Raw genomic sequence first — 114,049 nt, forward strand, 5'->3', positions numbered from 1 at the left:
TACGCCTTCCAGCACCGCCACTACTGGGTGGACACCGTCCCGGCCGACGCGCCCGAGGAGGCGGCGGACCCCGCGGCTTCGCCGCTCCGCGACCGCCTCGCCGGGCTGTCCGGGGGCGAGCGGGCCCGGCTGGTCTCCGACATGGTGTCCGCCCACATCGGTGCCGTCCTCGGGCGCACCGATCCCGTTCCGCCGGACCGCCCGTTCACCGAGCTGGGTTTCGTCTCCCTGACCGCCGTCGAGCTGCGTAATCGTCTCCGCGCGGCCACCGGCCTGAAACTCCCCGCGACCGTGGTCTTCGACCACCCGACCCCCGCCGCGCTCGGTGCCTTCCTGCTCGCCGAGGCGCAGGGCGCCCGATCGGCGGATGACGCCCCGGCGCCCGTGGCGGCCGATGCCGGTGAGCCGATCGCCGTCGTCGCCATGGCCTGCCGCTTCCCGGCCGGCATCGCCTCCCCGGACGACCTGTGGCAGCTCCTCGACGGCGGCGGCGACGCGATCAGCGAGTTCCCGGCCGACCGCGGCTGGGACCTGGAGAGGCTGTACCACCCCGACCCCGACCACCCCGGCACGACCTACACCCGCCACGGCGGATTCCTCGCGGACGCCGCGTCGTTCGACGCCGGGTTCTTCGGGATCAGCCCGCGCGAGGCGCTGGCCATGGACCCGCAGCAGCGGCTGCTCCTCGAAACCGTCTGGGAAGCCTTCGAACGGGCCGGTATCGCGCCCGAGTCGCTGCGCGGCAGCAGGACCGGCGTGTTCGCCGGCACCAGCGGCCAGGACTATCCGCTGCTCGTGCGTGACGCCGCGGGCAGCACCGAGGGCTACACGCTGACCGGCAACGCGGCCAGCGTCATCTCCGGCCGGCTGGCCTACACCTTTGGCCTCGAAGGGCCCGCCGTCACGGTGGACACCGCGTGCTCCTCCTCGCTCGTCGCGCTGCACCTGGCGTGCCAGTCGCTGCGCAGCGGCGAGTCCTCGCTCGCGCTGGCCGGCGGGGTGACGGTGCTGTCCACGCCCGAGGCGTTCATCGCGTTCAGCCGCCAGCGGGGCCTGGCCCCCGACGGGCGGTGCAAGGCGTTCTCCGCCGCGGCCGACGGCACCGCGTGGAGCGAAGGCGTGGGCGTCGTCGTGCTGGAACGGCTCTCCGACGCCCGCCGCAACGGCCACCCCGTGCTGGCGCTGGTGCGCGGCACGGCCACCAATCAGGACGGTGCCAGCAACGGCCTCGCCGCGCCGAACGGTCCCTCCCAGCAGCGCGTCATCCGGCAGGCCCTGGCCAATGCCCGGCTGACCGCGGCCGACGTCGACGCGGTCGATGCCCACGGCACGGGCACGGCGCTGGGCGATCCGATCGAGGCGCAGGCGCTGCTGGCGACCTACGGCCGGGACCGCGACGCCACACGGCCGCTGTGGCTGGGCTCGGTCAAGTCGAACCTGGGGCACACCGCCGCCGCCGCGGGCATGGCCGGGGTGATCAAGATGGTGCTGGCGATGCGGCACGGGGTGCTGCCGCGCACGCTGCACGTGGACAAGCCGACGCCGCACGTCGACTGGGCGGGCGGCGGCGTCGAGCTGCTGACGAAGCCCACGGACTGGCCCGAGGCGGAACGGCCCAGGCGCGCGGGCGTGTCCGCGTTCGGCATCAGCGGCACCAACGCCCACGTCATCCTTGAACAGGCACCGCCCGCGGAGGAACATACGCGGGAACGGCCCCCGCCCCCGCCCTGGCCCGTGCCGTGGCTGCTCTCCGCGGGCTCGGAGGTGGCGCTGCGCGCCCAGGCACGTCGGCTGCGGGCCCACCTCGACGACCGGCCCGGTCTCGCCCCTTGGGACGTCGGGCACTCCCTGGCGCTGTCCCGCGGGGCCCTGCCGCACCGCGCGGCCGTCCTCGGGCGGGAGCGCGAGGAGCTTCTCACCGGGCTCGACGCGCTGGCCGCCGGCGGCGCCGCCGCCGGGCTGGTGCGGGACGTCGCGGCGGCCGGGCGCACCGGCCTGCTGTTCCCCGGGCAGGGCAGCCAGACGCCGGGCGCGGGGCGCGCGCTGCACGCCGCGTTCCCCGTGTTCGCGGACGCGCTGGACGAGATGTGCGGGCACCTCGACGGGCATCTTGAACGGCCGCTGCGCGACGTGCTGTTCGCCGAGGGCGGCTCGCCCGGCGCCGCGCTGCTCGACCAGACGGTCTACACGCAGGCCGGCCTGTTCGCGGTGGGCGTGGCGCTGTTCCGGCTCCTGGCCTCCTGGGGCGTCGAGGCCGACGCCGTCGCCGGGCACTCGCTGGGGGAGCTGACGGCGGCCTGCGTGGCCGGGGTCCTGTCGCCCGCGGACGCCGCCGCGCTCGTCGCGGCCCGCGGGCGGCTGATGCACGCGACACCGCCCGGCGCGATGCTGGCGGTGCGCGCCGCGGAGGCCGAGGTGCGCGCGCTGCTCGCCGGGTGCGAGGACGCGGTGGACGTCGCCGCGGTGAACGGGCCCGCCGCGACGGTGATCTCGGGGACGGAAGACGCGGTGGCCGCCATGGCCGATGACCTCGCCGCGCGCGGGCACCGGGCCAGGCGCCTGCGGGTCGGCCGCGCGTTCCACTCGCCGCTCATGGACGGCGTGCTGGACGACTTCGGGCGGATCGCGAAGGAGCTGACGTTCCGCCCGCCGCGGATCACCCTCGTCTCCAACGTGACCGGCGCGCCCGTCACCGACGAGGTGTGCTCCGCCGAGTACTGGGTGCGCCATGTGCGCAGGCCCGTGCGGTTCCTCGACGGCATCCGGGGCATGGCGGCCGCGGGCGTGACCACGTTCATCGAGGCGGGTCCTGGCGGCGGGCTCTCCTCGCTCGTGCAGGACGCCCTGGCGGGCGGGGGAGACCGGGCCGCGGTGCCGCTGCTGCGGCGCGGCCGGCCGGAGACCGACAGCGTCGTCGCGGCCCTGGCGCGGGCGCACGCCCGGGGCGTGCCCGTGGAGTGGCACGCGGTGTTCGCGCCCTGGGGCGGGCGGCGCGCCGAGCTGCCGACGTACGCGTTCCAGCGGGCACGCTACTGGCCCGGCGGCACCGTCAGGACCGCGCCGCCGCGTCAGGACGAAAGCCCCCCGCCCGCCGCCGAAAACGCCGACGCGCTGCGGCAGCGCCTCGCCGCCCTCCCGGGTACCGAGCGCACGGCGGCCCTGCGGGACGTGGTGGCCGCGCACGTCGCGGCCGTGCTGGGGCACCAGAACACCGAGGCGGTGGTCACCAGCCTCGGGCTGCCCGAGCTGGGCTTCGACTCGCTCGCGGCGGCCGAGCTGCGCGGCGCGCTGCACGCCGCGACCGGTCTGCCCCTCGCGGCCTCCGCCGTCTTCGAACACCCCACCCTGGATGCCCTCACCGCGCACCTGCTCGCCGGGCTCGACACCGCCGCCCCCGCCGCGCCACCGGTCGCGGGCGGGACCGGGGCCGGGCTCAGCGGGCTGGCGCTGCGGGCCGCGGGGCGCGGCAGGTTCGAAGAGTTCCAGCAACTGCTGACGGCCGCCGCCCAGTTCCGAGACGTCTTCACCGCCGAGTACGAGCCCGCGCCAGGCCCAGCGGCCGTCCGCCTCTCCCGCGGCCCGGCGGGCCCGGCGCTGTACTGCTTCCCTTCGTTCGCCGCCCGCTCGGGCGCTCACCAGTACGCCCGGCTGGCCGCCGCCCTGCGCGGCGAACGCGACCTGTGGGTGCTGCCCGCCCCCGGATTCGCGGGGGAGGAACGCCTGCCGGCCGACCTCGGCGCGCTGACGCGGGCACACGCGGACGAGGTCGAACGGCGCGCGGGCGGTGCACCGTTCGTACTCGCCGGCCACTCCGCCGGCGGCTGGATCGCCCACGCCGTCGCCGCCCGTCTTGAGAGCGGCGGCACCGCACCGCTCGCCGTGGTGCTGCTGGACAGCTACTGGCCCGGCAGCGCGACGCTGCCGCTGATCCAGGCCGAGATCGGGCGGCGGCTGCTGCGCGGCGGCAGCCGGGAGCGGCCCGCCGAGGAGCCGTGGGACGACACCTGCCTGACCGCGATGGGCGGCTACGCCCGGCTGTTCGCGGACTGGCGGCCCGAGCCCCTGGCCGCACCCGTGCTCCACATCCGGGCGGCGGACCCGCTGCCCGGTTTCCCCGACCAGGGCTGGCACGCCGCCTGGCCCCCCGCCCGGCGCAAGGACCCGGCGCCCGGTGACCACTTCACGCTGCTCGGCGAGCACTCCGCCACCACCGCGCGGGCCGTCCGCGACCTGCTCACCGGCCTCTCCCCGTCGGGGGAGCCGCGCCGGGACCCAACGGAAGGACACCGATGAGCATTGACCACGACCGCGAGCGGGAGGCCGCGGACCGGGCCCTCGTCGACGGGCACGCCCCCTACCACCGACGCGCGCTGGCGTTCTACGACCTGTTCGTCATGCACGGCAGCGCGCCCTGGTGCTGGCGGTGCCCGTCGCGCAACTTCCGGCAGCTGTACGACACCTGCATCGGCGCCCGGCACGCCGAGATCGGCGTCGGCACCGGATATCTGCTCGCCCGCTGCCGGTTCCCCGTGCCCGACCCGCACATCACGCTCGTCGACCTCAACCCTGCCACGCTCGACTACACGGCCGAGCGCCTGGCGGACTACCGGACCGAGCGGGTCCTGGCGAACGCGCTGGAGCCGCTGCCGCTGGCCGAGGGCACCTACGACTCGGCCGCCCTCAGCTTCCTCCTGCACTGCATCCCCGGCAGCCTGAAGGAGAAGGGCATCGCCCTCGCCCACGCCGCCCGGGTCGTGCGGCCCGGCGGCGTCGTGTTCGGCAGCACGGTCCTCGCCTCCGGGGTGCCGGTCTCCCGCGCCGGGCGCTTCCTCATGCGCGATCTCAACCGCAAGGGCATCTTCCACAACGACCGCGACTCGCTCGGCGACCTGCGCGACCAGCTGCACGCGCACTTCGAGCGGCACGAGCTGGTCGTCCGCGGATGCGTCGGCCTGTTCCGCGCCTGGACGCCCGCCTGAACGCCGCACGCCCGCACGGACCCGCACGCCCATCCCGTCCCCGTCCCGTCCACCACCCGAGGAAGGAATCCGCCCATGGGCAGCCACCGCTGGTATCCCATCGAGGAAGCCGACGACTCGTTCCTGACCACCGCCCCGCTGCGGCACGCGCGCTCCGTCGACGTTCCCTTCCCCGCCGAGGAGACCTGGGCGGCCCTCACCGGGGACGGCGTCTCCAGTTGGACGCGCGGCATGCGGAAACTCACCTGGACCTCCCCGCGCCCGTTCGGCGTCGGCACCACCAGGGAGATCCACATGAGCGGCAACTTCCTGCTCCGCGAGCGCTTCTACCGCTGGGACGAGGGGCACCGCAAGACGTTCACCGGGGTCGCCGGCACCCGCGCCATCTTCCGCAGGCTCGTCGAGGACTACGTGGTCGAGCCCACCGCCGACGGCTCCCGGTTCAGCTGGCGGTGGGCGGCGGAACTGCGCGGCCCGTGGCGCTGGTTCGGCTACCCGCTCGACCTGCTGATGTTCGCCCCGACCGGGCGTTCCCACATCGACGGGCTGCCCGGCTACCTGGCCGGTCCAGGGAGCCCGGGCCGCAAGCCGTCGGACGCCCGGCCGGAAGGACAGTGACATGTGCGGCATCACCGGCTGGATCTCGTTCGACCGCGACCTCACCCGCGAGGAGGCCGACCTCGCGGCCATGACCGCCACCATGGCCTGCCGCGGCCCCGACGCCGAAGGCAGCTGGCTCGCGCGGCACGCCGCGCTCGGCCACCGCAGGCTCGCCGTCATCGACCTGGCGGGCGGTGCCCAGCCCATGGCCGTCGACACCCCGGACGGACCCGTCGCCATGACCTACAGCGGCGAGGCGTACAACTTCACCGAGCTGCGCGACGAACTGCGCCGCAGAGGGCACGCGTTCCGCACCGCGAGCGACACCGAGGTCGTCCTGCGCGGCTACGTCGAGTGGGGCCCGGCCCTCGCCGACCGGCTGAACGGCATGTACGCCCTGGGCATCTGGGACGGCCGCACCGACCGGCTCGTGCTCATCCGCGACCGGCTCGGCATCAAACCGCTCTACTACCACCCGACGGAGGACGGCGTCCTGTTCGGGTCAGAAGCCAAGGCGATCCTGGCGCACCCCCTGGTCGAGCCCGTCATCGACACCGACGGCTTCCGCGAGCTGTTCGGCTTCGTCAAGACGCCGGGCGCCGCCGTGTGGTCGGGGATGCGCGAGGTGCGCCCCGGCACGGTGGTCACCGTCGACCGGGCGGGCCTGCGCGAACACGTCTACTGGAAACTGGCGGTGAGCGAGCACCGCGACGACACCGACACCACCGTCGCGCACATCGGGGAGCTGCTGGACGACATCGTCACCCGGCAGCTCGTCGCCGACGTCCCGCTGTGCGTGCTGCTCTCCGGTGGCCTCGACTCCAGCGCACTCACCGCCCTGGCCGCCAAGGCCATGCGCGAACGCGGCGAGCCCGCCCGCAGCTTCACCGTCGACTACGAGCAGCGCGGCGACTTCGCGCCGGACGAGCTGCGCGGCAGCCGCGACGCGCCGTTCGCGCGGGAGCTCGTCGCCCACGTCGGGACCCAGCACCACGACATCAGGCTCGACCACCGGGAGCTGGCCGACCCCTCGGTCCGCGCCGCCACCGTCACCGCCCGCGACCTGCCGTTCGGCTTCGGCGAGGCGGACAACTCGCTGTATCTGCTGTTCCGGGCGATCCGCGAGCACTCCACGGTCGCGCTGTCCGGCGAGTCGGCCGACGAAGTGTTCGGCGGCTACCCGTGGTTCCACCTGCCGGTGGTCCAGCAGGCGGCGATGTTCCCCTGGGTCACCGCCTCGGGGCTCGACCCGTCCGGCCACCCGACGAAGCTGATCCACCCCGACCTGCTGCTGTCCACCCTGGACATCCCCGGCTACTGGGCGCAGCGGTACGCGGAGGCGGTGGCCGAGGTCCCCGGGCCCGACGGGGAGGACCCGCACGAGCGCCGGATGCGCGAATTCTGCTACGTGCACCTGACGAGCCTGCTGGGCATGCTGCTCGACCGCAAGGACCGCATGAGCATGGCCGTCGGACTCGAAGTGCGGGTGCCGTTCTGCGACCACCGGCTCGTCGAGTACGTCTTCAACACCCCCTGGTCGATGAAGACGTTCGACGGCCGCGAGAAGAGCCTGCTGCGCGCGGCCGTGCGTGGGCTCCTGCCCGCCTCGGTCGCCGACCGGCGGAAGGCGCTGTACCCCACGACGCAGGACCCGCGGTACGTGACCGCGCTGCAACGGCAGGTCGCCGACCTGCTGTCGGCCGCCCATCCGGCGGCCGACTACTTCGACCGCGACGCGCTGCGCACGGCCGCCGCAGGGCCCCCCGAGGCGGTCCACCGCGACGCGCGCGAGGCGTTCGAGCGGGTGCTCGACATGGCGACCTGGCTGGACGTCCGCCGCCCCGTCATCAAGCTGTCCTGAGGAGAGCCGATCATGGTAGTCGACAACGACCTCTACAACGCGCCGGATTCCTGGTGGCGCGACGACCAGCCGTTCGCCACCCTCCAGGCGTTCACCCCGGCGCGGTTCGCCTACTTCCACAAGGTGCTGACCGAGACCCTGGAGCTCGACCTGGCGGACACCCCGGTACTGGACATCGGCTGCGGCGGCGGGCTGCTGGCCGAGGAGTTCAGCCGGGCTGGCTGCCGGGTCACCGGCATCGACCCGTCCCGCACCTCCCTCGCGGCGGCCGGGGAGCACGCCAAGGAGTCCGGCCTGGACATCGAGTACAAGCACGCCGTCGCCGAGCGGCTCCCGTTCCCCGACAACAGCTTCGACCTCGTCTACTGCTGCGACACCCTGGAACACGTCACCGACACCGACCAGGCCATCCGCGAGGTGGCCCGGGTGCTGCGGCCGGGCGGCTACTACCTGTACGACACGATCAACCGGACGTTCCGCTCCTGGATCGGGATGATCAAAATGGCCCAGGACTGGAAGTCCGTCAGCTGGGCCCCCCGCGACCTGCACGACTGGCGCAAGTTCATCAAGCCGGCGGAGCTGTGGGCGCTGTTCGCCGCGCACGGCCTGGACAACCGTGAGACCGTCGGATTCGCGCCCGACCGCGGCCCACGCGAGATCCTGCGCCTGGCGCGCAGCCGGGCCCGCGGGCGGATCACCTACGGCGAGCTCGGCCGGCAGCTGCGGATGGGCACGGCCAAGGACACGTCCGGCATCTACGCCGGCTACGCCCGCAACACCGAAGGGAAGACGCATGCCAAGCAGTGACGGCCGCGGGACCTGGGACATCCGGGTGCCGGTGCTCATCGCCGGCGGCGGGCCCTCGGGCCTGGCCGCGTCCCTGGCCCTGTCCCGCTACGGGGTGCGCCACCTGCTGGTGAACCGCCACCTCGGCACCGCCCACACGCCGCGGGCGCACCTGATCAACCAGCGCACCGGCGAGATCCTGCGCGACCTGGGCGTCGAGGACCGCGTCCTGGCCCGCGCGGTGCCCGGCGAGGCCATGGCCAACCACGTGTTCATGTCCACCTTCGCCGGGCCGGAGGTGGCCAGGATCGACGCCTACGGCAACGGTCCGGACCGGGTCGGGGCGTACCGGGCAGCCAGCCCAAGCCCGCTGTGCAACCTGCCCCAGCACCTGCTGGAACCGATCCTCGTGGCGGCCATCGAGGAGGCGTGTGTCGGAGAGCTGCGCTTCGGGCACGAGTTCGTCTCCCTGGAGCAGGACGAGCACGGCGTCACGGCGGTCATCACCGACCGGCTCTCCGGGCACGAGTACGTGGTGCGCGCCGACTACCTGATCGGCGCCGACGGGGCCCGCAGCCGCGTGCTCCGGCAGCTCGGGCTCGACCTGGAGGGGCACACCGGCGTCGCCCGGGCCGTCACCACCTGGTTCGAGGCCGACCTCTCCCGCTACGCCGCCCACCGGCCCGCCCTGCTGTACATGGGCGCGGTACCCGGCCACGATCCCGCGGACGGGCGGGTCTTCGTCAGCCTGCGGCCCTGGCACGAGTGGCTGCACCTCACCTTTCCCCCGCCCACGGGGAGGAGGTCGACGAGAACGACCACGAGGCCGTCCGCGCCGGCATCCGCGAAAGCATCGGCGACCCGTCCGTGGACATCACCATCAAGAACGTCTCGGCCTGGGAAGTCAACAGCGCGGTTGCGCCCCGCTACGCGCACGGACGCGTGTTCTGCGTCGGCGACGCCGTCCACCAGAACCCGCCGACCAACGGCCTGGGGCTCAACGCGGCCATCGCCGACTCGTTCAACCTCTGCTGGAAGCTCCGTCTCGTCCTCGACGGCCTCGCGGGACCCGGGCTGCTCGACACCTACGAGGCCGAACGGCAGCCCGTCGGGCGGCAGACCGTCGACCGTGCGTTCCGCAGCATGCTCGACCTCATGGGCATCCCGCAGGCGCTCGGCTTCGCCGACGGGCAGAGCGCCGAGGAGCAGTGGCACCTGCTGGAGACCCTGCACGACGAGACTCCGGAGGCGGAGAAGCGGCGCGCGGCCCTCGCCGCCGCCACCGCCGCGATCCACGGACAGGCCAACGCCCACGGCGTCGAACTCGGCTACCGCTACCGCACCGGCGCCACCGTTCCCGACCACACCCCCGAGCCCGTGCAGGACCGCGACCCCGAGCTGTACTACCGGGCGACCACGTGGCCGGGCGCACGGCTGCCGCACGCCTGGCTGGAGAACGGGCGGCGCCGCTGCTCGACGCTGGACGTGACCGGGCAGGGCCGGTTCGTGCTGCTCACCGGCCCCGGCGGCGAACGCTGGCACGAGGCGGCGCGCGAGGCCGCGCTGCTCACCGGCCTGCACGTCACGGTCCGCGGCATCGGCACCCGCGGCGGGCTGCGCGACCCGTACGGCACCTGGGCGGCCCTCCGGGAAGTCGAGGCGAGCGGCGCCGTCCTGGTCCGCCCCGACGGCCACGTCGCGTGGCGGGCCGCGGACAGCGGGCACGCCGGGGAACTGCCGCAGGTGATGGCCACCGTCCTGGCCACGCCCCCGCACCACCCCGGCGGCGAACCGCCGCCGACCGCACGCCCCGCGCCCTGAGCACGGCCGCGCGGCCGTGCCCGGCGCGGCCCGGCCGCGTCAGCGGGCGGCCGGGGGGCGCTGGAACTGCCAGATCAGCATGGCGGGCCTCCCCGTCTGGGCCGCCTCGGCGGCCTCGGGCGCCAGCGCAGCAAGCGACCACGGCCAAGCGTGCCAGGGCCCGGGCCCCGCGGGCTCCGGCGCCTCCTCCGCGGGCTCCGTCCGCACCACCGCGGGCAACAGCGGCTCCTCGCAACGCCGCACGTCAAGACCCGCGGCCAGGGCGGCGCGCAGGTAGTCGCCGGTCGCATGCCGGTAGCTGGCGATCCGGCCGCGCCGCCCGTCGGCGGTGCGCACCGAAGGGACCCGGCCGAGGGCCACCTGCTCCGGATGGATGTCGGAGATCACCAGCTGCCCACCGGGACGCAGCACCCTGGCGAACTCAGCGAACACCGGCCCCAGATCGGGCACGTGCTCCAGGGCGAGCCCGCACACGACCAGGTCCACGGCCGCGTCCTCCACCGGCATCCGGTCCAGATCGCCGTCCAGGAAGGTGCCCTCCGGCACCCGCAGCCGGGCCCGCCTGAGCATGTCGGGCGAGCTGTCCACGCCGAGAACCCGGTGGCCGCGGGCCGCCAGGGCCGCCGCGAACCGCCCGGTGCCGCAGGCCGCGTCCAGGGCGACACCGCTCGGCAGCGCGCCGACGATCTCCGTCACCAGGGGCTCGTCGTAGTCGAAGGCGGTATTGGGCACGTCGTCGTACGTCTCCGACCAGACCCGGTACCCCTCCACCGTCCCGACGCGCGCCACGTCCACGCCCGCGTCCACCAGCGACGCGTCGTCGAGCAGCGCCCTGATCTCCGCGAGGCGCTCCGCCACGAACGCGCGGTCGTGCTCCCCGGTGAACGAGCGCATCAGGGCCATGCCCTGGAGCCCCAGGGCATAGGCCAACGGGTCTTCGTGGATCACCTATCGAGGTTAACGAGGCACCTCCCACGGCCGCCACCGAATTGCGGGCCGGCCGTGAGGGGCCGCTCAGCCGCCGTCCGCGGCCGTGCGGGACAGGCTCCGGTCGGCCAGATACCGCAGGTACTCCTCGTAGTTCAGCGGGTTGCCGTCGAACCGTTCACGGCGCGGGGGAGTGCCCCGCACCGGCCGGTCCCGGCCCCCGCGGGACCACAGCGCGCCCTCGCCGTGCGTGAGCCCGGGCAGGGCCGCCGTCAGGTCCTGCACCAGCCGCGTCGGCACCTGGGCGCCGACCACCCACGACGCCCCGCGGCCGGTGGTCCCCGTCGTCTCCGCGCCGAGCGCGGCGAGGAAGCCCACGACACCGCCGAGCGTGTCCGGCGGAATCTCGATCTCCACCGACTGGCAGGGCTCGAACACCCGGGAACCGGCCGCCCGCAGGGCCCGCAGCAGGATCACCGGGGTCAGGCCGCGGAAGTCGGCCGCCACGCTGGCCGGCGCCAGGTAGCCGACGCGGAAGAGCGTCACCGTGCAGTCCGTCACCTCCCAGCCGTGCAGGCCCTGGTGCAGCGTGCGGAGCGCGGCCTCCTCGATCGCGCGGTGGAACGCGCGGGGCAGCGCGCCCCACTCCACCTGCCGCCGGAAGGCGACGCCCGAGCCGAACGGGGCCGGCTCGACCCGCAGCCCGACCGTGGCCCAGAACTCGTCGGTGCCCGGGCCGAGGTCCTGACTCGCCTCGCCCACCCCCACCGGCCGTTCCACGTACACCGGCCTGATCTTCTCGAAGACCGGGTCGATTCCGTGGCTGCGCCTGATCCGCTCCGCGATCACCTCCTGCTGCACCGCGCCGTAGAGCAGCACCGAGGTCGCGCCGTTGCCGGCCGGGCGCGTTCTGATCAGCGGGTCCTCGTCGGCGAGGTCGGCAAGGGCGGCGTGCAGCGCCGCCTCCTGCCCGGCCTGCCGGGGCCGGACCGCCGACTCAAGACCGGGCGGGGCGAAGTGGGCCCCGCCCTGGTCGTTCCCCTGCCCGTGCTCGCCGAGCCGGTCGCCGACCCGCACCCGGGACAGGCCCCTGAGCCTGCCGATACTGCCCGCGGCCAAGCGCCCGCCGCCCGCCTCCCGGCGGCCCGTCCCGGGCGCCGCGACGACGTCGAGCCGGGTCACCCGGCCGCTGAACTCGGTTGTCGCACCGCCCGGTTCGCGCCGCCGGAAGGTCAGCCGCTCGCGCTCGCGCACCTCGCCGGAGAACATGCGCACCAGGGCGACCTTTTCCCCGCCCCCGGCCCGTTCGACGGCGAAGACCGTCCCGCGGGCCGGCGCCTCCCGCCGGGCCGCGGGGCGCGGCAGGAACGCGGTGATGCCCGCCACCAGGTCGCCGACGCCCGTACCCGTCAGGGCCGAGCCGAACCAGACGGGATGCACAAGACCGGCCGCCGTCTGGGCGGCGAGCAGCCGGCGCACCTCCCCGGCCCGCGGCACGTCCCCCTCGACGAGCCCGGCCAGCACGGCGTCGTCGTGTTCTGCGAGCACCTCCGCGGCCTGCTCGCGGACGTCGCGCCGCTCCGGCGGGCGGGGCAGGGACCTGGCGGCGGCGGTGCCCGCGTGCCGTACCGCGCTCATCGGCACCAGGTGCGGGGCGAGTTTCTGCCGGATGTCGGCGAGCAGCCCCTCGGGCCGCGCACCCGCCCGGTCGATCTTGTTGACGAACAGGAGGGTCGGCAGCCGCAGGTTCCGCAGCGACCGCATCAGCACACGGGTCTGCGCCTGGACGCCCTCGACGGCCGACAGCACGAGCACCGCGCCGTCCAGCACGGCGAGCGCCCGTTCCACCTCCGCGATGAAGTCCGGGTGGCCGGGCGTGTCGACGAGGTTGACCTGGAGGTCGCCGACGCCGAACGCCGCGACCGCGGAACGGATGGTGATGCCGCGTTCGCGCTCCAGGTCCCCGGAGTCGGTCTGCGTGCTTCCGGTGTCGACGCTGCCGAGCGACGCGATGGCGCCGTGGTCGAACAGCAGCCGCTCGGTGAGGCTGGTCTTACCAGCGTCGACATGGGCGAGAATGCCAAGGTTCAAGGTTTTCGGGGGCACAGAGGTCCTCGGGAGTCAGGAAGGGGGAGTCCAGCAGCTCGACAACTCCGAGGTGACGCCGCATCTCGTTCCTCCCTGTTCTCCTGGCCCGCTCCCGGGGCCTTGACCGCGGCTGGGAAACCGCGAGGACGGACGATACCCGAGCCCGGCCCGCCGGGCACGGCAATAACGAGCCCGGCGTGCACGACGCGCGCGGGGCGCGCCGGCCGCACCGTGACACACACCGTTATCGCTCCGTTGCTGTACGTGATGGACGGATGTGGCGCGGACTTGCTTAAGTCGTCGTCATGCCTACGCAGATGAAGCCCCGCGTCCTCGCCGCCGCCGCAGCTCTCCTGCTCCTCGCCGCCCTGTCCCCGGCCACCACCGCGACCGCGGACACCGAGCCCGCCCCGCCCGCCCCGCTGCGCCGGGCCGCGGACCCCGTCCCCGGCCAGTACATCGTCACCGTCAGGGACGGCGCCGCCCCCGCGGCCGTGCTGCGGGACGCGGTCCCCGAGGTGGAGCCGCTGTTCACCTACACCGCGGCCCTCAACGGCTTCGCGGCCCGGCTGAGCGCGGAGCAACTGGCCGCCGTGCGGGCGCAGCCCGACGTCGAAGCCGTCGAGGAGGACGGCATGGCCTCCGGCGACGAGCCCGCCGCCGACCCCCTGGCCGCGGCGGCCAGTTGGGGGCTCGACCGCATCGACCAGCCCTACCTTCCGTTGAACCAGGAGTTCAACGTCGAGGGCACCGGCGCCGGCACCACCGTCTACGTGATCGACTCCGGTATCGACTTCGGGCACGCCGACTTCCAGGGCCGCGCCGTGCGCGGCTACGACTCGGTCGGCGACGGGCGCGACGGGGCCGACTGCGCCGGCCACGGCACGCACGTCGCGGGCACCGTCGGCGGCGCCACCTACGGGGTGGCGCGCGAGACGACGCTCGTCAGCGTCCGGGTCCTCGGCTGCGACAACAGGGGCGAGTGGTCACAGATCATCGCGGGCTTCGACTGGGTCGCCCAGCACGCCCAGCAGCCCGCCGTGGCGAACGCCTCCCTCGGCGGCGACCTGACCCAGAGCGTCAACGAGGCGGCCGACCGACTGGCCGACCGGGGCGTCCTGCCCGTGATCTCCGCGGGCAACGAGGGCGGGGACGCCTGCGACTACTCACCGGCGAGTGCCCGCGGGGCACTGACCGTCGGGGCGACGGACGCCGACGACCAGGAGACCGCGTTCAGCAACTTCGGCCCCTGCCTCGACCTGTATGCCCCCGGGCAGGCCATCATCTCCGCCAAGCTCGGCGGCGGCAGCACGGCGAAGAACGGCACTTCCATGTCCGCCCCCCACGTCAGCGGTGTCGCCGCGCTCCGCAAGGCGGCCGACCCGGACGCCACCCCCGAGCAGCTCACGGACTGGCTGATCGAGCAGTCGACGAAGGACGTCCTCGATGTCACCAAGACCTCCCCCGACCGCCTGCTGTCCACCGGTGGCCTGTGACCGGTCCCGCCCCCGGCCCACGCCCCCGGCCGCGGGCCGGACGACCGTCAACCGAGCTGCCGGTTGCGCCCGGCGAGCACCCCCGCGAGCAGCTGCGCCACCATCAGCGCCGCCATGAAGACCAGCGGCACCTGCCAGTCATCCGTCCGCTCATACAGCGCCCCCACCAGAATCGGTCCCGGAATCGACATCAAATAGCCCACGCCCTGCGCAAATGCCGACAGCCGCGTCACGGTCGCGCCGTCCCGGCCGCGCATCCCGATCATGGTCAACGCCAGCGGGAACGAGCAGTTGGCGACCCCGAGCAGCACGGCCCACAGCCATGGCACCGCCGAGGGGGCCGCCCACAGCCCCGCGTACCCGGCGAGACCGAAGACGGCGAGGACGACGGCGATACCGCTCTGGTGGCGCAGCCGCCCCGCGACGGCGGCCAGCGCGAAGGACAGCGGAACGCCGAGCACCGAGGTCACGGCGAACAGCAGCCCCGCGGACTCGGCGGAGAGCCCGGCATCGCGGAACATCGTCGGCAGCCAGCCGATGATGACGTAAGCGGCGGTCGCCTGAAGGCCGAAGTAGACGGCCAGCGCCCACGCCGTCGGACTGCGGCGCAACCGGACGTCGCGCCCCGCCGCGGCACCCGGCGCGCCCGGCACCCGCCCCGCGTCGGCCACGTCGCGGCGGCGCACGAGGCGCAGCCAGGGCGGCACGGCGACGGCGGCAAGCAGCGCCCACGTGCCCAGGCCGATCCGCCAGTCGCCGTCGGCGACGTTCGCCAGTGGCACGGTCGCGGCGGCGGCGCCGGACGCCCCGAGGTTCAGCGCCATCGAGTACAGGCCCGTCATGGCGCCGACGCGGTGCGGGAAACGCTGCTTGACCACGACCGGCAGCAGCACGTTGGCCACCGCGATACCGGCGAGCGCCAGCGCGCTCAGCGCGACGAACAGCGCGGTGGCGTGCGCAAAGGAACGCAGCACGAGCCCGGCCGTGATCGCCGCGAGCCCGGTGACGATGACGGCCTCCGCCCCGTACCTGCGGGCCAGGCGGGGCGCGGCGAAGCCGATCAGCGCGAAACACACCGCCGGCAAGGAGACCAGCAGCCCGGCCAGGGTGGCGCTCATCCCCAGGGAGGCACGGGCCTCTTCCAGCACCGGGCCGAGACTGGTGACCGCGGGACGGAGATTCAGCGCCGCCAGGATCAGCGCGGCGACGGCGAGCCGGCGCACCCAGGCGGCGGAAGGAGGCGCAGCCCGCCGCCGCGCGGCCCGGTCCGTGGCCACGGACTCCTCGTTCGACATCCGGGCATTCTAGATTCGGAAAACCGGCATCCCGCAGACCGAACGGGGCCGGGCGGCCCCGGGCCGGAACCGCACGCGAGCCGCACTCACCACGCCGGCGCCGCGGGCCGACCGCGGCGGGCCGCGGCGAGGTGTGCCAGCACATCGTCGAACGTGTCCGCGAGCCAGGTGGCCCCGGCCACGCGCAGCTGGCGCGCGCCGTGCACACCGTAGGTGACGGCGATCGACCGCATGCCGCAAGCCTTGGCCATCAGCAGGTCGTGCGTGGTGTCCCCGACCATCACCGCCTCTTCCGGCACGGCCCGCAAGGCGCTCAGGACCGCGAGGCCGGTCTGCGGATGGGGTTTGGGGTGGGTGACCTGGTCGGCCCCGATCACGACGTCGAACTCGGCCCGCAACCCGGCCGCCGTCAGCAGTGCGTCCGCGCCGGCGTGGAACTTGCTGGTCGCCACCGCCAGCCCCACCCCCTGCGCCCGCAGCGCGGCGAGGCCGGCGGCCACGCCGGGAAACAGCAACTGCCCGGCCCTGGGCAGCACCAGCTCCGCGAAATAGCGCTGATACCGTCGGATCGCCTCATCGATCTGCGCGTCCTCCGGCTCGTCCGGCAGCAGTTGCCCGAACGCCCGCTCCAGGGGAATGCCGATGGTCGCGCGCACCGCGGCCGGGTCGGGCCATACCAGGCCCATGGAGTCGAAAACCGCCGTGAACGTGGCCACGATGCCGCGCGGCGTGTCGATCAGCGTGCCGTCGAGGTCGAAGACGGCGACCGCGGTCACCGTTCCGCCTCGGCGCCGGCCGCGCCCGCAGGGACCCGCCGGGCCCCGTTCCCGGCGCCCGGCCGGGGCCGGCAAGCCGTCACGTCGCTCCGCTCCGCGCGGCCGTTCCGGTCGCCCGCCGGTCCGCGGTCCCGCGGCTCCGCAGGAGATCCCACACCGTTCCTCGGCGGCGGTGGCACCGACCGGCGGTGGGGGAGCGCGGCGGGGCCGCGGATAATCGACGGACGCGCGGAGGCGCGGAGCGAGGTGCGGCCAGGCTTCCGACGGCGGATACGGTCATGCGACGATTCCCCCCGGTGATCGGCAATGCCCCGGCGCCCGGCGATGACCGCGCGCTGCGCGCGCCGCCATTCGCGCTGGTGCCGCAAGATCGCAAAAAACGCTACCGGGCGGCCGGTGCCGGGGCAACAGGGCCTCGGCAGGATGGCGAATTCCGTCTTCCCGCCCCGCGAGGCAACGGCGGGGAACCGACCGGCGCCGCACGGAGCATTCCCCGGCGCCTCACCGCTCCGCGAGAGGCCGGCGGCTCCTGGACCGGTGCGGGGCGCGGCGCCCTGCGCCTCCGGGCCGGGCGGGCGGGGCCGTGGAGTCGCGCAGGACGATGCGGTTGAAATTCTCGATGTCCCTGGGGCCGATGGCCGGCTCGCCGCGCAGCAGGGCAAGCAACCGGCGCACCGCTTCGCGCCCCTGGCGCTCCCGGTCGACGGCGATGGTCGTCAGGGACGGGCGGAAGAAGCGGCTGAGCTCCAGATCGTCCCAGCCGAAGACGCTCACGTCCTGGGGCACGCGCACGCCGGCACTCTGCAAGCCGGTGATGACGCCGTACGCCACGTGGTCGGACGCGGCGAACACCGCGGTGGCCCCGGAGCCCGCGATGACCTCGGTCGCCGCATGCCACCCGGACTTCGCACTCCAGTCGCCCCCGACCACGGCCAGCGATTCGAGTCCCAACTCGGCGATGGTCGCCTCGTACACCGCCCGCCGGTCCCTGGCCGAGGGCCACTGCGGGTGTCCGGCGACGTGGACGAAGCGGCGGTGGCCCAACTCCGCCAGGTGACGCAGCATGTCGGCGGCCATCGAACCCTCCGCGAACAGGCCGAGCGACCGCATGTTGTCGTCATACGCGCCGTCCACGATGATCGGCACCGGGAAGTCCGCCAGCGCCAGCCCTCCGAAGCTGTCCCCCAGCGACGTGAACGACAGGATGCCGTCGGTGCTCTCCGGCTGGAGCAGCGCCTCCAGCCGGGCGGCGCGCGCAGTGGCGTCACCCTCCAGGCTCACCACGTCCAGCAGATACCCCGCCTCGTGCGCCGCGGCGGCCGCACCGCTGAGCACCCGCGTCGGCACCCGCCCGGTCAGACCGGGGAGGATCGCCGCGATCCGGTTCGACCGGCGGGTGCGCATCGTTCTGGCCGCCAGATTCGGCCGGTATCCCAGCTCCGCGACCGCCTGCGCCACCCTGCGGCTGGTCTCCGGACGCATGGTCGGGTCCTCGCGCAGGAAACGGGACACGGTCTGGTGCGACACCCCGGCCAGCCGGGCGACCTCATGGATGGTCGGCCTTTTCCCGGCGCGTGAGCCCGCGGGCAGTCTGTCCACCATGCGCGTCACCCTATCCGCGCACCCTCCGGCCGCGCGCGGCTCCGCCGGGAAGGCCGGGCGAGGACCCCGCCCCGGCGGGCGGATACGGCGCCGGGGCGGGATCGTCGGCGGTGCGGGGGAGCGTGATCAGGGACTGGAGCAGGTGATGTTGCCGGGCTCGGTCGCCGAGTTGCCGGTGACGGTGAAGCCGAACGTGACGGTGCCATGGGGCGCGATGCTGCCGCTCCAGGGGGCATTGCGCACCGTGACGGTTCCGCCGGTCCCGGTCCGCTCGCCGTTCCAGAGGCTGCTGATGGATTGGCCGGAGGCAAGGGTCATGCTGACGGTCCAGCCGTTGATCGCGCCAGTGCCGTTGTTGCGCACCGACACCTGGCCCTGGAAGCCGCCGGACCAGCTGTTGATGGTCTGGTAGGTGGCGGTACAGGCGTCCTCCGTGCCGCCGCCACCGGTGTCACCCCCCGTGTCGCCGCCGGTGCCGCCGTCGTCGGTCAGGCTCGGAGTCTGCCAGTCCCGCCATTCCGACAGGTTGCCGGACTTGCCGGCGGCGATCCTGAACGCGCCAGGAGCATCGCCCGTTCCCAGCAGGAACTTCTCGATGTGCTGCTGCAACGGGCCCCGCCATTCGTTCCTGGCGGCGCAGTGGTTGCCGTCCTGGACGTCGGACCAGTAGGTGATGTTGTCACCCGCGCCGAGCGCCTTGTAGACCTCCGCACCGCCCAGGGCCGCCACGCTCCCGGACCTGGCGCCCAGCCAGTCGATGTGCGGGTTCTCCATGATGAACAGCCCACGCGGCGCGACCATGGCCACGATTTGATGCGTGTCCACCGGAAGCATGGCCGGATTGCTGGTGAAGGACCCGAACGCGTCGCCCAGCCACGGCTGTTCCGAATAGGCGCTGCTCAGCGGCTGCGAGCCGTTCTCCCCGGGAATCCCGCGGAAAATGGGGGCACCCGCGGTACCCGACTCGATCGGCATGGTCAGATCGATGCGCTGATCGAACGCACCGGCCACGAAAGCGCCCTTTCCGAACCGCGAGCATCCCGTGACGCCCGTGGCATCGGCCTGGAGAACGCTGCCGTCCGACTGCTCGATGACGTCGATGATCCGGCTCACCCCCCAGGACCAGGCCATCAGCAGCCCCGTGCTGCTCGACGAGCCGTAAATGCTGTAGAACGCGCCCTGCTTGTTGTTCCGCGGCGTTCCCTCGTTCCCCACCAGGTAGGGGTCGAAATTGATGACCGCGGCACCGGAGGCTTTGATGGTGCTGGTGTCCGCGCCGAATCCACCGAGGACGACGACTGCCGGGAAGGGGCCGGGGCCACTCGGCAGGTCGACGCTCGCCGAGAAACTGGCATTCCTGCCCTGGTCCGTCACGTTCACGGTGATGCTGGTCGTCGAGACCGTTCCCGTGACACTGTCGGGGCTTTCCGGCTTCTGGCCGTAGACGGAGCCCTCGGCCAGTTCCCGGATCTCCGCCCGCCGGCACCGCCAGTCGGACGTGTCGGTGATGCGCGTACCGTCGATCCGCGTGAAGGGGTCGGGAAGCAAGGAGTCGGCAGTCGAGCCGCCCGGATCGGGCACCGGGCAGTCGGCGCCGTCGTCTTCATCGGCGGCTTCGACCTGCGGGGCGGCCCGAAGGCTGCCGGCGGTGCCGGTCTGAGCGGTGAGGGTGGTGGTTGCCAGGCTCGCGACGGCCACGAAGGCCGCGGCTGCCCACACCCGGGGTCGATATCGATGGAAGCGCATGGGGACCTCCAGAGAGGAAGGCGGGCATCGCGTCGTATACCTGCCGGTGCACGCCAGATAGTGGGGAGTGTGCCGGTCCGGCCCGGCGGAGGTGCCGTCGCGAACGCGGCGGCAGGGGAAGAGGTGTGCGCGCGCCCAGGTCAGGGCGCTGTGCGGGCCACCAGGCGCCGGAACCGACCCTTGGGAGCGCTCCCAGAGTAGGAATGGGCCCAGGGCATGACAACAGTGGTGCGCGAACCGCCTCAGGTTGGCCGTTCTGCTACTCCTGCCGACGCGTGTGACGCGGGCGACGACCGGGCGAAATGGTAGGAACCGGCCGCATCTTCCATCGTTTCCCGCTCTGGCCGGTGAAAACTTCCGGCCAATTTCCGGTATATGAGTCACTGTCTTCCGGAAGATTTGTCGGCCCGAGACGTCGAGGCGAGGGGCGTCGGGCCGTCACCCGGTCATCCGGTCGGCAGGGAGCGGGCCTGTGGCGCCGTGCCTTGTCCGGCAGGTTCACTCCGGCTCCTGCTGGAGACCGACACCGGGCAGCGCGGAAGAGGGTCCGCCGCGCGGCGTCGGCAAAAGTTGGCGAACGTCCCGGTCGCCGCCCGGAACGTGGCCTGCCCGGGCTGACGGCAGGCCGTCCGCGAAGTGACGCCGCTCGCAGAGCATGCCTCGACCCGGCCGCAGGCGATCTTGAGCCCGCGGCGGCCGTGGTGGCAGGTCCGGACTGCGGGGCCGGCGGTCGCCTGCCTGCCAGATCGTCGCGTCCGGCCGCGTTGGCATGACATGGTCGTCGGGTACGGAGCCCGACCGGCCGAAAGGACCCCATGCCCGCCTACGCCATAGCCCATCTCCAGGAGGCCGCCCCGCACCCGGAGATCGCCGAGTACGTCGAGCGCATCGCCGGCACCTTCGAGCCGTACGGCGGCCGTTTCCTGGTGCACGTCACACAGCACGAGGTGAAGGAGGGCAGCTGGCCCGGGCACGTCGTGATGATCGGCTTCCCCGGGATCGCCCAGGCGCGGGCCTGGTGGGACTCTCCCGCCTACCAGGAGATCGCCCCGCTGCGCTCGCGGCACATCAAGGGCGACATCATCCTGGTCGAGGGCGTCCCCGCGGACTATGACCCGACTGCCACCGCGAAGGCGATGCGGGACGCCCTGACGGCCGGGTAACCCCCGGGTCCGCACCGGGCCCGGCCGTGCCGCTGCCGGAGGCGCCGCTCGAGACCGGGCGGCCGTTGACGCCGAAGGCGGACCCCTACGGCCGCGTCGATCCGCTCCGCACCGACGAGTCGGGATACTTGGAAACCGGGAACTCGACCGCTGGACCGAGACCTTCACCGACCCCGCCGCATCAAGGCCGGCTCCGACTTTCACCGCTGCTTCCGCCTCGCCGGTACCCGAGCCCGAGCCGAAGTGCCCGTGTGATGACTCCGGGTTCCCCGCCCATGGTTCGGACTCACGTCAGGCAGGACGGGACCTACTCGAAGGGCACGCACTCATGCGCACTCTTTATGTCGTCACTCACCCGGAGGCGACGCACCACGTCGAGGGAGTCGTCGGCGGGTGGCATGATTCGCAGCTGACGCCCGCCGGCATCCGCGCGGCGGCTTCTGTTGCCCAGGCGCTGCGGGCCCAGGTCCCGGACGGCGCCGAGGTGGAGCTGTTCTCGTCCGATCTCCGGCGCACCCGGCGGACGGCCGAGGAGGTCGCCGAGCTGTTCGGCGTCAAACCCGTCCTGGATCGCAGGCTGCGGGAGAAGTCCTACGGAAGCGCGGGGGGAAGGCCGCAGGAGTGGCTGGACCGGCGCTTCGTCCCGCCGCCGGCCGTCGGGGAGCGGCTGGAGCATGACGAGGGCGTGGCGGGGGCCGAGACCAAGGCGGCGTGGGCGCAGCGCATCTACGCGGCTATGGACGACATCCTGCAAAGCCCGTGCGAACACCAGATCATCGTGACGCACGGCGGCTCCCTGACGTTCGTCGTGGCGTCCTGGATCAAGATGCCGATCGAGTCGGTCGGCTATGCCAGTTTCCCCGTGCCCTCCGGCAGCATCACCACGCTGCGCGAAGACGACTTCTTCCACAACCGCCAAGTCGTCAGTCTCGGCGACAGCCGCCATCTCGACTCCGCCAAGGATGGCTGACGTCGGCCGGGCCATCTGCGGCCGTCCCGCTCGTCAGTGCCGTGCCGACTGCCCCGCTCGCAGGATCTCCTCTGGCGCCGTGCGTCATCCCCAGTTGTGATCTCCGGTGAAACCGTCGATGGATTCGCGGAGAATGTCCGCGTGACCCGCGTGCCTGGCGACTTCTTCGAGCATGTGGATCAGTGCCCAGCGCAGAGAAACGGTGGCGCCGTCGAAGAACGCGAATGCGGTGCCGGTGGCGTCGATGTCCAGGCTCTCGATCGCTTGGTCCGCGGCGGCCCGGGCGCGGGCGTAGAAGTCCAGGATGTCCTTGGCCGGCTCGTCAGCGGAGACGTGCCAGTCGGACGCCTCGTCGCCTTCGACTTCGAAGGGAAGGGGGTCGCATTCGCGGCCGAAAGTCAGGCAGAACCAGCCGAGTTCCGCGCCGGCGAGATGCTTGAGCAGCCCGAGGAGGCTGGTGCCCGACGAGGCCACCGGGCGACGCAACTGATCGTCGTCGAGGCCCTCGAGCTTCCATAGCACCGCGTCGCGGTGCCGGTCCAGGGCGATATGCAGGCTTTCCTTCTCGCCGCCGGTGAACGGCACGTGTGTGACCATGCTCCGACTCTATGGGCTGAGGCCGCAGGCGGCCTCAGCCGGCAATCCGCGAGCCGCGAGGTGCCGGACAGGAACGAGGCAGCGGCCCGCGAGGGCGTGTCCGGTGCGGGCAGGCGGGTGGAGCGCGGTTCTGCCGACCTTCTCGGCCGACGCGGAGTTCAGCGGTCGGTGGTGGACCGGCGGAGTACCCGGCGCAGCTCGTCGGTGTGCTGCTCGACGCGTTCGGGGTGGCCGTGGTGCTGCGCCGGGGTGTTGTGGAACAGCACCACGCGCCACGCTCCGGACCGGTGCTCGGCAACCAGCGACTGGACGGCGTTCGCGGCCGGATTCAAGTCGGTCCCGCCCGGCGGGACCATGCCGACGATGGCGCGCAGCAGGGCCACGCCCTCGGCCGGCACGCGCACCTCGCGCACCTGCCACACGTACGACGCGGTGGGGTGGTCCGCGAAGATCGGGGTCAGGTGGTCCTCGACCTCCGCTCCCGGCACCTGGCTGCCGTCGAACCCGATCAGCGCGCCGTCGGGGGCGAACAGCGCCGCGTACGCCGGGGCGTCGCGCCGGTTCCACGCGCCGAGCAGGTCCTCGTACAGTGCCCGCACCGCCGCTTCGGCGGCGTCGCTCTGTGCAGTCGTCGCTGACATGCGCCTCATCATGCCACCGGGCCGGGCGCGCGGCCGTCCGGGCGGACCGCACGCCGCGCACGCGAACGCATGCGCCGAACGGCCAGTCTGCGGCGCCGTCGACGGGTCCGGATCTTCCGCGCTCCGGTGATCGGGCTCTTGCCGGTCGATCAGGGTTCGGCCCCGAAATTCCGGAAGTGCCGCGGAAGTTTCCGACGCGGCCGTCCCTCCGGTGCGGTCATCGGCCGCGACCGCCCGGACACGGCAACCGGCGAAGGCCCGCCCGCGCGGCGCGGCCGGACGGGAATCGGCGGGCACAGGCCCGAGCTTGCCGGTCGCCGGAGCGGGGGCCCGTTGCCTTCCGGGCCGCCCGCCTTCTCCAACCCGGCTCGCGCCGGACGGTGTTGCCGAGTTGCCGAGTTGCCGAGCGGCCCGGCAGGCGGGCGGTCGCCCGAGACCACCCTGTCCGATCTGTCCGACTCGACACTGCCCCATCCGGTCTGCCGGCCCCTGAGTCGTCCGGTGCGCGGCTCGTGGCCCCTTCGGTGTCGGCAGCACCACGGCATATCGATACATCGCTAATTCCGCGGAGAGCCCGTTGGCCCGCAGGGCGGCGGACCGCGCGGCGTTGATGATCCGAGGCCGGAAACGGCTCACCGCCTCGGGCGTCGCATTCGCCGTGCGCAGGAGTGATCGTTGTCGGGAATGGGTGATCCTTCCGGTGATGCGCCGATGGGCGTGATTTCCTGCCCCGGACTGCTCGGAGCAAGTCACCTCACCACCACGGGAAAGGCAGGAGCATGCCCAACGAGCCCGAGACCGATATCGACGCGGACGAATCGCTGCGAACTGACGAGGAGATGGAGAACGAGAGCGAGGAGGAGGTCGAATCGAATACCGAGACCTTCTATCAGCAATATGCGGCAGAGATCGAAGAGATGCGCAGGGCTCTCCAGCCGTTGCTCGACGACCTGGACGTGCGGTTCCAGGACACCATCGACCTGGACAACCTGGACGCCGAGCCGCAGACGCTGGACGAGTCCACGGAAACCATCAACGGAGGCATGACCGATGAGCTGAAGCGCATGGTGGACGAGGCCGTCCGGCAACGGATGGACGACCTCGGACTCCAGAAGCGCAAGGGGAGGCTCTGGTCCCGGGTAAAGGGGTGGCAGTTCGCGCTCGCGGTGTGGGGCGCGCTGGGAGGGACGCTCACGGTCACGATGGCCGTGATCAATTTTGTGCTCGACCGGAAGAAGGCGGGCCGGGGGGAGGGGCCGCGGGACACCGGCCCGGGAGAAGGCTCCCAGCTGACCGACGAGCAGAAAGCGAAGGTCGAGGCGCAGCTCGAACGCTGGTGGGCACTGGACGACGGTCAAGTGTGGGCCCGCGTGGCGGAGCAGGTGGACCGGCGGAATCCCTCGCTGCAGGGGCAGATTCTTCTGCTGAGTACCATCAAACTGTTTGCGGCGGACCTGCCCACACCCTTTGTCTGGGACAGCGCCGGGGACAAGGCAGCCGCCGTGAACAGCTGCGTGGCCGCATATAACTCCCCCGGGGCGGCGGCGAATTCAAAATCGCGCGCACTGTACGACTTCGCGGGAGCCTACCGCTACCAGGGGGAGCCGATTCCCCGGCAGGTGATGGCCGACGTCGTCGAACTCGCGCTCTACCAGATCATTGTCGCTCGCCCGAAGATGACCGGGCCACGCCTTCACTTCCCTGACCAGCCCCGGACCGTGGACGCACGCCTGTACGCCAGCAGATACCTCGGGCGGGCCCGGCGCGGCGAGCGGCTGCTCTACCGGCACAAGCCCCAACACCTCCGCGGTGTGCTCACCCGCCGCACCGGCCGGCTTCCGGTGTTCAGCCCGGAGCAGGTCGAGGACTGGCTCAGGAAACTTCCGGACGACAAGCAGCAGCAGGTACGCGCATCGATGGCAGCGGCGCTTCCGCAGTGGCGACGGAATTATCCGCTCCTGAGAGGGGAGGAGATCACGGAGGAGCGCATCACGGCGCTCTCCGACCTGTGGAAGGGAAACGAGAAGTACACCCTGGTCTACACGCGCAACGCAGGCCCGGCGGCATTGGCAGTTGTGGCCCAGGGATGTTCCGTGGACCCCGAAAGCGGCACTTACCGGTGCCTGGAACGATCAGCCGCCTCGTCTCGCCCCGGGACCCCGGCTGTCGGTGACGGAACGCTGGATATCGTCGAGCAGTGCCTGAACACCCTCGGGCAGATCGCGTTCACCTGCGGGCCCGAGGGGCAGGTGGTGGGCGCCGCTGCGCTCATCCTCAACACGATTCTGAGCGTCGGGTTCGGCCAAAGCCAGGTCAACCTCCCCAAGGTCATCGACGACATCATGAAGCAGGACCTGGCGGAGGATCACATCTACCAGGACATGACGCACTTGCTCACGTACACGTCGTGGATCGCCGAGCAGGCCGAAGCGGCCATCGAGAACGACTACGACTACAAACAAGGACAGGCGTACGAGGAGACGCTCGCCGACATCAAGACCAGCGTGAAGAACGCCCTCGAACCCAACTTCCCGCTCCTCCAGACAATCAGCGATCTACAGAACGGTGAGTACCCGAGCGACCCCGAGTTCCAGCTCATGGCACTGCCCGTGCTCCTCGTGGGCATCTCGATCCATCTGCTCTACCTCCAGATCAGCATCTTGCTGTCCAACGACGCGACCACCTTCAAGTCCCCCGCGACCGTCTACCTGGTGAACGCGGCGAAGGACTACCTGGCTCACCTCCAGGACAAGGTCGGCACCATTTCGGACCGCTACGCCCAGCGGATGGACGCCTCGCACACCGCGATCGGGGAAACGACCTTCACTCACTGCGCGGGTATCCAGTGCGGAGACGAGCACATCATCTTCTTCCAGGACTGGAACACGTCTCAGTACCCACAGCGCGAGAGCCTGCCCCTGCCGGAGTCCGGGGAAAGCAATCTTGTCTGGTACGCATACTGCGACAGTGAAAAGGGCGGAGGCTGGGACTGTCCCTCGGGTGACGCCCAGTCCGCGTACACGGACTACTGGCAAGGAGTGGACACCGACTTCCGCAATCATTACAACTACAGCAGTAAGCGACAGGACGACCTTTCCCAGGCGATCGCGAGTGTTCAGGCGATCATCGACAGATACGAGCCGCTGCTCGGCGGCTGATACCGCCGGACTGCCCGCCTTCACTCCGTCTCGGGAAGCGGACCGGATTACCGGAGATGTGGCGAGTTCAGCTCGATCGCCGGGCAGCGGTCCATGACCATGTCCAGGCCCGCGGCGCGCGTGCGTGTGCAGGCGTCCTCGTCGATCACGTCGAGCTGGAACCAGACCGCCTTGGCGCCGATGGCCACCGCCTCGTCGGCCACCGCGCCCGCCAGTGAACTGTTCACGAAGACGTCCACGACGTCGACGGGGAACGGGATGGCGGACAGCGAGGGGTAGCCCGGTTCGCCGTGCACCGTCTCGGCCTTGGGGTGGACGGGCACGATCCGCTTGCCGAACCGCTGGAGCACCGCCGCGACGCCGTGGGCCGCGCGGCCGGGGTTCGAGGAGAGTCCCACGATGGCCCACGTGTCGCCGAGCTCGGTGAGGATCTTGCGGACGGTCGCCGGGTCGCCGTACATCATCTGCCTCCTGGGATGCGAAGCCGTACCTGGTACAACCGGCTCCGCCGCACGAAATTCCTGGCGCGGGCGCGGGCGCGGGCGCGGGCGCGGCACAGCCACGGCTCCCCCCGGCGCGGAGCCGGGGGGAGCCGCCGGGCCGGGACGCAGCGGGCCCGGGTCTCGGCGTTACGCCTCGCCGTCGGTCAGCGAGACGTCGTCCAGGCAGAACGTGTACGGGTCGGCGCTCCCGCCGATCTGGAACGCGAGCTGGGCCGCCGGGTCGTCGGCGGTCGCGGTGAAGGTGTGCGTGATGGGCTCGGCCGTCTCGGTGAGCGCGTCCTGCGAGGTGAATTGCTGCTCGTAGGGCTCCGCCGCCTCCTGCACGTTGACGGTGATGGTGGTCGCGACCGAGGCGCTCGCGGTGTAGGAGAGCGTGTACTCCTGGCCCGCGACCAGCGCGATGTCGTCCTGTCCGATGATCGCGTCCCAGGGATTGGTGGTGCCGCCCGGCACGTCGGCGCACAGGACGCCGTCGACGACGGTGCCGGGGTTGTCCTCGGTCCACCACCAGGGGGCGCCGGTCGCGTCGGAGAAGTCGCCGTTGACGACGAGTTCCGCGGCCGCGGAGGGCGGCTCGGCCGCGAACGCGGGACCCGCCAGGGCACCGCCCAGGAGTGCGGCGGCGGCCACCGCGCCCAGGGCGCGGCGCCCTCCGCGGCGGGCGCGCGGCGTTCCCTCGGGCTCGTATGGCGCAGAAGTCATGGTGCCATCCTTTCCGGCTGTTCCGCCGGTGTGGGGTGCGGAACGACCGCATGGGGCTGCTGGGGCTCCCCGTGGGGTGGGAGCGCTCCCATGCTCGGCCGGGGCCCGGGCGCCGTCAATGCGTCCGGGGCGTCATCCGGCGAAACATGCACGGAACCCGCGCGTTACCCGGCGGTGTGGCAGTCGCTGTGCGGGCGCGGCGGGGATTCCGGCGTGTGCCCTCGGAGCCCGCGCCCGTTGCCCGTGCCGGAGGGTTGCGTAGGGTGACGGGATGCGCGACGGGTATGTGACGGTGGCGGGCGAGGGCGTGCACGAGACCGAGGTCAACAGGTCGCGGTTCCTGTGTGCGCTGGCCCCGGCGGCCACGGAGGAGGACGCGCAGGCGTTCATCGCCCGGGTCCGCGCCCTGCACCCCACGGCCTCGCACCACTGCTTCGCCTACGTCATCGGCGCCGATGCCGCGATCCAGAAGGCGGGCGACGACGGGGAGCCCGGGGGGACCGCGGGGCTTCCGATGCTCCAGATGCTGCTGCGCCGCGAGGTTCGATATGCCGTTGCGGTGGTCACTCGGTACTTCGGCGGCACGAAGCTGGGCGCCGGCGGCCTGATCAGGGCCTACGGCGGCGCCGTAGGGGCGGCGCTGGATGCGCTCGGCACCGTCACCAGGCGCCGGCTGCGGCTTGCGGTGGTCACCGTCGACCACGGGCGGGCGGGGCGGCTGGAGAACGACCTGCGGGCCACCGGCCGGGACGTCCGTGGGGTGACCTACGGCGCGGAGGTCGTCATCGAGGTGGGGCTGCCCGAGGCGGAGGCCGAAAGCTTCCGGGCCTGGCTGGCCGGGGTCACCGCCGGCGGGGCGCGGCTGGAGCTCGGCGGCGAGACGTACGGTCCCGGCTGAACCCGGAAGCCGCCAGGTGGGCGCGGGGGGCCGGAGGGCCGGGGGCGGCCGCGGGGCGGCGGGCGGGCCCGAAGGGTCCGGAATAGCGGTCGGCGGTGTCGCGTTCAGCGGGAAGTTGAACAGTAAACTAAGTGAGGTGGGCACGATGCAGTTCGGAATCTTCACCGTCGGCGACGTCACCCCCGACCCGACCACGGGCCGGACGCCGACCGAGCACGAGCGGATCATGGCCATGGTCACGATCGCGCTGAAGGCCGAGGAGGTCGGCCTGGACGTCTTCGCCACCGGCGAGCACCACAATCCGCCGTTCGTGCCCTCCTCGCCCACCACCATGCTCGGGTGGATCGCCGCGCGCACCGAGCGGCTGCTCCTGTCGACCGCCACCACGCTGATCACCACGAACGACCCGGTCAAGATCGCCGAGGACTTCGCCATGCTCCAGCACCTGGCCGGCGGCCGGGTGGACCTGATGATGGGCCGCGGCAACACCGGGCCGGTCTACCCGTGGTTCGGCCAGGACATCCGCCAGGGCATCCCGCTGGCGATCGAGAACTACGCGCTGCTGCACAAGCTGTGGCGCGAGGGCGTCGTGGACTGGGAGGGCCGCTTCCGCACCCCGCTCCAGGGCTTCACCTCGACGCCGCGGCCGCTGGACGGCGTCCCGCCGTTCGTCTGGCACGGCTCCATCCGCAGTCCCGAGATCGCCGAACAGGCTGCGTTCTACGGCGACGGATTTTTCGCAAATAATATCTTCTGGCCCAAGGAGCACTTCCAGCGGCTGATCAGCCTCTACCGCGAGCGCTACGCGCACTACGGGCACGGCAGCGCCGAGCAGGCGTACGTCGGTCTGGGCGGGCAGGTGTTCATGCGGAAGAACTCGCAGGACGCCGTGCGCGAGTTCCGCCCGTACTTCGACAACGCGCCGGTCTACGGCCACGGCCCCTCGCTCGAGGAGTTCACCGAGCAGACGCCGCTGACCGTCGGCAGCCCGCAGGAGGTCATCGAGAAGACCCTCACCTTCCGCGAGTCCTTCGGCGACTACCAGCGGCAGCTGTTCCTCATGGACCACGCCGGGCTGCCGCTGAAGACGGTGCTGGAGCAGCTCGACCTGCTGGGCGAGGAAGTGATCCCCGTGCTGCGCGAGGAGTTCGCCAAGGGGCGCCCCGCCGGCGTTCCCGGGGGGCCGACCCACGCGGCCCGCGTGGCCGCCGCGGAGCGGGCCGCGGGCGACGACGACCGGGCGGCGTCCGCCGCCTTCGGGACCCGGGCCTGACGGCCCGGCCCGGCAACTGAGCAACCATGCGAGCGAGGAGGAGCAGACGATGACGACCCACGGGCTCGTGGTGGTCACGGCCGGCCTCGGCCGGCCCTCCGCCACCCGGCTGCTGGCCGACCGGCTGACGGAGGCGACCGGCCGCCACCTGGCGGAGGCGGGCCGGGAGGTCGAGCCGACCGTGATCGAACTCCGGGAACTGGCCACCGACATCGCCGGACACCTGGTCACCGGATTCCCCGCGCCCGCGCTGCGCAGGGCACTCGACGCGGTCGGGAACGCGGACGGGCTCATCGCCGTCAGCCCGGTCTTCGCGGCCTCCTACAGCGGGCTGTTCAAGTCGTTCTTCGACCTCCTCGACCCCACCGTCCTCACCGGCAAGCCGGTGCTCATCGCCGCCACCGGCGGCACCCCCCGCCACTCCCTGGCCCTGGAGTACGCGCTGCGCCCGCTGTTCGTCTACCTGCACGCCACCGTCGTGCCCACCGGCGTGTTCGCCGCGGCGGACGACTGGGGCTCCGGCGCGAGCGCCGGCACGGACACCCTGCCCGCCCGCATCGACAGGGCCGCGGCGCAGCTGGCCGCGCTCCTGCCCGCCGCGGCGCGGCCGGCCGCGCCCGAGGAGCGGGTGGTCCCGTTCGAGCAGCAACTCGCCGCGCTGCGCCCGGACTGACGGGCGCCCGGTCCTGCGGTCCGCGGACGCCCGGCAGGGCCGCTGTCGTACCCCGGTGGCAGACTGAAACGCGTGATCATCGGGGCGGCCCGCGCGGCGGGCCCTGCGGAGCGAAGGGCGGGAGCGCGATGAGGTTCCTCCACACCTCGGACTGGCACCTCGGCCGCTCCCTCCACCGCGTCAGCATGCTCGCGGCGCAGGAGGCGTTCCTCGACCACCTGGTGGCCACCGCGCGCAAGCAGCGCGTGGACGCCGTGCTCGTCGCGGGAGACATCTACGACCGGGCCGTTCCGCCGCTGCCCGCCGTGGAGTTGTTCGACGACGCCCTGCACCGGCTCGCCGGCCTCGGGGTGCCCACCGTCATGATCTCCGGCAACCACGACTCGCCCCGCCGCCTCGGCGTCGGCGCCGGGCTCATCGACCGCGCGGGCATCCACCTGCGCACCTCCCCGGCCGACTGCGGTACCCCCGTCGTCCTGGCCGACGCGCACGGCGACGTGGCGGTCTACGGCCTGCCCTATCTCGAACCGGCCCTTGTCCGCGACGAGTTCGGTGTCGCAGCGGCCGGGCACGCGGCCGTCATCGGCGCCGCCATGGACCGGGTCCGCGCCGATCTGGCGGCCCGCCCCGCCGGGACCCGCTCCGTCGTCCTCGCCCATGCCTTCGTCACCGGCGGCGAGCCGTCCGACAGCGAACGGGACATCACCGTCGGCGGTGCGGCGGCCGTGCCCGCGGCCGTCTTCTCCGGCGTCGACTACGCGGCGCTCGGCCACCTGCACGGCTGCCAGCGCATCACCGACCGCGTGCGGTACTCCGGATCGCCGCTCGCCTACTCGTTCTCCGAGGCGGCACACCGCAAGACGACCTGGCTGGTCGACCTCGGCGCGCGCGGCGAGGTGCGCGCCGAGCGCGTCGACTGCCCCGTGCCGCGCCCCCTGGCGCGTCTCCGCGGCCCGCTGGACACGCTGCTCGCGGACCCGGCGCTGGCGCGGCACGAGACGTCGTTCGTCGAGGCGACCCTCACCGACCCGTCCCGCCCGGACGAGCCGCTGGCGCGGCTCGCCGAGCGGTTCCCACACGTCCTCAGCCTCCTGTTCGAGCCCGACCGGCCCGACGCGGCGCCCGCGACGTACGCGCAGCGGCTCACCGGCAGGACCGATCAGCAGATCGCCGAGGACTTCGTGACGCACGTCCGCGGCGGCCTCCGCCCCGACGAGCGGGAACGGGCGGCGCTTCGCGAAGCGTTGCAGGCCGCCCGTGCCACGGAGGTCTGACCGTTGCGTCTGCACCGGCTGAGCCTCACGGCCTTCGGGCCCTTCGGCGGCACCCAGCACATCGACTTCGACCAGCTCTCCGCCGCGGGTCTCTACCTGCTGCACGGCCCCACCGGCGCGGGCAAGACCTCCGTGCTCGACGCCGTCTGCTACGCCCTGTACGCCTCCGTGCCCGGCGCCCGCCAGGCCAGCCCGCAGTCGCTGCGCAGCGACCACGCCGCCCCGCACACCGCGACCGAGGTCGTCCTCGACCTCACCGTCGGCGGCCGGCGTCTGGAGATCACCCGCCGCCCCGAGCAGGAGCGGCCCAAGCGGCGCGGCACCGGCACCACCCGGGACCGGGCGCGCAGCCTGCTGCGCGAGCACGACGCGGTCACCGGCACCTGGCGGCCCGTCAGCCACTCCCACCAGGAGATCGGCGAGGAGCTGGGCGGGCTGCTCGGCATGAGCCGCGACCAGTTCTGCCAGGTGGTGCTGCTGCCCCAGGGCGACTTCGCGCGCTTCCTGCGCGCCGGCGCCGAGGACCGGGCCAAGCTGCTGGGGAGGCTGTTCGACACCCGCAGGTTCGCCACGGCGGAGGCCCGCCTCGCCGAGCTGCGCGCCGAGGCGGTGCAGCGCGTCCGCACCGGGGACGAACGGCTGCTGGCCACCGCGCACCGCATCCAGCAGGCCGCGGCCCCGCTGCCGGGCGAGCCGGCCGGTCCCGAGGACGCGGCGCCCGGTGACCCGCATCTCGCCGACGCCGTCCTCGCGTTCGCCGCCCGGGCCCGCTGCACCGCCCGCGAGCGCCGCGACATCGCCGCCGCCGCACTGCGCGCCGCCGAGGCCGCCCACGCCACCGCGCAGCGGGCCCACGCCGACACCGCCGAGCGGGCCAGGCTCCAGCGGTCCCACGCCGAGGCCACGACGCGCGCCGCCGCCCTCGCCGCGCGCCGCGCCGCGCACGAGGCCGACCGGCTGCTGCTGGAGCGGGCCCGCGCCGCCGACACCGTCGCCCCGGCGCTGCGTCTGCGCGACGCCGCGGAGGCCGAGCACCGCGCCGCCGCGCGCGCCGAGCGCGAGGCCCGCGCCTGGCTGCCGGCCGGGCTGGCCGACAGCCCCGCCGCCGTGCTCGCCGGGCGCGAGCGCGGGGCGCGGGAGCGGCTCGGCGCCCTCGCCGCGGCCCGGCACGCGGAGGAGCGCGCCCGCGCGATCGGCGCCGAGCTGACCTCGCTCGCGCAGGAGGGCGAGGAGGCGCAGCGCATGCTCGACGCGGCGGAACGGCGCCTGCTGCCGTGGCCCGAGGAGCAGGCGCGGCTGCGGCAGGCCGCCGAGGCGGCCAGGGACGTCGGCGCGCGCGCCGGGCGCACCGAGGCGCTGCTCGCGCCGGCGGAGCGGCGCCTCGCCGCCGCCGGGCGCCGCGACGAGCTGGGCGCCGCCCTCCGCGGTGCCGAGGGGGACCTGCTGACCGCCCGCGAGCGGGCCGCCGACGCCTACGCGCACTGGCTGGACCTCAAGGACGCCAGGCTGCGTGGCATCGCGGCCGAGCTGGCGGCGGGCCTGGCACCCGGCGAGCCCTGCGCGGTGTGCGGCTCGGCCGACCACCCGCGCCCGGCCCTGCCCGCCGCCGGGCACGTCGACCGCGCCGCGGAGGAGGCCGCGCTGGCCGCTCACCGCGCCGCGGAGCAGCACCGGGCCGCGGCCGAGCAGCGCCTCGCCGCCGTCCGCGAGGAGCAGGCCGCGGCCGGTGCCGCCGCGGGCGAGGAGCCCACCGGCGAGCTGGCCGTGGTCGTCGAGGAGCTGCGCGCCGAGCACGCCGCCGCGCTGCGCGCCGCCGGCGGCGAGCCCGCCGCGCGCGCCGCCCTGGCGGCCGCGGAGCGCGAGCACGAGGCGGTGCTCGCCACCCGCCAGGACGTGCAGCGCCGGGTGGCCGCGCTGGCGTCGCGGCGCGACGCGCTGCGCGCCGAGCACGCCGCCGCGACCCGCGAGACCGACCGCGCCCGCGAGGGCGCCGCGGACGTCGCCGGGCGCGCGGCCCAACTCGCCCGCGACGCCGAGGTCCTGGCCGCGGCCACCGCCGCGGCCCGCGCCGCGGAGGAGACCGCCGACCGGCTCAAACAGGCCGACGGCCGCGCCGCGGACGCCGCGTTCCGCGCCGGTTTCGACACCACGCGCGCGGCGGTCGCCGCCCTGCTCGACGGCGCGGCGCAGCGGGACGCGCAGCGCCGCCTCGACGCGTGGCAGGCCGAGGAGGCGTCCCTCGCGGCCGTCCTCGGTGACGCCCGCGTCGCCGCCGCGGCGGCTCTGCCGCCCGCCGATCCGGCCGCCGCGGAGGAGTGCCTCGCCGCGGCCACCCGGCGCCTGCGCGCCGCGTCGGCGGCCGAGGCCGCCGCGGCCACGCGCTGCGCCGACCTCGATGCCCTGTCCGCGCGCGCGACCGCGGACGCCGCGGCGCTCGCACCGCTGCGCGCGGGGAGCAGGCACATCACCCGCCTGGCGGGCCTGACCGCGGGCACCTCCCCGGAGAACGAGTACCGGATGCGGCTCGAGACCTACGTACTGGCCGCCCGGCTCGAGCAGGTCGCGGCCGTCGCCAGCGTCCGCCTGCACCGCATGTCCGCCGGGCGGTACGCCCTGGTCCATTCCGACGCCAGGGCGGGCCGGGCCCGTTCCGGTCTCGGGCTGCACGTCCTCGACGCCTGGACGGGGCGCACCCGCGACACGGCGACGCTCTCCGGCGGTGAGTCGTTCTTCGTGTCCCTCGCGCTGGCCCTCGGGCTGGCCGACGTGGTCGCCGAGGAGTCGGGCGGCCAGCGGCTCGACACGCTCTTCATCGACGAGGGTTTCGGCAGCCTCGACGAGCAGTCCCTCGACGAAGTGCTCGACGTGCTGGACTCGTTGCGCGAGCACGACCGCAGCGTGGCCATCGTCAGCCACGTGCCCGACCTGCGGGCCCGGATTCCCGCCCAGCTCCAGGTGGTCAAGACCCGGCAGGGCTCGACGGTCCGGCTCCGGACGGCGCCCCTGGGGCCCTGATCGATCGGCGCGGCAGCGGCGAGGAGTACACCACGCTGGTCGTCACCGCGCCCAGGCCGCTGATCCGCCCGGTGATCTCCTCCAGGTGCCGCATCGACCGCGCCGCGACCTTCAGCACGAAGCAGTCGTCGCCGGTCACGTGGTGCGCCTCCAGGATCTCCTGGGTGGAGTCGAGCAGCTCGTGGAACGGGCGGTAGTTCCCGTGCGGGTAGCGCAGGCGCACGAACGCGAGCACGGCGAGGCCCACACGTTCCGGGTCCACCACCGCTGTGTAGCCGGCGATCACGCCCGCGTCCTCCAGGCGGCGCAGGCGTTCGGTGACGGCGCTCGCCGACATGCTCACCGCGCGGGCCAGCTCCGCGTAGCCGGCCCGTCCGTTCGCCTGGAGCGCGGCCAGCAGGCGCCAGTCCGTCGCGTCCGGGGAAAAGTCGGTCATGGCGCTTGGTAGCAGGGAAATCCCCGTCGAGGCAAGCCGATTGCCGGGGGATGTGCGTTCCGCCGGGCGGTATCCGTCCGTAGATTTCCCGCCATGAGAGATCCGTTCTCCCCCGCGCCCGAGGCCGTCGGCCACTTCGCCGCCCGCCTCGCCTTCCACACCGACGTCGCCGACGTGCACGCGGCCGTACACGCCGCGCCGCGCGACGGCGGACCCGGCTTCGTCCTGGTCGACTCCCGTGCCCCGGCCGCGTGGGACGCCGGGCACGTGCCGGGCGCCGTTCACCTGCCGACCGCCCGCATTCCCGAACTGGCCCCGCGGCTGCTCGACCCTGCGGTGCCCGTCGTCGTCTACTGCTGGGGGCCCGGCTGCGACGGGGCGGCCCGCGCGGCACTGGCCCTGGCCCGGCTCGGTCACCGGGTCAAGGAGATGCTCGGCGGCTTCGAGTACTGGGTCCGCGAGGGCTTCCCCGTCAGGCACGGGGACGGCGCCCTGCGTCGCGCCGCCCCCGACCCGCTGGTCGCTCCCGAGGCCCCCGCCTGCCACGGCACCTGCTGACGTCACCGGCGCGGAGCACGGGTCCAGGCCCGTGCCGCCGCCCGCCCGCCCGCTCGCCCGCTACAGCGCGGACAGTTCGGCGACCAGGTCGTCCAGCCCGAGCGAGCCCTGCGAAAGCGCCGCCATGTGCCACTTCTTCGCGTCGAACGCCGCACCGTGCGCGGCCCGCGCCGCCTCCCGGCCGCGCAGCCAGGCCCGTTCGCCCAGCTTGTAACCGATGGCCTGACCCGGCATGCCCAGGTAGCGCACCAGCTCGCTCTCCACGAAATCGCCCGGGCGCCCGCTGTGGCGGCCGAAGAACTCCTGCGCGAGCTCCGGCGTCCAGCGGCCGCCCGGGTGGAAGGGGGAGTCGGAAGGAATGGGCAGCTCCAGGTGCATGCCGATGTCGATGATCACCCGCACCGCGCGCATCATCTGGCAGTCCAGGTAGCCGAGCCGGCGCTCGGCGTTGTACAGGAAGCCCAGCTCGTCCATCAGCCGTTCCGCGTACAGGGCCCAGCCCTCGGCGTTCGCGCTGACCATGCCCACGGTCGTCTGGTAACGGGACAGGTCCTCGGCGACGTGCACCCACTGCGCCAGCTGGAGGTGGTGGCCGGGCACCCCCTCGTGGTACCAGGTCGACACCAGGTCGTAGACGGGGAAACGGGTCAGGCCCTGGGTGGGCAGCCATGTGCGGCCCGGCCGGGAGAAGTCCAGCGAAGGGCTGGTGTAGTACGGGGCCGCGGCGCTGCCGGGGGGCGCGATCATCGACTCCACGCGCTTGACCCGGTCCGCCAGCTCGAAGTGCGTGCCGTCCAGGGCGCCGATCGCGTCGTCCATCAGCCGCTGCAACCAGGCCCGCACCTCCTCCACGCCCTCCACGGCCTCGCCCTCGGTCTCCAGGTGGCGCAGCGCCTCCCACGGGGTCGCGCCCGGCAGGATCTTCTCCGCCTCGGCCCGCATCTCCGTGTGCAGCCGGTGGAACTCCGACCAGCCATACGCGTAGGCGTCGTCGAGGTCCAGGTCGGTGCCGTTCCAGTAGCGCACCCAGCGCGCGTACCGTTCGCGGCCCACGATCTCGGGCGCGCCCTCCACCGCGGGCGCGTAGGTGTCCCGCAGCCAGTCCCGCAGCGTCGCCACGCCATCCGTCGCCTCGCGTGCCGCGGCGTCGAGCTCCGCGCGCAGCGCCTCGGGTCCGCCGGACACGAACTGGGTGAACCAGCCGCCGCCCGGCGCGCCGACCCACTCGCCGAGCTGCCCGATCACCGTCGCCACCTGGCGCGGGCCGGCCGGCAGGGAACGGCCCAGGCCCTCCGCGAGCGAGATCCGGTAGCCGTCCAGGGCCGCGGGCACCGCCCGCAGGCGCCGTGCCACGGCGGCCCAGTCCTCGTCCGTGTCGGTCGGCGTGATGGTGAAAACCTCGCGCACGGAGTGCACGGGGGAGTGGATATTGCTGACGGCGCGCAGCGGTTCGCCCGCCTCGTGCACCGCGAGCTCCGCGGTCAGCCGCTCCCGCAGCAGCCGGGCGCACCGGCGCTCCGCGTCGCTGTCTCCGTCCGGCAGCCCTTCCCCGGCGGGCAGCCGGTCGAGGGTCGTACGGGCGAGGTCCGCCAGGGCGTCCGCTCCGGCGGGCGAGAAGTCGGGCAGCCGGTCGGCGCTCCCGGGGACCCCGAGGAAGGTTCCGGTGATCGGTTCCAGCTCGACCAGCTCGTCGACGTAGGAATCGGCGAGACGGCGGGGGAGCAGTGCATGTGGGTCTTCTGACATGGACCCATCCTGATACGCGCGGGCCGGTTCGTCACCACCGGCCCGCGCGTCTTCACGCTCTCCCCGCGGCGTGGTTCAGCCGCCGGCCGGCGCGGGCAGGATGGCCGGAAGCGGGGACAGCCGCGCGGTGAGTACGAGCGCGCCCTCCTCGGCCCGGTGCTCGACGGCCAGGCCGGAGCCGCGCATCACCGCGGCCATGCCCGCGCCCGAACCGGGCAGCACGGCGTACACCACCTCGCGGCGGGCCCGTGCGGCCACCGCCAGCAGCGACCGCAGCAGCGCGCTCCCCACGCCGAGCCGCTGCCAGGCGTCCTCCACCAGCAGCGCGACCTCCGACTCCTCGTCGTCCCACAGCAGATGGCCGAGCGCCACGACCTGGCCGTCCGCCGTCTCGGCGACGACACTCTGCCCGTGACGCGGGTTCAGCAGGTGCGCGAGGTAGTGGTCGGCCTCCCCGGCGGGGCCGTGGTAGCGCTGGGCCAGGGTCTGCGGCGAGCACCTGGCGTGCATCGCCCGAGCGGCGGGCAGGTCGGCGGGCCCGGCCGCCCGCAGAACGAGCCGGTGGCCACCGGCCGTTACCATCTCGCGCCGCGGCTCGTTCGCTGGTGCGGCCGTGGCCGGACAGGGCCGCCCCGACCGGTAACCACCGGTCGGGGGCACAAGCCGGAGGCGGGGGAAGCGAATCGAGCCGCGGGGTAGGTCGGAGTCTGCCATGTAAGCACTCTCGCGCTCCGTTGTTGCGCGATCACGAACGCCCTGTGACCGGAGGGTAAAGGAGGCTTACGCGAAAAATGTGCCGTTCGCGGCTCCTGGGGCACATGGTGCCTCGGGCGTCGCCCGCGGCAGCAGCCGCACCGTTCATACGATACCGGCGGGCGGTACGTCGCCCCGACAGCCGGTCGCGTTCGCGCCGGTCATCGGGGCGTCGCGCACGCCGTGCCCACGATGGCGTCGGCTGCCCGGCTATCGGCTCCTCCTGTCGGCGTCGTCAACACCTCAGATCCAGGACGGCGGTTCGGTGATGGTGAGGATCACGGCCACGGCCGGCCACCCCGGAGCGCCGCCGAAGAGCAGGGCGTGGCCGCCCGCGTCGAGCCGCCCGGTGCGCGGCAGATGCGACCGGGAGAAGTCCAGGCCCAGCGGGTCCATGATGGAGTTCCGGGTGGTCGCCTCGTCGCCGTTGGGCACGAGGACCCAGCGCAGGTCGGAGACGTCCATGCGGCCTAGCCCACGGTGGCGAGCGCGGTCTCGGAGCAGGCTTTCGCGTTGAACTGCTGCGCGCGCTCCACGGTTTCGATCCGCCGGCCCGCTGACCCGGTAGGCGGAACAGCGGCTCGTCGCCGCGCGCCATCGCCTCGAACTCCGGATGGACCTGGGAGACGACCGCGTCGACGCGGTCGAAGCCGGCGGCCGGGCTGATCACGACGGAGCTGGCCGCGTCCGCGGCGGTCACGCCCATCGGCCCGCTGTCCCCCGGTTGAACAACGGCGGGTTGTAGTTGTCCGCGGTGGTGAGCAGGATGTCCGCCGCCGGCTGTCCGGCTGGTACGAGAGCAGGCCGGCGGCCAGCTCGACACCGGTGGGCATGCTGTTGCAGCCATTGCGTATCTCGGTGCCGTCGGCCCCCGTGACGCCCAGCTCGCGCATGATGTGCGCCGACGGCGACCACATTTCGGGCCCCTGGTAGAACGTCGAGCCGTGCGGCACCGTTCCGATCGCGGCGGCGCCGCCGGGGGAGCGGCCGAGCGCTGTCCGCGCGGCCCGCACGGTCATGTCGGGTGGCGACTCCGCCCCGGCGATCAGAACGCTGCGCAGACCGCTTTCGGCGAAGGCCGTGGCGTCGTACAGGCCCGCGACGACCGCCTCGGACGCGGCGTGGGCGGGCGGCAGCCAGCAGCCGACGCGGCGGCCAGCTCCACCGCGGACTCGGCGATGTCGAGTCCGATGACCCGCCGGAAGTGCGGCGCCAGCCACTGCGTCTGCCGGCCGTTGCCGCACCCGATGTCGACCAGCGGCAGCAGCGGGTCGGCGTGGTCACGGAACAGCGGCAGATGCCGCGCCGCTGTCAGCTGGGGCGACGAGTCCCAGAGGGCGGCTCCGGGCGCGGCCGGCAGCGTCGACCAGCAGGCGTCCCAGGCCGGGCCGGTCATGCGCCGACTTCCTGCGCCACCAGGCCGCCGAGCGCGGCGCGGTCGGCTTTTCCGTTCGGGGTGCGGGGAAACCCGCTGACCACGTGTAACGCGTCGATGCTCATGTACGGCGGCAGGAAGACCGCACAGTGCCGTCGCAGCTCCGCGAGCCCGGGCGCACGGCCGGTCCCGGGGACCACGAAGGCGTGCAGCCGCGCGTCCAGATCGGCGCCCACGACGAGCACCACCGCGTCGCGCACCGCCTCGTGCGCGACGAGCACGCCGTCCACCTCGGCCGGCTCGATCCGGTAGCCGCGGACCTTCGCCATGTCGTCGACCCGGCCCCGGTACTCCAGCAGACCGTCGGCGTCGTACCGGCCGAGATCACCGGTGCGGTACGGACCGACCTGTGGCTCCCCGTCCCAGTAGCCGAGCATGACGGTCGGGCCGCTGACCAGGATCTCGCCGTCGTCCAGCGACACTTCGTCTCCGGCGACGGGCGATCCGATCGGAACGGCCGCGGTGCGCGCGAGGTCGGCGGCCGTCACCTCGTACGAGGTGCACACGGTGGTCTCCGTCGGGCCGTACCAGTTGAGCATCCGGACGCCGGGCCACCCGCGGCGCAGGTCCTTCAGCTGCTTCAGCGGAAAGCGCTCGCCGGCGAAGATGCAGGCGCGCAGCGTCCCCGGCCCGCGTTCGAGCAGCTCGCCGTACTCGGCCATGAGCACCAGCGCGGACGGCACCGAGTACCAGACCGTGGCGTTCAGGATGCCCCGGAGCCGGGCCGGGCGTCACGCACGTCCGCTCCGCAGCAACGCACCCGACGAAGAAGACGACGGCGGGGAGACGGATCGGGCACCGGTGCGGGCCCCGACTGGACACATCCGAGCCGCCTCGGGTGGGATGAAGCCGTGGCGGACGACGAGGATGACAAGGCACTGGCAGTTTTCGAGGAGCACCGCGGCACCCTGTTCGGCGTGGCCTATCGCATGCTCGGTCGCGTCAGCGACGCCGAGGATCTGGTGCAGGAGGCGTGGCTGCGCTGGTCGGGCGCGCCGCGGGACGACGTGGCCGAGCCGCGCGCCTACCTGGTCCGGGTCGTCACCCGTCTGTCCATCGACCGCCTGCGGCAGCTGACCGCCCGCCGCGAGACCTACGTGGGCCCCTGGCTGCCGGAGCCGCTGCCGACCGACCGGGCCGCCGCGGGTCCGCAGTCGGCGCCGGACGGCGCGGAGCGCGCGGTCCTGGCCGAGACCGTCTCCTACGCCGTGCTGCTCGTGATGGAGTCGCTGTCCCCGCTGGAGCGTGCGGTGTTCGTGCTGCGCGAGGCGTTCGGCCTGCCGTATGCGGAGATCGCCGCCGCGCTCGGGCGCAGCGAGTCCGCGGTGCGGCAGCTGTCGGGGCGTGCCAGGCGGCACATGACGGAACGCCGCCCCCGCTTCGTCGTCGACACCGGGCAGCAGCGCGACCTCACCGAACGCTTCCTCGCCGCCGCCACGCAGGGCGACCTCGACGGCCTGCTGGCGATCCTCGCGCCCGAGGTGAGTTTCGTCGGCGACAGCGGCGGCAAGGCCAAGGCGCCGGTGCGGGTCATCAAGGGCGCGGACAAGGTCGGCAGGTTCAGCGCGGGCATCGGCCGGCAGGCGCCGCCGGCGGCCGCTTTCCACTTCCTCGACGTGAACGGGGGGATCGCGCTGCTGATCACCAGCGAGGGCAGGCCGCACAGCCTGCTCCTGCTGGACATCGCCGACGGCCGAATCCAGCGGGTCTACCTCGTGGCCAACCCGGACAAGATCGGCCATCTGCGGCTCGGCTGACCCGGCCCCGGCTACAGGCCGCCGGAGACGCGCAGTACCGCGCCCGTGGTGTACGACGCCTCGTCCGACAGCAGCCACGCGACGGCGCCGGCGATCTCCTCGGGGCGGCCGGGCCGCTGCATCGGCACCCGGTCCTGCTTGCGCCACGGCCGCTGCGGGTCGCCCATGGTGGCGTGCATGTCGGTGAGAGTCATGCCGGGCTGCACCGAGTTGACCCGGACTCCCTCGGCGGCCAGTTCTTTCGCCAGGCCGGTCGTCAGCGTGTCGACGGCCGCCTTGGTCGCGGCGTAGTGCACGTACTCGCCGGGGCTGCCGAGCGTCGCGGCGGACGAGGAGATGTTGACGATCGAGCCGCCCGCGCCGCCGTGCCGGGTCGACATCGCGCGGGCGCCGCGCCGCGCGCACAGGAACGTGCCCAGCACGTTGACGTCGACGACCCGCCGCATCACGTCGGTGGTCGTCTCGGTGAACCGGCCGAGGGGTCCGGTCACTCCGGCGTTGTTCACCAGGCCCGTCACGGGGCCGAGTACCTCGGCCGTCGTGTCGAACAGCCGGTCGACCTCGATCTCCACGGACACGTCGACCCGGACGGTCACCGCCGCCCGGCCCGCGGCGCGCACCTGCGCGGCGACCGCTTCCGCGGCGTCCTCGTCCGCCACCCAGCCGATCGCCAGATCGTGGCCCGCCGCGGCGAGCCGTACCGCGGTGGCCGCCCCGATGCCGCGGCTGCCGCCCGTCACCACCGTGACGCGCCGCCGCTGCCGTTCCGCATCCGCGGGCCGGGCCGGATGGGGCGTCTGATCCTCTTGTTCGCTTTGATGCACGAACAGACCCTACGTGCCCCTGATTGGTCTTGACCAAGCCACTCGCCCGGCCTAGGGTCGCTACATACGCAACAACCTTTCATAATCGCGCCGGCCAGGGACAGGACCGGCGCAGGGGGAGGCAGGGTGAGCATGAGCCGGCCCGACCAGCAGCAGCCCGAGCCCAAGTACTGGCACCTCAAGACGGTTCTCTCGCAGGCGCTCGACACGGAGTTCTCCGTCGGCCAGACCCTGCCGAACGAACGGGAGCTCGCCGCCAGGTTCGGTGTCGCGCGAGCCACGCTCCGGCAGGCGCTCGACCAGCTGGAGCTGGAGGGCCGGCTCCAGCGCCGCCGCGGCGTCGGTACCACCGTCGCGCCGCCGCGCTTCGGCGTGGACGTCAGTCCCGGGCAGCACACCTGGCCCGGCACCGCGGGCGACCCGTGGGTGGCGACCGACTGCACCGTGGCGGTGCCGCCCCGCGCGGTGGCCGATGCCCTGGGGGTGGCCGCCGACCGGCCCGTGGAGACCGTGCGGCGCACGCTGTTCACCCACGGCCAGCCGATCGGGACGGAGCACCTGTTCATCCCGCCCGGCGTGCTGCCCGCGGGGGAGGGGACGGACAACGCGCGCGGCGCGGACCGCGCCGGAGCCGTGCTCGCCCGCCTTCAGCTTCTTCCCTGGGGCGGCCGGGACCGCGCGGTGGAGCTGGGCTCCGCCGGGGCCGACGCGGCGCGGCTCCTCGACCGGCTGCCGGGCTCGCCGGTGCTGATCGTCACCACCGGGTACGCCTCCGGGGGCAGTCCCGTCGCCGTCGGGGTGGCCACCTACCGGGCCGACACCTGCCGCCTCACCTTCGGCGACCAGGAGCCGCTGTCCCTCACCGCGAGCTGACCTCCCCGGTCACCGCGAACAGCTCCTCCTCCACCCGGTCGAGGGCCAGCCGTAGCGCGCCGGTGGCCACGGCAGCTCCGCCGAGCGCCGAGGCCACCACGCGCGGCGTGCGCAGACAGTAGCGCTCCAGCTCGTGGCGCAGCGGGTCGACCAGTCCGTCGAGGCCCGCCGCCCAGCCGCCGATGACCACCAGCTCCGGGTCCAGCGCCAGGACCAGCGCGGTCACGTCGTGCACCAGGCGCTCGACGAACCGGCCCACCGCGGCCCCGGCCCGCCGGTCGCCCCCGCGCGCCGCCGCGAACACCCGCGCCACCGCCTGCTCGTCCAGCGGGTCGAGCGGCTCGCCCGAGGTGGACAGCAGGCGCTCGGGAGTCGCCTGCCGGCCGAGCAGGTGCAGCGCCCCTATCTCCCCGGCCGCGCCGCCGTGCCCGCGGTGCAGCCGCCCGTCGATGAGCGACCCCGCGCCGGGGCTCAGCCCGGCCAGCACCATCACCACGTTGTCGGCGCCGGTCGCGGCCCCCACCCAGCGCTCCGCCAGCACGGCGGCGTTCGCGTCGTTCTCCACCAGGACCGGGCAGCCGAACGCCGCGGCGAGCCGTTCACCCAGCGGCAGTCCCGTCCAGCCTGGCAGCGCCGTGCACAGCCCCACCGACCCGTCCGCCACCACGATCCCCGGGCTGCCGACGCCGACCGCCCGCAGCGTGCCCGTGTCGACCTCGCACTGCGCCAGCAGCTCCGCGGCCACCGCCCGCACCCCGGCGAGGCGCGTCTCGGCCGTCGCCCGCGTGGGCACCTCGCGCGCCACCGAGCCGAGCCGGTGCCCGGCCAGGTCCGCCAGCACGGCGGAGAGCCGCCGCGCCCCGATCTCGATGCCGAGCAGCCGCCCGGCCTCCGCCCGGAACCGGAACCGGCGGGCCGGGCGCCCCGGGCGCCGCCCCTCCGCGGCCCCCGCTGCGCCGCTCTCGGCGACGAGACCGGCCTCGGCCAGCCCTTCGAGCACCACGTCGAGCGTCGGCCGCGACAGACCCGTCGCGCGCGCCAGATCGGTCAGCGAAGAGGAGTCGGCCGCCCGCAACGCGCGCAGCACCGCGGCCGAGTTGATCTTGCGGAGCAGCGACGGATCACCGCCGGTGAGACTCCCCACACCCGCCTCCCGCGCCAGAACGCTACAGAATCGCCCCCGGAGCGTACGCCGCCGCCTCGGGGTACCGCTTCACGACTTCTTCGACGCGGCCGAGCACCGCGGAGACCTGCGCCGCCGCCGCTCCCGTGAAGGACAGCCGGTCCGCCATCAGCGCGTCAAGTCCCGTGCGGTCCAGCGGAATCCGCTCGTCCGCGGCCAGCCGGTCCAGCAGCTCGTTGCGCTCGGCGCCCTCCCGCATCGCCAGCGCGGAGGCCACCGCGTGCTCCTTGATCACCTCGTGCGCCGTCTCGCGCCCCACGCCCGCCCGCACCGACGCCATGAGTACCTTGGTCGTGGCCAGGAACGGCAGGTAACGGTCCAGCTCGCGCGCGACAACGGGCCGGAACGCGCCGAACTCGTCCAGTACGGTCAGGAACGTCTCGGCGAGCCCGTCGAACGCGAAGAACGCATCCGGCAGGGCCACCCGCCGCACGACGGAGCAGGACACGTCGCCCTCGTTCCACTGGTCGCCCGCCAGCTCGCCCGTCATCGAGGCGTAGCCCCGCAGCACCACGGCCAGGCCGTTGACGCGCTCGCACGACCGGGTGTTCATCTTGTGCGGCATCGCGGAGGAGCCGACCTGCCCCGGCTGGAAGCCCTCGGTCACCAGCTCCTGCCCCGCCATCAGCCGGATCGTCCTCGCCAGCGAGGAGGGCGCCGCGGCCAGCTGGACCAGGGACGTCACGACCTCGTAGTCGAGCGACCGCGGGTAGACCTGCCCCACCGAGGTGAAGACCTGCCCGAAGCCGAGGTGGCCGGCGACGCGGCCCTCCAGCTCCGCGAGCCGCCGCTCGTCGCCGCCCAGCAGGTCGAGCATGTCCTGCGAGGTGCCCACCGGGCCCTTCACCCCGCGCAGCGGGTAGCGCACCAGCAGCTCCTCCACCCGCCCGAGCGCCACCAGCAGCTCGTCCGCGGCCGAGGCGAAGCGCTTGCCCAGCGTGGTGGCCTGCGCGGGCACATTGTGCGAACGGCCGGCCATCACCAGCTCCGCGTGCTCGGCCGCCAGCCTGCCGAGCCGCGCGAGCACGGCCACCGCCCGGTCCCGCACCAGCTCGAGGGACAGCCGGATCTGGAGCTGCTCCACGTTCTCCGTCAGGTCGCGCGAGGTCATGCCCTTGTGCACCTGCTCGTGCCCGGCCAGCGCGTTGAACTCCTCGATCCGCGCCTTCACATCGTGCCGCGTGACCCGTTCGCGCTCGGCGATCGAGCCCAGATCCACCTGCTCGACGACGCGCTCGTAGTCCTCGACCGCCCCGGGCGGCACCGGCACGCCCAGATCCGCGAGCGCCCGCAGCACCGCGAGCCACAGCCGGCGCTCCAGCACCACCTTGTACTCGGGGGACCAGAGGGTGGCCAGCTCCACGGAGGCGTAGCGGCCGGCCAGAACGTTCGGAATGCGCGGCTTGTCAGTCACGCCACCGGATTCTACGGGTAGTCCTCGACCGGCAGCGGCGCCAGATCAGGACGCTTGGGCGCAAGGCCGTCCCCGGAGGAACGGCCGCTCAGCCGCCGTCCGATCCACGGCAGCAGGTGCTCCCTGGCGAACCTGACGTCCGCCCCGCGGCGCACCGCCCAGCTGCCGGGCGCGGTCAGCGGCAGCGGCTGGTCCCAGTCGAATCCGGGCTCGAAGCCGAGGCGCTGCCACACCGCCTCCGCCACCCGCCGGTGTCCCTCCGCCGTCAGGTGCAGCCGGTCGTCGGCCCACAGCCGCGGGTCGCCGAGCGCCCGCGACGCGAACAGGTCGACCACCAGCGCGCCGTGCCGCTCCGCCAGGTCGTCGATGAACGCGAACAGCGTCTCCATGCGCGTCCGGTACCGCTCGAGCACCGCGCCCCGGCGGCCGGGGCTGCGCATCAGCACCAGCTGCCGGCAGGACGGTGCCAGGCGCGCCACCGACTCCGCCAGCAGCCCGCAGATCTCGTCCAGATCGCAGCGGGGCCGCAGCACGTCGTTCAGCCCGCCGACCAGAGTCACCAGGTCGGCGCCCATCGCCGCGCCCGGCGCCGCCTGCTCCTCGGCGATCTGCCGCATCAGCTTGCCGCGTACGGCGAGGTTGGCATAGCGGAAACCGGCCCTGCGGGCCGCGAGCCGCTGCGCCAGCAGGTCGGCCCAGCCCCGGTAGGTGCCGTCCGGCAGGGCGTCCGACATGCCCTCGGTGAACGAGTCGCCCAAGGCGACGAAACTGCGGAAATCAGGTGCACTGTGCATGGCGACCGACATCGTAGTCAGCCGCCGCACCCGCACGCCCACGGGCCCGGCCCGGCCGCGGCAGACAGCCGCGGCCGGGCCCGTGGGCCTGCCGGGGGCCTCCACAACGCGGGACCGCAACGCAAGGAGGCGTTCGCGCGGACGGTCAGGAGCCGAAGTCCTCGGCCTTTTCCTCCTGCTCGTCCTCCGCGAGGTGCATCGCGGCCTCCTCCGCGCCCGCCGCGCCGCCGTCGATGCCGACGTCCGCCGCGGCGATGCCGTCGGTGCGGCGCAGCGTCTCGTTGTCCGCGCGCACCAGGCGGCCCGCCCGGTCCTCGCCGGACAGCTCCGCGGCCATCGGCTCGCCCGCCATCCCCGGCTGGTCGCCGATGCCGTTGCCGGCCGGCTCCGAGACCTCGGGCACCTCCTCGGCCAGCCGCTGGTCGAGCGTCTCCCGCTCGCGCTGCTCGGCGGCCGTGGTGCCGTAGTCGTTGACGGCGAGCGGCTTCTCCGGCGGCGAGTAACCCTCGTCCAGGGTCTCGTCCAGATCGCCCTGGCCCAGCGCGTTGTCCAGGTCGACGTCCGTCGGGTCGTCGCGGGTTCCGTAATCCGGCGGCTGGTAGACCTCGTCTCCCATCGCCTCGTCGTCGAGCGCCGCATCGGGCGCCGCGGGCTCCGACCTGTCGTCGGACATGGCGCAGCTCCCTCCCGTTCAGTTTCCCGCCGGGCCTGAGCTGCCCGCGAACAGCACGTCGGCCAGGTCGTCGTCCAAAGACGTGCGGATCTTGTCGGCCAGTCCGCCGACGGTGGCCTCGTCGGTCACCTCGACGACGCAGCGGGCCTCGTGCACGGCCTTCGGCACGTCCGCGCCCGACCGCTCGGCGACGCGGCCGAAGAACTCCTCCCGGCTCATCCGCACGCCGGTGGCCGGCAGGTCCGGGGCGTAGGCCACGCGGAGCAGGTGTTCGCCGATCTCGCGCGGCAGCTGCGCCGCGAGCTTCTCCGCCAGCGGCGGCGGAACGCGTTCGGCAAGGGTCTCCAGGCTGGCCCGCGTGGCGGTCTCCGCCGCGCCCCGGCTGTCGAGCCGGGCGCGTGCCTGAACCTGTCCTATGAAGTCGTCGTGCTGCATGATCGCCTCCCCTCGGCTCGCGGCCCGGGTTCCCAGGCCCAGGGGGGCAAAACCGGCAAACAGCGGTGAACCCACCGGGCTCCGGCTCAGCGGCCGAGGGCGGCCATCGCCGCGTTGTGCCCCCCGATGCCGCTGACCCCGCCGCCGCGCACCGCGCCCGCCCCGCACAGCAGCACGTTCGCGTGCCGCGTGGCCACGCCCCACCGCGCGCCGCTCCCGCCGTCGGCGGCGTCGTCGGCCGCCCAGGGGAAGGACAGGTCGCCGTGGAAGATGTGACCGCCGGGCAGGGCCAGCTCCCGTTCCAGGTCGAGCGGCGTCCTGGCCTCGATGCACGGCCGCCCGTCCGCGTCCGTGGCCAGGCAGCCGGCGAGTGGCTCGGCCAGGTGCTCGTCGAATGCGGCGAGCGTGGCGTCGAGCAGCGCGCCGCGCGCCGCCTCGTGGTCCCGGGCGAACAGCCGGGCCGGGGTGTGCAGGCCGAACAGCGTCAGCGTCTGGCAGCCCCGCGCGGCCAGCTGCGGGCCGAGGATCGAGGGGTCGGTGAGCGTGTGGCAGTACACCTCGCTCGGCGGCGTGACGGGCGGCGAGCCGTCCGCCGCCTGCCGGTGGGCCGCCGCCAACTGCCGGTAGCCCTCGGCGATGTGGAACGTGCCGGCGAACGCCTCCCGCGGGTCGGCGGCCGGGTCGCGCAGCGCGGGCAGCCGCCGAAGCAGCATGTTGACCTTGAACTGCGCGCCCTCCGCGGCGGGCGGCGGCTGGTCGCCGAGCAGCGCGGCCAGCCCCTGCGGGGACGCGTTCACCAGCACCTGTGCCGCACCGACCGTGCCGTCCCCGGCCGGGCCGCGGAACGTCACCTCCGCGGTCCTGCCGTCCGCCGCGACGGACGTCACCTCGTGCCCGGTGCGGATCTCGGCCCCGGCGGCGCGCGCCGCGCCGGCCAGGGCGTCGGTCACCGCGCCCATGCCGCCCACCGGCACGTCCCAGTCCCCGGTGCCCTGCCCGATGATGTGGTAGAGGAAGCAGCGGTTCTGCGCAAGCCCCGGGTCGTGCGCGGAGGCGAACGTGCCGATCAGCGCGTCCGTCAGCACCACCCCGCGCACCAGGTCGTCATCGAAGGCCGCCTCGATCGCCGCGCCGATCGGCCGCTCGAACACGGCCTCCCACGCCGCGTCGTCCCCGACGAGCGCCCGCAGCCCGGCCCTGGTGGGCAGCGGCTCGGTCAGCGTCGGGAACACCCGTTCCGCGATCCGCGCCGTCATGGCCTGGAACCGCCGCCACGCGGCGTACTCCCGGTCCGAGCCGGTGAGGCGCGCGAACGACTCCCGGGTGCGGCTCTCGCCGCCGCCGATCAGCAGCCCCGTCGGCCGGCCGCCGCGGACCGCCGGGGTGTAGGAGGAGAACCGCCGCTTGCGCAGCGCCGTGCGCAGCCCGAGATCCGCCGCGATCCGGGCGGGCAGCAGGCTGACGAGATAGGCGTAGCGGGAGAGCCGTGCGGCGACCCCGGGGAACACCTCGTCCGACACGGCCGCCCCGCCGGTGCGCCAGGACCGTTCGAGCACCAGGACGCTGCGTCCGGAACGGGCGAGGTAGGCGGCGGCGACGAGGCCGTTGTGTCCGCCGCCGACGATCACGGCGTCGTACGACGCGAGGGCTGGCATGGCCCCTGCCTAGCACGCGGCGCGCGCTTCCGGCCAGTGTCGCGGCCGCCCCTGGCACTCCGGCGGCACCTGGCTTAAAGTCCCGGCAGGCGGGGGCGAGAAGAGGGGAATCCCATGGAGCAGCAGATACGTGTCCCGGCCGTGCCCGTGCCCCTGCGCCCGCTGAACCGGCCGGCCGACTGGTCCGTCGACGGTGACGGCGCCCTCACGCTCGGCGCGGGCGCGGGGACGGACTTGTTCAGCGATCCCGGTGGCCCTGGCCGGTTTGCCAACGCCCCCGCGCTCATCGGGCGCGTCGAGGGCGACTTCGTGCTCACCGCCCGCGTCACCACCGGCCTTGCCGCGACCTACGACGCCGGCGTCCTGCTGCTGTACGCCGGCGAGGACAACTGGGCCAAGCTCTGCCTCGAACTGTCCCCGCAGGGCGCCCCCACCGTCGTGTCCGTGGTGACCCGAGGTGTCTCGGACGACTGCAACGGCCTCACCCTCGACTCCGGCGAGGCGTGGCTTCGGATCGCCCGCATCGGACCGGCCTACGCCTTCCACGCCTCGGCCGACGGCGGCTTCTGGCACCTCGTCCGGTACTTCGCGCTGACCGCGGGTACGGAGGCGGGCCCCGGGCCGGGCCCCGGCCAGGTCCCCGAGGTCGGCTTCCTGGCGCAGTCCCCGACCGGCGCCGGGAACACCGTGCGCTTCTCGGACGTCGAGTGCGCCCCGCGCACGCTTGCCGACCTGCGCGGAGGCGGCTGAGCGGCCGTCCCGCCGCCGTAGGGTTGAGGGTCGTTGTCCGTTCCCTTCCCTCGACCGTCCTCCCGAAGGAGCCCATGCCGCCCGACGCCGTCCCGCCGACCGGGGAGACGCCCCCGGCCCCCAGCATCCGCCGCATCCTCCGCCTCTTCCATCCCTACCGCGGCCGCCTCGCGATCGTCGGCCTGCTGGTCGGCGCGTCGTCCCTGGTCGCGGTCGCCACCCCGTTCCTGCTGCGCGAGATCATCGACGTCGCCCTGCCCGAGCGCCGGACGGGTCTGCTGGCGCTGCTGGCTCTCGGGATGATCCTCACCGCCGTGACCAGCAGCGTCTTCGGCGTGCTCCAGACGCTGATCTCCACCACCGTGGGCCAGCAGGTGATGCACGACCTCCGCACCGCCGTGTACGCGAGGCTCCAGCAGATGCCCCTGGCGTTCTTCACCAGAACCCGCACGGGCGAGGTGCAGTCCAGGATCGCCGACGACATCGGCGGCATGCAGGCCACCGTCACCTCGACGGCGACCTCCCTGGTCTCCAACCTCACCGCCGTGGTGGCCACCGTGGTGGCGATGCTCGCCCTGGACTGGCGGCTCACCCTGGTGTCGCTCGCGCTGCTGCCCTGTTTCGTGTGGATCGCGCGCCGGGTCGGCCGGGAGCGGCGGCGCATCACCACCCAGCGGCAGCGGCAGATGGCGGCGATGGCCGCGATGGTGACCGAGTCGCTGTCGGTCAGCGGCATCCTGCTCGGCCGCACCATGGGCCGGGCCGAGGCGCTGACCCGGGACTTCGCCGCGGAGTCGCAGAAGCTCGTCGGTCTTGAGATCCGCGCCAGCATGGCGGGCCGCTGGCGCATGGCCACCATCGGCATGATCATGGCGGCCATTCCGGCGCTGCTGTACTGGTCGGCCGGGGTGATGTTCCAACTCGGCGGCAGCCCCCCGTCCATCGGCACCCTGGTCGCGTTCGTCACGCTCCAACAGGGGCTGCTGCGCCCGGCGGTCTCGCTGCTGTCGACCGGGGTGGATATCCAGGCGTCGCTCGCCCTGTTCCAGCGGATCTTCGAATACCTGGACCTGCGGCCCGGCATCACCGAACGGCCCGACCCCGTCGAGCCGGAACGGGTGCGCGGCGAGGTGGCGTTCGAGCAGGTGACGTTCGCCTACGAGGCCGCCGGCCCGCCGGCTCTGGAGGAGATCGACCTGACGGTTCCGGCGGGCGGCTCGCTCGCGCTCGTCGGACCGACCGGGGCGGGCAAGAGCACCCTGGGCTACCTGGTGCCGCGCCTGTACGACGTGACCGCGGGCCGGGTGACCCTGGACGGCGTGGACGTGCGGGACCTGAGCTTCGCCGCGCTGGCCGGGGCGGTCGGGGTGGTCTCCCAGGAGACGTATCTCTTCCACGCCTCGGTGGCCGACAACCTGCGGTTCGCACGGCCAGGAGCCACGCAGGAGGAGATCGAGGCCGCGGCCCGGGCGGCCCAGATCCACGACTACATCGCGGCGTTGCCTTCGGGGTACGACACGGTGGTGGGGGAGCGGGGCTACCGCTTCTCCGGCGGTGAGAAGCAGCGGCTGGCCATCGCCCGCACCATTCTGCGGGACCCGCCGGTGCTCGTCCTCGACGAGGCGACCAGCGCCCTGGACACCAGGACGGAACGGGCCGTGCAGCGGGCGATCGACTCCCTGTCCGCCGGCCGCACGACCATCACGATCGCCCACCGGCTCTCGACCGTGCGCGACGCCGACCAGATCGCGGTGCTCGACGGCGGCCGCGTCGTCGAACTCGGCACGCACGACGAGCTGATGGCGCTCGGCGGCCGCTACGCCGACCTGGTGCGGCGGGACGGCGAGGCACCGCGCACCGCCGTCGAGGCGACCTCGGCGACCTCCTGACCACCCCGGACGGCTCTCCGGCGGTCGGCACACGCTCAAAAACTGTGCGAACGATCGTGCTACTATCTCGCCGTCGGCGCTGCCCACCGCCGACCCCAGGGACAGGAGACCGCACATGAACCTCAGGGCAGGACTGCTGCGCGCCGCCCTCAACGGCACCGGCCGCGTCGCCCCCCGCCTCGCCGGACGCTGGGCCCTCGGCCTCTTCGCCCACCCGGTGACCCGCGTCGCCGTCCGCCCCGCCGAGGAGCCGGTGATGCGCCGCGCCCGGCGCGGCGAGCTGACGGTGAACGGCAAGACCGCCGTCATCCACCGCTGGGGCGACGGCGAGCGCCCCGTTCTGCTGATGCACGGCTGGCTCTCCCGCGCCTCCCGGTGGAGCCCCATGATCGAGGCGCTGGCGGACCGCGGCTACAGCCCGGTGGCCTTCGACGCGCCCGGCCACGGCGAGGCCGGCGGCCGGGGCACCACGATCCTGGAGTATCGCGAGCTGACCCGGCGCCTGCACGCGGAACACGGCAGGTTCGCCGCGGTGATCGGCCACTCCGTCGGGGGCCTGAGCGCCTTCCACGCGCTGCGCGGCGAAAGCCTTGCCGACCGGCTCGTCACCATCGGCGCCCCCGCCGAGTTCGGCTTCCTCGTCGACAGCTTCTGCGCCGGGTCCGGCCTCGGCCCCTGGGCGCTGCCGCAGCTGCGGCGCGGTATCGAGGAACGGATGTTCCCCGGCGAGCGCGAGCTGTGGGCCCGCTTCTCCGCCACCCACCACCCGGCCGGGCTGCGGATGCCGCTGCTCATCGTCCACGACGAGGCCGACGACATGGTCCCCGTCGAGCAGTGCCGCCGCCTGGTGGCCGCCTACGGCGAGCAGGCCGACGTGATGCTGACCCGCGGGCTCGGCCACCGCCGGGTCATCGCCGACCCCGCCGTCATCGAGGCCGTCCTGGACTTCGCCGCCGCCACCGACCCCGTTGCCTGAAGCCGAACCGGCAGCCCGCAGCCCGCAGCCCGTAGGCAAGCGGCCCGCGGCCCGTGCCTCAGGCCGCCGCCGCGGCCAGCCGGGCCGAGATCCCGGCCGCCGCACGCCCGTAGCCCGCGTCGTCCGCGTGCAGCGCGGAATCGTTGTTCGCCATCTCCAGCAGCGCCGTCAGCTCGAACGCCAGCTGCGGAACGTCGAGGTCCGCGCGCAGCTCGCCGGCGCGCCGCGCCTCCTCCACCAGCTCCCGCACGTGCCCGACCCACTCGGTCCTGGCCGCGGCCACCGCGTCGCGCACCGGGCCGCTGCGCGCGCTGAACTCCGCGGAAACCGAGGTGAAGAAACAGCCGCCGGGGAACACCCGCGACCGCGAGTAGGCCAGGAACGCCTCGCACAGCCGCCGCACCCGGCCGAGTCCCGGCGGCTCCTCGGCGGCCGGGCGGGCGACCTGATCGGCGAAAACGGCGCGCGCCGCCCTGATCGTGGCGAGCTGCAACTCCTCCTTGGAGCCGAAGAGGGCGAACACCCCGCTCTTGCTGAGCCCCAGCTCCGACGCGATGCGGCCGATCGACAGGCCGTCGAGCCCCTCGACGGAGGCGATGGCCATCGTCCGTCCCAGGACCAGGCGGCGCGTCTGGTTCCCCCGCTCCACCCGCCCGTCGGTCCGCGCACCGGCCATCTCGTGCCGCCCTCCTCCCGCAGGACCTCATCGTAACGAAGCCGCGGCGGCGGCCGGTCCGGCCGCGCGGCGGCTCGCGACGGCTCAGCGCAGGCGGCCGGCCTCGGCCAGCGCGTCGAACGCCGCCTGGTCCACCAGCGGGGTGCGGTGCCGGTCGGCCAGGGAGAGCCAGGCGATCTCCTCGATCTCGTTGCTCGCCCGTGGAGTGCCCTCGTGCCGCGCCGTGTAGCAGGCCATCCGCACGAGCGTGCCTTCCGGGTGGCCCTCGGCCTGCGCCGTGTACGTGCCCACGTGCTCGGCCGAGTCGGGGTCGAGCGCGACGGCCAGCTCCTCCCGCACCTCCCTGACCAGGGTCTGCACGTCGCTCTCGCCGGGCTCCCGCTTGCCGCCTGGGATGTAGAACAGCTCCTTGCCCCGCGAGCGCGCCCCCAGGATGCGCCCGTCCGCCAGGTGTACCCAGGCCACGGTGTCGATGAGCCGTCCCACTGCCGTCCCCCTCGGTCGTTCCGCACCCGCGGTGCGTTCCGCTGCGTTCCGCCGGGTACGGCCTCTCGTCCCGGGCGCCGGACGATGATGTCATGGAGGGCAGGGAGGGTGTGATGGAGAACCCGGAAGACCCCGGCCGGTGGCCTCCCGGCAGCGGGCCGCTGTGGCTGCACCCGGACGACGACCTGGCCCCCAACCGGCCGGGCGAGACCTTGTACGGCAAGGTGGCCGCGCTGCCCACCGGTACCGCGCGCCGGGTGCGGATGCGGCTGCTGCGCCGGGGCGCGGAGGCCGATGCCCTGCGCTCCTCGCTCCTCGCCGAACAGACGGCGGGCGCCCGGCTCGACCGGCTCGGCGGGGTCGGCTGGCGCGTGCTGCACTCGGTACCGCTGCCGGGCGGCGCGGACATCTCCCATCTCGCGATCGGCCCCGGCGGCCTCCTGGTGTTCCGGTCCGTGCTCCGTCGCGGCGCCCGCGTCGAGGCGGGGGAGGACGTGGTCCGGATCAACGGCCGTCGCACCGAGCCCGACGTGCGGCGCTGCCGCAGGGACGCGCGCCGCGCCGCGCACGCCCTCGGCCGCGCCTGCGGCCACCCGGTCACCGTGCACGCGCTCCTGGTGTGCGTCGGGGCGGCCCGGATCGGGGTCACATCCGCGCTGCGCGATGTGGAGGTGCTGCACGAGGACCGGATCGCCGGGCTCGCCGCCCGCGGCGGGGCCCTGAAGCCGGACGGCATCGAGGCGGTGTACGGCGTCGCGCGGGACCGCAGGATCTGGCACCACGCCTGAACGGGCCGTGGCCCGCCTCAGCGCACCGTGGGTCTGGCCACCGGCTCGGGCTCGGGCGGGAACACGCAGAACTCGTTGCCCTCCGGATCGCACAGGACGTCCCACTCCGCCCCGGCGGAGCGCCGCCGCAGCACTCGCGCGCCCAGGGCGATCAGCTCCTCGGTGTCGCCCCGGACGTCGAGATGCAGCCGGTTCTTCGCCGTCTTCGGCTCGGGCACCGGGTTGATCCAGATGAGCGGCCCGGCGCCGGACGGGTCCCGGATCGGCACCGGCCACTCGGGCGGCGGCTGTTCGCCGGGCGGGGCGGCGCGGCGCTCGTAGCCGAGCACCGTGCACCACCAGTCGGCGAGTGTCTGATGGTCGTTCGCGTCGAGGGCGAGATCCTTGAAGCGTGCAGGTGGCATGGCCGGAAGCCTCTCACGGCGTCCGGCGCGGTCCGGGTCAGTCCGCTACCCCGGCCTCCGCCACCACTCGCTCGGGCTTGACCCGCACCAGCAGCTCGCCCGGCACCCCGTTGCGCGCGCCGAACTCCGCCGCCCGGTCCTCGCCCATGTACCGGCCGCCGATCCGCTCCGCCCAGTCGCGCAGCTCCGCCGGGTCCCCGCTCAGCTCGGCGCGGCCGTGCACCACCACGAAGCCGAACGGCGGCACCTCGTCGTCGACACACAGGGAGACCCGGTCGTCCGCGGCCATGTTCCGCGCCTTCACGGTCCCGGCGCCGGTGGTGAGGATGATGTCCTCGCCGTCCAGTACGAACCAGACCGGTGCCACATGCGGGCGGCCGTCCGTGCGCACCGTCGCCAGCTTCGCCGTTCTGGTGCCCGCCGCGAGGAACGCGCGCCACTCGTCCTTGGTCATCGTGTGTCCCATGGGCTCATGATCGGTCATGCCCCGGGACCCGGCCACCGGGCCGGCAGGCCGTGCGGGTGGGCGGTGGCGAGCATCTGCACCGGGCCGGTGCCCGACCGGACGGACAGCCGGAACTCCGCCCCGCCGTCGGACGGCTCGAAGGAGACGACGGCGAAACCGGCGTCCGGCCCGGACGCCCTGGCCAGCCGGTCCAGCTCGCGCTCGACCGCTGCCCACTCCGCCGCCGGCACGTACTGCCGCATCACGGAGTGCCACAGGACCGTCAGCGTGCCGGGTTCGAGATCCATCTCCGACAGGAACTCGGCCGCGCCCGCGGCCTCCACGGTGGCCGGCACCTTGGCGGCGATGCGCAGCGCGCCGTCGAGACGCTCGAGCCGCGCGGTCTGGTCCGGCCAGACGTAGGCGCGCAGGGCCAGCGAACCGTCCGCCGACAGCGGGTCGATCGGCGAGGGGTCACAGCCGCGCCGCTCCACGATCCGCAGCGCCTGGTGCCGTGCGGCGCCCGCGAGCAGCCAGTCGGGCACGGCACCGTCCCAGGCGTCCGCGAGCAGCACCGAGGAGTCCACCGGCCCCCAGGCGAAGTCGCCCGCCACGTAGCGGAACTGCTCCGCCCGCAGATTCAGGCCCGCGCTCGACCCCAGCTCGAACAGCCGCACCGGGAGCTGGGCGGAGGGAACGGCGTACAGCAGCCCGGCCAGCAGCAGGGACGCGCGCCCCACCTCGTTCGTCTGCGGGGGCCGGCGCAGCCAGTCGCCGATCCACTCCGGCTCCGCGGCGACCACCGCGCGGAACGCAGGCCAGGCCGCGTCCGCCCGCCCGAACGTGCCGCCGGTGCTGGGGTAATGCGCCGCCAGGTCCGGCGCCCGGCCGGTCAGCGCCAGCGCGTGCACGGCGCCGAAGAGGCGCAGCGGCAGCGCGTCGTCCACCACCGTGTCCGGGTGCTCCGCCACCGCCGCCGCACACGGTCCGCCCATCCGGACGTCGTCCGCGGCCCGGCTCATGAGCGCCGCGTACAGCGGCGAGCCGAGGCGCGCGCACGACCGGGACTGCTGGGCGAAAATCTCGGCAACGTGTTCGCGGGGCATGCGTACTCCTCCCGAGGGGATGCTCAAGATCATGGGGCCCGGCGGGGGTTGAGTGGAAGACCTGCCGGAGGAATATGCCGTGCGATATTTCACCGACCGGGGTGTGCCGTCCCGTATCCGTGCCCCGATTGGCTGTGATCATGACAGCTTTGGCGTGGCCATCCGGAAAAGACGCCGTGCAGGCCGCTCCCATGAGCGGCCGAAGGGCGGGCCTACGATGGGGAGTCATGAGCGCTCCCCGGATCGTCGTCTTCACCCGCACCACCGGCTTCCGGCACGACTCCATTCCCGACGGGATCGAGGCGTTCCGCGACCTGGGCGCGGAAGGGGGCCTGGAAGTGTCCGCGACCGAGGACCCGGACGAGCTGGCCGCCGCCCTGCCCGGCAGCGCCGCGGTGGTGTTCCTCTCCACCAGCGGCGACGTCCTCACCGACGACGGGCGCCGCGCCCTGCGGGCCCATCTGGCGGACGGCGGCGGCTTCATGGGCGTGCACGGCGCCTCCACCACCGAGTACGGCTGGCCCTGGTTCGGCGAGGACGTGGTCGGCGCCGTCTTCGACGGCCACCCCGAGCTCCAGCGGGGCGTCGTCACCGTCGAGGACCACGACCACCCTGCCACCGCCCACCTCGGCGACCGGTGGGAGTTCACCGACGAGTGGTACAACTTCTCGGTCAACCCGCGCGGCCGCGTCCGGGTCCTGGCCACCGCGGACGAGACCACCTACACCGGCGGCCGGATGGGCGCCGACCACCCCATGGTGTGGTGCCACGAGCTGGCGGGCGGCCGCTCCTTCTACACGGCGCTCGGCCACACCTCCGAGTGCTTCGGCGACCCCGGCTTCCGCCGCCACCTCCTCGGCGGCCTGACGTGGACGGCCCGGCTGGCGTAGGGGGCCCGTCCGCACCCGGACCCGCACCCGCGCGGCCCGCCGCCCCCGGGGCCCCGGATCAGTCGTCCGGGTCCGTCAGTTCGACGGCGCGCAGCGCCGCGGCGGGCGCCGCCGGGTCGTCCGGCCGTGCGGCCATCACGTCGAGCGCGGTGTCGGCAAACTTGATGACGTGCTCGTTCCCGTGCGCCGCCGCCCGCTCGAACAGCTCCCGCGCCGTGATTCCGCCGGCGTCGCCCGGCGGCAGGGGGCCGGCGGGCGGGGCGTACGCGGCGACGACCCCCGCGGCGGCCTGCCACGCCGCCGCCAGGCTCGCCGGCCACAGCGCGCGGGGCAGTGCGGGCAGCGTGCGCAGTACCGCGTTGGGGGCGGTCGCCGCGTGCACCAGCATCACCGGCTCCCCGTGCCCGTGCGTGCCGTAGTAGCCGACGGCGGCCCGCACCAGACCGGCCAGGCGCTCGCGGACCGCGTCCGCGTCCTCCGGCACCCGCTCCGCCCACCCCGGCAGCCCGGTGAGCCTGCCGAGCCGGTGGTTGATCCCGCCCGACCGGTCGCTCACCGGCCGCACCGCCCGCAGCGCCGCCTCCGCGCCGTCCGGCGCCGGGAGAACGGCCACGCCCGCGGGCAGCCGCTGGTGCCGCGCCGCCCAGTACCCGAGGGCGTGCGCCAACTCCGCGATACGCGGCGCGTTCCCGCCCTCGGCGAGCAGCAGCCGCACGACGTGGCCCACCCGGATCACCGGGTGCGTCGCGGAGGCCGTGATGCCCGGCAGCAGCCGCGGCCACCACTCGGCCAGCACCTCGCGCCAGGGCCGTTCGGCCAGACGTTCGGCGAAGTACACCGGCCAGTCCGCCAGATGGCGGGGGTCGCCGAGCGCCGCCGCCCAGTTCTCCGTGGTGATCCGTCCGTAGGACGCCGGTTTCTCCTCCAGCCGTCCGCCGTACGCGTCCAGCCATCGGTGCACCCGTGCGCCCTGCCCGTGCCGGGCCAGGGCCTCGACGGCCATCGGCGCATGATTGCTCAGCCAGCCCCTGAACTCGGGCCCTGTGGCGTGGAGGCGCAGCAGCGCCTCGTCGAGCGTTCCCGCGGCGTGTGTGTCCATGCCGCCGACGCTAGGCCGCCACCGGGCCGGGCCGGAACGGTCCGCGGACCCGGCCCGCCTGCCCCGTTCGCCCTAGGACGGCCGGACGGCCGGACGGCCGGTCCGTTCCGGATAGGGTGAACTGCCCAGGTGGAAGGGCGGCGTGAGAAAGGGAGCACGATGACGGAACTGCGGGTTGCGGCGGCGGTCGGCGAGGCGTTCCCCGCCCTGGCGGTGGCGGCCGTGGTCGCCGGGGACCTGCGCGGCGACACCCCGTGGCAGGAGACGGAACGGCTGCTCGCCGAGCTGGAGACGGCCGCCGCGGACGGCGACTGGACGCCGCCCGCCGAGTCCGACCCGGGCCTTGCGTCCTGGCACGCGGCGTACCGGGCGTTCGGCACCAACCCGCGCCGGTTCCGGCCCAGCGTCGACGCGCTCTGCCGCCGCCTGGGCAAGTCGGGCCGGCTGCCCCGCATCAGCCCGGCCGTCGACACTTACAACGCGGTCTCCGTCGGCCACGGGCTGCCCGCGGGCGCCTTCGACCTGGCGGCCGTCCGCGGGGACGTCGAGCTGCGCTTCGCCGGTCCTGGCGACACGTTCACCCCTCTGGGCGAGCCCGACACGACGGAGGAGGCCAGGACCGGCGAAGTCGTCTACGCCGACGCCGCCGACGTCCTCACCCGCCACTGGAACCACCGGGACAGCGACCGCACCAAGGTGACGCCCGCCTCCCGGGAGGTCGTGTTCCTGCTGGAAACGGTCGAGCCAGGGACCGGCCGCAAGGTCCTGGACCAGGCGGCCGATCAGCTCGCCGGGCTCCTCGCGCCGCACGCCGCCCGCGTCGACACCCACCTGCTGACGCCCGACCACCCGGCCGTCCGCCTGCGTTGACGGCCCGCGGGCGGCCTCACGGCCGCCTGCCGAGCAGCGCGACCAGCCGGTCCTGCCGCGGGGCCCGGTCCGCCGCCGGCACCGGCGGGCCGAAGATGCCCAGGCCCTGCCAGGCGTCCGCCTGCCCCCTGGCGTAGTCGAGGCACAGCGCCACCAGGTCCTCGTCCAGCCGGTCGTCCGCGCCGATCCCGCGCGCCAGGTCCCAGGCGTGCACGGCCAGGTCGAGCGTCATCTGCCGCAGGTAGTCGTCCGCCGGGATCTGCCCCGCGCTCGTATGCACCGGCGTATCGCGTGCCCCGGGGGCCCGGACCGCCGCCCGGGAGGCCGAAGCCGCGGAATCCCAGGCGCCCACCGGGTCCTCGCCCAGCACATCGCCCTCGAACCGGTCGCCCACCTCGTCCAGCGTCGCGCCGCGCAGCAGCCACGGCGCCCACAGATGCTCCCCGGTCAGGTGCCCCACCAGATCCCGCACCGACCACTCGGTGCACGGCGTGGCCGACGCCCACTGCTGCGCGCCGACCCGGTGCACGCGCCCGCCGAACTCGTCGAGCCCGCGTTCGAAGCCGTCGACCAGATCCATGGGGCATCCCCTCAGCCGCGGAGCAGAACCACCTCCAGCGTACGCGGGCCGTGCACGCCCTCAACCCGGCTCAACTCGATGTCGCTCGTCGCCGAAGGGCCGGAGATCCAGGTCAGCGGGCGCGCCGGGGCCAGGCGCGGCAGCGCCTGCGGCACGGAGTCGACGACCTGCTCGGGCACGCGCACCACGCAGATGTGGTGGTCCGGCACCAGGGTGATGCGGCGACGGCCCTGGTCGGGGGAGCCGTCCAGCACGATCGTGCCGGTTTCCGCGATGGCCAGGGCGCAGCCGGTGACGACACTGTCCACGGCGTCGAGCTCCCGCGCGGTGGTCTCCGCGGCGTCCGCGACGCGCGCCGCGTCCGCCGCGGCCAGCCACTCGGGCGGCAGCCCCGGCGGCACCACCACCGTCTGCGCGCCGCGCGCCGCGAGCAGGTCCGCGACGAGGCCGGGCAGCCCGGCGGCGTCCGTGCGGTGCACGAGCGCGCGGTAGTCGGCCAGGTGCTCCGCCAGCATCTCGGTCGCGTCGGCGGGCGCGTGGGTGCTCAGGTAGTCGCGCGGGACGTGCACGTCGGCGGGCTCCTCCGTCAGGGGAACGTCCGCCAGGGCCCGCCTGATCCGGCCAAGGACGAGGTCACGGCTGCTCATCGGTCCTCCCGCCCGCCGGTGCGGCGCCACCAGTCGCGGAACGACTCGGCCGGCACCGCCGGCACCTCCCGCGTGTCCGTCCAGGCCCGCCCCGGGCCCGGCAGGCGCCCCGGGTGGAGGCGGCGCGTGCGGGCGGCGACCCGCTGCCCGGCACGCAGCACGCCCGGCCGGTCGAGCGCCCAGCGGGCGGCCCGCATCGCCGCCCGTTCCGCCGCGTGCCCCTTGGCCGGTTTCAGCCGGGTCCGCTGCCCGCGCACCGTGGCGGGGCCGCCCTGCACCACCCGCTCCCGCAGGTGCACCAGCACCTCGGGGATGTCGATCGCCACCGGGCATACCTCGTAGCAGGCGCCGCACAGCGACGAGGCGTACGGCAGCGAGGCGTCCACCTCGCTCGTCGTCCCCCGCAGCTGCGGCGTCAGGATCGCCCCGATCGGCCCCGGGTACGCCGAGCCGTAGGCGTGGCCGCCGGCCCGCTCGTACACCGGGCACACGTTCAGGCAGGCCGAGCAGCGGATGCAGCGCAGGGCCTGCCGGCCCACGGTGTCGGCCAGCGCATCGGTGCGCCCGTTGTCCAGCAGCACCAGGTGGAACGCGCGCGGCCCGTCGGAGTCGGTGGTGCCCGTCCAGGTGGAGGTGTAGGGGTTCATCCGCTCCGCGGTCGAGGAACGCGGCAGCAGCTGGAGGTAGACCTCCAGGTCCCGCCACGTCGGCACCACCTTCTCGATGCCGACCACCGAGATCAGCGTCTCGGGCAGCGTCACGCACATCCGGCCGTTGCCCTCGGATTCGACCACCACCAGGGTGCCGGTCTCGGCCACCAGGAAGTTCGCCCCCGAGATGCCGACCTTCGCCCGCAGGAACTTCTCCCGCAGGTGCAGCCGTGCCGCCTCCGCCAGCTCGCCCGGCCGGTCGCTCAGCCCGACGGGCGCCGGGCGGCCCCAGTCCGCCATCCGCTCCGTGAAGATCTCGCGGATCTCCTGGCGGTTGCGGTGGATCGCCGGCACCAGGATGTGCGACGGCAGGTCGTCGCCCAGCTGAACGATCAGCTCCGCCAGGTCCGTCTCATAGGCCCGCACCCCGGCCCCGGCGAGCGCCGCGTTCAGCCCGATCTCCTGGGTGGCCATCGACTTGACCTTGACGACCTCCCGCTCCCCGGTCTCCCGCACCAGGCGCGTCACGATGCGGTTGGCCTCCCGCGCGTCCGCCGCCCAGTGCACCGTGCCGCCCGCGGCCGTCACCGCCTCCTCGGCCTGTGTCAGGTAGTGGTCCAGATGCCGCAGCGTGCGGTCCTTCACCGCGGCGCCCGCCGCCCGCAGCGCCGCCCAGTCCGTCAGCTCGCCCACCGCCGCCGCCCGCTTGTCGCGGATCGTGTGCGTGGCGTGGGTGAGGTTCGCGCGCAACCGCCCGTTCGCCGTGGCCGTGGCCGCGGCCTCGGGGAACGCGGGCATGCCCAGATAGGTGCCGCTCACCACTGCTCCTTATCCGTACTGGCCAGAATCTCCGCGAGGTGCACCGGGCGCACCGGCGAGCCCAGCCGGGCCAGGGTGCCCCCGATGTGCAGCTGGCAGGAATTGTCCACGGTGCACACGGCCTGCGCCCCCGTGCCCATGATGTGCCGCGCCTTGTCGGCGCCCATGGCCGCGGAGACCGCCGCGTTCTTCACCGAGAACGTGCCGCCGAAGCCGCAGCACTCCTGCGCGCCGGGCAGCTCAACCAGGTCAAGGCCCGCCACCGCGTCGAGCAGCCGCTTCGGCTTCGTGCCCAGGCCGAGCATCCGCAGCCCGTGGCAGGTGGGGTGATAGGTGACCCGGTGCGGGTAGTAGGCCCCGACGTCCGTCACCCCCAGCACGTCGACCAGGAACTCCGTCAGCTCCAGCGTCCGCGGCACCACCGCCTCCGCCGCCCGCGTCAGCTCCTCGCCCCTGCCCTCCGCCGCCGCCTTCGCGCCGATCCGCGGATAGTTGTCCCGCACCATCGCCGCGCACGAACCCGAAGGCGTCACGACGTAGTCGAAGCCCGCGAAGGCCGCCGCGAACCGCCGCACCAGCGGCTCGGTCTCCCACCGGTACCCGGTGTTGAACTGCGGCTGCCCGCAGCACGACTGCGCCTCGGGGAACTCCGCCTCCACGCCGAGCCGCCGCAGCAGCGACACCACCGCCCGGCCCGTGCGCGGGTACAACGTGTCGTTGATACACGTGACGAACAGCGCGACCCGCATCCCTTTAGTCCCTTCCGCCGCCGGCCAGCCGGGCGGCCGCCCGTTCCCACGCGCGTGTGCCGCCCGAGGGCTCATGGTGCCGCAACGCCTGCGTGCCGCGCAGCAGGCCGCGCAGTTCCGGCAGCCCGCCCTGCACGCCGCCCGCCGCCCTGGCCTGCACCAGCAGATTCCCCAGAGCCGCGGCCTCCGCCGGGCCCGCCACCACCGGCAGCCCGCAGGCGTCCGCGGTCAGCCGGCACAGCAACTCGTTGTGCGCGCCGCCGCCGACGATGTGCACCACGTCGACCTCGCGGCCCGAAAGGCGCTGGGCGTCGGCCACCGCCGCCCGGTGCGCGAGCGCCAGCGAATCCAGCACGCACCGCACCGTCTCCGCCTCGTTCCGCGGCTCGGGCTGTCCGGTGCGGCGGCAGGCCGCCGAGATCCGCTCCGGCATCCCGCCCGGCGGGATGAACTCCGGGTCGCCCGCGTCCACGACGGAACGCAGCGGCGGCGCCTGCGCCGCGCGCGCGAGCAGCGGCCGGAGCTCCTGCGGCGAGCCCGCCGCCGCCCACTCGCGCAAGCACTCCTGGAGCAGCCAGAGCCCCATGATGTTGCGCAGATAGCGCACCGTGCCGTCCACGCCCAGCTCGTTCGTGAAGTTGGCGCGGCGGCTCTCCTCGCTCAGCACCGGCGCCTCCAGCTCCACCCCGGCGAGCGACCACGTGCCCGTGGCGATGTACGCGAACCGTTCACCCGCCGCGGGCACCCCCGCCACCGCGGAGGCGGTGTCGTGCGAGCCGACGGCCGTCACCGGAACCGGGCCCGTGAGCCCCGTCTCCGCCAGCACGCCGGGCAGCAGCCGCCCCGCCGGGTCGCCCGGCCGCCGCAGCGGCGCGAAAAGACCCAGGTCAACCTCGGCCGCGCGGGCCACCTCCCGCGACCAGTCGCCCGTGCGCGGATCGATCAGCTGGGTCGTCGAGGCATTGGTCAGCTCCGTGCCCGCCTGGCCCGTCAGCCAGTACGCGATCAGGTCGGGAATCAGCAGCAGCCGCCGGGCGGCCGCCAGTTGCGGATCGTCCCGCGCCGCCGTCAGCTGGTACACGGTGTTGAACGGCAGGTGCTGGATGCCGGTCTCCGCGTACAGGCCGGCCGGCGACAGGCGCGCCCCGAGCCGTTCCGCCATGCCCTCGGTGCGGCCGTCCCGGTAGTGCACCGGATTGCCGAGCAGCGCGCCCGACGCGTCCAGCAGGCCGTAGTCCACCGCCCACGAGTCGATCCCGACCCCCGCCAGCCGCCCGCCGGTCTCCCGGCCGGCCGCCCGCAGCCCGGTCAGCACCCCGCGGTACAGCGCCAGGATGTCCCAGTACAGCGTGCCGCCGACCCGCACCGGCTCATTGGGGAACCGGTGCACCTCGCGCAGCGACAGCTCACCGCCGCCCGCGAAGCCCAGCATCACCCGCCCGCTCGACGCGCCGAGATCCACCGCGGCGAACGGGCGGCCGCCCCCGCCGGCCTCGGCGGGCGGGGGCACCTCGTTCCTGTCGTCGGTCACGTCTCCCATGCCGCCCACGGTCAGCGCAGGAACGCGGCGGCCACCCCGGCGTCCACCGGAATGTGCAGGCCCGTGGTGTGGGAGAGGTTGCCACCGGTCAGCGCGAAGACCGCATTGGCCACGTGCTCGGGCAGCACCTCACGCTTCAGGAGCGTCCGCTGCGCGTAGAACTCGCCCAGCTTCTCCTCCGGCACCCCGTAGACGGCGGCGCGCTTCGCGCCCCAGCCGCCGGCGAAAATGCCGGAGCCGCGCACCACGCCGTCCGGGTTCACGCCGTTGACCCGGATGCCGTGCTCGCCCAGCTCGGCCGCGAGCAGCCGCACCTGGTGCGCCTGGTCGGCCTTCGTCGCGCCGTAGGCGATGTTGTTCGGCCCGGCGAAGACGCCGTTCTTCGACGAGATGTAGACGATGTCGCCGCCCAGGCCCTGTTCGATCATCACCCGGGCCGCCTCCCGCGACACCAGGAACGAGCCGCGGGCCATGATGTCGTGCTGGAGGTCCCAGTCGCGCACGGTCGTCTCAAGCAGCGGCTTGGACACGGAGATGCCCGCGTTGTTGACGACGAGGTCCACGCCGCCGAACGCGAGCACCGCCGCCCGGAACGCCTCCCGGATCTGCTCCTCCGAGGTGACGTCCACCGTGACCGCGACCGCCCGGTCCGAGCCGCCCAGCTCCGCCGCGACCTCCTCGGCGGCCTCGGCGTTCAGGTCCGCGACCACCACGCAGGCGCCCTCGGCCGCCAGCCGCGCCGCGGTCGCCCGCCCGATGCCCGAGCCCGCGCCGGTCACCAGCGCGACCCGCGTGGCCAGCGGCTTCGGTGCCGGCATCCGCCGCAGCTTCGCCTCCTCCAACTCCCAGTACTCGATGCGGAACTTCTCCGACTCCTGGATCGGGGCGTAGGAGGAGACGGCCTCGGCGCCGCGCATCACGTTGATCGCGTTCACGTAGAACTCGCCCGCGACCCGGGCCGTCTGCTTGTCCTTCCCGAAGGAGAACATGCCGATCCCGGGCACCAGCACGATCGCCGGGTCCGCGCCGCGCATCGGCGGCGACGCCTCGTCCGCATGCCGCTCGTAGTACGCCCGGTACTCCTCGCGGTACTCCTCGTGCAGCTCCTTCAGCCGCGCCACGGCCTGCTCCAGCGGCGCCCCGGCCGGCAGGTCGAGGACCAGCGGCCGCACCTTGGTGCGCAGGAAGTGGTCCGGGCACGACGTGCCGAGCCGCGCCAGCCGCGGGTGCTCCGCCCTGGCCAGGAAGTCCAGCACCTCATCCGTGTCGGTGAAGTGCCCCACCTGCGGCCGGTCGGCGCTCGCAATCGCCCGCACCACCGGCGCGAGCGCCGCCGCACGCTCCCGGCGCTCGGCCGCGGGCAGCGCCGCGTAGCCCTCGCGCACCGGACCGAACGGCTCGGCCCTGCCGCGCCGCTGGAGGAACTCCTCGGCCGTGCGGATGATGCGCAGCGAGTTCCGTTCGCACTCCTCGCTCGTCGCGCCCCACGCCGTGATGCCGTGGCCGCCCAGGACGCAGCCGATGGCCTGCGGGTGCGCACGCTGCACGGCGGCGATGTCCAGGCCCAGCTGGAACCCCGGCCTGCGCCACGGCACCCACACCACCTGTTCGCCGAAGCACTCCTTGGTCAGCGCCTCCCCGTCCGCGGCACAGGCCAGCGCGATGCCCGAGTCGGGGTGCAGATGGTCGACGTGGGGCGCGGCGACCAGGCCGTGCATCGCCGTGTCGATGGAGGGCGCCGCCCCGCCCTTGCCGTGCAGACAGTAGTCGAACGCGGCGACCATCTCGTCCTCGCGCGCCACGCCCGGGTAGACCTCGCGCAGCGCCCGCAGCCGGTCGAGGCGCAGCGCGGCCAGGCCGGCGGGCCGGAGCGTGCCCAGGTCGCCGCCGGAGCCCTTGACCCACATGAGCTCCACCTCGCCGCCGGTCACCGGATCGGTCGCGGTGCCCTTGGCGGAGGTGTTGCCCCCGGCGTAGTTCGTGTTGCGCGGGTCCGCGCCCAGCCGGTGCGACCGGGCCAGCAGCTCGGTCACGGCCTCGTGTTCCTGTGTCGTCATCGGTTCAGGCTCCCCATCCGGCCTGTTGGCCGCCCTTGCGGTTCTCCGTGATCTGCTCGGCCCAGCCCGAGCGGTGGTAGGCCCCCACCGGGTCAGGGGCCAGGCCCGACTCCTCACGCAGCTCCGCGAGCAGCGGCCGCACGTCGGTGTTGAAGGCGTCCATCAGCACCGCGTTCGCGCCCAGCACGTCGCCCGCGGACTGCGCGGCGCCCAGCGCCTCGCGGTCGACGAGCAGCGCCTTGGCGGTGGCCTCCTGGACGTTCATCACGGAACGGATGATCGCCGGGATCTTGGGCTCGATGTTGTGGCACTGGTCGAGCATGAAGGCGACCCCGGGACCGAGCCCGCCGCCGCCGACGACCTCGCACATGATGCGGAACAGCTGGAACGGGTCGGCCGCGCCCACCATCAGGTCGTCGTCGGCGTAGAAGCGGGAGTTGAAGTCGAAGCCGCCGAGCTTCCCCTCGCGCAGCAGCAGCGCCACGATGAACTCGATGTTGGTGCCCGGCGCGTGGTGCCCGGTGTCCACCACGACCTCGGCCCTGTCACCGAGCTTGAGGCAGTGCGCGTACGCCGTGCCCCAGTCCGGCACGTCGGTGGTGTAGAAGGCGGGCTCGAAGAACTTGTACTCCAGCAGCAGCCGCTGCTCCTCGCCCAGCCGCTCGTACACCGCGGCCAGCGCCTCGGCCAGGCGGTCCTGGCGGGCCCGGATGTCGTCCTGGCCGGGGTAGTTGGTGCCGTCGGCGAACCACAGCTTCAGGTCGCGCGAGCCGGTGGCATCCATGATGTCCACGCACTCGAACAGGTGATCCAGCGCCTTGCGCCGCACGGCGGCGTCCGGGTGGCAGACGCTGCCGAGCCGGTACTCGTCCTCCTGGAACACGTTTGCGTTGATCGCGCCGAGGCGCAGCCCCCGCTCCTCGGCGTGGCGCGCGAGCGCGGCGTAGTCGTCGACCTTGTCCCAGGGGATGTGCAGCGCGACGACCGGGGCGACCCCGGTGTGCCGCTGCACCTGCGCCGCGTCGTCGATCTTCTCCCAGGGATCGCGGGGCACGCCCTCCTGGGCGAACACCTTGAAGCGGGTGCCGGAGTTTCCGTAGGCCCACGACGGGGTCTCTATGGACTGCGAGGACAGGGCCGCCTTGACGGCGGATGGGGCGGTCATGCGATCAGGGCTCCCAAGGTGCTCAGCGCCGCTATGAATCGTTTCACTACCAGGACGCTAAGAGCGCCCGTCACATGCTGTCAAGGGAGCGGACGACGGTCGTCGGGGTTCCTCGCGGGCTCGGGCGCCGATCCGGGCGCGGCCGGGCCTTTCGGATCTTGACGGCGCGCGCGGGGCGTGGCTAGCTTGCCCGCGGGCATATGAATCCTTTCAGAAGGCCATCAGAAGAGGTGAGGTCGTGCAGCGCGTCTGTTTTCTGCTGAAGGTCAGGGCGGACCGGATCGAGGAGTACCGGGCGCGGCACGCCGAGGTGTGGCCCGAGATGCAGCAGGCGCTGTCAGCGTCCGGCTGGCACAACTATTCGCTGTTCCTGCGGGAGGACGGCCTCCTCGTCGGCTACCTGGAGACCGACGACTTCGCCGCCGCACAGGAGGCCATGGCCGCCACCGACGTCAACGCGCGCTGGCAGGCCGAGATGAGCGGCTTCTTCGAATCCCTGGACGGCGCGCGCCCCGACGAGGCCATGCGCCCGCTCACCGAGGTCTTCCACCTCGCCTGAAGCACCGGGTGGGGCACGGCCGCCACCCGCCGGGTTGCATACCATGGCCCGGCGGTGAGAGCGCTCACGAGATGAACGGGGCACGGACATGGCGCACACGGTGGGGATCAAAGAAGTGGCCAGGCAGGCCGGGGTGTCGGTGGGAACCGTGTCCAACGTCATCAACCGCCCGCACATGGTCGCCGAGGAGACCCGGCAGCGGGTCCAGGAGGCCATCGCGGAACTCGGGTACGTCCGCAGCGAGTCCGCCAGGCAACTGCGCGCCGGCCAGAGCCGGATCATCGCCCTGCTCGTGCTCGACATGGGCAACCCGTTCTTCGTCGACGTCGCCTCCGGCGCAGAGCGCGTCGCCCGCGCCTCCAAACTGGGCGTGATGCTCTGCAACAGCGCGCAGAGCACGTCGGAGGAGAGCGACTACCTGTCCCTGTTCGCCGAACAGCGGGTCCGCGGCGTCCTGGTGACGCCCGCCGACATGTCGGGCCGCAACCTGGCCGACTTCCGGCGGCACGGCATCCCGTTCGTCTTCGTCGACCGGGTGCTGCCGAGCGCCGAGGGCTGCTCGGTCTCCGTGAACGACGTCCTCGGCGGCACGCTCGCCGTGCGCCACCTGCTGGAGCAGGGGCACACCTCGGTCGCCTACGTCAGCGGACCGATGTCGCTCAAGCAGTGCCAGGACCGCAAGGAGGGCGCGGTGGCCGCGCTCGCCGAGGCGGGCCTCGGCGAGGACGCGCTGCGCCACGTCGAGGCCGAACGGCTCGACGTGGCCTCCGGCCGCGACGCGGGCGCCCGCCTGCTCGGCATGCCCGCCCGCCCCTCCGCCGTGTTCTGCGCCAACGACCTGCTGGCCCTCGGTGTCCTCCAGGCCCTGTTCGCCGCGGGCGTCGGCGTACCGGACGAGGTGGCGCTCGTGGGCTATGACGACATCGAGTTCGCCGCGGCCGCCGCGGTGCCGCTCACCTCCGTCCGCCAGCCCGCGGTACGGATGGGACGGCAGGCGGCCGAACTGCTGCTGGAGGAAACGGGCGAGGACGCGGGACTCCACCGCCACCAGCGCATCGTCCTCGACCCCGAGCTGATCGTCCGCCAGTCCAGCCTCGCCGCACGGCGCTGAGCCTTCTCACCTCGTAGCGTGGTGCCATGAGCGACTCCTTCCGCACCACCGTCCTGCACATCACGACCGGCACCTCCGAGGCCGTCACGGACCTCACCCACGACTGCGAGTCGTTCCTCGCGGAGGCGGCGAGCGGGGCCGACGGCCTGTTCAACATCTTCGTCCCGCACGCCACCGCAGGCGTCGCGATCCTGGAGACGGGGGCCGGCAGCGACGACGACCTGCTGTCGGCCCTGCAGGACCTGCTCCCCGCGGACAACCGCTGGCGCCACCGCCACGGCGCCCCCGGCCACGGCCGCGACCACGTCCTCCCCGCGCTCGTCGCCCCCCACGCCACCCTCCCGGTGCTCGGCGGACGCCTGCAACTGGGCACCTGGCAGTCGATCTGCCTGATCGACACGAACGGTGACAATCCGGACCGCCAGGTGCGGCTGAGCTTCCTCGGCTGAGCCGGCTCCTCCTGGGTGCGACCGCCGATTCTCCCTACCCTGCTGGTGGAACGGGGAATGCTGTGCGCGGTGTGGACCTGGAGATGGTGGAGCGGCCCTTCGACGGCTGTGGGAGGTGTCTGTAGTGGTCGTAGTCCAGGTTCCCGGTCCGCTTGCCGCCGGGAACGGGCCAGTAGGTGCCGCCCATCTGGTTGTCGCATGACCTGGGCCATGGCGCGGATATGGCGCACGAAGTTGTCGGTGCTGTTCGCGTCGCCGCAGTTGAGGCCGGTGGACATCGGCGCGCCGAACTCGGTCACGATCGCGCGGGAGGCGCAGTTGCCCAGCCGCGTGTGGATGTGGCTGCGGAAGGCGTCGTAGGTCATCGGGCTGTAGAAGAAGGCGTAGTGGTGGAAGGACAGCAGCGTGGAGTCGAAGCGGCTGTCGTTGCAGATGTCGCGGAGATCCTGGCGATAGCCGGTGCCGCCGATGAGTACCCGGCCCGGCACTGCCGAGGTGCGGTGGCCGAGCCAGTTCGCCGCGACGTTGCGCCACTCCGCCGGCGTGTAGCCGTGCGGCTCGTTCATCGGCTCGAAGCAGACGTTGCCGTTCGAGCCGTAGGTGTGAGTCACGCTGGACCACATGGTGTTCCACGCGGCGAGGTCGGTGATTCTGCCGCCGGAGGCGACGCCGTCCTCCCAGTAGGCCAGGATGACCTTGAATCCGCGTTCGGTGGCGGCGTCGATGGCGCCGCGGTAGGCGTTCCACCAGGTCGTGTTGGCCACGGTGTGGGTGTTGATGGCAGCCGGACGGTGTTGACGCCCATGCTGGCGGCCATGTCGTCGTAGAGGGCGTTGGCCTTGGCCCGCACTGTCGCGTTGCTGTCGGACTGGCTCAGGCCGTGCAGAACGAGCGGGCCGGTGCTGAAGTTGTCACCCGGCACCGCCCGGTTCATGCCCCGGAACTGGCTGGTGGCGGCACTGGCCGGTGACGACGCGAAGACGACAAAGCTTGCCGCTGCGGTGAACGCGGTCACGGCGAGGGCAATCAGCCTCCGGCGTAACGATCGTGTGCTCCGTGGCGGTGCTGGCGAACAACGATCGGACGCCGTGATCAGTCTCATGACGTGTCCCATCACTGGATCGAAGTTTCAGCGGCCCGTGGGCCGGTGCCGAGAGCCTGGGCGGGGACCGTCGCGGGAGCTCGACCCGCCGGTCGTGTTCAGACCTGGGTGCGGCTCCACTGCTGGTTGGTGCCGCCGCCGCAGGTGTACTGCTGGATGTCGGTGCCGTCGCCGGTGCCGGAGCTGACGACGTCGAGGCACTTGCCGCTGTGGCGAGCGACGATCCGGAAGTGGCTTCCGGTGGCCTGCCACTGCCATTGCTGGTTGGTGCCGCTGCCGCAGGTGTACTGGATGATGTTGGCCCCGTCGGCGGTGGAGCCGCTCGCCACGTCCAAACACTTACCGCTGTTCTGGTTGACGATGCGGAAGTAGCCGTCGCCGGTGTCCTGGAACACCCACTGCTGGTTGCCGCCGCCGTTCCAAGTCCACTGCTTGACCTCGGCGTTGTCCGCCGTGGAGGCCGACGTGACGTCCATCACCTTGCCGCTGTTGCGGTTGGTCAGGCGGTAGGCCGGTACCGAGCCGGGCACGTCGGCCACTGGCAGGATCGTGCCGTGGCGGCAACCCGGGCACGTGATCTGGCTCAGCCCCGACCAGGAGTCCAGGTCCGAGCTGGTCGCCGTCCAGATGCCGCCGTTGGTGTACTTGTCGACCCAAATGCGCCAGGAGCCATCGCTCATCCGCAACACGGCCGGTCCCTCGTAGCCCGAGCTCCACAACTGACCCCGGTTGGCCCACCCGCTGGTGAGGCTCGTGCTGGTCCAGTGCTCGATGTACTTGGACGTCTCGTTCTTGGTGAAGGCGTGGTAGGTGCTACCCGACTTCACTACATAGGTGTCGATGTAGTTGTAGCCGAGGCCGGCCATCTGCACCGGTCCGCTCCAGGAGGTCAGCGAACTGTTCTGGGCGGTGAAGACGTAGGGGCGGAAGCAGTTGGAACACGTCGTCTGGGAGATGCTCACGATGACTCGAACGGTGCCGTTCTCGACGTAGAACTCGGGTGCCCAGGTGAATCGCGTGTCGGCCACGCCGGAGTCGACGCTGGCCACGTGCGTCCAGTTGACCAGGTCGGGGCTGGAGGCGATGTTGAAGTGCGTCGAGTTCGTGGTCCACGACTGGACGGTGTGTGCGATGTAGTAGAGCCCGTTGTGCTGGATGACGCTGGGGTCGCGCAACGCGCCCGACGGGCCGCGGTAGTTGGTGTCCGCCAGCACGCTGAAGTTCGTGCCGTTGGCCGATGAGTAGACCCAGAGCTCCTGGTCGGCGGCGGCGTCCCCCTTGAACGTGGTGTAGACGTAGCCGGGGGCGGCTTGTGCGGGTGATGCGGCGGTCACGGCGGTGCCGGCGGCAGTGAGCACCATGAGGCTGAGTCTGGCCAGCCAGCGCCTGGCCTTGACGCATCTGATCATGGAAGACCTCCTGGTGGGGAAGTGGGGGCGAAAGTCGGCCTGGGACGAGGCGATCCTGTGTGGTTTCGGTCAATCTGTCGTGCGGCTGCGGCGAGCGCTGGAAATCGCACTGATCCAGGACCGCCGGGCGACATCAGGTGAGAAGGCGACGCGTCGTCCGTCGGGGGAGACGGCGTCGTCGACGGTGGTTGTCCTGCTGAGCCGTGTGGTTGTGACCAGCGCCTCCAGCGGAATGCGGCTCGCCGTGCCAGTGGTGTCCGGCAGGTGTTGTTGATCCGTTCGGTTGCGCCTGCCGAAGTCATTCGTCGCGGCATGGTCGCAGCAGCGATCGTGGTGGGCGCTGTGTTTGCTGCCCGCCCGGTTGACGCCCTCGAACTGGCCGGTGACCGCGATCGCCCGCGGTGCGATCGCGGAGAGCGGGCCGGCCCCATGCCGGGCCGACCGCCGCGCGGCGCGAACGGGGCGTCCGCGGCGGTGGGACGAAGAGTTCATCGTCGATCTCCTCGTAGGGGAGTACAGGGAGGGCGTTGGGCCCGTGGACAGGAGACGGGATGGTTCGATGACCCGGTCGTGTCCGAGGAGCGATAGTGGAGAATTGCGTGCGGCGCTGTTCACGGGTGGGGCAGGTAGGCAGCCAGTCGCGGCGCAGGGCACGGCAGTGGACGAGACTTGAGCGAAACCGCTCATGATTGTGCAAACATGGTGACAATCGTTGGTATTCTGTGACCTGTGTTGAAGGCTGTCAAGGGGCGGGTGCAATCCGCTTGTTGGGCCCCCTGTCCGCAGGAGCGCGCCACCGATAGCCGTTTGGTGCGGCACGCATCGAATTCGGATCGCTGAAGTGGGTAAGCGTCACTTTGCCGAGCCCGTGGGGCTGTACGATCTTCTGCTCTTTCGGCGGTGCATTTCCGCCTGTTGCGGTGCAAGGGGCTTCTGCGGACCTGCTGCTCAGGCCGGCAGCGGGCCGGCAAATGATCTTGTCTGGCGGCCGAAGGGCCCGCCAGACAAGATCAGGCGTGGCGAGTGCAGGCCGGAGCTTGGCGCGGGCTGGGGTTTCGGCTTCTCCGCCGGCTGGGCGACGGTCGGCGCCTGGTCCTCGACCTCGGCCGGGCCAGCGCGGTTCTTGACTCAGCCATGAGGGCGTGCATCTCCCGCTGTGCGGCCGGGCGGCTGTCAGCTCTTGACGGCGCCGGCCGTGAGCCCTTCGAGAAGCTGCCGACGCAGGAGGAAGAACACCAGGAGGCTCGGCACGGCCGCCAGCACCGCTGCGGCCAGCACCAGGTCGTACTGGCGGCCCGTAGCGCCGAACAGTGCCTGGATGCCGAGCGGCAGGGTGTAGTCCTCCGGGGCGCTGACCACGATCAGCGGCCAGAGCAGGCTGTTGTAGCTGGCGAGGAAGGACCACACGCCCAGCGCACCGAGCGCGGGCCGCAGCAGGGGCAGCGCTATCCGGCGGAAGAGGGCGAACTCGGTGCAGCCGTCGACGCGGCCGGCGTCCAGCAGGGCGTCGGGCACCGCCTGCTCGGTGTACTGCCGCATCATGAAGATACCGAACGCCGGCGCCACCCAGGGCACGACCAGCGCGAAGTACGGCGTAGTCAGGTGTGCCTTGGCGATCATGGTGAACAGCGGCACGACGATGACGGCGAACGGCACCGCAAGCGAGCTGAACATCAGATTGAACAGGAACCGCTTCCCCTTGAACCGGTACTTGGCGAAGGCGAACCCGGCCAGCGAGCACAGCGCCACGGACACCACCGTGGAGATCCCCGCCACCAGGGTGCTGGTCAGGAACCAACTCCAGAACGGCTGCCCGTCCAGCAGTCCGCGGAAGTTCTCCAGGGTCGCCGGCAGTGGCAGAGGCTGCGGCGGGTAGCTGAAGATATCGCTGCGCGCCTTGAAGGAGGAGGACAGCGCCCACAGCAGAGGCAGCGCGAAGACGACCAGCAGGCTGATCAGGAACGCGTAGAGCAGCACACGCCCGCGGGCGACCCGGCCGCGTCTCTCGTCGCGGGGCGCTTCGGTGTGGGCAGCAGTGACCGTCACTGCTCTCTCCCGACTTTCAGGGCCCGCATGGCGAGCAGGCCGAATATGAACACGACGAGGAAGAGGAGAACGCCGGCCGCCGCCGCGTAGCCGAGTTGCTGGCGCTGGAACCCGGCGCGGAAGATGAACATGGCCACCGAGAGGGTGGACTCGCCGGGCCCGCCCTGGGTGAGCAGGAACGGCTCCTCGAAGATCTGGGCCGTGCTGATCAGCACGGTGACGGCGACGAACGCTGTCACCGGGCGCAGCGAGGGCAGCGTGACTTCCCAGAACCGTCGCACCGGGCCGGCACCGTCGATCGCCGCCGCCTCGTACAGCTCCTTGGGGACGTTCTGCAGGCCGGCGAGGAAGAAGATGGTCAGGTAGCCCGTCCACCGCCACAGCACGAGGATCACGACGGTGACGCGGGCCCAGGCGGGATCACCGAGCCAATCGACGCCGCCGAAGCCGAAGGCGGCCTCCAGCAGCCCGTTGACCAGGCCGAACTCGTTGTCGAAGATCAGGCCGAAAACGAGGGCGACCACGATGGGGGAGATCACAACCGGCATGAAGTACGCCAGCCGGAACATGTCGCGGCCGCGCAGACCCCTGGCGTTGAGGGCCTGGGCGATCAGCAGCGCGGCAGGCACGACGACGCACATGGTGAAGACGACGTACAGCGAAGTGTTGCGGACCGAGGTCCAGAAGCTGCTGTCGGTCATGAGGTCCTGGTAGTTGCGCAGCCCCACCCAGCGCGGGGTGCCGAGGCCCGCCCACTCCGTGCAGCTGAGGTAAAGGCCGACGCCGATCGGGACGAGCAGGAAGAGCCCGTACAGCAGGTAGAAGGGGGAGATGAAGACGTACGGGGCGAGGGCGCGCTGGTGGCGCAGCCACCACGAGGGCGCCGCGGCGTCCACGGCGCGGCGGCCGGTCGGTGGTCTGGTGCGGGGCGTGGGCGGGGACGTCATCGTTTCACCTGCTGTCGATAGGCGCTCAGGCCGTCTTCGATCGCGGCGGCTGGCGAGGTGCGCCCCTTGAGCGCGTCGAGTACCGGGCCGCCGAGGACGTCCGTGAGGATCTGCATTCCGGCGTCCTGGTGGAACAGCGGCAGGTCGTCTGTGGCCCGGCGGTAGACGTCGAAGACCCGTTGGCCGAGGAACTCGTCCTCGATGCTGCGAAGTTCGGGGTCCTCATACAGCGAGCGCAGCGTGGGCAGGTAGCCGCCGGAGCGGTAGCGCAGGAGCTGGCCCTCACGGGTGAGGTACACCCGCCGCAGGAGCTCCAGGGCGGCAGTGGAACGGGCCTTGCCCTTCAGCACGGTGAAGGCGGTGCCACCCATGGTGGAGGCAATGTGCCCGCCGCCGGAGAAGCGGGGCAGCGTGCGCATCCGCCACCTGCCTGCCTGGTCGGGCACGTTGGCCTGCAGGCCGTATGCGTTGTACCAGTTGGGCATCGCGGTGGCGGCGAGGCGGCCCGACTTGAGCGCGGCGGCGCAGGCACTGCCGTACGGGTCCGGCAGGGCCAGCAGGAAGCCGCTGCTCACGCCGCGGGCCATGAAATCCAGCACCTCGACGGCCTCGGCGGACTGGAGCATGATCTCGCCGTGTTCGTCGAAGACGCCGCCGCCGCGCTGTAGCAGGAACTGCAGGAAGCCGTTGACGATTGAGCCGTTGTCCCCGGTGGCGACCATGCCGAGGCTGATCCGGCTGTCGACGTTCAGCCGTTCGCCGTGCTCGGCCAGCTCCTCCCACGTCTCGATGTCCTCGGGGACGCCGTGCTCCTCGAAGAGGTCCTGGCGGTAGTAGTAGACGGTGATCGAGTTGTCCGAGTCCAGGCCATAGGGAACGCCATCGACCGTGTATGGCGCGAGCTTGAGGAGGTCGTCCCCGAAGGGCTCCACGGTTTCGGTCAGGTCGGTGAACAGATGCTCCGCGATGCCCGGGACCATCACGCGCGGGAACTGGTCGATGACGATGCCCGCCAGGTCCGGGGTGTCGCCGTCGGCCACCGCCTGGGCGATCATGCGGGTGACGACATCGCTGGGGGCGGCGTTGGTGATGTCGACCCCGAAGTCGAAGCGCGAGCCACGCATCAGCGCCGTCTCGGCGACGGCGGTCTCGAAGGTGGTGATGTACCCGGGGTCGTGCGTCCACAGGCTGATGTCCACCGGGCCCGAGTCGACGGGCGTGGAACTCGCGGGGCCGCAGCCGGCGAGCGCGGGCGCGGCCAGCAGGCCGAGGCCCAAGCCGGTGCCGCCGCGCAGCAGAGCTCTGCGGCTGACAGAGCCGAGGTCAGCCATGGCGGGCCCCCCGTGGTGCGCCGAGCGCGCGGAGGCCGATGCGCCGCCCGGACCGGTCGTCCAACTCGTTCTCGACCTGTACGGCGATCACCGGGCCGCCGCCCCGGTGCCGCAGGCCGCGCAGCTCGTGGACCATGCGGGCCAAGTAGGGCCGTACCGGCGCCAGATACGCGGGGTTGTCCGGGCCCGGGAAACCTCCCGTGCCGGCTGGCCAGCCGGGGAGGCCGCCGTTGCGGCACCTCCCGTGTGACCAGAGCCCGAAGCGTGCGGTGACCACCAGGTCCAGCTCCTCGCAGCATCCGACGAACCGGCGGACGTCGAGGTCGCCGTCGGGGCGGAGGGTTCGTGGGTGCGCAGCGACAACATGACAGGTGCCTCCTGCATGGGGCGGCTCGTGGAGTGGGTTCATGGTTGGGGGCGGATCGCAGCACTGTCAATATGTATTCATATTTAATTTTCGGGCTACGATGCCCACACGGGCGCGCATCTCCGCGTGGCCGCGTCCGTTCCGCGCGCTCGAGCAGCAAGGGGGAAAGCCGACATGGCCTCCTGTACCGGCCGCGGCGTGCACGGGCAGGTGGTGCACGCACTCGGCGCTCGCATCGTGGGCGGCCGGTTGCCCGAGGGGGCGACACTGGATGTCCGGGCGGTCGGGGACGAGCTTGGCGTCAGCCTCACCGCCATGCGCGAGTCCCTGAAGGTCCTGGCCGGCAAGGGGCTCGTCGACGCCCGCCAGAAGCGGGGCGCCTTCGTCAGGCCGCGCGGCCACCGGAACCTTCTCGACCCCGACGTCATCCACTGGCACATGGAGGGCGGCGGTGAGAAGCTGATGCGAAACCTGGCCGACCTGCGCTCCATCGTCGAACCCGCCGCCGCGTACCGCGCCGCCCTGCACCGCACCGACTCCGCCCTCGACGCCATCGCACGGGATTTATTGTTTCGTGATCTCTCCTGTCATTCGGAGTGACGCGGAAGCGGTACGGATTGTGGGTGCCAGGGGCCGTGGCGTTCGGGCAGGTCGTGCCGGGTGATGCCGGTGCGGATCTTGTGCATCACGCTGTTGACGACCCGCCGGTCGTCCGTCCTGGGACGGCCGGTCCCCGCCGCCGGCAGCAGCGGGGCCAGCACCTCCCACTCCTGGTCGGCGAGTGCGTGTCGACGCACCTGATCATGATCTACCGGCCGAACGATCTCCGAAGACGGCCCCTTGGCCCGGTCCTGTCGCTCCTGTCGAAGCGGCTCGCGCCTCCCCCGGCCCCAGGGCCGGGGAAGCCGCCGGCCGAGCCCGGCAAGACCGAATTGCAGCTGAGTCCCCGGCCGCGCCGGCTATCGACGGTGCCCTGCTCTCGTCGCTCGAGCTGGGCCCCGGGCCGGTGGACTCAGACGCGTTGGCGCGTAAAGCGCTGGTTGGCGTTGCCGGTGTAGGTCCATTGGGAAATACGGGCTCCGTCAGTGGTGGAGTATTCCCAGACGTCCATGGCCAGGCCACTGGCCCGGTTGACCAGGCTGATAGTGCCGTCGCCGTGGTCGACGATCCTCCACTGCTGACCGGCGGCGCCGGTGTCGGGCTGCTGGGTGACGTCGGCGCCGCCTTCGTTGCTGGCAGCCTGGAGCACCAGGCCCGAGTGGCGGGCTCTGATGCGGATGTGGCCGTCGCCGGAGTCCAGGAACTCGAACTGCTGGTTGGGGCCGCTGCCGGCCGTCCACTGGATGAGTCTCGCCCCGGCCGCGGTGGATGCCTCGTTGATGTCGGCCGTCTTGCCGCTGTGCCGGGCGACCAGGCGGTAGTAGGCCGGGCCGCCCGATTCCCCGACGAACTCCCAGGTAGTGCCGCTGCTCTGGGCGTCGGAGGGGAGACGGTCACGTGCGGCCGTGTCGGCGTAGAGACCCCATCGCGCCCAGTCCAGGAAGGTGTTGACGGTCCGCCGGTCGCCGAAGTACGAGCTGTGGCCGACGCCGCGGAAGGTGAGGAACGCCTTGGGGGCCGGGATCTCGGAGTAGGCCTGGCGGGCAGAGGAGTATGCGGTGGTCTCGTCCCGGTCGCCGTGCATGAACAGGACCTTGGCGGAGACCGTGCTGCTCGGGTTCCCCATGTCCTCGCAGGACATCGGGATCGCGACCGTGATCCGGCTGTCGGGCCAGGCGGTCAGCAGACCGTGGGTGGTCATGCCCCCCAGGGAGTGGCCGGACACACCGAGGCCGGCTTGGGTGTTGATGTGGCCGGCCAGCGGTCCGCTGCCCTGGTTCAGCGCTACGGTCTGGGTGAGGATCTCGGAGACGTCCCGAGAGGTGTTGCCGTTGTAGATGTCGTCGAAGTTGTGCTGGAAGTGAGGGCTGGGGACGATGAAGCCCGCAGCAGCCAAGGGCCGGATCACCGCCTCCGAGTTCTGCGGGCTGCTGCCATAGCCGTGGGTATGCTCGCAGATGGGGAACACTCCGTCGGCGACGGGTGCGTTGGTGACGGGATTGCCGCCAGGGGTGCCGGTGGCCGGGTAGTAGACGTAGGTGGTGAGTCGACGGCTGCCGCGGGTCCAGTCGTACCGCCGCACGCCTACCGCGTACGGCTGGGTCGGGGCGGTGTCCGCGAGCGCCTGCCTGGTGCCGAGCAGGGACACGCCGGCGCCCGTCGCTGCGACGGCGCTCAGGGTCAGGAAGGTGCGTCGTTGCATACGATGACTCCTGGTGTGAGATGAGCGAATGGTCGGTCAGCTGATGCGGGGAGTCGGCGTCCGGGTCTTCGGCGCCCACGGACTGCCGGCAGCCGTTCCAGCTCCGTATGCGTCGCATCGGAAGGGTGAGGAGTCCTTTGCCGTTGACGCAGGTGCCGGTGGGAGACGATGTGGGTGCCGTCCCCGCCCTGTTCACCTTCACGTTCGTCGTTGATCCGGGAATCTCCAGGCCGACCGGGGCTGTCCGGCCGGCCTGGAGGTGTTGTTCTTTCCCGTGTGTCGGCGAGGTGCCGTCAGCGCACGTAGATATTGGGCTGCGGCGGGCGTGTCATTCCGGCCCCGAGGAAGTAGCTGGGGTGGGGCGGCTGGTTGTAGGCGGTGTTCTGCCAGGCCAGGGCGACGCGGTACTGGGCGTCGTGGGCCAGGGTGTGCAGTTTGGTGGTGGTGGGTGTGGACGTGGCGTAGATGCGCAGGGCGTTGTTGCCGGAGTGGCGCCAGATGACTTCCTCGCGCCAGTCGCCGAACAGGTCGCCGGACAGGACGGGGGTGGACTTGGTGCCGTTGCTGGAGGCGACGCCACTGCCGGTGAGCAGCCGGGTGTCGCCGCCGGTGCCGTACTTGTCGATCTGGGTGCCGTTCAGCAGTTCGCGCACCGGGTCGGCGTCCCACCAGGCGAGGAAGTTCGCCGAGGAGGGGTTGCGGCCGACGTTGCCGCCGGCGGAGTTGCGCAGGTTGCTCATGTTCGGGCCCGAACCCCAGAACTCCGCGCCGGGGTTGCCGGCGTAAATGTCACCGGCCACGCCGCGGCCGGGTCCTTCGGACCCGCTGGTCGGGGTGCGGTGGATGACCTGGCCGGTGCGGGCGTCGTGCAGGTCGGAGCCCGGCTGGCTGCCCGACTCGTGGATGGTGAAGACCTCGAGACCGGCGCGGGAGGGTACGAAGTCGCCCACGTGCAGCGCATCGCCGTGGCCGAAGCCGGTGCTGTACATCAGGCGGCCGTTGTCATCAATGGTCGCCGCGCCGTAGACGATCTCCTGCCGGCCGTCGGCGTCCACGTCCGCGATGGATAGCTGGTGGTTGCCCTGGCCGTAGGCGGCGCCGTTGCCCGAAGTGTTGGAGTCGAACGTCCAGCGCTTGGTCAGGGCGCCGTTGCGGAAGTCCCAGGCCGCGACGACGGCGCGGGTGTAGTAGCCGCGCGCCATGATCAGGGACGGGCGCTGGCCGTCGAGGTAGGCGGTGCCGGCCAGGAAACGGTCCACCCGGTTGCCGTAATTGTCGCCCCAGGAGGGAACGTTGCCGCGCGGCGGGTCGTAGTTGACGGTCGACATCGCGGCGCCCGTCAGCCCGCTGAACATGGTGAGGTACTCGGGCCCGGTCAGGATGTACCCACTGGAGTTGCGGTGGTCGGCGCCGGCATTGCCGATGACCGCGCCCTGTCCGTCGCGGGTGCCGTCGGCCGTCTTCATGGCCACCTCGGCACGGCCGTCGCCGTCGTAGTCGTACACCTGGAACTGCGTGTAGTGCGCCCCGGCGCGGATGTTGCGGCCCAGGTCGATACGCCACAGCCGCTGGCCGTTGAGCCGGTAGGCGTCGATGTAGACGTTGCCGGTGACGCCGGACTGGGCGTTGTCCTTGGCGTTGTCCGGGTCCCACTTCACGATCAACTCGTACTGGCCGTCGCCGTCCACATCACCCGGGCTGGCCTCGACCGGCGTGTAACCCGAACCGGGCGATGACAGCGGCACGTCCAGGTAGTTGCCGCCGGTGAAGCGCAACGAGGTCTCCGAAGCCGGCTGCTCCGTGCCGTTCACCACCGCGCGCACGGTGTACGAGGCATCCGAAGGGGCACCGCTGTCCAGGTAGTTGGTGGAGTCGGTGACCGGCGAGCCGTTCACCTTCGTGCCGTTGCGGTAAACGTTGAACGCCGTGTCGTAGCTCTCGGTGCCGAGCAGCCGCCAGGACACCAGATTGTTCGAGCCCGAACGCACCGAGACCAGGCCTCGGTTCAGATCCTCCATCTGCCGGGCATCACCGACCGGCGGATCGGGGTCCGGGTCGGTGCCGCCGTCGACCTTGACCAGCCGCCACTGCTGGTTCGGGCCATCGTTGTCGGTGTACTGGGAGATCCGGCCGCCATCCGCGGTGGACTGCTCCCACACCTCCAGCGCCTTGCCGCTGTTGCGGTTGATCAGCTGCACATACTGGCTGTCGATGTCGACGACGCTGAACTGCTGATTGACGGCGTTGTTGTCCGTCCACTGCATCACGTTCGCGCCGTTGGCCGTGGACCACCCCTCGACGTCCAGCACCTTGCCACTGTGCCGGGCCATGATCCGGTAGTACCCGTTGCCCGAATCGACGAACTGGAATTGCTGGTTGGCGGCGGTTCCTGGGGTCCACTGGATGACCCCGGCGCCGTTGGCGGTGGAGCGTTCGGAGATGTCGATGGCCTTACCGCTGTGGCGTGAGATGAGCTGGTAGTAAGCGGACGTGTCGATCACGGCGGCGCTGGCGCTGGAGGCGGGCAACGCGACCAGCGAGACGGCGGCCAGCAACGCCGCCAGCAGAAACGTGACCGGTCCGCAGGTTCTTCGCAGACTTCGGACGGACATGTGCGGCTCCTTCAGGTGGGCGGGTAAGGCTTGCGTGCTCCCCGACGAAAACGAGTGAATCGATTCACCTGCGACGTGCACGAGCGAGGGATCTTGTTTCGAACCTGGGGTGGGAGCGCTCCCGAGGTTAGAGGCGGGCCACCAGGAGCGGCAAGATGTGTGCACGGGGTGAATGTGGCAATCTGTTTGATCAAGTAGATTCCTGGTGCAGGGGCGCGGTTGGCCATCCCTGCATGCGCCCGATTCACACCCGTGCGTCGGCTGATCTCGACCTGGGAGTAACGGCGGTCGTTGCCTCGTCGGCGCTGTTTCCCCGCTGCTGCGAGACTCTGGAACCTGGCGGATTTGATGCCTTGCCGCATGCCGGGTGTCTTGACCGTGTCCTATGTGGTGAGTCGGTGGAGGCGTTGGTAGCAGGTGAGGGCGGTGGCGAGGCCGAGAAAGGCCAGGTAGTTGCGGGGATGGCGTTCGTGGCGGGGTGAGAGGCGGCGGTAGCCGGACAGCCACGACATCGCGCGTTCGATCACCCACCGGTGACGGCCCAGCCGCTGGCCGGACTCGACTCCCTTGCGGGCGATACGGCACGCGATGCGCTTGCCTTTCAGCCATCTGCGCAGGTCAGGCTGGTCGTATGCTTTGTCGGCGTGAATGTTGCCCGGACGGTGGTGTCGGCCGTGTTCGGGGTCGTGTCTCGATCGGAGACCGGCGAGGAGAGGCTTCAGGCCCTGGCTGTCGTGGACGTTGCCACCTGAGACAGCGACCACGACAGGCAGCCCGTTCGCATCGGACAGGATGTGCATTTCGGAACCGGACTTACCCCGGTCCACGGGGCTCGGACCTGTGTGTTCGCCCCCTTTTCGGCCCTGACGTGGGCCGTGTCGAGGATGACGCGGGACAGGTCGAGAAGCCCTGCGGCGGCGAGTTCGTCGAGCACCGCCCGGTGCAGGCGGCCCCACACCCCGGCCCTGGGCCAGACAAGGAACCGACGGTGCGCGGTGGACTTCGATATCCCGAAACAGGGCGGCGAATCCGGTCCGGAAGACCAGGCTGCGGACCGTGTCCTGAGCGCGGCTCGCTGGTCCGGGCGTACGTCCGCGTGGCGTCGCCGCGCACGTACTGCGTCATCGTCAGGTCGTAGATGCCCTTCGTCGCCGACCGTCGGCAGGTGAAGAGCAGCGTGCATTCTTCTCCCGACTCGATGGCACGAGTGGCGGGCGTCGTCTGCTCGGCCTGACGTGCCAGGAGAGCGTCGGCGTGGGGGGCTGAGGATGTCACGTGCGCGGCTCGGCTGCCCGCAGCGCTGTGCGGTCAGGGCTTGACCATGACGTAGGTCTCGCAGACGGTCTGCGAGCCGGTGGGCTGGCGGGTGAAGTTGTCGAAGACCTCGATGTCGCCGAAGCCGGCCCGGGCGCCCAGCCCGACGATCTGCTCCTGCGCCCACGCGTACAGCTGGTGGGTCTCGCTGCGTCGGACGTAGGTCTGGGTGGTGTCATCGCGCAGGAACATCAGGCCGTGCCAGTTGTAGGTGCCCTTGATGGCGGTCCGAGTAATGCTCATGAGCAGTGTGAACGGCCCGCTCTCGATGACTCGGGCGGTGGGGGTCGTGTGCGCCACCAAGGACTCCGCGTGGCGTTCGGTGTACATGTCGAAGGTGAACGTGCCGCCGGGGCGCAGCACACGGTGGACGGACTCGAACGTCCGCAGCAGCGTGGTGTCGTTGGGCAGGTGGACCAGCGCACCGGTGCTGACGACCGCGTCGAATTCGTCATCCAGGGGAATGGCCGGCAGCTCGGCTTTGACAAGCCGGGCCCGCTCCTGCGAACGGATCTTCAGTTCGGCCTGTTGCAGCTGGGCCGAGGACCGGTCGAGGCCGGTGACGTCGTATCCCCGCTGGAGCAGTTCCCGAAGAAGGAGGCCACTGCCGCAGCAGAGGTCCAGGACTTTGTCGACCTGCCCGCCGCGTTCCTGCCAGCTCTCGTGGACGAAGTCCGCGACCTGACTCCGCGGCGCCAGCCTGAACTTGTCGACGCACCACGCATCGCTGACGTCGTACCCCTCGGGCAGGAACGAATAGGGGTGGGACGGTTCGGTGCCTTGCACGAGCATGGATCGGTTCCTCTCGACGTATGGCTGCGTTCGGCTGTCACGGGTGTGGCGGGTGGGCTGCCCGGCGGGGCGACGCCTCGGGCTGGGCGGACGGCCCGCCGGGCTTGACCGCGACGTAGGTCTCGTAAAGGGTCTCCGGGCCGGATGGCTGGTGCCGGTAGTTGTCGAAGACCTCGACCCGCCGGAAGCCGGCCCGGACCGCCAGGTCGGTGACCTTTTCCTGGGGCCGGGTGTGCACGCGGTGGACCGCGCTGCTCCTGGTGTACGTCTGAGTGGTGTCATTCCGCACGAACTGCACGAAGGTCAGGTCGTAGGAGTCCTTCGCGGCGGGCCGGTGACAGGCGAGGAAGAACGTGAGCCCCCTGCTCTCGAGGTCGAACCCCCGCGGAGCGTCCTCCGTGTACTCGAAGCACCTCTGCATGAGCGTCTCGCTGAACAGGTCGAAGATGAAGGTGCCACCGGGACGCAGTACGCGGTGGGCGGCCTGGAACGCCTGGAGCAGCACGGTGGAGTTGGGCACGTAGGTGAACGCGCCCCCCGCGCAGACGACTGCGTCGAACTGCTCCTCCAGCGGGATGGCCGGCAGTTCGGCCTCGACCAGCCGCGCCTGTGCCGAAGGCCCGAGCTTCTGCTTCGCCAGCTCCAACTGCGCGGGGGACGCGTCGAGGCCGGTGACGTCGTACCCCCGCCGGACGAGTTCCCCGAGTGTCAGGCCCGGGCCGCAGCAGAGCTCCAGAACCTTGTTCACCGGGGGGCCGTGCTCTTCCCAGATCCCCTGCATGAACTCCGCAACCTGATCGCGCGGCGCCTCGTGCCAGTCGGTGAGGAACCACGAGGCGATCACATCGTAGTTCCCGGCCATCTCGTCGTTGGGAGTGACGGATTCGGTGACGTGCGAACCCATGCTTCGGTTCCTTTCTGGCAACGGCGGCCTGCCGCGGGAATTTTCCGTGGGATGTGCGAGGACCGGAGATCAATCCAACCGGGGGAGGAGTAGGTGAAATGGTCGAAAATAGGGGGTTTAATTTGTATGCCAGACGGCTTTGCAGGTAAGCACGGAGGACGGGCTTTCCGTTCCGGTTCCCGTCTATGCGAGGCCCTGGAAGGGTCCACTCGTGTGGGTGAGGTCGGCATCCGGGAAGGCTCGGTCCGCCATACCGCGAGGTCGAGTGGTTTCCGGCGTTCGGTCGGCGGCGAAAACGGCGACCAGGGTGGTGGGGTGCGGGGGAGGGGGCTGCTCACGCGTGCCGTGCGGTAACGGAAGAACGTGCGAACGAGACATCCCCGTGTGCGGTATTGGCGTTGCCAAACCCATCCGTGCCCGTAGTTTTGCGATGCGTTCGCGCGGCCGGGCCTGGCGAACGGAATGCCGTGCGGGACCAGCGGTTTGCCGAACGGCGACCTGGCGCAGCCTAGCCCCTGTGAACGGCACCAACTCTTCGAGGCCGCCTGGCTCGGTGTCGGCGCATGGGCGCTGAATCCGCGCCGGTTTCGCGGAAGAACCTTGGCGGCAGTCGAGTACGCACGCATGCAACGAGGAAAGGAAACCCTCTTGGTCACGCCGACCGCGAGCCCCGAGGCCGGTTTCGCTGACATCACACGTCTGGCCGGCTCCTACTGCTCGACCAGGGCGCTGGTGAGCGCCTTGGAATTCGACCTCTTCACCACTCTGCACACCGGGCCCGCGACCGAGGACGAGATCCGCTCGGCACTCGGTCTGCATGGTCGCGGACTGCGGCACTGGCTCGGCCTGCTGGTGGCCCTCGGCCTGCTGAAACGGCACGGCGACCGGTACGGCAACACCCCCACGGCGGACCTGTACCTGGCGCGTGCTGGGATGTGGTACATGGGGGACTTCATCCGAAAGGTCATGATCCCGTCCCTTGATGACCTTTCCGCCGCCCTGCGCACGGGGCGGCAGCAGGTTCCCGGAGGAGGCATGGGGACCGTTGTCGACGACCCCGAGCTTCTCAGGTCCTCGATCATCACGATGGACATGCTGACAGGCGACGTCGTTCCCGCACTGCTCGCCGCCTACGAGGGCTGGAACGATCAACGGACCCTGCTCGACCTCGGCGGCGGACGCGGCAGCGTGGCCGCGCAGCTGGTAGCCGCCCACCCGCACCTCAGCGCCGCCGTTTTCGACCTGCCGGCCATGGCCCCCCTGTTCGAGGAGAACATGGCCCAGCGAGAAGCGGCCAGGGCACCGGCCTTCCATGCCGGTGACTTCTTCACCGACCCGCTCCCCACGGCCGACATCGTCCTCATGGGGAACGTCCTGCTCGACTGGGAGGCCGAACAGCGGAAGCTGCTGGTACGCAGGGCCTACACGAGCACCAACCCCGGCGGCGCGCTCATCGTGTACGACCACAGGCTCCAAGGCACCACCCCCGGCGGCCAGGAGAGCCTGATGCCGAACCTGCTCACGCTGGCCCTCTGCGGCGTCTCGGAGTACACCCTCGATGACCTGAGCGCGGACGCCAGGAGCGCGGGTTTCGACGCTGTCGAGCACCGGCCCCACGGCTCGCCGCCGCGCCCCGTCGTCGTCTGCCGCCGGGCCCGGTGAGAAGCCGGCCTCCGGGGCCTACGGGTCGAAGTCGACCGTGCCGCGTCGGCGGCCGCGGTGCAGGAGCGATTCGAAGGCCAGGTGGGCCATGACCAGCCAGAAGACGCCGACGAGCAGGCCCAGGGCCGCCCGGGCGAAGACGTAGCCGGAAGAAGCGTCTTCGGTCAGGGCGCGGAGGGCGTGCAGCAGGTGCGTCAGGGGAACGATGTCGGCGATCCGGCCGATCCAGGACGGCCAGTAGCCGATGGGGACCTGTACGCCGCAGAACGCCATCATCAGCAGGGCGGTGACGCCCGGGACGACGTTGCGCAGGCGGCCGGCGTTGAGGACCAGGGCGGCGAGGAAGAGGCCGAAACAGTAGGTGCCGGCGGCGGTGAGGACGACCAGGAGGGCCGCCACCGGGATGTGCTCCGGCCGCCAGGTGACGCCGAAGAAAGGGCCCAGGAGGAACAGGGCCACCAGGGAGGTGCCGGTGCCGCTGACCGGCCACTGGAGGCTGCGGCCGAGGAAGACCCAGGTGGGTCCGGCCGGGGCGGCGGCCAGCAGCGCGAGAGTGCCCGCCGTGCGTTCCCAGGTGGTGGAGGCGACCACGGTCAGGGATTCGATGACGCACGTCATCAGCGCGTTGCCGATGACCAGGTAGGTCGCGTGCTCGGGACCGGCGACCACCCGGCCGAGGAGGACGAAGAACGTGACCTGGGCCAGCATGCGGCCGAGCCAGCCGAACGTCCATGTCCGCCACGTGTAGATGGCGCGCATGTCCGCGAAGGCATTGGCCGCACTGTGCCTGACGACATGTGCGGGGAGGGCGAGTCGTGCGAGCACGGGAAGGTCACCTCACGCCTGGGCGAGTGTGCCGAGCCGGCGCACCCGGTTCAGGACCCGACGCAACAACATCAGCCCGATGGCGCACCCGGCCGAGCCGAGGGCGAGGATGACCGCGAGCCGTGCCACGGCGTCGGTGACGGGTGCGGGGTCGAGACCGTCGCGCAGCAGGTCGGCCGACCAGGACAGGAACACCGCTCGGGAAACGGGCTGGACCCAGCCGGGCAGGAAGGTGACGGGTACGAGCACGCCGCCCAGGAGGTAGAACGGGTAGCTGAGGGTGTTCTGGATGACGCGTGCCGAGGGCATGAGAACGAAGAGGGGCGACAGGATGCTCGCGGTGCCGGCCGCCGCCCACACCGTTGCCAGCAGGCAGGCGACGACGACGAGCGGGTGCGGGAAGGCGAGCCAGCGGCCGAAGACGAGCCCGGCGGCCAGCCATGACTCGGCGAAGGACACCACGCCGATGGCGGTGACCGCGCACATCCGGCCCATGACGACGGTGCCGAGCCGGGCGGGTGCGGCGATCAGCCCTTCCAGGGTGCCCAGGTCCCGTTCCTCGGTGATGAGTTCGCCGGCGGCGTGGAGGGCGAGCAGCCACAGCGACATCAAGGTGGGTGCGACCACCGCGTACGGGGACAGGTCGGTGCGCCCGGCATAGTCGCTGATGGACAGGAAAACGACGGTCAGCAGCGGGGCCGTGACGCAGACCTGGACCGCGGCGGGCGAACCGGCGAGATGCCGCAGCTGAAAACGTGCGGCGGTGACGAACAACCTCATCTCTCCACCGTCATGCCCCGCTCGCCGATGAGGTGCAGGTAGACCTCTTCGAGGGTGGGGCGGGAGGTGGCCACCTCGGTGACGTCCTCCGCCACCAGGCGTCTCAGTACGGCGCGGGTGGCCGAGGTGTCCTCGGTCTCGATGCGGAGCCGTTCCCCGGCGGCGGCGCGTACGGTGACGACCCCGGGGATGTCCGGCAGTGCCGCGGCGACCTCGGCGGGGACGCCCCGGGCCTCGATGCGCTCGTAGCGGGAGATGAGGGCGCCGATCCCGGCGGGCGCACGGGTGGCGATGATCCGGCCGTGGTCGACGAGGGAGACCCGGTCGCAGACGGCTTCGGCCTCGGCCATGTCGTGGGTGGTCAGCAGGATGGTCCTGCCATCCGCGCGCAGGCCGTCCACCAGGACGCGGAAGTCCTGTGCCGCGACCGGGTCCATGCCGACCGTCGGTTCGTCGAGGATGAGCAGCGGCGGGTCGGCGACCAGGCCGCGGGCGAGGTGAAGGCGCTGTTTCATACCGCGGGAGAGGGTGTCGACGCGGTCGTCGGCCCGGTGCGCCAGGCCCATGCGTTCCAGCAGAGCCTGGCAGCGGCGGCGCAGCCCGGTGCCGCGCAGGCCGTACAGCGCCGCCCAGAAGCGCAGGTTGTCGCCGACGGTGAGCCGTCCGTAGAGTCCGCGGTCGCCGCCGAAGACGATGCCGATGCAGCGCTTGACGGCGTCGGCGTCCCGGACGACGTCGCGGCCCATGATGCGGGCGGTGCCCGAGGTGGGCAGCAGGATGGTGGACAGGATGCGGCACAGCGTGGTCTTGCCCGCCCCGTTGGGGCCGAGCAGGCCGTGGACCTCGCCTTGTCCGACGCTCAGGTCCACGCCGCGCAGGGCGTACACCTCGGAGCCGCCGCGCCTGCCGGTGCCGTAGCTGCGGGTGAGGGAGCGGGTCTCCACCGCTGTGGCCCTGTCCGTCATGACAGTTGCTCAGCCCTGCACCCGGGCCCGGCCCTTCGCTCCGCCGGCGCGTCCAACTCCCGCAGGGCCGCTTCGTACCGCTCCTGGGTGACGATCTCGTGGGTGACCAGGAGGTAGTCGCCGACGGGGGTGAGCAGAAGGGCCTCGTCGCCGTAGCGGTGGACGCGCGCACGGTCCCAGTCGGTGCGTCCTTCGGCGGGCCGCAGCGGCATGCCGTACAGGGCCGTGCCCGCGGCGAGGGCGGCGCCGATGTCCGTCGGCGGGGCAGGCGGCGCGGAGTATGCGGCGCGGCGGGCCCGTTCACGAACGACCCCGGCCTCCAGGGCGGCGCTGAGGCCGGACAGGTGCCCCAGGGGCAGGCGGGTGGCCGCATGGTCGAGCAGCTCCCCCAGTTCGGGGGCGAGGTGGTATTCGGCTGCCGCCGACACCAGTGCCTCCGTGGACGCGACGGGGGTGGTGCCGAGCACGTGGACATCGATTATGTCCCGGGCGTGGAAAGGCCGTTGCAGGCGCTCCTCCGCCAGGGCGAGGAGGTTGGCGGCGAGCGGATCCTCGGGTATGCGCGGGCGGATGGGGAAGACGCCGCCGTCGCCGACGAGGGCGGCGGTGGCGACATCCACGCGTATCTCGGGGTCGAGCAGCGGGTCCTCGGCGGGCCAGTGGAGGGCGACGACGGTGTGGCGGGTGGGCGCGCCGAGTATGGAGACGCCGATGTACAGCGGGGTGCTGTCGGCCGTCAGTAGGCGTACCGCGCGCCAGAGGTCGGCCTCGCCGTCGGTGACGAGGTCGAGGTCGCCCTGGGGACGCAGGATGCCGTCGGGGTAGTGGCGCGCGAGCATCGGCCCCTTGACGACCTGTACGCGGGCCCGGTCGGCGATGTGGGCCAGCACTTCCTCGTAGTGGCGGGCCCGCCGCCGGGCCCGTCCGAGTTCGCCGCGGGCCGCCTCGCTCATGGGGTGGCCGCGGTGTTCGAGAGCGGAAAGGACGAGGTAGGGCAGGGTGTAGTGGGCTTTGCGGGCGCTGAACAGCAGGCGGCCGGGGCCGTGCTCCTCAGGAACGTCCAGGGCGTCGTAGAGCGTCGAGAGATCCATGGTGGAGACGTCCAGGGTCGGGAGGCCGGTGGTTGCGAGGTCCGTTGCCGGGCGGTTGGTGTCAGGCGTCGTCCGGGTCGGCGGGACGCCGCCAGAAGACGTGGTCGACCTCCCAGCCGTCGGCGACGAGGGAGGCGACCACGCGGTCGCCGTGGCCCGCGGCGAGGTGCGGGGCGGGATGGATGACATTGCCGATCAGCGGAAGCCGTGCGTTCCGGGCGTGGGCGATGGCGGTGGCGGTCAGCGCGGCGGTGCCTGCCCGGCGTGGTCCCGCGTCGCCTTCCACCAGGACGTCGACCAGGTCGATGTAGTCGCGTCCGGTGACCGGGTCGTGGGCCTGGCCGAGCAGGGTGAGGTGGCCGATGGCCGGCCCGTCGCCCTGGGTGGCGACGAAGGAGACACGGTCGGGGGCCTCGATGATGTCGCGGGCGACGGCGTCCGCGGTGGCGGGGTCGGCGGCGACGCCGTGGCCGGCGCTGCCGTCGACGAGAGCTTTGACGAGCCAGCGTGCGATGGCCGCCTCGTCGGTGTCCGGGTCGGCCGGGCGGACGGTGAGCGGCGCCGGGCGGTGGCGGGCGGGGCCTTCGGGGGACGCGTCCGCGGGCCCGCCGGTGTGGCGCAGGTAGGTGAGGTGCCGGTGCCACGGCTCGGCGAGGGTGATGTGGGCCGGGGCGCGTACGACGATCGGCCGCGCGGCGCCGTTGCCCGCCCCGGCGATCCGCAGTGCCTCCGCCAGCCGGGTGGCGTCCTTGAGAATGCTCTCGGCGCAGAACTCGACGAGCAGCCGCCGTTCGTCCAGCAGCGGATCGTGCTGTTCGTCCGCGACGAAGTACTGGCCGTGGAGCCGGTGGAGCAGTTCGGCCTCGGCCGCCGCGGCGAGGTAGTCGGGCGAGGCGTGGGTGGCACCGGTGATGCCGACGGGATGGGCGGAGTTGCTCATCGTGCCTCCGGACGCGGGACGGCGACGAGGCCGGCCGGCAGGCGCGTGGCCGCTTCCCGGACGCCGTCCGCGGTAAGAGCAACGATCTGCCTCGGCTCCTGACGGACCGGAATTCGATCGGCAGCTGTCATCAGGAATCCTCGTATCCAGAATTTCGGATCGTGCGGAATGCCGCCGCAGCGGCGGGCCGCGGCGGCATTCCCTGGCGCCAATCCGGCTCAGCGGTTGGACTTGGGCTTGACCTTGACGAGCCGCGGACGCATGGTGATCAAAGGCATGATTTCCCCCTCTCTGTTCGGTGAAGCATTGAGTTGCCATGGGAACGGGAAGGCCCCCGCCCGGAATTTGGGGGCGGCCTTACCTCCCTGGAGAAAGCTTCGGGCTCCGGTGATTTCGCCTCAAGTGGTTGTCCGTTTCCCGTGAATCGGACAACGGGCCGGGTGCCGCTCGGGGCGGCGAACGGTGCGCGAAGCACGACGAAGCGAAGCCGAGGCGGCGCCTGGCGCCTCGCGGGCCCGGGCCCGGGCCCGGGCCCGGAGCACCACCGCGCCCCCTTACGTCCTCGGTGGCCCAGCCATGGGGCCCCCGGTCCCCTGGACCGGCACGGCATGCCGGGTCACCGCGAGGCCGGAGCGTCCTGATAACGGGTGACCAAGTCGGCCAGTCGCGTGTGCAGTTGTCCGGGCGGGTGGTGCGGTGGCCGGCCGAGGAGCGCCGCCTCGGCCGCGCTCCGCCGTCCGAGCCGCGCGCCACGGGCGGCGTAGCGCACACAGAAGAGAGCGTCGGCGCGGCGGTCGGCCGCGAACAGGCTGCCGGCGTCGGCGAGTGAACGGGAGTCGACGCCGGCGAGCTTTCCCGCGAGGTCGAGCGCGCTTCGGACCTCTGCCTCGTCGCCCTGGTGGGGCACCTGCCACAGGGCCAGCAGCGTGGCGAGCAGTTCCGGGTGGCCGCCAGCCGCCAGGTCGGCCGGTAGCCACTTGGGCTTGTGGTGGCGCGGGAACTGGAGCGCCAGCGCGGCCACCGCGAGGTCGTGGGCCGCACCGCGCAGCGCGTGCCACGCCTGTGCCATGGAATCGGGGGAGGCGGGACCGGTGGGCGCGGTCCGCCGCGCGGCCGCTGTCACGGCGCGCCGTACCCCGGCCAGGTGCCGGGCGATCGCGTCGGCCGGCGGGCGCAGGGCGGCGGCCCGCTCCGCCCAGCGGGCGGCGAGCCCCTCCGGGTCCCACACGGGCAGGCCGACCAGCCGGTCGGCGGCGGCCAGCCGCTCCAGGACCGTCTCGAAACCCACCGCCGCGACGCCCGCCGTGCCGGTCCCGGCCGCCTCCTCCGCCATCGTGAAGGCGTCCTCGACGTCCGCGAGCAGCACGTTCGTCGACGTGACGCGTATCCCGTCCACCGTGCTCCGGCTGACTGCCGGAGCGCCCGTCTCCCTGACGATCAGCAGGTTCAGGTCGGAGTCGGGGCAGGCGCGGTTGCGGGCGGTGGACCCGGTGGCCAGGACGGCCCGTACGCCCCGCTCCCGTCGCAGCCGCCGCGCGATGTCCCAGGACAGGTCGGCGCGCCGCACGCTCGGGCCGCTGAAACGGAAGGCGTCCACGCCGCACAGACGCCCCTGGGCGAGCAGTCCGGCCGCGCGGTCACGGTCCAGGCCGTCGGTCAGGGTGGCCACCGCCCGGCGGTGGCCACCGAGGTCCACGAAGGGCAGCGCCAGTACGGCGTCCGCGTCCAGGCCGCGCTCGGTGAACGCCCGACCGATGCCGGTGTGCCCCGGCGGCAGCCCGAACCACGTGCGGGCGTCGTGCAGCGCCTCCACGGCGCCGTTGCTCAGATGGACCCCGTTGTTCGTCCGCCGCACCGGCCCCCCGTCGGCCGTCCCCAGCGGGAAGAGGCCGGCCAGCGCATCGCCGCGCAGGCTGCCAGGCAGGGCCAGGGCCGGATCGGTCGCGCCACAGAACTCGGTCCGCATCCGCGGCCAGGGCAGCGCGGCCGGCGAATGCGCGGTGACGAGGATGGCGAGCGTACGGTTGCCGCTCTGCTCCAGGCGGGCGAGGACTCCCGGCATGTGCGGGTTGATGACCACCAGCGCGCGCCCGTCGTGGAATCCCGGCTCCTGGTGAACGTTGACGAACAGGCAGTCCCCGATCTCGTTCGGACCGTCGATCTCCCGGCTGTCCAGCCCGCGCAGCTCGGCCGAGCCGGTGCTCCACTTCTCCAGCAGCTCCTCGGTCAGGCCGCGTTCCTCGATGATCTGCCGGGCGGTGACGACCTCCAGCTCCTGGGGGCGGGCGCCGAACCGGCGGACGAACTCGGGCCGGTCGTAGATCTCCAGGAAGGCGATGCGCTCCTGGGCGATCAGCGTCCCGCGCGCGGCCAGCTCGGCATGCGGCAGGTAGTGGGCGGCGGCCATGCCCCGGCTGCCGATCTCGTTGCCGTCCGTGAGCAGCGCGCGGCTGGCCAGGTAACCGCACTCGGCCAGCCGGTCGGCCAGCTCCCGCAGGGTGCGCGGCAGCACCTCCATGCCCGGCTTGAAGACCAGCACCCCGCTGAACTCGGCCGGGACACCCGGCTCGTGGGGATGCCGCGGGTGGTGCCACGAGCCGTCGCGCAGTACGGACTCGAGGTCCGGCGAGGCGCAGGCGTCCGCGTCGGGCACCCGGCGCAGCCGGCGGCGCAGCGCGGCGGCCGCCCACCAGGTGGGATCGCAGGCGGGCCGGTCGGGGATGACGAGCTCGATCCGGGGGCCCGGGGACGCCGTACGGATCTCGGTACGGCCGGGAGCGGCCGCTTCGCCGTCCGCGGTCGCCCCCGCCTCCGCCTCCGTACCCGCCGTCACATCGGCGATCCAGGCCAGCAGCCGTTCCCGGTGGTGCGCACCGGAGATGGTGATCACGCTCACGCCAGGACCGTCGCTTCCCGCTCCTCCTGGGTACGTTCCATGGCTCGCGCCGCGCAGTCCAGGCTCTCCTCGATGACCGCCTCGTCGTGAGCGGCGGAGACGAACCAGTTGTGCGTGGGGTGCACGAGAGCTCCCTGGGCCGTCATGTGGATCGCGAAACGGCTCATCCAGGCGTGGTCGGTATCGCCGTCCACGGTGACGGTGGGCATGGCGGGCGGCCCGCTCACGCGCAGCGGGACGCGGTGGCGCCGGGCGAGCGCGAGCAGCCCCGAGGTGAACTGCTCGCCGCGGGCCCGCAGTACGTCGACGGTCCCCTGCCGCTTCATCAACCGCAGGCTGGCGAGCGCGGCGGCCATCGCGCTGCCTGCGTTCCAGAAGGTGCCGGCGGCGAAGACCTTCGCGGCCGCGTCCCTGAGAGCGTCCGTACCGGTGACCGCGGCCAGCGGCCAGCCGTTCGCGATGGCCTTGGAGAAGCAGACCAGGTCGGGCCGGTAGCCGAAGTGGGCGTGCGAGCCGCGCAGATCGAGGTGGAACCCGGCCCGTACATCGTCGGAGACGAGCAGTGCGCCGTGCCGGTCGCAGTGGTCGCGCAGGGCCGCGAGCCAGGCCGGGTCGGGCAACTCGGCGGCACCGGGGATCGGGTGGTGGAACGGGGTGATCGCTACGGCGGCGAGTTGCGGCCCCCGGGTGCGGAACAGCGTCTCCAGTGCGTCGAGGTCGTTCCAGGGCAGGGTGACCACCGCTGAGGAGTCCGAAGCGTCACGCCCGGCCCCGGAGTTGCACCAGGCGCACCAGCCGTGTGAGCCGTGGTAAGCGCCGTCCACGCAGGCGACGAGCGAACGCCCGGTGTGGGCGCGCGCGGTGAGCAGGGCGATCCACGTCGCATCGGAACCGCTCTTGCCCCATGCCGCCCAGGCGGCGCCTTCGACCGTGGCCACCAGCAGTTCGGCCAGTTCGACCGAGCGCGCGGTGGCCTGGCTGAGGCATTCCCCGCGGCGCGCCTCCTCGGCGACCGCGGCATCGACCTCGGGCTGTGCGTAGCCGTGCACCGAAGTGCCGTAGCCGCACAGGAAGTCGGTGTACCAGTTCCCGTCCACGTCCTGGATGCGCGCGCCCTGGCCGCGTTCGGCGAACCACGGGTAGTGCTCGGGGCTGAGGACGGCAGGGAACTTGTTGTGGCCCCAGACGCCGCCGGGGATCACCTGGGCCGCCCGGCGCAGCAGCGTCTGGGAGGCCGGATAGCGCGCGGCGGCCGTGCTCTTCGCCGTGCTCTTCGCCGTGCTCTTCGCGGAGCTTGCCGCGGGGGAGGTGCGGTTCATGAGGAGTCCTTCGTGCCGTGCGTCTCGGGGCCGCCGCTGATCACCGGCGCAAGTCGTTCCAGGTGCTGCGGGAATGCCTGTGCCACGTCGTCGGGGCGGGCGATGGACTGGTCGGCGAAGTCGAATCCGGGCGCGACGATCTCGCTGATGAGGCCGTGGCCGACGTCGTCCGGCAGCCGGCTGGCCTTCCACCAGCCGCCCGGGCACGTGAACACCGGTACCTGGCCGCGGTGCGTATCCGTGCCCATGACGACCTCGTGCAGGGTGCCGTCGGGGGAGAGCAGTATGTACTCGATGGGGCCACCGGAGTGCAGGAAGTGCGTGATGTGCGCGGTGTTGAGGTGCAGGTGGCCGGTGGGAGAACGGGCGTCGAGCAGGTAGTGGATGGTGTTGGCGTACGGCCGCGGACCCCGGAACGTCGTCATGGACGCGGCGGACTGGTACAGCTGGCGGTAGTAACCGCCCTCGACGTGGGGGGTCAGCTCCAGCAGCCGCGCGAGTTCCGGGCCCTCCGGCGTGGCGGGCCGGGCCGCCGCGGCGGTGGGCGCCGCTGCCCGCCGGCCGCTCTCCCCGGCCGATGCCGGCTCCTCGTCCGGCGCGTACTCCCACGTGCCGGTGCCCGGCACCACGGCCTCGCTCCACAGGGCCCCTTCGCCCTCGGCCAGTTCGATGCGGTGCCACTGGCCCGCGGGAACGGTCAGCTGGAAGTGCTCGCCGTGTCGCGGGGACTCGCCGAGGACCTGGTCCCGCTGGCCGTGGTCGGCCGTGCGGGTGCACACGCGGAGCCGTCCGTCGCCGAAGGCCGCGGGGTGGCGGAACAGGACGAGGTCGCCGGCGCAGCGCCGCCAGCCGAGGTGGCGGGCGGCGGTGTCGAGCATGCGGGTGCGCCACCGTATCGGCGCGGTGACGAGCGGCCGGCCGCCGTACCCGGGGTGCCCGCCGGCCGGCCCCGCCCAGCCTCCCGCCGGGTCGGCCGTCAAACGCAGTCGCGGTGCGAGGTCCCGGGCGCTGGTCATGTTTTCGTGCTCCTCGTCCCCGGGCCCGTCAGTAGCGGTACCCGGCCGGCTTGTACGGACCGTCCACGGGCACTCCCAAGGAGCGGGCCTGGGCCTCGGTCAGCGTGGTGAGACGGACCCCGAGCGCGGCCAGGTGCAGCCGGGCGACCGACTCGTCGAGGTGCTTGGGCAGCACGTGCACCCCGACCGTATACGGGTCGGCCGAGGTGTACAGCTCCAGTTGGGCCAGCACCTGGTTGGCGAAGGAACTGGACATCACGAAGCTCGGGTGCCCGGTGGCGTTGCCGAGGTTGAGGAGCCGGCCCTCCGACAGCACGATCACCGAGTGGCCGTCGGGGAAGACCCACTCGTCCACCTGGGGCTTCACCGCGATCCGCCGGACCCCCGGCACGGCCGGCAGGCCCGCCACCTCGATCTCGCCCTCGGCGTGCCCCATGCTGCCGACGATGGCCTGGTGCTTCATACGGGCCATCTGCGCCGCGGTGACGATGCCCTCGACGCCTGTGGCCGTCACGACGATGTCCGCGACCGGCAGCATCTCGTCGAGCGTGGCGACCTGGAAACCGTCCATGGCCGCCTGGAGCGCGCAGATCGGGTCGATCTCCGTGACCACCACCCGCGCCCCCTGGCCGCGCAGCGCCTGCGCACAGCCCTTGCCCACGTCCCCGTACCCGCACACCACCGCGGTCTTGCCGCCGATCAGCACATCGGTGGCTCGGTTGATGCCGTCGATCAGCGAGTGCCGGCAGCCGTAGATATTGTCGAACTTCGACTTCGTCACCGAGTCGTTGACGCTGATGGCGGGGAACAGCAGGGCGCCCGACTCGTCGAGGCGGCGCAGCCGCTGGGTACCCGTCGTCGTCTCCTCCGTCACCCCGACGAGGCCTGCCGCCAGCGTCGTCCACTTGCCCGGCGGGTCCGTGAGCGTGCGGGCGACCAGCCCGAGCATCGCCTCCTCCAGCTCGTCCGCGGCACCGTCCGGCGACGGCACGCGGGCGGAGCGTTCACAGGCGGCGCCGCGGTGCACCAGCTCGGTGGCCGTGCACGCGTCGTCGAGCAGCAGGTTCGGGCCCTGCCCGTCCGGCCAGGTCAGGGCGCGCTCGACGCAGTGCCAGAACTCCTGCGGGGTCTGGCCCTTCCACGCGAAGACCGGCACTCCGCTCGGCTCCCGCGCGCTGCCCGCGGGGCCCACCGCCACCGCGGCGGCCGCCGCGTCCTGCGTGGACAGGACGTTGGAGCCCGCCCAGCGCACCTGCGCGCCCAACTCGACCAGGGTCTCGATGAGGACGGCGGTCTGAACGGTCATGTGCAGCACCCCGGTGATCCGCGCCCCGCGCAGCGGCCGGGCCGCCCGGTGGTCCTCACGAAGCCGCATCAAGGCCGGCATCTCATGCTCGGCCAGGCGTATTTCCCCGCGCCCCGCGGCGGCCAGCGACAGGTCCAGGACGTGGAAGTCCGCTGCGGCGCCGGGCCGCGTGGGTGCGGGGGAGGCGGGCATCGGGGCGGAGGCGGTGCCAGTCACGGCGACACTGGCGGAGGCGGAATTCATTGCCGGTAGTCCCATCGTCTGCGGTCCACTGAGGCCTGGCCATCGTTCCGGGTCGGGAATCACGAGCGTTGCCCAGGACCTGCGGGCACTCAAGGCGTTGTCCGGAGCTGGGGCCGAACGGACAACTCCGAGCCGGCCGCCGCGGCGCCGCACGGGACCGTTTCCCGCAAGAAGCAAACGGACAACCCCTTGCCGCGCCCAATCGCTGTGCACACACTGGCGCTTGCGTTACGCACCGGATTGCCGGTCCCGCGTTCCATGCCGAAGAAACACGAGAAGGGCGTTATGCCATGCCCGAATCCCTGCCCGAGGCCCAAGCCGAAACAATTCCTGCACCCCAGCCCGAGAACAGCCGTCCCCTCGTCACCCGGCCCGCCGGCACCCTGCTGGTCCTGTCCGGACCGTCCGGTACCGGAAAGACCTCCCTCTCGCGGGCGATGGTCGAAAAGGACCCGACGCTGGCCACCACGCGCTCGGTCACCACGCGAAAGCCGCGTGGACCGGGCGAGGAGCACTACGATTACGTGTCCCGCGAAGTGTTCCTCAAGATGGTGGGCAACGGTGACTTCGTCCAGTGGATTCATCCGTCGTTCGACGAGTACTACGGGACGCTGCGAGCCCCCGTGGAGAAGGCGCTGTCCGAAGGGCAGGATCTGGTCTTCGACTACTGCACGGAGGGATATCTCAACCTCAGGCGTTTCTACCCGGAGCAGGTCGTCGGAGTCTTCGTGATGGCCCCCAGCGTCGAGGCCATGGCCATCCGCCTCAAGGGTCGCGGCAGCGAGAGCCCGGAGGAACTGGTACTGCGCCACCACATGGCGGCCAAGGACTTCGCTTTCGTCGACCAGCACGACTACCACGTGATCAACGACGACTTCGACGCGGCACTTCAGACCCTGCTGGCCATCCGCAGGGCCGAGCAGGCCCGGATGGCCCGGCAGCGGGCGGTGCTCGACGTCTATGCACAGCACGCCGAGCCGACCCTGCTGCGCTACTACTGATGCCCCTGCGTCCGCAGGCCACCGGCCAGTTCGCGCACGTAGACGGTGAGCAGTCCGTTGCAGCGGTATGTGCCCGCGGCCGTCAACTCCAGCAGGTTGGCCTGGTACAGCCGATCGGCCACGCGCATGGCGTTCCCGAGCGACATCCCCGGCAGCCGGGCCGCGTCGCGTACGGAGAACTCCGCGGAGTCCGCACGTTCCGTGGTGTCCGCGTGGGCGGCGGCGTCGATGACCCCGAGAGCGGGCGCCATGTCCGCGCCCAGATCGCGGTGGGACCAGGAGAACACGGTGCGCACCGAGGCGGCCATGTCGTCCGCGCAGCTGAGGAGGTCGAGGCGACCGCGCGGGTCGGTCATTCCGGCCAGCACCTCCTCCGGGCTCATGCCGGGGGCCGCCGAGAGGCGTTCGGCCAGGATGCGCAGGGCCAGCGGCACATGGCCGCAGTACGCGGACAGCCGGGCGATCGCCTCGGGGCGGGCGTTCTCCAGGCCGGGCCCGGCGACCCTGCGCAGGAGTTCGGCGGATTCCTCGGGGGTGAACGGCCGCAGGGAGAGCCGTACCGCCCCGTCCCGGGCGACGAGACCGGCCAGCCGGTTGCGGCTGGTCACCAGCACCACACAGCCCGGGGCGCCGGGCAATAACGCCCTGACCTGGTCGGCGCTCGCGGCATTGTCCAGAACGACGAGCATGTGCCGCCCGTCCAGCAGGGTGCGGAACAGCGCGGACCGCTCTTCCGGGCTTTCCGGAATCGCAGCGCGGTCGACGCCCAGCGCGCGCAGGCTCGCGGCCAGCAGCTCCTCCGTGGGCGCGGGGCGGCCGGCGGGGCCGTAGGCACGCAGGTCGTGGAAAAGGATGCCGTCGCCGAACGCGGCGGCATTGCGGTGCGCCCACCGCAGCGCGAGCGCGGTCTTGCCGACCCCGGGCATCCCGTCGACCAGCAGCACCATCGCCCGGCGGCGGGAGTGCGGCCGAGGTGCGGCGATGAGGCCAAGCTGCTCCAGCTGGCTGCGGCGGCCGGTGAAATGGGATGTGTCGGGCGGCAGTTGCGACGGACGCCGGGCGGCCCTCGGGGCGGGTCCCGCGCCCGCCAGCCGGTGGGCCAGCAGCAGCTTGCCGCCCGCGGACAGGGCCTCGTCGCATCTGCGGGCCAGGTCGAGGGAAGCCCGTTTGCCGCCCGTCTCGATTCTGCTGAGGTGCCCCTTGCTGTAATGAATCAGCTTGGAGAGCCTGGCGAGAGAGACGCCCTGCGCCATGCGCTCCTTACGCAACTCGCTGCCGAACACCACCGTCATCGCGCCCTCATTTCCGGTCCGGACTCGCAAGGACGCCGCGGTGTCCCGGCCGCTTCGCGGAAGGCCGGACGCCGTCCGCGGGCCTGTCCCGCCGAGACATCGGGAGCCATCCTGACAACGGCGCTTTCATGCGGCTTTCCTGGCGCGAGACGCTCTTCGTCCCGGGACAGACCGCCACCGAAGCCCTCAGGCCGCCGTTCATCCGGCTCGCACCGTGCGGACAGCACGCACGGGCTTTCGGGACCCCTGCCGAGCACCCTCTGCTTCGATTTCCTCCGTCGCTCCCCGGCGTTCGTGGCAGCACGGCCGGCGAGGCGGCTTCAGGCAATCCGGGACCCAAGCCCCTGCGGAAAGTGAGGCACCCATGTACGAAGAGGTCAAGCTTTCGCCAGAAGAGGTCGATCGCGTCATGGGCATCATCGCCCAGGCGTTCACCGACATGGAGGCGGTCGCCGCGGGCATCGGCGGGCACGCCGGCACGGTCGGCACCGCCTACAACGGCACCGGCACCGCGACCGCCGTGGAGACCTACGAGGGCCTCGGCCGGGCCGGCCAGGCCCTGGCCAACGCCCTGGAAGGGCTCTCCCAGGACCTCGGCCTGACGTCCAGCACCGGCCGGGAGACGGACGACGCGGCACACGGCGCGCTGAACAACGTGGTCCCCGCCAACATGGCCTCCGACCACTCCATCGCCGCCCAGATCTGATGCGGCCACCGGCAACCAAGCGACCGAAAGCGGAAACGAGCCAGGAGAAGTCATGGCCTTCAACGGGTTGATTCAGTTCAGGAACGACAACCTCGACGGCATCCAGTCCCAGACCGTCGGCCAGCAGGAGCAGTACACCGAGATCTGGGACAACGTGCGCACGCAGCTCCTGAGCCTCGTGCAGACCGGCCAGGTGGACGCCCAGATCGGCGGAACGCTCGAATACCGCGACGCGATCTTCCGCCGCGAGGCCACCGGCTACGACGAGAGCGTCACCTCGCAGAACACCGCGATGCGCAACGTGCAGAACATCGGCAACGAGGGCGGCGCCGCCATGGTCAGGGCCGCCGCCGGCGGCCGGGCCTGACCGGGTACCGGCACCGGGGAACCGGGTCCCGAGAGACACAGGGGAGACACACCATGGACACCGTCACGATGAACATCGCCGCCCACCGGAACGTCGAGGCCGCCGTGGGTGAGCGCGACCGACTCGCCAAGTTGATGGAGGCCACCGGCAGCATCGGCTCCAACGCCGGCATGTTCGGCCGCGTGCCGAACGGGGCGCGGGCGGCGGCGGTGCTGAGCGCGGCCGTGGCCGGCGTGACCCAGCAGGTGTCCGAGGGCGGGCGGACGGTCGACGACATCCGCAGCAGCGCCGCCGCGGCGGCCCAGATCGGCGAGCAGTCCGACCAGGAGGCCGAACGGGCCCTGGCGCAGGCACGAGCGGCGGCCCTCGGGCACTTCGACGCCGAGACATCGGCGCGGGCCGGAGGCTGGTGAGGTCATGAGCATCGCGTCGGCCTCGGCCCAGTTCCGGGAAACCATCGAGACGATCAAGAGCGCTCACGAGTACGAGATCCGGGCCGCCTCCGGAGCGTGGTTCACCCTGGCCAACGCCGGGGTGGCGGAGAGCACGGTGCTGGCGAGCACGGCTCAGGAGGCGGCCGCGGAGCCGGGCGTCGGCCTGCGGGAACTGTCCGAGCGGCTGGTTCAGATGACCGACTTCACCTCCGGCACCGCGGCCCTGGCCCAGCAGATCTCGACTCAGCTCCAGCAGGCGGGGGACCACACGGCGCGGGCCGTGGCGGAGGCCCTCGTGCTGGAGTCGCAGTTCGATGAGCTCATGCAGCAGCGGCAGTCCCTGTCGACGTCCGCGCACGCCGAGCAGGCCATGGAGGGCGCGATAATGGCCCTCACCGCACGGGCGCAGGCGGTGCTCACGGCGCTGGACCAGGAGTACGCCAACGTCATCGCCGGGGAGGCGCCGACGGCGCCCAGGAGTACCGGCCCCGGTGGACCGGGCGCCGCGCCGGCGGCCGCCGGCGCCGGTGCTCCTGGCGGGGCGGCCGGGGCGGCCGGGTCGGCCCCGGCGGACGCGGCCGGGGCGCCGGGGGCGGCGGCCGGCCCGGCGGGCGCCGCGGAGGCCCCGGTCGCCGACCATCAGGCGCCCAACGGCAGTGCCGTCGGGTCGGGGGAGTACCCCCACTCCAGCGTGATGGGGCCGGAGCAGGGCGACTTCGCCGGGTGGCAGCGCGACCCGGGCACCGGCTACCTGGTCGATCCGGCGACCGGGCGGGAGTTCGACCCGGCGACCGGCCGGTGGATCGACCCGGTCACCGGCAAGCCGTTCGGCGAGGCCACCGAGTACGCCGCCCGGCTGTCCGGCCTGGGCACCGGCTCGGGCGGCCTGGCCTCGCCCGGTGGGCTGGCGCTGGTCGCCCCGCCCGGCGTGGCGGGCGGGGGCTCGGGAGGTCTGGCGGGCCTGTACGGCGGCGTCCTGCCGCCGAGTATCGCCCACGCCGGCCCGGCCGGCGGCCAGGTGCTGAGTCAGGCCATGCGCAACATGGACCGGAACGCGCACGTGGCGACACAGATGGCGATGCGCGAATCGGCCCAGGGGGGACGACCGTTCATGCCGCCGCCGGCGATGGCCGGGGGCGCGGCGGGCGGCGGTCAGGGGCGCGGGGGGCGCGGCGCCGGGAACGGGCGGCTCACCGACCTCACCGAGGACCCCGAGGTCTGGGCCCCCCGCCGAAGTGCCACCACGGGTGTGCTCGGCGAGTAGTCCCCGGGGGCCGCAAGCAGCCCCCGGACGACCGCGAGAAGACGCGAGAAGACGCGAGAAGGCGCGAGAAGGAAAAGGAGAACGCAGATGTCCGCAGATGGCCTGTGGTACATCCCCGAGGGCTTCCGCGAGGCCGCGCGGGCCAGCACGGAGACCGCGGAAGCGGCGGAGAACGCCGGGCGCCGCCTCGGCCAGGTGCAGGTGAACGCCGCGAGCTGGGGCGGAGCCGACGCCTTCGTCAACGCCCTGACCACCACACGCGACGTCCAGGCCCGGGGGGCGGCCCTGGCGGCTGAGGGCCGGCGGAACATGGCCGGCGCGGACAACCAGGTCGCCGGCATCGGCGAGGAAGTGGACGTCGCCGCCGGACAGGCGCTCGGCGCGGCGGCCGCCCACGTGCAGGCCGACCGGACCGTCACCGACGGAATGTAGAAGACCCCCGCCCCCGGCACCGGACAGGAAGGGAGTGGTTCGACCATGGTGGACGCCGGCTATTTTCGGTTCACGCACGAGGAAGCGGTAAGAGACGGCAAGAATCCCTGGAAACTCCGGACCGACTTCGATGCCGAGATCGATCTCGATGACATGGTCGCCACGGGAAACGCCTTCGTCCGTGCGGCCGTGAAGGCCCAGGTCGCCGAGGATCTCGCCGCGTGTGCCTCCCAGCTGTCGGAACAGCCCGGGGGCATGGGCGGCCAGTCCATCGTGGACGGCGAGGGACGGCTCGTCGAGACGAACAACGCCCTGCCGCGCACCGAAGCCGAAACAGCGGTCGACTTCATCTTCAGGGCCATGAACGCGGCGCACCACGCCGAGGAGGAAGCCCGCCGGCTCATCGAGAGGCCCGAGCTGGACTTCAGGCACGAGCGGAACCAGGACAACGCGATATCCGAGTGGAACGAGTGGCTGATCGCCCTGGGTCAGGCTCACGACGAGCAGTACGCCGGACTGCCCCCCGAACTCCGCCCCAGCTCGCTGATCGTTCACCACCACAGCGGAGAGACGGAGTACGCGCAGATGTCGGGGAACACCTTCGCTCTTCCGGACTCCAGGGCCGCGTCGATCCGAGCCACGCATCTGAAGGTCGCGACGGATGACGCCGGGAGCACCTTTGACACGATCAACAGCGAGATCATCGCGTACCGCAGGGAATTGGCACACATAGGCAACGAGCTGGGAGGGCGGGGCTACGACCTGGCGGGGGACCCGCTCGGGGTGTTCGCCACCCCGCAGATGGCGCAGTTCTCGGCCGAGCAGCTCAACGCGGAACTGGCGCGTGACACTCCCCCGGACCGGCACGTGATCGAGATGCACACGCGGAATCTGGAGGCCATCGCGCGCCGCGTCCACGGGGACCCGCTCGAACCGTCCCAGGGGGCGAGGGGACATATGAGCCCTGAGGACCGCGCCTACCTGGAGGCGTTCCACAACGCGCTCACCGCCGACTCGCTCGCACGACTGGGCCAATCGGACGTCCCCGCCGGGGTGCAGACCAGCGTCGGCAACAGCATCACCATGCTGATGAACCCGGCCATCGGCGGTATGAACCCGGAAACGATGGGCGCTGAGCAGGTTCCCGCTTCCATCCGCAACTTCGTCTATGACTATGAGAATTCCCTTGCCCACCGGCTCGGCCCCTTCGGCTCCCAGGAATTCAACGGCTTCGGCACTCTGATGTCGCGGGCGACCGTGGCCGCCGGTGACGAATTCTCGAAGGCTCTGGCGCACGCCGCGGTCGATATCGAGAGGATCAACGAGGAGCCGCGGCGCGCCGGCGCCGGTGTGCCGCTCGAGAACACGGCGAGCAGCGGGATGCTGGAGGCGGCGGCGCTGAACACCGACGCCTCCGCCGAACTCCTCGTCGACGCCGGGTTCCGCGGCGGCCTGCTCTCCCAGGGCTGGGACAGCAGCACGGGGGCCGCCGAACTCCTCCGGAGCGGCACCACCGTCCCGCCGGGCGTGTACGAGGGCAGCCCGTCCGGCCGCATGCACCTCGACGCCGCGTGCCACGTGCTCGCCGACGCGCCGCTGCACAGGGAAGCCATCCTCAGGACCGGTATCTCGGCCGACAACATCGAGCTGCAACGTGCCATCGGCGACACCGCGTTCGCGCACATGGACCTGCTGTCGAGAAACGCCAGGGACAGCGAAACCTGGAGCGTTTTCGGTCCACCTCAGTTGGTCAACGGAACAATGCGCGACTACGGTTTCGATCTTTCCTTGGAAGAGCGCACAGAACTGTTCGGGCTCATGCAGAGATCCGACCAAGGGGTGCGTCAGGATTTCTTCAACGGCGTGCACCTCTGGGAGGCCGTGACCGCGCGCGACGCCTTCGCGGGGGAGGGGACTCCGGACGGGGCGACTCTCGCCAACCTCGGCGGCATCGCGGGAACCGTCGCGAACGTGCAGAGCAACGTGGAAACGCCTTCCGGCACGGCGCCGTCACTCGCCAAGGCCACGGAGATCGCCGGCCAGGGCATCGCTCTGATTCCGGATGTCCGGGCCAATCTCGGAGGCACAGGACTGGCCGCGGCAGCGAACCTGCTGGGCGACCACTTCAAGGGCACCGGCGAGCAAGATCTGCAAAACCAGGAGCAGATGAGCGAGTGGATAAGCGAGGAATGGGGCGGCCTCCCCGGAAAACTCGCCCTCGTCGAGGCCGGCGTCGCGAGCGGACGGGCAGATCCCGGCGACTTCCGCACGTACCTCGACTACGGCGACGAGACATCCATAAACCAGTACCTGGCGAGAATGAGTATCGCCAACCCGAACGTGGCCGGTTACCTGAACACGTTCGATGAAGGCTACGCCGCCGCCGTGAAGGTGCCGCAATGACCACAGTCCCCGCGTCTTCCGCCTCCACCACCACCGTCCTCTTCCGCCGTCCGCCGCGCGCGGCGCAGCCCGTCGTCCCCGATCAGGAGCTCGTCGTCCAGGCCCCGCCGCAGCTGCCGCAGCCGGAGGACGCCAACTCCTGGATGATGGCGCTGCCCGCGCTGAGCGGGCTCGGCTCCGTGATGTACATGCTGACAATGGGACGGGGCCCGATCGGATACGTCGTCGGCGCGATGTTCCTCATCTCCTGCCTCGCCATGGTCGTCGGGTCGGTCGTCTGGCACCGCGCCAAGACGCGAACCGTCGCCCGCAACGACCGGCACGACTATCTGCGGTACCTGGAGCGCACCCGCGGCGAGGTACGGCGGACGGCGCGGGCCCAGCGCGAGGCGCTGGAGTGGGACGCTCCCCAGCCGGGCGCGCTGTGGTCGGTGGCGGAGAGCCGGCGGATGTGGGAACGGCGGAGCGGGGACGCCGACTTCGCCGTGGTGCGCGTCGGGGCCGGGCCGCGGTTTCTCGCCACGCCGCTGGTGGCCGCCGAGACCGCGCCCGTGGAGGACCTGGACCCGATGAGCGCGGTGGCGCTGCGGCGCTTCGTCGACACCCACGCCGTGGTGCCGGATCTGCCGTTGCAGGTCGCGCTGCGGCGCTTCGCCGCCCTGGCCGTGACCGGCGACGCGGCACGGGCACTGGCCCGCGCCGTCGTCGCGCACGCGGCCACCTTCCACTCCCCGGAGGATCTGCGGATCGTGGTCTGCGCCGCCAATATCGACGGCCCGGAGTGGTCCTGGGTGAAGTGGCTGCCCCACGCGCATCACCCGCAGGAGGTGGACCATGTCGGTCCGGTGCGGATGGCGCACCCGGCGCTGAGCGTGCTGGAGGAGTGGCTCGGCCCGGAGCTCACCCGCCGCACGCGCTTCAATCGCAACGCCGAGCCGGACCCCGAGCTGCCGCACCTCCTCGTCGTGCTCGACGGCGGCCTGGTCACCGGCCTGGAGGCGCTGCTGGACCCGGGCGGGCTCCAGGCGGTCACCGTGCTGGAGGTGAACGGGCGCGCGACCGGGCAACTGGTCGACGCGCACGGCGTACGGCTGGCGACCGACGACGGCGGGCTCTCGGTACTGGCCGGCGAGACCCGGGACGAACTGGGGCGGGCCGACGCGCTGTCGGCCGCCGAGGCGGAGGCGCTGGCGCGCCGGCTGGCACGGTACCGCGTGGACGGGCGCGGCACGGCCGCCGGAACCGAGGACAGGACCGGGGTCGTGAACACCCTGCCGGGCCTGCTGGGAATCGCCGACCCCGGTCGCCCCGACCTGGCGGCGTTGTGGCGGCACCGCCCGATGCGGGACCGGCTCCGCGTGCCGCTGGGCGTATCGGCCGACGGCGGGCTGCTGGAGCTGGACATCAAGGAGTCGGCGCAGAACGGCATGGGGCCGCACGGACTACTGGTCGGAGCGACGGGCTCCGGCAAGTCGGAGCTGCTGCGCACCGTGGTACTCGGCATGGCGGCGACGCACCCCACCGAGCATCTCAACTTCGTCCTGGTGGACTTCAAGGGCGGTGCCACCTTCGCCGGCATGGCGGAACTTCCGCACGTCGCCGCCGTCATCACCAACCTTGAGGACGACCTGACCATGGTCGACCGCATGAAGGAGGCCCTGTCCGGCGAGATCAACCGCCGCCAGGAGGTGCTCCGTGCCGCAGGGAACCTCGTATCCGTCCGCGACTACGAGCGGGCCCGCCAGCGCGGAGCGAACCTGCCGCCGTTGCCGAGCCTGTTCATCGTCGTCGACGAATTCTCCGAACTCCTGGCTCAAAAACCTGACTTCGCCGACCTGTTCGCGCAGATCGGGCGGCTGGGACGGTCGCTGGGCCTCCACCTCCTCCTCGCCTCCCAGCGCCTGGACGAGGGACGGCTGCGCGGCCTGGAAGCCCACCTGTCGTACCGGATCGGGCTGCGGACGTTCTCCGAGGCCGAGAGCCGCACCGCCATCGGCGCGCCCGACGCCCACCGCCTGCCCAACGCCCCCGGGCACGGCTACCTGAAGACGGACACCGTCACCCTGCGCCGTTTCCGGGCCGCCTACGTCTCCGGCCCCTACCGCACCGGCGAGGACGGTGGCGGCCCGGCGCTCACCGGCGCCCTCGGCGTGCGCCGGTTCCCCGCCGGATACGTGCCGGTGCCGGACGAGCAGCGCCCCGAGCCGGAGCCGGAACCGGCCCCGGAGCCCGACGAGTTCGGCGAGGACGAGGAGCTGGGCACCACCGTGCTCAGCGTTCTGGTCGACCGCATGGCCGGGCAGGCGCCGCGGGCCCACCAGGTCTGGCTGCCGCCCCTGGAGAAGCCCGAGCCGCTCGACACCCTCCTCGGCGACCTCGGGGTGCGCGACGGACGCGGCTTCGGCAGCCTCTCCGCGCGCGGCGCGCTGACCGCCCGCATCGGCGTCGTGGACCGTCCCTTCCACCAGCGCCGGGACCCGCTCGAACTCGAACTGTCCGGCGCGGGCGGCCACACCGCGATCGTCGGCGGCCCGCTCAGCGGCAAGTCCACGGCGGTACGGGCGCTGATCACCTCCCTCGCGCTGCGCCACACTCCGGAAGAAGTGCAGTTCTACTGCCTGGACTTCTCCGGCACCCTCTTCCCGCTCGCCGGTCTGCCGCACGTCGGCGGCGTCGCCGGCCGCACCGACACCGAGCTGGTCAACCGCACCGTCGCCGAGGTGCTCGAAATGCTTCAGACGCGCGAGGCCCGCTTCCGCGAGCTGGGCGTGGAGTCGATGGCCGGACTCCGCACCGCCCGCGCCGAGGGGCGGCTGCCGGACGAGCCCTCCCCGGCCGCCGGGCAGCGGGCGGACCTCAGGAGCGACGTCTTCCTCGTCGTCGACGGCTGGCAGGTGATGCGGCAGAGCTACCCCGAGATCGAAGAGGTGCTGATGGGCGTGGCCGGGCGGATGCTGACCTACGGCATCCACCTGGTCGTCACCGGCAACCGGTGGATGGACATGCGCATGAGCCTGCGCGACCTGATCGGCACCAAGGTCGAGCTGAAGCTCGGCGACGCGCTCGACTCCGAGGTCGACCGCAAACTGCAACGCGACGTCCCCGCCGACCGCCCCGGGCGCGGCATCAGCGCGGAGAAGTCGCACTTCCTGGTGGCGATGCCACGCGTGGACGGCGTCCGTTCCGCCGACGGCCTCGCCGACGGCGTGGGCGACCTGGTGCGGCGCGTCGACGAGGCGTGGAACGGCCCGCGCGCCCCCAAGGTGCGCCTGCTGCCCACCATCTGGCGCCCCGACCGGCTTCCTCCGGTCCACGCGCGGCAGGTCGCCCCGCGGGCCGCCGGGGCGTGGGACAGGCCGGGCGTGGCGATCGGCCTGGAGGGCAACCGCCTGGAGCCGGTCACTCTCACCCCCGGGGAGGACGCGGGCCTGATCGTCGTCGGCGACAGCGAGACCGGCAAGACGGGGCTGCTGCGCGCGGTGGCCCGGCAGGTCATCACCCGGCACACCCCCGAGCGGGCGAAGATCGTCGTGCTCGACCACCGGATGACGATGCTGCGGGAGTTCGACGGCCCGCACCTGCTGGGCTACTCCACGACCCAGGAACGTTCGGCGGAGGTCGTCGGCGGGCTGGCCGAGGGGCTGAGGAAGCGGCTGCCGGGCCCCGACATCACGCCCGAACAGCTGCGCAACCGCTCCTGGTGGACCGGCCCGGAGATCTACCTCCTCGTCGACGACTACGACCTGGTCGCCACCTCCCGCGGGAACCCGCTCGCCTCGCTGCTGGACTTCCTGCCCCACGCCCGGGCCATGGGGCTGAACGTTTTCATCACCCGCCAGGCCGGCGGCGCCGGCCGGGCGGTGCTGGAGCCGGTGCTGGGCCGGATGAAGGAGCTGAACTTCCCCGCCGTGCTGCTCAGCATCCCCAAGGACGAAATGCCCATCTGGGGCGTCAAGCCCGCTCAGCGCGCCAGGGGCCGGGGACTGCTGCTGCACCGCAGGCTCGGCAACGTGCCCGTGCAGCTCGCGCACGAGGACGCGCCGCAGACACCCGCGACAGCCGACTGACCGCGTGGGCACCGACCACGCAGGCACTGACACGTAGGGACCCATGAGCCATGAGTGCCAGCCTCACCCACCACCCGGCAGCTCCGCACCCACCCGACCCCGCGGCCCGCGCCGCGCCGCGCGCCCCGGCCGGCGCCTCGCCGCCCGCCGCGGCGGCGTTCGTCCGCATCGGCCTCGCCGGACCGGCCGGACGCACGGACCTGGCCGTCCCGGCGGCCGTGCCGCTCGCGTCGATGCTGCCGATGCTCCTGCAGCAAAGCGGCGAGGGCCCAGGTCCCGACGGCGGTGTCCGGCACGGCGGATGGGTGCTGCGCCGCGCCGACGGCACCCGGCTGGAAGCCGCCACCTCCCTCGCCGAACAGGGCGTCGCCGAGGGGGACCTGCTCTTCCTCGCCCACGGCAACGCCGATGCCACCCCGCCGCTCTACGACGACATCGCCGAGGTCATCGGCGAGCACGGCGTCCGCGAGACCTGGCCCGTCCGCGCCACCCGCCACGCCGCCGCCGCGCTGACGGCCCTTGCGGTGCTGACCGGCTGCGCCGCGTTCGCCGTGGCCCCGGGCGCGATCCCCGGCTGGCTGGCGCTGGCGACGGCGGCCCTCGTCCTGGCGTTCGGCGTGCTGGCGTCGCGCGGCTTCGACAACGTCCACGCGGGAACGTTCGCCGGCCTGCTGGCCGTGCCGCCCGCCGTCGTCGGCGCGGTCCGGCTGCTCGGCGCCGGCCACGACGGTAGCGGCCTGGACGCCGAACACCTGCTGCTGGCCTGCGCGGTGGTGGCCGTGCTCGGCGTGCTGGGTCCTGTCCTGGTGGGCGGCGGGGACGGAACGTTCGCCGCGCTGGTCGTCGCGGGCCCGCTCGGGGCCGTGGGGGCCGCGATATGCACCATCTGGCGCGACGTCACCCCGGCGGAGGCCGCCTCGGTCACCGGCCCGCTCGCGCTGGCGCTCACCACGCTGTGGCCCACCCTGGCGTTGCGCGTCGCCCGCGTCCCCGCCCCCCAACTGGCCGCCACCGCCGACGAACTGGAACGCCTCCCCAGCCAGCTCGCCCACGAGCGGCTGGCCGCCCGGGTCGCCGCCGCCCGCCGGGTGCTGGGCGGCATGGTCGTCGGCAGCCACCTCGTGGCGGGCGGGGCGCTGCTGTGGCTCTTCGCGGCCACCGAACTGTGGCCCGGGGTGCTGGCCGGCACGCTGACCGCGCTGATTCTGCTGCGCGCCCGGCTGTTCCGGGAACGGGGGCAGGTCGCCACGGCGCTGGTGACGGCCTTCTCCGGGGCCGCCGGGGCAGCGGTGTTCACGGTGGCCGACCGGGCGGCGCAGACGGCGCCACTGCTGGGCGTGCTGGTCCCGGTGGTGCTGACCGCCGCCCTGGCCGCGGGCGGCGTGGGTCTTGCGGCCGGCCGCCGCCGCCCGAACCCCAGGCTGGCGCGGACGCTGGACGTGCTGGAGACCACCCTGCTGGTGGCCGTGGTCCCCCTCGCCCTTGCGGTGTGGGAGGTCTACGGCGCCCTGTTGAACCTGAGGGCGTGAGAGCCATGACCCGTCCGACGCGTCTGCCCGTCGCCGTGCTCGTGCTGCTGGCCACCGCCGTGTCCGCCGCCGTGCTGCCCGGTGCCGCCACCCCCGCCGCCGCCTCGCAGCCGTGCCGCACGACGGTGACCGGCGAGGAGATGCCCGGCGGCGCCGACCCGCACCCCCTCATCGGCCAGCTCGGGCTGCACCAGAGCTGGGATCTGTCCACCGGCGCGGGCGTCACCGTCGGCGTCGTCGACTCCGGCGTGGACGCCACCCACCCCGACCTCGACGGCCAGGTGGCCAGGGGCCGGGAGTTCACCACCGTGCTCGACGAGCGCGAGTTCGAGACGTCCCGGCCCGAGCGGCAGCGGGACTGCGAGGGCCACGGCACCGCCGTGGCCGGGCTCATCGCCGCCCGGCGCACCGCCGGCGACCGCATGGCCGGGGTGGCTCCGGACGCCCGGGTCTACCCCGTCCGCATCGCCGACGGCGTCGACCGGGCCACCGCCGGCACGCTCGCCGCGGCCATCGACGACGCCGTGGCCGCGGAAGTCGGCGTCATCAACCTGTCGTTCGCCGTCCCCGTCGACCACGAGCCGATCCGGGACGCCGTCGGGCGCGCCCTCGACCGGAACGTCGTGGTCGTCGCGGCCATGGGCAACGAGGGCAACGCCGGCGGCGGCGAGGCCCCCATGTACCCGGCCGCCTACGACGGGGTACTGGCCGTCGCCGCCGTGGACGCCGACGGCACGCCGCTGGACTCCTCCAACGCCGGCCCCTGGGTGGACCTCGCCGCGATCGGTGAGGACCTCGTGGTGGTGTCCCCCGGCGGCGAGGGCTACCGGCTGGAGGCCGGGACCAGCATGGCCGCCGCGCAGGTGTCCGGCACCGCCGCGCTGGTCCGCTCCCGCTTCCCCACGCTGACGGCCGAAGAGGTGGCCGAGCGGCTGACCGGCTCCGCCACCCCCCTGGGCGGCGGAACCGACGACCGTACCGGCGCCGGGCTCGTCGACCCCTTCGGCGCGTTGACCCACCTCCCCGGAGCGACCGGAAACGCGGGCGACGGGGACGGCGCGGACGCCGGGGGCGACGGCGCGGCATCCGCCGGTCGTATCCCGCCGCAGGAGCTGCCGCGGGGCGAGCCGCCGCTCAGCTCCTCCGCCGCCACCGGACTGGCCGTGAGCGGCGCGCTGCTGCTGGGCGTTCTCCTGGTGCTGCTGGCCGTGCCCGGGGTGCGCCGGGCCGCCCGGCGCGGCTGGCGGGCCGGCACCGCGCCGGAACAGCGCGCACCGCAGGAGCCGGTGCCGGTGAACGCCCCGGGCCCGCCCGCCGCCAGCGTCGCCTGGCTCAGCGGCGACGGCGGAGCCGACGGCCACCGGAACCGGAACCATCCCAGCCAGCTGACCGCGAACCCGACCCGGAATCGGACATAGCCATGGCCACGACACGCGAGCAGTCGGAGGCGTACGCATACGCCAACCGCCGCCAGAGCACCAGCCTCCTCAGGGGGGCGGACGAGGCCCGCCTCGACCCCCGGCGCCGCCTGAACCGGGGGCTGGCCGCCGGCGTGGCGGTCGGCGTCCTCGTCATGGCCGGGTTCGGCATCGCCGGTTGGCTCGGCGGCGGCCGCGGCCCGGCGCTGCCGGCCAGCGGCGCGGTCGTGGTCGGCGCCAGCGGCGACTCCTACGTGGTCGCCGACGGCGTGGCACACCCCGCGCTCAACCTCGCCTCCGCCCTGCTGGCCGGCGGCGGCCGGCTCACCGAGGTGCGGCAGGACACCCTGAACGAGGCCCCGCGCGGCCTGCCGGTCGGCATCCCCGGGGCCCCCGACGCGCTGCCGGAGGCGGACGACCTGCTGGACGAGGAGTGGACGCTGTGCGCCACCCCCTCGGAGACCGGCGGCGATCCGGTGCGGACCGGCCTGTACGTCTCCGTGCCGGGCGTGCCCACGGGCGACGCCGGAGGCGGCGGGGCGACGCTGTTCGTGGAGGCGGACGACGGCAGCCTGTGGCTGCTGACCGCGGGGCGGCGGCACGCCATCGCCGAACCGGCCGTCCGGGACCTGCTCGGCCTTCGCCGGCAGCCCGTGCGGCTGCCGGGCGAGATCGTCGCCACCGTCCCCGAGGGCCCCGCGATCACCATCCCCGATCCCGCTCCTGGCGCAGGGGAGGAGCCGGCGGTCGAGCTGCCCTTCGCCGCGGTCGTCGGGGACATCGCCCACACCGACGACGGCGCCGCCCGCCAGCACTACCTGGTCGGCGCGGACGGGCTGACCCCCGTCTCCGAGCTGGTCCACACCCTGCTGTCCGGCCAGG

Annotated in this window: 97 protein-coding genes and 4 pseudogenes (1 of these 101 running past the window's edge); 42 read left to right on the forward strand and 59 right to left on the reverse strand. The window is 72.7% G+C overall.

Going from position 1 to position 114,049, the window contains the following annotated elements:
- The 7 genes and pseudogenes from STBA_RS33530 to STBA_RS39580 all read left to right on the forward strand — a co-directional run.
- Positions 1-4,293 (forward strand): type I polyketide synthase (locus tag STBA_RS33530; RefSeq protein WP_171987844.1); only part of this gene is annotated, 4,293 nt, incomplete at its 5' end.
- Positions 4,290-4,979, forward strand: a complete 690-nt coding sequence (locus tag STBA_RS33535) for a class I SAM-dependent methyltransferase (protein ID WP_077062760.1) — start codon at positions 4,290-4,292, stop codon at positions 4,977-4,979. The genes STBA_RS33530 and STBA_RS33535, both read left to right, overlap by 4 nt.
- Before the next feature lie 75 nt (positions 4,980-5,054).
- Complete coding sequence (locus tag STBA_RS33540) at positions 5,055-5,597, forward strand: SRPBCC family protein (protein WP_077062761.1); 543 nt, start codon at positions 5,055-5,057, stop codon at positions 5,595-5,597.
- Between the two features lies 1 nt (position 5,598).
- Entirely contained in the window at positions 5,599-7,440 is a 1,842-nt protein-coding gene (gene asnB, locus STBA_RS33545; RefSeq protein WP_077062762.1) for an asparagine synthase (glutamine-hydrolyzing), read from the forward strand.
- 12 nt (positions 7,441-7,452) lie between these two features.
- The gene (gene ubiG / locus STBA_RS33550) at positions 7,453-8,247 is read left to right on the forward strand and encodes a bifunctional 2-polyprenyl-6-hydroxyphenol methylase/3-demethylubiquinol 3-O-methyltransferase UbiG (protein ID WP_077062763.1); all 795 of its coding nucleotides are present in this window, start codon (positions 7,453-7,455) and stop codon (positions 8,245-8,247) included.
- A pseudogene (locus STBA_RS39575) lies at positions 8,234-9,300 on the forward strand (FAD-dependent monooxygenase); the annotation flags it as partial. The gene ubiG and the pseudogene STBA_RS39575, both read left to right, overlap by 14 nt.
- Positions 9,301-9,381: 81 nt before the next feature.
- On the forward strand, positions 9,382-10,047 hold the full coding sequence (locus STBA_RS39580; RefSeq protein ID WP_366510928.1) for a hypothetical protein: 666 nt from the start codon (positions 9,382-9,384) through the stop codon (positions 10,045-10,047).
- 39 nt (positions 10,048-10,086) lie between these two features.
- On the opposite strand, the gene STBA_RS33560 is transcribed toward STBA_RS39580, so the two are convergent.
- Together STBA_RS33560 and STBA_RS33565 are read right to left on the reverse strand one after the other, a co-directional pair.
- Positions 10,087-10,995, reverse strand: a complete 909-nt coding sequence (locus tag STBA_RS33560) for a class I SAM-dependent methyltransferase (RefSeq protein WP_077062764.1) — start codon at positions 10,993-10,995, stop codon at positions 10,087-10,089.
- Between the two features lie 66 nt (positions 10,996-11,061).
- Positions 11,062-13,080, reverse strand: a complete 2,019-nt coding sequence (locus tag STBA_RS33565; RefSeq protein WP_077062765.1) for a TetM/TetW/TetO/TetS family tetracycline resistance ribosomal protection protein — start codon at positions 13,078-13,080, stop codon at positions 11,062-11,064.
- A 287-nt stretch (positions 13,081-13,367) separates the two neighbouring features.
- Between STBA_RS33565 and STBA_RS33570 the strand changes: the two genes are divergently transcribed.
- Entirely contained in the window at positions 13,368-14,558 is a 1,191-nt protein-coding gene (locus STBA_RS33570; RefSeq protein ID WP_253195174.1) for a S8 family peptidase, read from the forward strand.
- A 47-nt stretch (positions 14,559-14,605) separates the two neighbouring features.
- On the opposite strand, the gene STBA_RS33575 is transcribed toward STBA_RS33570, so the two are convergent.
- From STBA_RS33575 to STBA_RS33590, 4 genes are all read right to left on the reverse strand, one after another.
- Entirely contained in the window at positions 14,606-15,853 is a 1,248-nt protein-coding gene (locus tag STBA_RS33575) for an MFS transporter (RefSeq protein ID WP_077062767.1), read from the reverse strand.
- 86 nt (positions 15,854-15,939) lie between these two features.
- Positions 15,940-16,629 (reverse strand): HAD-IA family hydrolase, encoded by a 690-nt coding sequence (locus STBA_RS33580; RefSeq protein ID WP_077062768.1) that lies wholly within the window; start codon positions 16,627-16,629, stop codon positions 15,940-15,942.
- Between the two features lie 501 nt (positions 16,630-17,130).
- The gene (locus tag STBA_RS33585; RefSeq protein WP_079252297.1) at positions 17,131-18,231 is read right to left on the reverse strand and encodes a LacI family DNA-binding transcriptional regulator; all 1,101 of its coding nucleotides are present in this window, start codon (positions 18,229-18,231) and stop codon (positions 17,131-17,133) included.
- Between the two features lie 126 nt (positions 18,232-18,357).
- A complete protein-coding gene (locus STBA_RS33590; RefSeq protein ID WP_253195175.1) occupies positions 18,358-19,950 on the reverse strand; it encodes a cellulose binding domain-containing protein in 1,593 nt (530 codons plus the stop codon).
- A gap of 842 nt (positions 19,951-20,792) precedes the next feature.
- On the opposite strand from STBA_RS33590, the gene STBA_RS33595 reads away from it, so the two are divergent.
- Entirely contained in the window at positions 20,793-21,140 is a 348-nt protein-coding gene (locus STBA_RS33595) for a DUF1330 domain-containing protein (RefSeq protein ID WP_077062770.1), read from the forward strand.
- Between the two features lie 328 nt (positions 21,141-21,468).
- Complete coding sequence (locus tag STBA_RS33600; RefSeq protein ID WP_077062771.1) at positions 21,469-22,110, forward strand: histidine phosphatase family protein; 642 nt, start codon at positions 21,469-21,471, stop codon at positions 22,108-22,110.
- An 84-nt stretch (positions 22,111-22,194) separates the two neighbouring features.
- Here the strand turns inward: STBA_RS33600 and STBA_RS33605 are convergent, their stop codons facing one another.
- A complete protein-coding gene (locus STBA_RS33605; protein ID WP_077062772.1) occupies positions 22,195-22,707 on the reverse strand; it encodes a DinB family protein in 513 nt (170 codons plus the stop codon).
- A gap of 158 nt (positions 22,708-22,865) precedes the next feature.
- Positions 22,866-23,348, reverse strand: coding sequence for an SgcJ/EcaC family oxidoreductase (locus tag STBA_RS33610; RefSeq protein WP_077062773.1), 483 nt, complete (start codon positions 23,346-23,348; stop codon positions 22,866-22,868).
- A 779-nt stretch (positions 23,349-24,127) separates the two neighbouring features.
- Here STBA_RS33610 and STBA_RS33615 point away from each other — a divergent pair.
- The gene (locus STBA_RS33615) at positions 24,128-26,506 is read left to right on the forward strand and encodes a hypothetical protein (RefSeq protein ID WP_077062774.1); all 2,379 of its coding nucleotides are present in this window, start codon (positions 24,128-24,130) and stop codon (positions 26,504-26,506) included.
- 47 nt (positions 26,507-26,553) lie between these two features.
- On the opposite strand, the gene STBA_RS33620 is transcribed toward STBA_RS33615, so the two are convergent.
- Together STBA_RS33620 and STBA_RS33625 are read right to left on the reverse strand one after the other, a co-directional pair.
- Complete coding sequence (locus STBA_RS33620; RefSeq protein ID WP_077063795.1) at positions 26,554-26,967, reverse strand: CoA-binding protein; 414 nt, start codon at positions 26,965-26,967, stop codon at positions 26,554-26,556.
- A gap of 168 nt (positions 26,968-27,135) precedes the next feature.
- A complete protein-coding gene (locus STBA_RS33625) occupies positions 27,136-27,711 on the reverse strand; it encodes a carbohydrate binding domain-containing protein (protein ID WP_079252298.1) in 576 nt (191 codons plus the stop codon).
- Positions 27,712-27,982: 271 nt separating this feature from the next.
- Between STBA_RS33625 and STBA_RS33630 the strand changes: the two genes are divergently transcribed.
- The 5 genes from STBA_RS33630 to STBA_RS33650 all read left to right on the forward strand — a co-directional run bounded on the left by STBA_RS33630 (position 27,983) and on the right by STBA_RS33650 (position 34,844).
- Entirely contained in the window at positions 27,983-28,609 is a 627-nt protein-coding gene (locus STBA_RS33630) for a YigZ family protein (protein ID WP_077062776.1), read from the forward strand.
- A 145-nt stretch (positions 28,610-28,754) separates the two neighbouring features.
- On the forward strand, positions 28,755-29,882 hold the full coding sequence (locus tag STBA_RS33635) for an LLM class flavin-dependent oxidoreductase (RefSeq protein ID WP_077063796.1): 1,128 nt from the start codon (positions 28,755-28,757) through the stop codon (positions 29,880-29,882).
- A 49-nt stretch (positions 29,883-29,931) separates the two neighbouring features.
- The gene (locus STBA_RS33640; protein WP_077062777.1) at positions 29,932-30,555 is read left to right on the forward strand and encodes an FMN reductase; all 624 of its coding nucleotides are present in this window, start codon (positions 29,932-29,934) and stop codon (positions 30,553-30,555) included.
- A gap of 128 nt (positions 30,556-30,683) precedes the next feature.
- A complete protein-coding gene (locus STBA_RS33645) occupies positions 30,684-31,829 on the forward strand; it encodes an exonuclease SbcCD subunit D (protein WP_077062778.1) in 1,146 nt (381 codons plus the stop codon).
- A gap of 3 nt (positions 31,830-31,832) precedes the next feature.
- Entirely contained in the window at positions 31,833-34,844 is a 3,012-nt protein-coding gene (locus STBA_RS33650; RefSeq protein WP_077062779.1) for an SMC family ATPase, read from the forward strand.
- Here STBA_RS33650 and STBA_RS33655 read toward each other — a convergent pair.
- On the reverse strand, positions 34,789-35,280 hold the full coding sequence (locus STBA_RS33655) for an Lrp/AsnC family transcriptional regulator (protein WP_077062780.1): 492 nt from the start codon (positions 35,278-35,280) through the stop codon (positions 34,789-34,791). The two genes, STBA_RS33650 and STBA_RS33655, sit on opposite strands and share 56 nt — an antisense overlap.
- A 93-nt stretch (positions 35,281-35,373) precedes the next feature.
- On the opposite strand from STBA_RS33655, the gene STBA_RS33660 reads away from it, so the two are divergent.
- The gene (locus STBA_RS33660; RefSeq protein WP_077062781.1) at positions 35,374-35,838 is read left to right on the forward strand and encodes a rhodanese-like domain-containing protein; all 465 of its coding nucleotides are present in this window, start codon (positions 35,374-35,376) and stop codon (positions 35,836-35,838) included.
- A 60-nt stretch (positions 35,839-35,898) separates the two neighbouring features.
- Here STBA_RS33660 and STBA_RS33665 read toward each other — a convergent pair whose 3' ends face one another.
- The 5 genes from STBA_RS33665 to STBA_RS33685 all read right to left on the reverse strand — a co-directional run bounded on the left by STBA_RS33665 (position 35,899) and on the right by STBA_RS33685 (position 40,482).
- The gene (locus STBA_RS33665) at positions 35,899-37,584 is read right to left on the reverse strand and encodes a DUF885 domain-containing protein (RefSeq protein WP_077062782.1); all 1,686 of its coding nucleotides are present in this window, start codon (positions 37,582-37,584) and stop codon (positions 35,899-35,901) included.
- 75 nt (positions 37,585-37,659) lie between these two features.
- Complete coding sequence (locus tag STBA_RS33670; RefSeq protein WP_077062783.1) at positions 37,660-38,166, reverse strand: GNAT family N-acetyltransferase; 507 nt, start codon at positions 38,164-38,166, stop codon at positions 37,660-37,662.
- Positions 38,167-38,580: 414 nt separating this feature from the next.
- Complete coding sequence (locus STBA_RS33675) at positions 38,581-38,802, reverse strand: hypothetical protein (RefSeq protein WP_077062784.1); 222 nt, start codon at positions 38,800-38,802, stop codon at positions 38,581-38,583.
- Between the two features lie 580 nt (positions 38,803-39,382).
- The gene (locus tag STBA_RS33680; RefSeq protein ID WP_077062785.1) at positions 39,383-39,733 is read right to left on the reverse strand and encodes a methyltransferase domain-containing protein; all 351 of its coding nucleotides are present in this window, start codon (positions 39,731-39,733) and stop codon (positions 39,383-39,385) included.
- Positions 39,730-40,482: an AMP-binding protein gene (locus STBA_RS33685; protein ID WP_366510929.1), complete on the reverse strand. Its 753-nt coding sequence runs from the start codon at positions 40,480-40,482 to the stop codon at positions 39,730-39,732. Before STBA_RS33685 ends, STBA_RS33680 begins: the two co-directional genes overlap by 4 nt.
- Before the next feature lie 141 nt (positions 40,483-40,623).
- Here STBA_RS33685 and STBA_RS33690 point away from each other — a divergent pair, with 141 nt between their 5' ends.
- Positions 40,624-41,529, forward strand: a complete 906-nt coding sequence (locus STBA_RS33690) for an RNA polymerase sigma-70 factor (protein ID WP_077062787.1) — start codon at positions 40,624-40,626, stop codon at positions 41,527-41,529.
- A gap of 11 nt (positions 41,530-41,540) precedes the next feature.
- Here the strand turns inward: STBA_RS33690 and STBA_RS33695 are convergent, their stop codons facing one another.
- Positions 41,541-42,272 carry an SDR family oxidoreductase gene (locus tag STBA_RS33695; protein WP_077062788.1) on the reverse strand — a complete coding sequence of 244 codons (732 nt, stop codon included), beginning with the start codon at positions 42,270-42,272 and terminating at the stop codon, positions 41,541-41,543.
- Positions 42,273-42,485: 213 nt separating this feature from the next.
- Here STBA_RS33695 and STBA_RS33700 point away from each other — a divergent pair, with 213 nt between their 5' ends.
- Positions 42,486-43,226 carry a GntR family transcriptional regulator gene (locus STBA_RS33700; RefSeq protein ID WP_077062789.1) on the forward strand — a complete coding sequence of 247 codons (741 nt, stop codon included), beginning with the start codon at positions 42,486-42,488 and terminating at the stop codon, positions 43,224-43,226.
- On the opposite strand, the gene STBA_RS33705 is transcribed toward STBA_RS33700, so the two are convergent.
- The 6 genes from STBA_RS33705 to STBA_RS33730 form a co-directional block, all read right to left on the reverse strand.
- Positions 43,213-44,370 (reverse strand): ROK family protein, encoded by a 1,158-nt coding sequence (locus STBA_RS33705; protein WP_077062790.1) that lies wholly within the window; start codon positions 44,368-44,370, stop codon positions 43,213-43,215. The two genes, STBA_RS33700 and STBA_RS33705, sit on opposite strands and share 14 nt — an antisense overlap.
- A 22-nt stretch (positions 44,371-44,392) precedes the next feature.
- Positions 44,393-45,823, reverse strand: coding sequence for an adenylosuccinate lyase (gene purB / locus STBA_RS33710; protein ID WP_077062791.1), 1,431 nt, complete (start codon positions 45,821-45,823; stop codon positions 44,393-44,395).
- Between the two features lie 11 nt (positions 45,824-45,834).
- The gene (locus tag STBA_RS33715) at positions 45,835-46,617 is read right to left on the reverse strand and encodes an SGNH/GDSL hydrolase family protein (RefSeq protein WP_079252520.1); all 783 of its coding nucleotides are present in this window, start codon (positions 46,615-46,617) and stop codon (positions 45,835-45,837) included.
- Between the two features lie 145 nt (positions 46,618-46,762).
- Positions 46,763-47,290, reverse strand: a complete 528-nt coding sequence (locus STBA_RS33720) for a DUF5709 domain-containing protein (RefSeq protein WP_077062793.1) — start codon at positions 47,288-47,290, stop codon at positions 46,763-46,765.
- Positions 47,291-47,308: 18 nt separating this feature from the next.
- Positions 47,309-47,725, reverse strand: coding sequence for a DUF2267 domain-containing protein (locus tag STBA_RS33725; RefSeq protein ID WP_077062794.1), 417 nt, complete (start codon positions 47,723-47,725; stop codon positions 47,309-47,311).
- 86 nt (positions 47,726-47,811) lie between these two features.
- On the reverse strand, positions 47,812-49,380 hold the full coding sequence (locus STBA_RS33730) for an NAD(P)/FAD-dependent oxidoreductase (protein ID WP_077062795.1): 1,569 nt from the start codon (positions 49,378-49,380) through the stop codon (positions 47,812-47,814).
- A 114-nt stretch (positions 49,381-49,494) separates the two neighbouring features.
- Between STBA_RS33730 and STBA_RS33735 the strand changes: the two genes are divergently transcribed.
- From STBA_RS33735 to STBA_RS33745, 3 genes are all read left to right on the forward strand, one after another.
- The gene (locus STBA_RS33735; RefSeq protein WP_077062796.1) at positions 49,495-50,130 is read left to right on the forward strand and encodes a DUF1349 domain-containing protein; all 636 of its coding nucleotides are present in this window, start codon (positions 49,495-49,497) and stop codon (positions 50,128-50,130) included.
- A gap of 74 nt (positions 50,131-50,204) precedes the next feature.
- Entirely contained in the window at positions 50,205-52,019 is a 1,815-nt protein-coding gene (locus STBA_RS33740; RefSeq protein ID WP_077062797.1) for an ABC transporter ATP-binding protein, read from the forward strand.
- A gap of 115 nt (positions 52,020-52,134) precedes the next feature.
- The gene (locus STBA_RS33745; RefSeq protein WP_077062798.1) at positions 52,135-52,995 is read left to right on the forward strand and encodes an alpha/beta hydrolase; all 861 of its coding nucleotides are present in this window, start codon (positions 52,135-52,137) and stop codon (positions 52,993-52,995) included.
- Positions 52,996-53,053: 58 nt separating this feature from the next.
- Here STBA_RS33745 and STBA_RS33750 read toward each other — a convergent pair whose 3' ends face one another.
- Both STBA_RS33750 and STBA_RS33755 read right to left on the reverse strand, forming a co-directional pair.
- Positions 53,054-53,671 (reverse strand): TetR/AcrR family transcriptional regulator, encoded by a 618-nt coding sequence (locus tag STBA_RS33750; protein WP_077062799.1) that lies wholly within the window; start codon positions 53,669-53,671, stop codon positions 53,054-53,056.
- 84 nt (positions 53,672-53,755) lie between these two features.
- Positions 53,756-54,157 carry an NUDIX domain-containing protein gene (locus STBA_RS33755; RefSeq protein ID WP_077062800.1) on the reverse strand — a complete coding sequence of 134 codons (402 nt, stop codon included), beginning with the start codon at positions 54,155-54,157 and terminating at the stop codon, positions 53,756-53,758.
- A 92-nt stretch (positions 54,158-54,249) separates the two neighbouring features.
- Between STBA_RS33755 and STBA_RS33760 the strand changes: the two genes are divergently transcribed.
- Complete coding sequence (locus tag STBA_RS33760; protein WP_079252300.1) at positions 54,250-54,945, forward strand: nuclease-related domain-containing protein; 696 nt, start codon at positions 54,250-54,252, stop codon at positions 54,943-54,945.
- Between the two features lie 17 nt (positions 54,946-54,962).
- Here STBA_RS33760 and STBA_RS33765 read toward each other — a convergent pair whose 3' ends face one another.
- The 3 genes from STBA_RS33765 to STBA_RS33775 are packed head-to-tail and all read right to left on the reverse strand — an operon-like array spanning position 54,963 to position 56,900.
- Positions 54,963-55,349: a VOC family protein gene (locus tag STBA_RS33765; protein ID WP_077062802.1), complete on the reverse strand. Its 387-nt coding sequence runs from the start codon at positions 55,347-55,349 to the stop codon at positions 54,963-54,965.
- Between the two features lie 37 nt (positions 55,350-55,386).
- Positions 55,387-55,815 (reverse strand): PPOX class F420-dependent oxidoreductase, encoded by a 429-nt coding sequence (locus STBA_RS33770; RefSeq protein ID WP_077062803.1) that lies wholly within the window; start codon positions 55,813-55,815, stop codon positions 55,387-55,389.
- Between the two features lie 14 nt (positions 55,816-55,829).
- Entirely contained in the window at positions 55,830-56,900 is a 1,071-nt protein-coding gene (locus tag STBA_RS33775) for a DUF2332 domain-containing protein (protein WP_077062804.1), read from the reverse strand.
- 227 nt (positions 56,901-57,127) lie between these two features.
- Between STBA_RS33775 and STBA_RS33780 the strand changes: the two genes are divergently transcribed.
- Positions 57,128-57,790: a ThuA domain-containing protein gene (locus STBA_RS33780; RefSeq protein WP_077062805.1), complete on the forward strand. Its 663-nt coding sequence runs from the start codon at positions 57,128-57,130 to the stop codon at positions 57,788-57,790.
- Positions 57,791-57,848: 58 nt separating this feature from the next.
- On the opposite strand, the gene STBA_RS33785 is transcribed toward STBA_RS33780, so the two are convergent.
- Positions 57,849-58,889: a questin oxidase family protein gene (locus STBA_RS33785; RefSeq protein ID WP_077062806.1), complete on the reverse strand. Its 1,041-nt coding sequence runs from the start codon at positions 58,887-58,889 to the stop codon at positions 57,849-57,851.
- A 159-nt stretch (positions 58,890-59,048) separates the two neighbouring features.
- Between STBA_RS33785 and STBA_RS33790 the strand changes: the two genes are divergently transcribed.
- Complete coding sequence (locus STBA_RS33790; protein ID WP_077062807.1) at positions 59,049-59,759, forward strand: phenylalanine--tRNA ligase beta subunit-related protein; 711 nt, start codon at positions 59,049-59,051, stop codon at positions 59,757-59,759.
- Between the two features lie 16 nt (positions 59,760-59,775).
- On the opposite strand, the gene STBA_RS33795 is transcribed toward STBA_RS33790, so the two are convergent.
- From STBA_RS33795 to rhaI, 7 genes are read right to left on the reverse strand one after another with little or no spacing between them, the layout of a single operon-like run.
- Positions 59,776-60,339 carry a TIGR03086 family metal-binding protein gene (locus STBA_RS33795; RefSeq protein ID WP_077062808.1) on the reverse strand — a complete coding sequence of 188 codons (564 nt, stop codon included), beginning with the start codon at positions 60,337-60,339 and terminating at the stop codon, positions 59,776-59,778.
- 11 nt (positions 60,340-60,350) lie between these two features.
- On the reverse strand, positions 60,351-60,986 hold the full coding sequence (locus tag STBA_RS33800; protein ID WP_077062809.1) for an LUD domain-containing protein: 636 nt from the start codon (positions 60,984-60,986) through the stop codon (positions 60,351-60,353).
- Positions 60,983-62,455, reverse strand: coding sequence for a lactate utilization protein B (locus STBA_RS33805; protein WP_077062810.1), 1,473 nt, complete (start codon positions 62,453-62,455; stop codon positions 60,983-60,985). Before STBA_RS33805 ends, STBA_RS33800 begins: the two co-directional genes overlap by 4 nt.
- The gene (locus STBA_RS33810; protein WP_077062811.1) at positions 62,452-63,204 is read right to left on the reverse strand and encodes a (Fe-S)-binding protein; all 753 of its coding nucleotides are present in this window, start codon (positions 63,202-63,204) and stop codon (positions 62,452-62,454) included. Before STBA_RS33810 ends, STBA_RS33805 begins: the two co-directional genes overlap by 4 nt.
- Before the next feature lie 4 nt (positions 63,205-63,208).
- Positions 63,209-64,744, reverse strand: coding sequence for a rhamnulokinase family protein (locus STBA_RS33815; protein WP_077063797.1), 1,536 nt, complete (start codon positions 64,742-64,744; stop codon positions 63,209-63,211).
- 11 nt (positions 64,745-64,755) lie between these two features.
- Complete coding sequence (locus STBA_RS33820) at positions 64,756-66,801, reverse strand: bifunctional rhamnulose-1-phosphate aldolase/short-chain dehydrogenase (protein ID WP_077062812.1); 2,046 nt, start codon at positions 66,799-66,801, stop codon at positions 64,756-64,758.
- A gap of 4 nt (positions 66,802-66,805) precedes the next feature.
- On the reverse strand, positions 66,806-67,966 hold the full coding sequence (gene rhaI, locus STBA_RS33825; protein ID WP_077062813.1) for an L-rhamnose isomerase: 1,161 nt from the start codon (positions 67,964-67,966) through the stop codon (positions 66,806-66,808).
- 238 nt (positions 67,967-68,204) lie between these two features.
- Between rhaI and STBA_RS33830 the strand changes: the two genes are divergently transcribed.
- From STBA_RS33830 to STBA_RS39160, 4 genes are all read left to right on the forward strand, one after another.
- Entirely contained in the window at positions 68,205-68,525 is a 321-nt protein-coding gene (locus STBA_RS33830) for an L-rhamnose mutarotase (RefSeq protein WP_077062814.1), read from the forward strand.
- Between the two features lie 88 nt (positions 68,526-68,613).
- The gene (locus STBA_RS33835; protein WP_077062815.1) at positions 68,614-69,636 is read left to right on the forward strand and encodes a LacI family DNA-binding transcriptional regulator; all 1,023 of its coding nucleotides are present in this window, start codon (positions 68,614-68,616) and stop codon (positions 69,634-69,636) included.
- Between the two features lie 26 nt (positions 69,637-69,662).
- Positions 69,663-70,085, forward strand: coding sequence for a secondary thiamine-phosphate synthase enzyme YjbQ (locus STBA_RS33840; protein ID WP_077062816.1), 423 nt, complete (start codon positions 69,663-69,665; stop codon positions 70,083-70,085).
- 198 nt (positions 70,086-70,283) lie between these two features.
- Complete coding sequence (locus tag STBA_RS39160) at positions 70,284-70,445, forward strand: hypothetical protein (RefSeq protein ID WP_253195178.1); 162 nt, start codon at positions 70,284-70,286, stop codon at positions 70,443-70,445.
- On the opposite strand, the pseudogene STBA_RS39585 reads toward STBA_RS39160, so the two are convergent.
- The 7 genes and pseudogenes from STBA_RS39585 to STBA_RS33870 form a co-directional block, all read right to left on the reverse strand.
- Positions 70,388-70,849, reverse strand: a pseudogene (locus STBA_RS39585) (cellulase family glycosylhydrolase); the annotation flags it as partial. The gene STBA_RS39160 and the pseudogene STBA_RS39585 sit on opposite strands and share 58 nt — an antisense overlap.
- A gap of 436 nt (positions 70,850-71,285) precedes the next feature.
- Entirely contained in the window at positions 71,286-72,596 is a 1,311-nt protein-coding gene (locus STBA_RS38485) for an RICIN domain-containing protein (protein WP_216356001.1), read from the reverse strand.
- 69 nt (positions 72,597-72,665) lie between these two features.
- Positions 72,666-73,088, reverse strand: a complete 423-nt coding sequence (locus tag STBA_RS37475; RefSeq protein ID WP_143659604.1) for a hypothetical protein — start codon at positions 73,086-73,088, stop codon at positions 72,666-72,668.
- A gap of 681 nt (positions 73,089-73,769) precedes the next feature.
- Positions 73,770-74,642, reverse strand: coding sequence for a carbohydrate ABC transporter permease (locus tag STBA_RS33855; RefSeq protein ID WP_077062817.1), 873 nt, complete (start codon positions 74,640-74,642; stop codon positions 73,770-73,772).
- A complete protein-coding gene (locus tag STBA_RS33860) occupies positions 74,639-75,589 on the reverse strand; it encodes a sugar ABC transporter permease (protein ID WP_079252301.1) in 951 nt (316 codons plus the stop codon). Before STBA_RS33860 ends, STBA_RS33855 begins: the two co-directional genes overlap by 4 nt.
- On the reverse strand, positions 75,586-76,920 hold the full coding sequence (locus tag STBA_RS33865; RefSeq protein WP_077062818.1) for an extracellular solute-binding protein: 1,335 nt from the start codon (positions 76,918-76,920) through the stop codon (positions 75,586-75,588). The genes STBA_RS33860 and STBA_RS33865 overlap by 4 nt, the downstream gene beginning before the upstream one ends.
- A complete protein-coding gene (locus STBA_RS33870; protein ID WP_077062819.1) occupies positions 76,913-77,329 on the reverse strand; it encodes a beta-galactosidase in 417 nt (138 codons plus the stop codon). The genes STBA_RS33865 and STBA_RS33870 overlap by 8 nt, the downstream gene beginning before the upstream one ends.
- A gap of 132 nt (positions 77,330-77,461) precedes the next feature.
- Here STBA_RS33870 and STBA_RS33875 point away from each other — a divergent pair.
- A pseudogene (locus STBA_RS33875) lies at positions 77,462-77,842 on the forward strand (GntR family transcriptional regulator); the annotation flags it as partial.
- Between the two features lie 32 nt (positions 77,843-77,874).
- Here STBA_RS33875 and STBA_RS38170 read toward each other — a convergent pair.
- The 6 genes and pseudogenes from STBA_RS38170 to STBA_RS33910 form a co-directional block, all read right to left on the reverse strand.
- Positions 77,875-78,084, reverse strand: coding sequence for a transposase (locus STBA_RS38170; RefSeq protein ID WP_171987845.1), 210 nt, complete (start codon positions 78,082-78,084; stop codon positions 77,875-77,877).
- A 215-nt stretch (positions 78,085-78,299) separates the two neighbouring features.
- Positions 78,300-79,589 carry an RICIN domain-containing protein gene (locus STBA_RS36905; protein ID WP_077062820.1) on the reverse strand — a complete coding sequence of 430 codons (1,290 nt, stop codon included), beginning with the start codon at positions 79,587-79,589 and terminating at the stop codon, positions 78,300-78,302.
- Positions 79,590-79,882: 293 nt separating this feature from the next.
- On the reverse strand, positions 79,883-82,201 hold the full coding sequence (locus STBA_RS33890; protein ID WP_079252305.1) for an RICIN domain-containing protein: 2,319 nt from the start codon (positions 82,199-82,201) through the stop codon (positions 79,883-79,885).
- A gap of 383 nt (positions 82,202-82,584) precedes the next feature.
- Positions 82,585-83,225 (reverse strand): annotated as a pseudogene (locus STBA_RS33895) (IS5 family transposase); the annotation flags it as partial.
- A gap of 284 nt (positions 83,226-83,509) precedes the next feature.
- Complete coding sequence (locus tag STBA_RS33905; protein WP_077062822.1) at positions 83,510-84,307, reverse strand: class I SAM-dependent methyltransferase; 798 nt, start codon at positions 84,305-84,307, stop codon at positions 83,510-83,512.
- Between the two features lie 37 nt (positions 84,308-84,344).
- Positions 84,345-85,211: a class I SAM-dependent methyltransferase gene (locus STBA_RS33910; RefSeq protein WP_077062823.1), complete on the reverse strand. Its 867-nt coding sequence runs from the start codon at positions 85,209-85,211 to the stop codon at positions 84,345-84,347.
- Positions 85,212-85,859: 648 nt separating this feature from the next.
- On the opposite strand from STBA_RS33910, the gene STBA_RS33915 reads away from it, so the two are divergent.
- Complete coding sequence (locus STBA_RS33915) at positions 85,860-86,873, forward strand: methyltransferase (RefSeq protein ID WP_216356002.1); 1,014 nt, start codon at positions 85,860-85,862, stop codon at positions 86,871-86,873.
- Positions 86,874-86,891: 18 nt separating this feature from the next.
- Here the strand turns inward: STBA_RS33915 and STBA_RS33920 are convergent, their stop codons facing one another.
- The 9 genes from STBA_RS33920 to ahcY form a co-directional block, all read right to left on the reverse strand.
- On the reverse strand, positions 86,892-87,698 hold the full coding sequence (locus tag STBA_RS33920) for an ABC transporter permease (protein WP_077062825.1): 807 nt from the start codon (positions 87,696-87,698) through the stop codon (positions 86,892-86,894).
- A 12-nt stretch (positions 87,699-87,710) separates the two neighbouring features.
- Complete coding sequence (locus tag STBA_RS33925; protein WP_079252309.1) at positions 87,711-88,478, reverse strand: ABC transporter permease; 768 nt, start codon at positions 88,476-88,478, stop codon at positions 87,711-87,713.
- Complete coding sequence (locus STBA_RS33930) at positions 88,475-89,443, reverse strand: ABC transporter ATP-binding protein (protein WP_077062826.1); 969 nt, start codon at positions 89,441-89,443, stop codon at positions 88,475-88,477. Before STBA_RS33930 ends, STBA_RS33925 begins: the two co-directional genes overlap by 4 nt.
- Positions 89,440-90,534, reverse strand: coding sequence for a nucleotidyltransferase family protein (locus STBA_RS33935; RefSeq protein WP_077062827.1), 1,095 nt, complete (start codon positions 90,532-90,534; stop codon positions 89,440-89,442). Before STBA_RS33935 ends, STBA_RS33930 begins: the two co-directional genes overlap by 4 nt.
- A gap of 61 nt (positions 90,535-90,595) precedes the next feature.
- On the reverse strand, positions 90,596-91,474 hold the full coding sequence (locus STBA_RS38175; protein WP_077062828.1) for a hypothetical protein: 879 nt from the start codon (positions 91,472-91,474) through the stop codon (positions 90,596-90,598).
- A 616-nt stretch (positions 91,475-92,090) separates the two neighbouring features.
- The gene (locus STBA_RS33945; RefSeq protein ID WP_143659605.1) at positions 92,091-94,370 is read right to left on the reverse strand and encodes a hypothetical protein; all 2,280 of its coding nucleotides are present in this window, start codon (positions 94,368-94,370) and stop codon (positions 92,091-92,093) included.
- Positions 94,367-95,689 (reverse strand): aminotransferase class III-fold pyridoxal phosphate-dependent enzyme, encoded by a 1,323-nt coding sequence (locus STBA_RS33950; protein WP_079252310.1) that lies wholly within the window; start codon positions 95,687-95,689, stop codon positions 94,367-94,369. Before STBA_RS33950 ends, STBA_RS33945 begins: the two co-directional genes overlap by 4 nt.
- Positions 95,686-96,705 (reverse strand): cupin domain-containing protein, encoded by a 1,020-nt coding sequence (locus STBA_RS36110; RefSeq protein WP_107485162.1) that lies wholly within the window; start codon positions 96,703-96,705, stop codon positions 95,686-95,688. Before STBA_RS36110 ends, STBA_RS33950 begins: the two co-directional genes overlap by 4 nt.
- Positions 96,706-96,733: 28 nt before the next feature.
- Positions 96,734-98,203 (reverse strand): adenosylhomocysteinase, encoded by a 1,470-nt coding sequence (gene ahcY / locus STBA_RS33960; RefSeq protein ID WP_077063803.1) that lies wholly within the window; start codon positions 98,201-98,203, stop codon positions 96,734-96,736.
- Positions 98,204-98,544: 341 nt separating this feature from the next.
- On the opposite strand from ahcY, the gene STBA_RS33965 reads away from it, so the two are divergent.
- The gene (locus STBA_RS33965) at positions 98,545-99,255 is read left to right on the forward strand and encodes a guanylate kinase (RefSeq protein ID WP_079252311.1); all 711 of its coding nucleotides are present in this window, start codon (positions 98,545-98,547) and stop codon (positions 99,253-99,255) included.
- On the opposite strand, the gene STBA_RS33970 is transcribed toward STBA_RS33965, so the two are convergent.
- Positions 99,249-100,547 carry a helix-turn-helix domain-containing protein gene (locus STBA_RS33970; protein ID WP_077062830.1) on the reverse strand — a complete coding sequence of 433 codons (1,299 nt, stop codon included), beginning with the start codon at positions 100,545-100,547 and terminating at the stop codon, positions 99,249-99,251. The two genes, STBA_RS33965 and STBA_RS33970, sit on opposite strands and share 7 nt — an antisense overlap.
- A gap of 364 nt (positions 100,548-100,911) precedes the next feature.
- Here STBA_RS33970 and STBA_RS33975 point away from each other — a divergent pair, with 364 nt between their 5' ends.
- From STBA_RS33975 to eccB, 10 genes are all read left to right on the forward strand, one after another.
- Positions 100,912-101,253, forward strand: a complete 342-nt coding sequence (locus STBA_RS33975; RefSeq protein WP_077062831.1) for a hypothetical protein — start codon at positions 100,912-100,914, stop codon at positions 101,251-101,253.
- A 52-nt stretch (positions 101,254-101,305) separates the two neighbouring features.
- A complete protein-coding gene (locus STBA_RS33980) occupies positions 101,306-101,620 on the forward strand; it encodes a hypothetical protein (protein WP_077062832.1) in 315 nt (104 codons plus the stop codon).
- A gap of 53 nt (positions 101,621-101,673) precedes the next feature.
- Positions 101,674-102,033: a hypothetical protein gene (locus STBA_RS33985; protein ID WP_077062833.1), complete on the forward strand. Its 360-nt coding sequence runs from the start codon at positions 101,674-101,676 to the stop codon at positions 102,031-102,033.
- A gap of 4 nt (positions 102,034-102,037) precedes the next feature.
- On the forward strand, positions 102,038-103,318 hold the full coding sequence (locus STBA_RS33990) for a hypothetical protein (RefSeq protein WP_077062834.1): 1,281 nt from the start codon (positions 102,038-102,040) through the stop codon (positions 103,316-103,318).
- 87 nt (positions 103,319-103,405) lie between these two features.
- Positions 103,406-103,750 (forward strand): hypothetical protein, encoded by a 345-nt coding sequence (locus STBA_RS33995; protein WP_077062835.1) that lies wholly within the window; start codon positions 103,406-103,408, stop codon positions 103,748-103,750.
- Between the two features lie 45 nt (positions 103,751-103,795).
- The gene (locus STBA_RS34000) at positions 103,796-106,153 is read left to right on the forward strand and encodes a hypothetical protein (protein ID WP_077062836.1); all 2,358 of its coding nucleotides are present in this window, start codon (positions 103,796-103,798) and stop codon (positions 106,151-106,153) included.
- Positions 106,150-110,220, forward strand: a complete 4,071-nt coding sequence (gene eccCa, locus STBA_RS34005) for a type VII secretion protein EccCa (protein ID WP_077062837.1) — start codon at positions 106,150-106,152, stop codon at positions 110,218-110,220. Before STBA_RS34000 ends, eccCa begins: the two co-directional genes overlap by 4 nt.
- 50 nt (positions 110,221-110,270) lie before the next feature.
- The gene (gene eccD, locus STBA_RS34010; RefSeq protein WP_077062838.1) at positions 110,271-111,749 is read left to right on the forward strand and encodes a type VII secretion integral membrane protein EccD; all 1,479 of its coding nucleotides are present in this window, start codon (positions 110,271-110,273) and stop codon (positions 111,747-111,749) included.
- A gap of 5 nt (positions 111,750-111,754) precedes the next feature.
- On the forward strand, positions 111,755-113,167 hold the full coding sequence (locus tag STBA_RS34015) for a S8 family serine peptidase (RefSeq protein WP_077062839.1): 1,413 nt from the start codon (positions 111,755-111,757) through the stop codon (positions 113,165-113,167).
- A 2-nt stretch (positions 113,168-113,169) separates the two neighbouring features.
- Positions 113,170-114,049 carry the 5' portion of a type VII secretion protein EccB gene (gene eccB / locus STBA_RS34020; RefSeq protein ID WP_077062840.1) on the forward strand. It continues 518 nt past the right edge of the window, so the window shows 880 of its 1,398 coding nt (coding positions 1-880); it begins with the start codon at positions 113,170-113,172; its stop codon lies off the right edge, out of view.

Source organism: Streptomyces sp. MP131-18, from assembly GCF_001984575.1.
Lineage (GTDB): Bacteria > Actinomycetota > Actinomycetes > Streptomycetales > Streptomycetaceae > Streptomyces > Streptomyces johnsoniae.

Coding starts and splice junctions, on each gene's coding strand:
- STBA_RS33535 (WP_077062760.1), top strand. CDS start 4,290: ATGAGCATTGACCACGACCGCGAGCGGGAGGCCGCGGACCGGGCCCTC.
- STBA_RS33540 (WP_077062761.1), top strand. CDS start 5,055: ATGGGCAGCCACCGCTGGTATCCCATCGAGGAAGCCGACGACTCGTTC.
- asnB (WP_077062762.1), top strand. CDS start 5,599: ATGTGCGGCATCACCGGCTGGATCTCGTTCGACCGCGACCTCACCCGC.
- ubiG (WP_077062763.1), top strand. CDS start 7,453: ATGGTAGTCGACAACGACCTCTACAACGCGCCGGATTCCTGGTGGCGC.
- STBA_RS39580 (WP_366510928.1), top strand. CDS start 9,382: ATGGGCATCCCGCAGGCGCTCGGCTTCGCCGACGGGCAGAGCGCCGAG.
- STBA_RS33570 (WP_253195174.1), top strand. CDS start 13,368: ATGCCTACGCAGATGAAGCCCCGCGTCCTCGCCGCCGCCGCAGCTCTC.
- STBA_RS33575 (WP_077062767.1), bottom strand. CDS start 15,853: ATGTCGAACGAGGAGTCCGTGGCCACGGACCGGGCCGCGCGGCGGCGG.
- STBA_RS33585 (WP_079252297.1), bottom strand. CDS start 18,231: ATGGTGGACAGACTGCCCGCGGGCTCACGCGCCGGGAAAAGGCCGACC.
- STBA_RS33595 (WP_077062770.1), top strand. CDS start 20,793: ATGCCCGCCTACGCCATAGCCCATCTCCAGGAGGCCGCCCCGCACCCG.
- STBA_RS33600 (WP_077062771.1), top strand. CDS start 21,469: ATGCGCACTCTTTATGTCGTCACTCACCCGGAGGCGACGCACCACGTC.
- STBA_RS33605 (WP_077062772.1), bottom strand. CDS start 22,707: ATGGTCACACACGTGCCGTTCACCGGCGGCGAGAAGGAAAGCCTGCAT.
- STBA_RS33610 (WP_077062773.1), bottom strand. CDS start 23,348: ATGTCAGCGACGACTGCACAGAGCGACGCCGCCGAAGCGGCGGTGCGG.
- STBA_RS33615 (WP_077062774.1), top strand. CDS start 24,128: ATGCCCAACGAGCCCGAGACCGATATCGACGCGGACGAATCGCTGCGA.
- STBA_RS33620 (WP_077063795.1), bottom strand. CDS start 26,967: ATGTACGGCGACCCGGCGACCGTCCGCAAGATCCTCACCGAGCTCGGC.
- STBA_RS33625 (WP_079252298.1), bottom strand. CDS start 27,711: ATGACTTCTGCGCCATACGAGCCCGAGGGAACGCCGCGCGCCCGCCGC.
- STBA_RS33630 (WP_077062776.1), top strand. CDS start 27,983: ATGCGCGACGGGTATGTGACGGTGGCGGGCGAGGGCGTGCACGAGACC.
- STBA_RS33635 (WP_077063796.1), top strand. CDS start 28,755: ATGCAGTTCGGAATCTTCACCGTCGGCGACGTCACCCCCGACCCGACC.
- STBA_RS33640 (WP_077062777.1), top strand. CDS start 29,932: ATGACGACCCACGGGCTCGTGGTGGTCACGGCCGGCCTCGGCCGGCCC.
- STBA_RS33645 (WP_077062778.1), top strand. CDS start 30,684: ATGAGGTTCCTCCACACCTCGGACTGGCACCTCGGCCGCTCCCTCCAC.
- STBA_RS33655 (WP_077062780.1), bottom strand. CDS start 35,280: ATGACCGACTTTTCCCCGGACGCGACGGACTGGCGCCTGCTGGCCGCG.
- STBA_RS33660 (WP_077062781.1), top strand. CDS start 35,374: ATGAGAGATCCGTTCTCCCCCGCGCCCGAGGCCGTCGGCCACTTCGCC.
- STBA_RS33665 (WP_077062782.1), bottom strand. CDS start 37,584: ATGTCAGAAGACCCACATGCACTGCTCCCCCGCCGTCTCGCCGATTCC.
- STBA_RS33670 (WP_077062783.1), bottom strand. CDS start 38,166: ATGGTAACGGCCGGTGGCCACCGGCTCGTTCTGCGGGCGGCCGGGCCC.
- STBA_RS33675 (WP_077062784.1), bottom strand. CDS start 38,802: ATGGACGTCTCCGACCTGCGCTGGGTCCTCGTGCCCAACGGCGACGAG.
- STBA_RS33680 (WP_077062785.1), bottom strand. CDS start 39,733: ATGACCGGCCCGGCCTGGGACGCCTGCTGGTCGACGCTGCCGGCCGCG.
- STBA_RS33700 (WP_077062789.1), top strand. CDS start 42,486: ATGAGCCGGCCCGACCAGCAGCAGCCCGAGCCCAAGTACTGGCACCTC.
- STBA_RS33715 (WP_079252520.1), bottom strand. CDS start 46,617: ATGCACAGTGCACCTGATTTCCGCAGTTTCGTCGCCTTGGGCGACTCG.
- STBA_RS33720 (WP_077062793.1), bottom strand. CDS start 47,290: ATGTCCGACGACAGGTCGGAGCCCGCGGCGCCCGATGCGGCGCTCGAC.
- STBA_RS33725 (WP_077062794.1), bottom strand. CDS start 47,725: ATGCAGCACGACGACTTCATAGGACAGGTTCAGGCACGCGCCCGGCTC.
- STBA_RS33730 (WP_077062795.1), bottom strand. CDS start 49,380: ATGCCAGCCCTCGCGTCGTACGACGCCGTGATCGTCGGCGGCGGACAC.
- STBA_RS33735 (WP_077062796.1), top strand. CDS start 49,495: ATGGAGCAGCAGATACGTGTCCCGGCCGTGCCCGTGCCCCTGCGCCCG.
- STBA_RS33740 (WP_077062797.1), top strand. CDS start 50,205: ATGCCGCCCGACGCCGTCCCGCCGACCGGGGAGACGCCCCCGGCCCCC.
- STBA_RS33745 (WP_077062798.1), top strand. CDS start 52,135: ATGAACCTCAGGGCAGGACTGCTGCGCGCCGCCCTCAACGGCACCGGC.
- STBA_RS33750 (WP_077062799.1), bottom strand. CDS start 53,671: ATGGCCGGTGCGCGGACCGACGGGCGGGTGGAGCGGGGGAACCAGACG.
- STBA_RS33760 (WP_079252300.1), top strand. CDS start 54,250: ATGGAGGGCAGGGAGGGTGTGATGGAGAACCCGGAAGACCCCGGCCGG.
- STBA_RS33765 (WP_077062802.1), bottom strand. CDS start 55,349: ATGCCACCTGCACGCTTCAAGGATCTCGCCCTCGACGCGAACGACCAT.
- STBA_RS33770 (WP_077062803.1), bottom strand. CDS start 55,815: ATGGGACACACGATGACCAAGGACGAGTGGCGCGCGTTCCTCGCGGCG.
- STBA_RS33775 (WP_077062804.1), bottom strand. CDS start 56,900: ATGCCCCGCGAACACGTTGCCGAGATTTTCGCCCAGCAGTCCCGGTCG.
- STBA_RS33780 (WP_077062805.1), top strand. CDS start 57,128: ATGAGCGCTCCCCGGATCGTCGTCTTCACCCGCACCACCGGCTTCCGG.
- STBA_RS33785 (WP_077062806.1), bottom strand. CDS start 58,889: ATGGACACACACGCCGCGGGAACGCTCGACGAGGCGCTGCTGCGCCTC.
- STBA_RS33790 (WP_077062807.1), top strand. CDS start 59,049: ATGACGGAACTGCGGGTTGCGGCGGCGGTCGGCGAGGCGTTCCCCGCC.
- STBA_RS33795 (WP_077062808.1), bottom strand. CDS start 60,339: ATGGATCTGGTCGACGGCTTCGAACGCGGGCTCGACGAGTTCGGCGGG.
- STBA_RS33800 (WP_077062809.1), bottom strand. CDS start 60,986: ATGAGCAGCCGTGACCTCGTCCTTGGCCGGATCAGGCGGGCCCTGGCG.
- STBA_RS33810 (WP_077062811.1), bottom strand. CDS start 63,204: ATGCGGGTCGCGCTGTTCGTCACGTGTATCAACGACACGTTGTACCCG.
- STBA_RS33815 (WP_077063797.1), bottom strand. CDS start 64,744: ATGGGAGACGTGACCGACGACAGGAACGAGGTGCCCCCGCCCGCCGAG.
- STBA_RS33820 (WP_077062812.1), bottom strand. CDS start 66,801: ATGACGACACAGGAACACGAGGCCGTGACCGAGCTGCTGGCCCGGTCG.
- rhaI (WP_077062813.1), bottom strand. CDS start 67,966: ATGACCGCCCCATCCGCCGTCAAGGCGGCCCTGTCCTCGCAGTCCATA.
- STBA_RS33835 (WP_077062815.1), top strand. CDS start 68,614: ATGGCGCACACGGTGGGGATCAAAGAAGTGGCCAGGCAGGCCGGGGTG.
- STBA_RS33840 (WP_077062816.1), top strand. CDS start 69,663: ATGAGCGACTCCTTCCGCACCACCGTCCTGCACATCACGACCGGCACC.
- STBA_RS39160 (WP_253195178.1), top strand. CDS start 70,284: ATGACCTGGGCCATGGCGCGGATATGGCGCACGAAGTTGTCGGTGCTG.
- STBA_RS38485 (WP_216356001.1), bottom strand. CDS start 72,596: ATGATCAGATGCGTCAAGGCCAGGCGCTGGCTGGCCAGACTCAGCCTC.
- STBA_RS37475 (WP_143659604.1), bottom strand. CDS start 73,088: ATGAACTCTTCGTCCCACCGCCGCGGACGCCCCGTTCGCGCCGCGCGG.
- STBA_RS33860 (WP_079252301.1), bottom strand. CDS start 75,589: ATGACGTCCCCGCCCACGCCCCGCACCAGACCACCGACCGGCCGCCGC.
- STBA_RS33865 (WP_077062818.1), bottom strand. CDS start 76,920: ATGGCTGACCTCGGCTCTGTCAGCCGCAGAGCTCTGCTGCGCGGCGGC.
- STBA_RS33870 (WP_077062819.1), bottom strand. CDS start 77,329: ATGAACCCACTCCACGAGCCGCCCCATGCAGGAGGCACCTGTCATGTT.
- STBA_RS36905 (WP_077062820.1), bottom strand. CDS start 79,589: ATGCAACGACGCACCTTCCTGACCCTGAGCGCCGTCGCAGCGACGGGC.
- STBA_RS33890 (WP_079252305.1), bottom strand. CDS start 82,201: ATGTCCGTCCGAAGTCTGCGAAGAACCTGCGGACCGGTCACGTTTCTG.
- STBA_RS33905 (WP_077062822.1), bottom strand. CDS start 84,307: ATGCTCGTGCAAGGCACCGAACCGTCCCACCCCTATTCGTTCCTGCCC.
- STBA_RS33910 (WP_077062823.1), bottom strand. CDS start 85,211: ATGGGTTCGCACGTCACCGAATCCGTCACTCCCAACGACGAGATGGCC.
- STBA_RS33925 (WP_079252309.1), bottom strand. CDS start 88,478: ATGAGGTTGTTCGTCACCGCCGCACGTTTTCAGCTGCGGCATCTCGCC.
- STBA_RS33930 (WP_077062826.1), bottom strand. CDS start 89,443: ATGACGGACAGGGCCACAGCGGTGGAGACCCGCTCCCTCACCCGCAGC.
- STBA_RS33935 (WP_077062827.1), bottom strand. CDS start 90,534: ATGGATCTCTCGACGCTCTACGACGCCCTGGACGTTCCTGAGGAGCAC.
- STBA_RS38175 (WP_077062828.1), bottom strand. CDS start 91,474: ATGAGCAACTCCGCCCATCCCGTCGGCATCACCGGTGCCACCCACGCC.
- STBA_RS33950 (WP_079252310.1), bottom strand. CDS start 95,689: ATGAACCGCACCTCCCCCGCGGCAAGCTCCGCGAAGAGCACGGCGAAG.
- STBA_RS36110 (WP_107485162.1), bottom strand. CDS start 96,705: ATGACCAGCGCCCGGGACCTCGCACCGCGACTGCGTTTGACGGCCGAC.
- ahcY (WP_077063803.1), bottom strand. CDS start 98,203: ATGCCCGCCTCCCCCGCACCCACGCGGCCCGGCGCCGCAGCGGACTTC.
- STBA_RS33965 (WP_079252311.1), top strand. CDS start 98,545: ATGCCCGAATCCCTGCCCGAGGCCCAAGCCGAAACAATTCCTGCACCC.
- STBA_RS33970 (WP_077062830.1), bottom strand. CDS start 100,547: ATGACGGTGGTGTTCGGCAGCGAGTTGCGTAAGGAGCGCATGGCGCAG.
- STBA_RS33975 (WP_077062831.1), top strand. CDS start 100,912: ATGTACGAAGAGGTCAAGCTTTCGCCAGAAGAGGTCGATCGCGTCATG.
- STBA_RS33980 (WP_077062832.1), top strand. CDS start 101,306: ATGGCCTTCAACGGGTTGATTCAGTTCAGGAACGACAACCTCGACGGC.
- STBA_RS33985 (WP_077062833.1), top strand. CDS start 101,674: ATGGACACCGTCACGATGAACATCGCCGCCCACCGGAACGTCGAGGCC.
- STBA_RS33990 (WP_077062834.1), top strand. CDS start 102,038: ATGAGCATCGCGTCGGCCTCGGCCCAGTTCCGGGAAACCATCGAGACG.
- STBA_RS33995 (WP_077062835.1), top strand. CDS start 103,406: ATGTCCGCAGATGGCCTGTGGTACATCCCCGAGGGCTTCCGCGAGGCC.
- STBA_RS34000 (WP_077062836.1), top strand. CDS start 103,796: ATGGTGGACGCCGGCTATTTTCGGTTCACGCACGAGGAAGCGGTAAGA.
- eccCa (WP_077062837.1), top strand. CDS start 106,150: ATGACCACAGTCCCCGCGTCTTCCGCCTCCACCACCACCGTCCTCTTC.
- eccD (WP_077062838.1), top strand. CDS start 110,271: ATGAGTGCCAGCCTCACCCACCACCCGGCAGCTCCGCACCCACCCGAC.
- STBA_RS34015 (WP_077062839.1), top strand. CDS start 111,755: ATGACCCGTCCGACGCGTCTGCCCGTCGCCGTGCTCGTGCTGCTGGCC.